104 protein-coding genes, 1 tRNA gene and 1 pseudogene (2 of these 106 only partly in view) are annotated in these 112,980 nt (G+C 73.7%); 46 read left to right on the top strand and 60 right to left on the bottom strand.

Annotation, left to right across the window (positions count from 1 at the left end):
* Together ACZ3ZD_RS09280 and ACZ3ZD_RS09285 are read left to right on the top strand one after the other, a co-directional pair.
* Positions 1-231: the final stretch of an ABC transporter permease gene (locus tag ACZ3ZD_RS09280; protein ID WP_467395136.1), read on the top strand. 630 nt of this gene lie to the left of the window's left edge; only the last 231 of its 861 coding nucleotides appear in the window; its start codon lies beyond the left edge, outside the window; it ends in the stop codon at positions 229-231.
* A 190-nt stretch (positions 232-421) separates the two neighbouring features.
* The gene (locus tag ACZ3ZD_RS09285; protein WP_467395137.1) at positions 422-946 is read left to right on the top strand and encodes a hypothetical protein; all 525 of its coding nucleotides are present in this window, start codon (positions 422-424) and stop codon (positions 944-946) included.
* Between the two features lie 30 nt (positions 947-976).
* On the opposite strand, the gene hemC is transcribed toward ACZ3ZD_RS09285, so the two are convergent.
* The 4 genes from hemC to ACZ3ZD_RS09305 form a co-directional block, all read right to left on the bottom strand.
* Positions 977-1,918, bottom strand: coding sequence for a hydroxymethylbilane synthase (gene hemC / locus ACZ3ZD_RS09290; protein WP_467395138.1), 942 nt, complete (start codon positions 1,916-1,918; stop codon positions 977-979).
* Between the two features lie 18 nt (positions 1,919-1,936).
* The gene (locus ACZ3ZD_RS09295) at positions 1,937-2,917 is read right to left on the bottom strand and encodes an ATP-dependent DNA ligase (protein WP_467395329.1); all 981 of its coding nucleotides are present in this window, start codon (positions 2,915-2,917) and stop codon (positions 1,937-1,939) included.
* A 244-nt stretch (positions 2,918-3,161) separates the two neighbouring features.
* Complete coding sequence (glpK, locus tag ACZ3ZD_RS09300) at positions 3,162-4,676, bottom strand: glycerol kinase GlpK (RefSeq protein WP_467395139.1); 1,515 nt, start codon at positions 4,674-4,676, stop codon at positions 3,162-3,164.
* 44 nt (positions 4,677-4,720) lie between these two features.
* Positions 4,721-5,488, bottom strand: a complete 768-nt coding sequence (locus ACZ3ZD_RS09305; protein ID WP_467395140.1) for an IclR family transcriptional regulator — start codon at positions 5,486-5,488, stop codon at positions 4,721-4,723.
* Between the two features lie 186 nt (positions 5,489-5,674).
* Between ACZ3ZD_RS09305 and ACZ3ZD_RS09310 the strand changes: the two genes are divergently transcribed.
* The gene (locus ACZ3ZD_RS09310) at positions 5,675-6,100 is read left to right on the top strand and encodes an ATP-binding protein (protein WP_467395141.1); all 426 of its coding nucleotides are present in this window, start codon (positions 5,675-5,677) and stop codon (positions 6,098-6,100) included.
* Here the strand turns inward: ACZ3ZD_RS09310 and ACZ3ZD_RS09315 are convergent.
* Together ACZ3ZD_RS09315 and ACZ3ZD_RS09320 are read right to left on the bottom strand one after the other, a co-directional pair.
* Positions 6,040-7,134 (bottom strand): PP2C family protein-serine/threonine phosphatase, encoded by a 1,095-nt coding sequence (locus ACZ3ZD_RS09315; RefSeq protein ID WP_467395330.1) that lies wholly within the window; start codon positions 7,132-7,134, stop codon positions 6,040-6,042. The two genes, ACZ3ZD_RS09310 and ACZ3ZD_RS09315, sit on opposite strands and share 61 nt — an antisense overlap.
* A gap of 281 nt (positions 7,135-7,415) precedes the next feature.
* The gene (locus tag ACZ3ZD_RS09320) at positions 7,416-8,174 is read right to left on the bottom strand and encodes an IclR family transcriptional regulator (protein WP_467395142.1); all 759 of its coding nucleotides are present in this window, start codon (positions 8,172-8,174) and stop codon (positions 7,416-7,418) included.
* A 277-nt stretch (positions 8,175-8,451) separates the two neighbouring features.
* Here ACZ3ZD_RS09320 and ACZ3ZD_RS09325 point away from each other — a divergent pair, with 277 nt between their 5' ends.
* From ACZ3ZD_RS09325 to ACZ3ZD_RS09335, 3 genes are read left to right on the top strand one after another with little or no spacing between them, the layout of a single operon-like run.
* Positions 8,452-8,832 carry a DoxX family protein gene (locus ACZ3ZD_RS09325; RefSeq protein WP_467395143.1) on the top strand — a complete coding sequence of 127 codons (381 nt, stop codon included), beginning with the start codon at positions 8,452-8,454 and terminating at the stop codon, positions 8,830-8,832.
* Entirely contained in the window at positions 8,829-9,317 is a 489-nt protein-coding gene (locus ACZ3ZD_RS09330; protein WP_467395144.1) for a peroxiredoxin, read from the top strand. Before ACZ3ZD_RS09325 ends, ACZ3ZD_RS09330 begins: the two co-directional genes overlap by 4 nt.
* A gap of 32 nt (positions 9,318-9,349) precedes the next feature.
* On the top strand, positions 9,350-11,680 hold the full coding sequence (locus ACZ3ZD_RS09335) for an ATP-binding SpoIIE family protein phosphatase (RefSeq protein WP_467395145.1): 2,331 nt from the start codon (positions 9,350-9,352) through the stop codon (positions 11,678-11,680).
* Positions 11,681-11,725: 45 nt separating this feature from the next.
* On the opposite strand, the gene ACZ3ZD_RS09340 is transcribed toward ACZ3ZD_RS09335, so the two are convergent.
* The 4 genes from ACZ3ZD_RS09340 to ACZ3ZD_RS09355 form a co-directional block, all read right to left on the bottom strand.
* The gene (locus ACZ3ZD_RS09340; protein WP_467395146.1) at positions 11,726-12,337 is read right to left on the bottom strand and encodes a DNA polymerase ligase N-terminal domain-containing protein; all 612 of its coding nucleotides are present in this window, start codon (positions 12,335-12,337) and stop codon (positions 11,726-11,728) included.
* A 127-nt stretch (positions 12,338-12,464) separates the two neighbouring features.
* On the bottom strand, positions 12,465-13,496 hold the full coding sequence (locus tag ACZ3ZD_RS09345) for an LLM class flavin-dependent oxidoreductase (RefSeq protein ID WP_467395147.1): 1,032 nt from the start codon (positions 13,494-13,496) through the stop codon (positions 12,465-12,467).
* 67 nt (positions 13,497-13,563) lie between these two features.
* Positions 13,564-15,066 (bottom strand): metallophosphoesterase family protein, encoded by a 1,503-nt coding sequence (locus tag ACZ3ZD_RS09350; RefSeq protein WP_467395148.1) that lies wholly within the window; start codon positions 15,064-15,066, stop codon positions 13,564-13,566.
* 112 nt (positions 15,067-15,178) lie between these two features.
* Positions 15,179-15,994: an SAM-dependent methyltransferase gene (locus tag ACZ3ZD_RS09355; RefSeq protein WP_467395149.1), complete on the bottom strand. Its 816-nt coding sequence runs from the start codon at positions 15,992-15,994 to the stop codon at positions 15,179-15,181.
* A gap of 291 nt (positions 15,995-16,285) precedes the next feature.
* Here ACZ3ZD_RS09355 and ACZ3ZD_RS09360 point away from each other — a divergent pair, with 291 nt between their 5' ends.
* Positions 16,286-18,685 carry a M4 family metallopeptidase gene (locus ACZ3ZD_RS09360; protein ID WP_467395150.1) on the top strand — a complete coding sequence of 800 codons (2,400 nt, stop codon included), beginning with the start codon at positions 16,286-16,288 and terminating at the stop codon, positions 18,683-18,685.
* 58 nt (positions 18,686-18,743) lie between these two features.
* Here ACZ3ZD_RS09360 and ACZ3ZD_RS09365 read toward each other — a convergent pair whose 3' ends face one another.
* The 3 genes from ACZ3ZD_RS09365 to ACZ3ZD_RS09375 all read right to left on the bottom strand — a co-directional run bounded on the left by ACZ3ZD_RS09365 (position 18,744) and on the right by ACZ3ZD_RS09375 (position 22,304).
* Complete coding sequence (locus tag ACZ3ZD_RS09365; protein WP_467395151.1) at positions 18,744-19,943, bottom strand: glycoside hydrolase family 64 protein; 1,200 nt, start codon at positions 19,941-19,943, stop codon at positions 18,744-18,746.
* 185 nt (positions 19,944-20,128) lie between these two features.
* A complete protein-coding gene (locus tag ACZ3ZD_RS09370; protein ID WP_467395152.1) occupies positions 20,129-20,884 on the bottom strand; it encodes a dienelactone hydrolase family protein in 756 nt (251 codons plus the stop codon).
* Between the two features lie 151 nt (positions 20,885-21,035).
* Complete coding sequence (locus ACZ3ZD_RS09375; RefSeq protein ID WP_467395153.1) at positions 21,036-22,304, bottom strand: MFS transporter; 1,269 nt, start codon at positions 22,302-22,304, stop codon at positions 21,036-21,038.
* Positions 22,305-22,349: 45 nt separating this feature from the next.
* Between ACZ3ZD_RS09375 and ACZ3ZD_RS09380 the strand changes: the two genes are divergently transcribed.
* Positions 22,350-22,961, top strand: coding sequence for a TetR/AcrR family transcriptional regulator (locus tag ACZ3ZD_RS09380; RefSeq protein WP_467395154.1), 612 nt, complete (start codon positions 22,350-22,352; stop codon positions 22,959-22,961).
* A gap of 79 nt (positions 22,962-23,040) precedes the next feature.
* On the opposite strand, the gene ACZ3ZD_RS09385 is transcribed toward ACZ3ZD_RS09380, so the two are convergent.
* The gene (locus ACZ3ZD_RS09385) at positions 23,041-23,661 is read right to left on the bottom strand and encodes an L-threonylcarbamoyladenylate synthase (protein WP_467395155.1); all 621 of its coding nucleotides are present in this window, start codon (positions 23,659-23,661) and stop codon (positions 23,041-23,043) included.
* 321 nt (positions 23,662-23,982) lie between these two features.
* Positions 23,983-25,224 (bottom strand): serine hydrolase domain-containing protein, encoded by a 1,242-nt coding sequence (locus ACZ3ZD_RS09390; RefSeq protein WP_467395156.1) that lies wholly within the window; start codon positions 25,222-25,224, stop codon positions 23,983-23,985.
* A gap of 465 nt (positions 25,225-25,689) precedes the next feature.
* Between ACZ3ZD_RS09390 and ACZ3ZD_RS09395 the strand changes: the two genes are divergently transcribed.
* Positions 25,690-25,899 carry a hypothetical protein gene (locus tag ACZ3ZD_RS09395; RefSeq protein WP_467395157.1) on the top strand — a complete coding sequence of 70 codons (210 nt, stop codon included), beginning with the start codon at positions 25,690-25,692 and terminating at the stop codon, positions 25,897-25,899.
* A gap of 394 nt (positions 25,900-26,293) precedes the next feature.
* Here ACZ3ZD_RS09395 and ACZ3ZD_RS09400 read toward each other — a convergent pair whose 3' ends face one another.
* The 5 genes from ACZ3ZD_RS09400 to ACZ3ZD_RS09420 form a co-directional block, all read right to left on the bottom strand.
* Positions 26,294-27,400, bottom strand: a complete 1,107-nt coding sequence (locus ACZ3ZD_RS09400; RefSeq protein WP_467395158.1) for a PP2C family protein-serine/threonine phosphatase — start codon at positions 27,398-27,400, stop codon at positions 26,294-26,296.
* A 141-nt stretch (positions 27,401-27,541) separates the two neighbouring features.
* A complete protein-coding gene (locus ACZ3ZD_RS09405; RefSeq protein ID WP_467395159.1) occupies positions 27,542-28,438 on the bottom strand; it encodes a Gfo/Idh/MocA family protein in 897 nt (298 codons plus the stop codon).
* 71 nt (positions 28,439-28,509) lie between these two features.
* Entirely contained in the window at positions 28,510-29,493 is a 984-nt protein-coding gene (tgmB, locus tag ACZ3ZD_RS09410; RefSeq protein ID WP_467395160.1) for an ATP-grasp ribosomal peptide maturase, read from the bottom strand.
* 17 nt (positions 29,494-29,510) lie between these two features.
* Complete coding sequence (gene tgmA / locus ACZ3ZD_RS09415) at positions 29,511-29,702, bottom strand: putative ATP-grasp-modified RiPP (protein ID WP_467395161.1); 192 nt, start codon at positions 29,700-29,702, stop codon at positions 29,511-29,513.
* 101 nt (positions 29,703-29,803) lie between these two features.
* Positions 29,804-30,640: a fructosamine kinase family protein gene (locus ACZ3ZD_RS09420; protein ID WP_467395331.1), complete on the bottom strand. Its 837-nt coding sequence runs from the start codon at positions 30,638-30,640 to the stop codon at positions 29,804-29,806.
* Between the two features lie 217 nt (positions 30,641-30,857).
* Here ACZ3ZD_RS09420 and ACZ3ZD_RS09425 point away from each other — a divergent pair, with 217 nt between their 5' ends.
* Positions 30,858-31,568, top strand: coding sequence for a cyclodityrosine synthase (locus ACZ3ZD_RS09425; RefSeq protein WP_467395162.1), 711 nt, complete (start codon positions 30,858-30,860; stop codon positions 31,566-31,568).
* Entirely contained in the window at positions 31,565-32,776 is a 1,212-nt protein-coding gene (locus ACZ3ZD_RS09430) for a cytochrome P450 (RefSeq protein WP_467395163.1), read from the top strand. The genes ACZ3ZD_RS09425 and ACZ3ZD_RS09430 overlap by 4 nt, the downstream gene beginning before the upstream one ends.
* Positions 32,777-33,009: 233 nt before the next feature.
* Here ACZ3ZD_RS09430 and ACZ3ZD_RS09435 read toward each other — a convergent pair whose 3' ends face one another.
* The gene (locus ACZ3ZD_RS09435; RefSeq protein WP_467395164.1) at positions 33,010-33,888 is read right to left on the bottom strand and encodes an SCO6745 family protein; all 879 of its coding nucleotides are present in this window, start codon (positions 33,886-33,888) and stop codon (positions 33,010-33,012) included.
* A 310-nt stretch (positions 33,889-34,198) separates the two neighbouring features.
* Here ACZ3ZD_RS09435 and ACZ3ZD_RS09440 point away from each other — a divergent pair, with 310 nt between their 5' ends.
* Together ACZ3ZD_RS09440 and ACZ3ZD_RS09445 are read left to right on the top strand one after the other, a co-directional pair.
* Complete coding sequence (locus tag ACZ3ZD_RS09440; protein ID WP_467395165.1) at positions 34,199-34,798, top strand: hypothetical protein; 600 nt, start codon at positions 34,199-34,201, stop codon at positions 34,796-34,798.
* 148 nt (positions 34,799-34,946) lie between these two features.
* Complete coding sequence (locus tag ACZ3ZD_RS09445; RefSeq protein WP_467395166.1) at positions 34,947-35,618, top strand: class F sortase; 672 nt, start codon at positions 34,947-34,949, stop codon at positions 35,616-35,618.
* A gap of 30 nt (positions 35,619-35,648) precedes the next feature.
* Here the strand turns inward: ACZ3ZD_RS09445 and ACZ3ZD_RS09450 are convergent, their stop codons facing one another.
* Together ACZ3ZD_RS09450 and ACZ3ZD_RS09455 are read right to left on the bottom strand one after the other, a co-directional pair.
* Entirely contained in the window at positions 35,649-36,815 is a 1,167-nt protein-coding gene (locus ACZ3ZD_RS09450; protein WP_467395332.1) for a GDSL-type esterase/lipase family protein, read from the bottom strand.
* A gap of 19 nt (positions 36,816-36,834) precedes the next feature.
* Entirely contained in the window at positions 36,835-37,407 is a 573-nt protein-coding gene (locus tag ACZ3ZD_RS09455) for a TetR/AcrR family transcriptional regulator (RefSeq protein WP_467395333.1), read from the bottom strand.
* Positions 37,408-37,773: 366 nt separating this feature from the next.
* Between ACZ3ZD_RS09455 and ACZ3ZD_RS09460 the strand changes: the two genes are divergently transcribed.
* Entirely contained in the window at positions 37,774-38,727 is a 954-nt protein-coding gene (locus ACZ3ZD_RS09460) for a LysR family transcriptional regulator (protein WP_467395167.1), read from the top strand.
* Positions 38,728-38,874: 147 nt separating this feature from the next.
* Positions 38,875-40,821, top strand: coding sequence for a collagenase (locus ACZ3ZD_RS09465; protein ID WP_467395168.1), 1,947 nt, complete (start codon positions 38,875-38,877; stop codon positions 40,819-40,821).
* Positions 40,822-40,908: 87 nt separating this feature from the next.
* Here ACZ3ZD_RS09465 and ACZ3ZD_RS09470 read toward each other — a convergent pair whose 3' ends face one another.
* The gene (locus tag ACZ3ZD_RS09470; protein ID WP_467395169.1) at positions 40,909-42,363 is read right to left on the bottom strand and encodes a glyceraldehyde-3-phosphate dehydrogenase; all 1,455 of its coding nucleotides are present in this window, start codon (positions 42,361-42,363) and stop codon (positions 40,909-40,911) included.
* Positions 42,364-42,537: 174 nt separating this feature from the next.
* On the opposite strand from ACZ3ZD_RS09470, the gene ACZ3ZD_RS09475 reads away from it, so the two are divergent.
* Complete coding sequence (locus ACZ3ZD_RS09475; RefSeq protein WP_467395170.1) at positions 42,538-43,746, top strand: hypothetical protein; 1,209 nt, start codon at positions 42,538-42,540, stop codon at positions 43,744-43,746.
* 73 nt (positions 43,747-43,819) lie between these two features.
* Positions 43,820-44,512, top strand: coding sequence for an alpha/beta fold hydrolase (locus ACZ3ZD_RS09480; RefSeq protein ID WP_467395171.1), 693 nt, complete (start codon positions 43,820-43,822; stop codon positions 44,510-44,512).
* A 48-nt stretch (positions 44,513-44,560) separates the two neighbouring features.
* Here the strand turns inward: ACZ3ZD_RS09480 and ACZ3ZD_RS09485 are convergent, their stop codons facing one another.
* Complete coding sequence (locus ACZ3ZD_RS09485; protein WP_467395172.1) at positions 44,561-44,875, bottom strand: hypothetical protein; 315 nt, start codon at positions 44,873-44,875, stop codon at positions 44,561-44,563.
* 215 nt (positions 44,876-45,090) lie between these two features.
* Here ACZ3ZD_RS09485 and ACZ3ZD_RS09490 point away from each other — a divergent pair, with 215 nt between their 5' ends.
* From ACZ3ZD_RS09490 to ACZ3ZD_RS09500, 3 genes are all read left to right on the top strand, one after another.
* Positions 45,091-45,411 carry a hypothetical protein gene (locus ACZ3ZD_RS09490; RefSeq protein WP_467395173.1) on the top strand — a complete coding sequence of 107 codons (321 nt, stop codon included), beginning with the start codon at positions 45,091-45,093 and terminating at the stop codon, positions 45,409-45,411.
* A 161-nt stretch (positions 45,412-45,572) separates the two neighbouring features.
* Entirely contained in the window at positions 45,573-46,403 is an 831-nt protein-coding gene (locus ACZ3ZD_RS09495; RefSeq protein ID WP_467395174.1) for a PP2C family protein-serine/threonine phosphatase, read from the top strand.
* An 87-nt stretch (positions 46,404-46,490) separates the two neighbouring features.
* The gene (locus tag ACZ3ZD_RS09500; protein ID WP_467395175.1) at positions 46,491-47,513 is read left to right on the top strand and encodes an MASE1 domain-containing protein; all 1,023 of its coding nucleotides are present in this window, start codon (positions 46,491-46,493) and stop codon (positions 47,511-47,513) included.
* Positions 47,514-47,524: 11 nt separating this feature from the next.
* On the opposite strand, the gene ACZ3ZD_RS09505 is transcribed toward ACZ3ZD_RS09500, so the two are convergent.
* Positions 47,525-47,878 (bottom strand): hypothetical protein, encoded by a 354-nt coding sequence (locus tag ACZ3ZD_RS09505; protein ID WP_467395176.1) that lies wholly within the window; start codon positions 47,876-47,878, stop codon positions 47,525-47,527.
* Positions 47,879-48,010: 132 nt separating this feature from the next.
* Here ACZ3ZD_RS09505 and selA point away from each other — a divergent pair, with 132 nt between their 5' ends.
* Entirely contained in the window at positions 48,011-49,387 is a 1,377-nt protein-coding gene (gene selA / locus ACZ3ZD_RS09510) for an L-seryl-tRNA(Sec) selenium transferase (protein WP_467395177.1), read from the top strand.
* Positions 49,387-51,123 (top strand): annotated as a pseudogene (locus ACZ3ZD_RS09515) (SelB domain-containing protein); the annotation flags it as partial. The gene selA and the pseudogene ACZ3ZD_RS09515, both read left to right, overlap by 1 nt.
* Positions 51,124-51,158: 35 nt before the next feature.
* Here ACZ3ZD_RS09515 and ACZ3ZD_RS09520 read toward each other — a convergent pair.
* Positions 51,159-51,251 (bottom strand) — tRNA-Sec (locus ACZ3ZD_RS09520).
* A gap of 37 nt (positions 51,252-51,288) precedes the next feature.
* On the opposite strand from ACZ3ZD_RS09520, the gene selD reads away from it, so the two are divergent.
* Positions 51,289-52,302, top strand: a complete 1,014-nt coding sequence (gene selD, locus ACZ3ZD_RS09525; RefSeq protein WP_467395178.1) for a selenide, water dikinase SelD — start codon at positions 51,289-51,291, stop codon at positions 52,300-52,302.
* Between the two features lie 6 nt (positions 52,303-52,308).
* Here selD and fdh read toward each other — a convergent pair whose 3' ends face one another.
* The 3 genes from fdh to ACZ3ZD_RS09540 form a co-directional block, all read right to left on the bottom strand.
* Positions 52,309-55,578 carry a formate dehydrogenase gene (fdh, locus tag ACZ3ZD_RS09530; protein WP_467395179.1) on the bottom strand — a complete coding sequence of 1,090 codons (3,270 nt, stop codon included), beginning with the start codon at positions 55,576-55,578 and terminating at the stop codon, positions 52,309-52,311.
* Positions 55,579-55,669: 91 nt separating this feature from the next.
* Complete coding sequence (gene nrfD / locus ACZ3ZD_RS09535) at positions 55,670-56,680, bottom strand: NrfD/PsrC family molybdoenzyme membrane anchor subunit (RefSeq protein ID WP_467395180.1); 1,011 nt, start codon at positions 56,678-56,680, stop codon at positions 55,670-55,672.
* A complete protein-coding gene (locus ACZ3ZD_RS09540; RefSeq protein WP_467395181.1) occupies positions 56,677-57,630 on the bottom strand; it encodes a 4Fe-4S dicluster domain-containing protein in 954 nt (317 codons plus the stop codon). Before ACZ3ZD_RS09540 ends, nrfD begins: the two co-directional genes overlap by 4 nt.
* Positions 57,631-57,995: 365 nt before the next feature.
* On the opposite strand from ACZ3ZD_RS09540, the gene ACZ3ZD_RS09545 reads away from it, so the two are divergent.
* Both ACZ3ZD_RS09545 and ACZ3ZD_RS09550 read left to right on the top strand, forming a co-directional pair.
* A complete protein-coding gene (locus tag ACZ3ZD_RS09545) occupies positions 57,996-62,255 on the top strand; it encodes a HAMP domain-containing protein (protein ID WP_467395182.1) in 4,260 nt (1,419 codons plus the stop codon).
* Between the two features lie 49 nt (positions 62,256-62,304).
* Positions 62,305-64,719, top strand: coding sequence for a PP2C family protein-serine/threonine phosphatase (locus ACZ3ZD_RS09550; protein ID WP_467395183.1), 2,415 nt, complete (start codon positions 62,305-62,307; stop codon positions 64,717-64,719).
* Positions 64,720-64,729: 10 nt separating this feature from the next.
* On the opposite strand, the gene ACZ3ZD_RS09555 is transcribed toward ACZ3ZD_RS09550, so the two are convergent.
* From ACZ3ZD_RS09555 to mgrA, 7 genes are all read right to left on the bottom strand, one after another.
* Complete coding sequence (locus ACZ3ZD_RS09555; protein WP_467395184.1) at positions 64,730-65,179, bottom strand: ATP-binding protein; 450 nt, start codon at positions 65,177-65,179, stop codon at positions 64,730-64,732.
* A gap of 242 nt (positions 65,180-65,421) precedes the next feature.
* On the bottom strand, positions 65,422-65,595 hold the full coding sequence (locus ACZ3ZD_RS09560; protein ID WP_467395185.1) for a CsbD family protein: 174 nt from the start codon (positions 65,593-65,595) through the stop codon (positions 65,422-65,424).
* Between the two features lie 86 nt (positions 65,596-65,681).
* Positions 65,682-66,299, bottom strand: coding sequence for a DedA family protein (locus ACZ3ZD_RS09565; RefSeq protein ID WP_467395186.1), 618 nt, complete (start codon positions 66,297-66,299; stop codon positions 65,682-65,684).
* 136 nt (positions 66,300-66,435) lie between these two features.
* Complete coding sequence (locus ACZ3ZD_RS09570) at positions 66,436-67,659, bottom strand: cation:proton antiporter (protein WP_467395187.1); 1,224 nt, start codon at positions 67,657-67,659, stop codon at positions 66,436-66,438.
* 5 nt (positions 67,660-67,664) lie between these two features.
* Positions 67,665-68,150 (bottom strand): cation:proton antiporter regulatory subunit, encoded by a 486-nt coding sequence (locus ACZ3ZD_RS09575; protein WP_467395188.1) that lies wholly within the window; start codon positions 68,148-68,150, stop codon positions 67,665-67,667.
* A 152-nt stretch (positions 68,151-68,302) separates the two neighbouring features.
* Positions 68,303-68,485, bottom strand: coding sequence for a hypothetical protein (locus tag ACZ3ZD_RS09580; protein WP_467395189.1), 183 nt, complete (start codon positions 68,483-68,485; stop codon positions 68,303-68,305).
* 127 nt (positions 68,486-68,612) lie between these two features.
* On the bottom strand, positions 68,613-69,656 hold the full coding sequence (mgrA, locus tag ACZ3ZD_RS09585) for an L-glyceraldehyde 3-phosphate reductase (RefSeq protein WP_467395190.1): 1,044 nt from the start codon (positions 69,654-69,656) through the stop codon (positions 68,613-68,615).
* 284 nt (positions 69,657-69,940) lie between these two features.
* On the opposite strand from mgrA, the gene proP reads away from it, so the two are divergent.
* Together proP and ACZ3ZD_RS09595 are read left to right on the top strand one after the other, a co-directional pair.
* Positions 69,941-71,428, top strand: coding sequence for a glycine betaine/L-proline transporter ProP (gene proP / locus ACZ3ZD_RS09590; protein WP_467395334.1), 1,488 nt, complete (start codon positions 69,941-69,943; stop codon positions 71,426-71,428).
* A gap of 144 nt (positions 71,429-71,572) precedes the next feature.
* Positions 71,573-72,412 carry a chitosanase gene (locus ACZ3ZD_RS09595; protein ID WP_467395191.1) on the top strand — a complete coding sequence of 280 codons (840 nt, stop codon included), beginning with the start codon at positions 71,573-71,575 and terminating at the stop codon, positions 72,410-72,412.
* A 22-nt stretch (positions 72,413-72,434) separates the two neighbouring features.
* Here the strand turns inward: ACZ3ZD_RS09595 and ACZ3ZD_RS09600 are convergent, their stop codons facing one another.
* Positions 72,435-73,049, bottom strand: coding sequence for a DUF4328 domain-containing protein (locus ACZ3ZD_RS09600; protein WP_467395192.1), 615 nt, complete (start codon positions 73,047-73,049; stop codon positions 72,435-72,437).
* Positions 73,050-73,210: 161 nt separating this feature from the next.
* On the opposite strand from ACZ3ZD_RS09600, the gene pgm reads away from it, so the two are divergent.
* A complete protein-coding gene (gene pgm / locus ACZ3ZD_RS09605; protein WP_467395193.1) occupies positions 73,211-74,851 on the top strand; it encodes a phosphoglucomutase (alpha-D-glucose-1,6-bisphosphate-dependent) in 1,641 nt (546 codons plus the stop codon).
* Between the two features lie 55 nt (positions 74,852-74,906).
* On the opposite strand, the gene ACZ3ZD_RS09610 is transcribed toward pgm, so the two are convergent.
* Entirely contained in the window at positions 74,907-75,824 is a 918-nt protein-coding gene (locus ACZ3ZD_RS09610) for an SGNH/GDSL hydrolase family protein (protein WP_467395194.1), read from the bottom strand.
* Between the two features lie 163 nt (positions 75,825-75,987).
* Positions 75,988-76,260 carry a DUF5133 domain-containing protein gene (locus ACZ3ZD_RS09615; RefSeq protein ID WP_467395195.1) on the bottom strand — a complete coding sequence of 91 codons (273 nt, stop codon included), beginning with the start codon at positions 76,258-76,260 and terminating at the stop codon, positions 75,988-75,990.
* A 211-nt stretch (positions 76,261-76,471) separates the two neighbouring features.
* On the opposite strand from ACZ3ZD_RS09615, the gene ACZ3ZD_RS09620 reads away from it, so the two are divergent.
* The 4 genes from ACZ3ZD_RS09620 (at position 76,472) to ACZ3ZD_RS09635 (ending at position 81,884) form a co-directional block, all read left to right on the top strand.
* Entirely contained in the window at positions 76,472-78,079 is a 1,608-nt protein-coding gene (locus tag ACZ3ZD_RS09620; RefSeq protein WP_467395196.1) for an adenosine deaminase family protein, read from the top strand.
* Positions 78,080-78,193: 114 nt separating this feature from the next.
* Positions 78,194-78,850, top strand: a complete 657-nt coding sequence (locus tag ACZ3ZD_RS09625; RefSeq protein WP_467395197.1) for a maltokinase N-terminal cap-like domain-containing protein — start codon at positions 78,194-78,196, stop codon at positions 78,848-78,850.
* Between the two features lie 255 nt (positions 78,851-79,105).
* A complete protein-coding gene (locus ACZ3ZD_RS09630) occupies positions 79,106-80,959 on the top strand; it encodes a M1 family metallopeptidase (RefSeq protein WP_467395198.1) in 1,854 nt (617 codons plus the stop codon).
* 85 nt (positions 80,960-81,044) lie between these two features.
* Positions 81,045-81,884 (top strand): lysozyme, encoded by an 840-nt coding sequence (locus ACZ3ZD_RS09635; RefSeq protein ID WP_467395335.1) that lies wholly within the window; start codon positions 81,045-81,047, stop codon positions 81,882-81,884.
* A gap of 13 nt (positions 81,885-81,897) precedes the next feature.
* On the opposite strand, the gene ACZ3ZD_RS09640 is transcribed toward ACZ3ZD_RS09635, so the two are convergent.
* A complete protein-coding gene (locus tag ACZ3ZD_RS09640) occupies positions 81,898-82,392 on the bottom strand; it encodes a MarR family winged helix-turn-helix transcriptional regulator (protein WP_467395199.1) in 495 nt (164 codons plus the stop codon).
* 57 nt (positions 82,393-82,449) lie between these two features.
* Here ACZ3ZD_RS09640 and ACZ3ZD_RS09645 point away from each other — a divergent pair, with 57 nt between their 5' ends.
* Positions 82,450-83,277 carry an alpha/beta fold hydrolase gene (locus ACZ3ZD_RS09645; RefSeq protein ID WP_467395200.1) on the top strand — a complete coding sequence of 276 codons (828 nt, stop codon included), beginning with the start codon at positions 82,450-82,452 and terminating at the stop codon, positions 83,275-83,277.
* Between the two features lie 15 nt (positions 83,278-83,292).
* Here the strand turns inward: ACZ3ZD_RS09645 and ACZ3ZD_RS09650 are convergent, their stop codons facing one another.
* The 5 genes from ACZ3ZD_RS09650 to ACZ3ZD_RS09670 all read right to left on the bottom strand — a co-directional run bounded on the left by ACZ3ZD_RS09650 (position 83,293) and on the right by ACZ3ZD_RS09670 (position 87,405).
* The gene (locus ACZ3ZD_RS09650; protein WP_467395201.1) at positions 83,293-84,387 is read right to left on the bottom strand and encodes an FUSC family protein; all 1,095 of its coding nucleotides are present in this window, start codon (positions 84,385-84,387) and stop codon (positions 83,293-83,295) included.
* A 118-nt stretch (positions 84,388-84,505) separates the two neighbouring features.
* Entirely contained in the window at positions 84,506-85,681 is a 1,176-nt protein-coding gene (locus ACZ3ZD_RS09655; RefSeq protein ID WP_467395202.1) for an AI-2E family transporter, read from the bottom strand.
* A gap of 141 nt (positions 85,682-85,822) precedes the next feature.
* Positions 85,823-86,197 (bottom strand): ANTAR domain-containing protein, encoded by a 375-nt coding sequence (locus tag ACZ3ZD_RS09660; protein WP_467395203.1) that lies wholly within the window; start codon positions 86,195-86,197, stop codon positions 85,823-85,825.
* Positions 86,198-86,347: 150 nt separating this feature from the next.
* On the bottom strand, positions 86,348-86,782 hold the full coding sequence (locus tag ACZ3ZD_RS09665; RefSeq protein ID WP_467395204.1) for a DUF2267 domain-containing protein: 435 nt from the start codon (positions 86,780-86,782) through the stop codon (positions 86,348-86,350).
* Positions 86,783-86,913: 131 nt separating this feature from the next.
* Positions 86,914-87,405: a DUF1360 domain-containing protein gene (locus ACZ3ZD_RS09670; RefSeq protein ID WP_467395205.1), complete on the bottom strand. Its 492-nt coding sequence runs from the start codon at positions 87,403-87,405 to the stop codon at positions 86,914-86,916.
* Between the two features lie 193 nt (positions 87,406-87,598).
* Between ACZ3ZD_RS09670 and ACZ3ZD_RS09675 the strand changes: the two genes are divergently transcribed.
* The 9 genes from ACZ3ZD_RS09675 to hypE all read left to right on the top strand — a co-directional run bounded on the left by ACZ3ZD_RS09675 (position 87,599) and on the right by hypE (position 97,736).
* Positions 87,599-88,876, top strand: a complete 1,278-nt coding sequence (locus ACZ3ZD_RS09675) for an FAD-dependent oxidoreductase (RefSeq protein ID WP_467395206.1) — start codon at positions 87,599-87,601, stop codon at positions 88,874-88,876.
* 111 nt (positions 88,877-88,987) lie between these two features.
* Positions 88,988-89,512, top strand: a complete 525-nt coding sequence (locus ACZ3ZD_RS09680) for a hypothetical protein (RefSeq protein WP_467395207.1) — start codon at positions 88,988-88,990, stop codon at positions 89,510-89,512.
* A gap of 218 nt (positions 89,513-89,730) precedes the next feature.
* Positions 89,731-91,440 (top strand): enoyl-CoA hydratase-related protein, encoded by a 1,710-nt coding sequence (locus ACZ3ZD_RS09685; protein WP_467395208.1) that lies wholly within the window; start codon positions 89,731-89,733, stop codon positions 91,438-91,440.
* Positions 91,437-92,000 (top strand): hydrogenase maturation protease, encoded by a 564-nt coding sequence (locus ACZ3ZD_RS09690; RefSeq protein ID WP_467395209.1) that lies wholly within the window; start codon positions 91,437-91,439, stop codon positions 91,998-92,000. The genes ACZ3ZD_RS09685 and ACZ3ZD_RS09690 overlap by 4 nt, the downstream gene beginning before the upstream one ends.
* 76 nt (positions 92,001-92,076) lie before the next feature.
* Positions 92,077-92,811: a hydrogenase nickel incorporation protein HypB gene (gene hypB / locus ACZ3ZD_RS09695; protein ID WP_467395210.1), complete on the top strand. Its 735-nt coding sequence runs from the start codon at positions 92,077-92,079 to the stop codon at positions 92,809-92,811.
* Positions 92,808-95,225, top strand: a complete 2,418-nt coding sequence (gene hypF, locus ACZ3ZD_RS09700; protein ID WP_467395211.1) for a carbamoyltransferase HypF — start codon at positions 92,808-92,810, stop codon at positions 95,223-95,225. The genes hypB and hypF overlap by 4 nt, the downstream gene beginning before the upstream one ends.
* 3 nt (positions 95,226-95,228) lie before the next feature.
* The gene (locus tag ACZ3ZD_RS09705; protein ID WP_467395212.1) at positions 95,229-95,519 is read left to right on the top strand and encodes a HypC/HybG/HupF family hydrogenase formation chaperone; all 291 of its coding nucleotides are present in this window, start codon (positions 95,229-95,231) and stop codon (positions 95,517-95,519) included.
* Complete coding sequence (gene hypD, locus ACZ3ZD_RS09710) at positions 95,516-96,661, top strand: hydrogenase formation protein HypD (protein WP_467395213.1); 1,146 nt, start codon at positions 95,516-95,518, stop codon at positions 96,659-96,661. Before ACZ3ZD_RS09705 ends, hypD begins: the two co-directional genes overlap by 4 nt.
* Positions 96,654-97,736 (top strand): hydrogenase expression/formation protein HypE, encoded by a 1,083-nt coding sequence (gene hypE, locus ACZ3ZD_RS09715; RefSeq protein WP_467395214.1) that lies wholly within the window; start codon positions 96,654-96,656, stop codon positions 97,734-97,736. Before hypD ends, hypE begins: the two co-directional genes overlap by 8 nt.
* Positions 97,737-97,785: 49 nt before the next feature.
* On the opposite strand, the gene hypA is transcribed toward hypE, so the two are convergent.
* From hypA to ACZ3ZD_RS09785, 14 genes are all read right to left on the bottom strand, one after another.
* Positions 97,786-98,142 carry a hydrogenase maturation nickel metallochaperone HypA gene (gene hypA, locus ACZ3ZD_RS09720; protein ID WP_467395215.1) on the bottom strand — a complete coding sequence of 119 codons (357 nt, stop codon included), beginning with the start codon at positions 98,140-98,142 and terminating at the stop codon, positions 97,786-97,788.
* A gap of 7 nt (positions 98,143-98,149) precedes the next feature.
* Entirely contained in the window at positions 98,150-98,350 is a 201-nt protein-coding gene (locus ACZ3ZD_RS09725) for a hypothetical protein (protein ID WP_467395216.1), read from the bottom strand.
* A gap of 11 nt (positions 98,351-98,361) precedes the next feature.
* Entirely contained in the window at positions 98,362-98,568 is a 207-nt protein-coding gene (locus tag ACZ3ZD_RS09730; RefSeq protein ID WP_467395217.1) for a hypothetical protein, read from the bottom strand.
* A 20-nt stretch (positions 98,569-98,588) separates the two neighbouring features.
* On the bottom strand, positions 98,589-99,185 hold the full coding sequence (locus ACZ3ZD_RS09735) for a DUF5947 family protein (protein WP_467395218.1): 597 nt from the start codon (positions 99,183-99,185) through the stop codon (positions 98,589-98,591).
* Positions 99,182-99,736 (bottom strand): NifU family protein, encoded by a 555-nt coding sequence (locus ACZ3ZD_RS09740; protein ID WP_467395219.1) that lies wholly within the window; start codon positions 99,734-99,736, stop codon positions 99,182-99,184. Before ACZ3ZD_RS09740 ends, ACZ3ZD_RS09735 begins: the two co-directional genes overlap by 4 nt.
* Positions 99,729-101,522, bottom strand: coding sequence for a nickel-dependent hydrogenase large subunit (locus tag ACZ3ZD_RS09745; protein WP_467395220.1), 1,794 nt, complete (start codon positions 101,520-101,522; stop codon positions 99,729-99,731). Before ACZ3ZD_RS09745 ends, ACZ3ZD_RS09740 begins: the two co-directional genes overlap by 8 nt.
* Before the next feature lie 73 nt (positions 101,523-101,595).
* Positions 101,596-102,684, bottom strand: coding sequence for an NADH-quinone oxidoreductase subunit B family protein (locus ACZ3ZD_RS09750; protein ID WP_467395221.1), 1,089 nt, complete (start codon positions 102,682-102,684; stop codon positions 101,596-101,598).
* On the bottom strand, positions 102,681-104,150 hold the full coding sequence (locus ACZ3ZD_RS09755; RefSeq protein WP_467395222.1) for a hypothetical protein: 1,470 nt from the start codon (positions 104,148-104,150) through the stop codon (positions 102,681-102,683). Before ACZ3ZD_RS09755 ends, ACZ3ZD_RS09750 begins: the two co-directional genes overlap by 4 nt.
* 259 nt (positions 104,151-104,409) lie before the next feature.
* A complete protein-coding gene (locus ACZ3ZD_RS09760; protein WP_467395223.1) occupies positions 104,410-104,988 on the bottom strand; it encodes a hypothetical protein in 579 nt (192 codons plus the stop codon).
* A gap of 99 nt (positions 104,989-105,087) precedes the next feature.
* Entirely contained in the window at positions 105,088-106,284 is a 1,197-nt protein-coding gene (locus tag ACZ3ZD_RS09765; RefSeq protein WP_467395224.1) for a PP2C family protein-serine/threonine phosphatase, read from the bottom strand.
* A complete protein-coding gene (locus ACZ3ZD_RS09770; protein ID WP_467395225.1) occupies positions 106,281-107,390 on the bottom strand; it encodes an FUSC family protein in 1,110 nt (369 codons plus the stop codon). The genes ACZ3ZD_RS09765 and ACZ3ZD_RS09770 overlap by 4 nt, the downstream gene beginning before the upstream one ends.
* A 120-nt stretch (positions 107,391-107,510) precedes the next feature.
* Positions 107,511-108,578 carry a hypothetical protein gene (locus tag ACZ3ZD_RS09775; protein ID WP_467395226.1) on the bottom strand — a complete coding sequence of 356 codons (1,068 nt, stop codon included), beginning with the start codon at positions 108,576-108,578 and terminating at the stop codon, positions 107,511-107,513.
* Between the two features lie 45 nt (positions 108,579-108,623).
* The gene (locus tag ACZ3ZD_RS09780; protein WP_467395227.1) at positions 108,624-108,854 is read right to left on the bottom strand and encodes a response regulator transcription factor; all 231 of its coding nucleotides are present in this window, start codon (positions 108,852-108,854) and stop codon (positions 108,624-108,626) included.
* A 186-nt stretch (positions 108,855-109,040) separates the two neighbouring features.
* Positions 109,041-109,865, bottom strand: coding sequence for a serine hydrolase (locus tag ACZ3ZD_RS09785; RefSeq protein WP_467395228.1), 825 nt, complete (start codon positions 109,863-109,865; stop codon positions 109,041-109,043).
* A 195-nt stretch (positions 109,866-110,060) separates the two neighbouring features.
* Here ACZ3ZD_RS09785 and ACZ3ZD_RS09790 point away from each other — a divergent pair, with 195 nt between their 5' ends.
* The 4 genes from ACZ3ZD_RS09790 to ACZ3ZD_RS09805 all read left to right on the top strand — a co-directional run.
* Positions 110,061-111,086: a permease gene (locus tag ACZ3ZD_RS09790; protein ID WP_467395229.1), complete on the top strand. Its 1,026-nt coding sequence runs from the start codon at positions 110,061-110,063 to the stop codon at positions 111,084-111,086.
* Complete coding sequence (locus ACZ3ZD_RS09795) at positions 111,083-111,817, top strand: TIGR03943 family putative permease subunit (RefSeq protein WP_467395230.1); 735 nt, start codon at positions 111,083-111,085, stop codon at positions 111,815-111,817. Before ACZ3ZD_RS09790 ends, ACZ3ZD_RS09795 begins: the two co-directional genes overlap by 4 nt.
* Before the next feature lie 200 nt (positions 111,818-112,017).
* Positions 112,018-112,620, top strand: a complete 603-nt coding sequence (locus ACZ3ZD_RS09800) for an Rv1733c family protein (protein WP_467395231.1) — start codon at positions 112,018-112,020, stop codon at positions 112,618-112,620.
* 168 nt (positions 112,621-112,788) lie between these two features.
* Positions 112,789-112,980, top strand: partial view of a peptidoglycan-binding domain-containing protein gene (locus ACZ3ZD_RS09805; protein ID WP_467395232.1) — the 5' end (the start) only. 273 nt of this gene lie beyond the right edge of the window; the window shows 192 of its 465 coding nt (coding positions 1-192); its start codon is at positions 112,789-112,791; the stop codon falls past the right edge of the window.

Consider the following 112,980-nt stretch of genomic DNA (forward strand, 5'->3'; position numbering starts at 1 on the left):
ATCACCATGCCGCTGTTCTTCGGCTCCAACGCCCTCTACCCGGTCGCCGTGATGCCGGGCTGGCTGCAGGCCGTCAGCAAGGTCAATCCGCTCAGCTACCAGGTCGACGCCCTGCGCGGCCTGTTGCTCGGCACGCCCGCGCATCTCGCCGCCGACTTCGGCGTGCTGGCCGTCGCCGCCGCCCTCGGTGTCACGGCGGCCTCCGCGCTGCTCGGCCGGCTGGCCCGCTGATCGAGCTCCGGACGTGATGTGCCACACGCGCCCGGCACCCGCCCGAGGGCGCCGCGAACGAGTTCTTCCTGCGCAGCGCTTGATCACGGATCAGAGAGGGTGAATTCCCTGGCCACAGCGCTTTCCGCGCATTTGACAGTGCGCTCGGCCCACAGATAGACAGCAGCTCTCGAAGGTCGAGAGGGGCACTGTGTACGAGCCGAACGTGGTCGGGGACTGGCAGGAGTACGAGGAGCATGCCGGTCTGCGGGTCCGCGTCCACCGCCTGGAGGCGGCCGAGCCGCCGCGCGGCCGGGACGACGCCGCGGCCGGGCTGACGTACTTCAGTGTCCGGGTGACCGTCGAGAACCGCGGCGCGCGCCACTACGGCATCCAGCTGGAGGACGGCCAGATCGACGTCCGGGTCGGCCAGGACGGCGAGGGCGCCTTCATCGACTGGCGCAACTCCCAGTTCATCGAGGGCTTCGACGTCTACCCGCTTCGCCGGGCCACCGCGGTCCTCTACGCCGCCGCGCCCGAGGCCGCCCTCACCCACGTGGACGTGCAGGTGCAGCTGCGGGTGGACGAGGAGTGGACCGACCGCCGGCTCTGGGCGGGCGGCATCGGTGCCGTGGAGTCCACCGCGACGTCCGCGCCCGCGGGCACCGGGCAGTGCAGCCTGGCCCACCAGGTCAGCGCCTTCCTCAGGGACCAGACGGAGCCCGGCTCCGGCTGACCCGGCGGCGGCCGCCCGCCGCCCGGCGTCTCAGTGCGGGATGCCGTCGATGATCTCGCGCGCGCCCTGCCGCAGCAGCGCCACCGCGACCGACGTGCCGAGCGTGGCCGGATCCAGCGGGCCCGCCCACTCGTGGGCGTTCAGCCGGGTCTTGCCGTCCGGGGTGAACACACAGGCCCGCAGGGAGAGTTCACCGCTGCGGTCCACGCGCGCGTACCCGGCGATGGGGCTGTTGCAGTGGCCCTGCAGCACATGCAGGAACATCCGCTCGGCCGTCGCCTCCCGGTGGGTGGCGGGGTCGCCGAGTCCGCTGACCGCGTCGATCAGGGCGGTGTCGTCCTCCCGGCACTGCAGGGCGAGGATGCCCGCGCCGATCGGCGGCATCATCACCTCCGGTGACAGCACCTCGCTGATCACGTCCGTCCGGCCGATGCGCTCCAGACCGGACACCGCCAGCAGCAGCGCGTCCGCCTCGCCGGCGGCCAGCTTCTCCAGCCGGCGGTTGGCGTTGCCACGGAACGGCACGCACTCCAGATGCGGGTGGGTGGCGGCCAGTTGGGCGATCCGGCGCACCGAGGAGGTGCCGATCCGGGTGCCGTCCGGCAGTTCGTCCAGGGTGCGGCCGCCCGGGTGCACCAGCGCGTCCCGGATGTCGTCGCGCCTGAGGAACGCGGCGAACACCGTCCCGGCCGGCAGCGGCCGGTCGGCGGGCACGTCCTTGACGCAGTGCACCGCGAGATCCGCCTCGCCGGCCAGCAGGGCCGCGTCGACCTCCTTGGTGAACGCCCCCTTGCCCTCGACCTGGGACAGATCGCCGAGCCACTTGTCGCCGGTGGTCTTCACCTGGACGACCTCGGTGCGCACACCCGGGTGCAGTACCGCCAACTCGGCGCGGACCCGCTCCACTTGGGCCAGGGCCATGGGCGAGTCACGGGAGACGATTCGGATCAGTTCGGGAACCGGCATGGGCACACGATAGACCCACGCGCCTCACCCCGCGTCCTCGGGCAGGTCCGCCGCGGACTCCTCCGCAGCGAGGTCCGGGCGCAGCCGCAGCCAGGACGGCTGGCGCAGCATCCCGTCCCGGGTCCGGGTGCTGTAGCGGACCTCGCCCACCAGCCGGGGCAGCACCCAGCGGGCGCCCGGCACGCGCGGCGCCGGGGCGAAGGGGCACCGGTCGCTCGCCGCGTCCCGCAGCAGTTCCGCCAGTCGCACGCGCTCGGCCTCGCTCCAGCCGGTGCCCACTCCGCCGACGTACCGCAGCCGGCCGCCCGCGTCCCGCTGACCGACCAGCACCGCACCCGGCAGCCCGGTGAGCCGCCCCTTGCCGGGCAGCCAGCCGCCGACGATCACGTCCTCGGCACGCATGTTCCGGATCTTGATCCAGGAACGGGAGCGCACCCCGGGCTCGTACACCGAGTCCAGCCGCTTGCACACCAGGCCCTCCAGGCCGTGTTCCCGGGTGGCGCGCAGCGCCTCGGCACCGTGCCCGGTCACGGCGGCCGGCGTCGACCAGTACGGCCCGGCCAGCCCCAGCTCCTCCAGCCGTGCCCGCCGCCGCGTGTACGGCTGCCGTACCAGCGGTTCCTCCAGGAACGGCACGTCGAACAGCACCAGGTGCACCGGCACCACGGCGGCCCGGCGCGCCGCCCGCGCGGGTGCGTGCGCGAGGCCCATCCGGCTCTGCAGCAGCTGGAAGTCGGCCCTCCCGCGCTCGTCCAGGGCCAGCACCTCGCCGTCCAGTACGGCGGACGTGGTGCCCAGCACCCCACCGAGCGGCCGGAGTTCGGGATAGGCCGCGGTGATGTCCTCGCCCGAGCGGGCGCGCAGCAGCACACCGCCGTCGCCGGGCAGGTAGACCATCACCCGCTGGCCGTCCTGCTTGGTCTCGTACGCCCACCGCGCGTCCTGGACGGCCGGCGGCAGCTTCCCGGGGGTGGCGAGCATCGGCGGGATGAACGGCAGCGTCACGGCGGTCACGGCAGAAGGTCTCGACCGCCCCCGGCACCCGCACGCCCCTTTCCCCACGGGTTCCCCTGAACGGGCCCGCGGTCACCCCTGTCCGCACGGCGGTTCGGGTACGACACCCCGCGCCGGCGCCGGGACCGGTTCGCCGGACCACGCCGTCCCGGAGCGGTGGCGCGCATCGCCGGCCTCGGCAGACCCCCCGGTACGCCCGTTTCCGCCCCCAGGTCATGACCGACCAGGGCGTGCATCAGGGGCTGCGAGGGGTTCGCACCCAGCCCAGGGACCGCTCCACCGCTCGTTGCCAGTTCTCGTACTCCGCCTGGCGGCGTTCGGGCTCCATGGCGGGGAGCCACTGCGCGGCCCGGTGCCAGTTGCGGCGCAGTACCTCCAGGCCGGGCCAGTAGCCGGCGGCGAGCCCGGCCGCGTAGGCCGCCCCGAGGGAGACGGTCTCGGCGACCATGGGCCGTACCACCGGCACGTCGAGCACGTCGGCCACGAACTGCATGAGCAGGTTGTCCGCGGTCATGCCCCCGTCCACCTTCAGCTGCTGCAGGGAGACGGCGGAGTCGGCGTTCATGGCGTCCACGACCTCCCGGGTCTGCCAGCCCGTGGCCTCCAGGACGGCACGCGCCAGGTGCCCCTTGGTGATGTACGAGGTGAGGCCGACGATCACCCCGCGCGCGTCGCTGCGCCAGCGGGGCGCGAACAGCCCCGAGAAGGCGGGGACGATGTAGCAGCCGCCGTTGTCCTCCACCGTCCGCGCGAGGGTCTCGATCTCCGGTGCGCTGCTGATCAGGCCCAGGCGGTCCCGGAACCACTGGACGAGGGCGCCGGTGATGGCGATCGACCCCTCCAGGGCGTACACCGGCGGCTGGTCCCCGATCTGGTAGGCGACGGTCGTGAGCAGGCCGTGCCGGGACCGCACGGGCTCGGCGCCGGTGTTGAGCAGCAGGAAGCTGCCCGTGCCGTAGGTGCACTTGGCCTCGCCGGGGGAGAAGCAGGTCTGGCCGAACAGGGCGGCCTGCTGGTCGCCGAGGGCGGCCGTGATGGAGACGCCCGGCAGCAGCGAGCGGGCCTCGCCGTACGGCTCGGCGGACGACCTGATCTCCGGCAGCATCGAGCGGGGCACCCCGAAGAAGTCCACCAGCTCGTCGTCCCAGCTCAGCGAACGGATGTTCATCAGCATCGTGCGGCTGGCGTTGGTGGCGTCGGTGATGTGCAGGCCGCCGTCGGTGCCCCCGGTGAGGTTCCAGATCAGCCAGCTCTCCATCGTCCCGAACAGCACCTCGCCGTCCCGGGCGCGCTGCTCGATCCCCTTGACGTGGTCGAACAGCCACCGGATCCGCAGTGCCGAGAAGTAGGTCGAGGGTGGCAGCGCGCACCGGTCCAGGAAGAAGTCCTCCCCCGGGTGCGCCGTCAGTTCCTCCACGAGCGGCGCCGTACGGGTGTCCTGCCAGACGATGGCCCGGCCCAGCGGGGCGCCGGTCCGCCGGTCCCACAGCACCGTCGTCTCGCGCTGGTTGGCCACCCCGATGGCGGCGACCTGCTCCCGCCCGACGCGGGCCTCGGACAGCGCTTCGGGCACCACGCGCCGCAGGTTCTGCCAGATCTCGGCGGCGTCGTGCTCGACCCATCCCGGCCGGGGGAAGTGCTGCTGGTGTTCCTTCTGCGCGACCGAGACCAGCCGCCCGCGGTGGTCGAAGAGGATGCAGCGGGTCGAGTTGGTGCCCTGGTCGATGGACATCACGTACCGTTCGGCCATGATCGGGTCTGCCTTCCGACGGAGCGAGGGGCGGCTTTCCTGGGCTACCAGCGGGCGGCTCCCAGGTCTCTGGAGATCGCCCGCGCGGCCTCGCGGATCAGGGTGATCAGGCCGGGGCGGGGCCGGCCCTGGCTGTCACAGATCCGCTCGACCGCCCCGGACAGTCCGATGGCGCCGACGACCAGCCCGCCGTGCCCCCGGATCGGCGCGGCGAGCCCGGCCTCGCCCATGCTCATCTCCTGGCTCTCCACGGCCCAGCCGACCTCCCTGACCTCGGCGAGCGCCCGGTTGAGCCGCTCGGGGTCGACCAGGGTGTGCCGGGTGTACGCCTCCAGCTCCGGCTCCCGGCCCGGCTCGACGGCCGCGGTCCCGAAGGCCAGCAGGACCTTGCCGAGCGAGGAGGCGTGCAGCGGCAGGAGCGCGCCCACGTCCAGCGTCTGGAAAGTGTCGTCCGGCCGGAACACGTGGTGGACGATGAGCACCTGGCCCTCCAGCGGGGTGCCCAGGCGCACCGCCTCCCCGCTGCGGGCGGCCAGCGCGTCCGCCCAGTTCAGGGAGCGCGAGCGGAGTTCGTTGACGTCCAGGTAACTGGTGCCGAGGTGCAGCAGGGCGGCGCCGAGCTGGTACTTCCCGGTGGCCGCGTCCTGCTCCACGAAGTCCACGTGCTGGAGCGTGCGCAGGATGCCGTGGGCGGTGCCCTTCGCCAGGCCGAGCGACGCCGCCACCTCGCCGAGACCGAGTCGGCGGGGGCCTCCGGCGAGCAGACGCAGAATCGCCGCCGCCCGTTCGATCGACTGGACTGGGCCGGCCATGAGCCGAGCCTATTACCGCCGCCGACGCTTCGCCGCGCGGGCGGTGTGCGGCGCGAGGACCGGTGCGTTCGGTAATGCCGACCACCGTTCATTGACCTGCCGGATTTGTCTCCATAGCGTGCATGGGAGCCCGGAAGACGCCGGCCACGGCGCCCGACCGGGCGGCACACACCATCGGGAGTGAACATGGCGGCACAGCTGAACACGCTGCTCCGGGCGGCATGCGAACACGTGTGTCCGGTGCCGCCCGTCGCCGGCGCGGTCTCAGCCGTACGCCGACGCGCGGCGGCGGTCCTCGCGGACTGGAGCGTGTGTTCCGAGATCGTCGAGGACGCGCTGCTCGTCGTGTCCGAGCTGGCGACCAACGCCGTCATCCACGCCCGGCCCCCGGCCGAGCTGCGGCTGTCATGGATGCGCGGCACCGGGGACCGTACTCTGCGCGTCGAGGTCACCGACGCGGGACCCGCGCGTCTGGCGGGGCAGCCGCTCGGCGGGATCGACCCGGACGAGCACGGCCGGGGTGAGGAGATCGTGCGCGCCCTGGCGACGCACTACGGCATACGGGTCCACGCGGGCGGGGTCACGCGCTGGGCGGAGCTGGTCGCCGGCTGAGGCGAACCCGTGCCGGCCCGCGGCGCCGCCGCCCGGGCCACGGACGGCTCCGACGGCCCCGAGACCGGGACCGGCTCGTGCTCGGTCTCCTTGCGGAGCAGCAGCAGGGCGGCGTCGTCGTGCAGCCGTCCGCCGACGTGCGCCAGCAGCTCGTCGTGGAGCGCGGTGAGCGTGCGGGCCGGGTCGTCGCCGACGTGCCGGGCCACGCCGTCGGCCAGCGGATAGAACGCACGCGCGTGATCGCGGGCCTCGGTGACCCCGTCGGTGTAGAGCAGCAGCTGCTCGCCCACCGCGAACGGCAGCCGCTGCAGCCGGGGCGACTGGCCCGACAGCGCGCGCAGACCGAGGGGCGGGGTGGGGCGGTCGGCCTCCAGCGCCGCGACCTCCCCGGACGCCGATATCAGCAGCGGGGGCGCGTGCCCGCAGTTGACCACCTCCAGATCTCCGGATTCGGGGCAGCCGGCGACCACGGCGGTGACGAAGTCGTCCGGGCCGAGGTTGCGCGCCAGGCTCCGCTCGATCCGGTCGACGACCGCCAGCAGGTCGGGCTCGTCGTGGGCGGCCTCGCGGAACACCCCGAGCACGAGCGCGGCGGTCCCCACGGCGGGCAGCCCCTTGCCGCGCACGTCGCCGACGATCAGCCGGATGCCGTACGGGGTGGGCACCAGGGCGTACAGGTCCCCGCCGATCCGGGCCTCGGCCGCCGCGGCGCTGTAGCGGACGGCCACCCGGAACGGGCCGACGGTCTCCGGCACGGGCTGGAGCAGGGCCTGCTGGGCGGCCTCGGCGACCGAGCGGACCGCCGCCAGGAGCCGCTCCCGCCGGCCCCGCAGCACACCGGCCAGGCCGCTCGCCGCGGTGACGGCCAGCAGGGCGCACAGTACGGCCGTCAGGTCCGCCACGGAGGCGCCGTGCGCCACGCCGAGCACCGTGCCGGTCGCCACGGCGACGAGACCGGCGCCCAGCACACCGCGCGGCCCGTTGGTGGTGGCCGCCAGCGCCGGTCCGGCGGCCAGCAGCGGCAGCCAGGCCATCCCGGCCCCGCCGGCGACGTCGACCAGGACGACGACGGCGACGACCAGGACCGGCGCGCGCGTGCGCGCCCGCCGCCAGCCGCCCGGGGGCGCGCGTGCGGACCGATCCCCAGGCCGTGGCCGCACGGTTCCTGGACAGCCGCGTCGGTGTGTGGTCGCCACCATGGTGTCGGGGCTGGCTCATGTGTCGTCCGCAGTCCTCGCCGGTAGGGGGTGCACAGCCGAAATGTCTGTTTCATCCAGCAAACGGGCTGGGTGGGGCTGCGGCAAGGAGCGGATTTTCAGATAGTGAACGACAGTCCCCGGGTCACCCGGCTCGCGATCGGGAGCAGCCGGGTCCGGATCTCCTGGAGGCGGTGTCGCCGCTCCACCGGCAGCGAGACGCCGAGCGAGCCGATGACGCCGCCGCGGTAGACCGGGACGGCGACGCACACGGTGCCGACCGCGTACTCCTCCAGGTCCGTGACGGCCGGTGCCAGCGGGGACGACCGGATCCGGCGCAGCAGCTCCGGCACGCTGGTGATCGTCCGGGGGGTGAGGTCGGCGAGGTGGTGCCGGGAGAGGTAGTCCCGGCGGGCCTCCTCGTCCATCTCGCGCAGCACGGCCTTGCCCAGCGCGGTGGCGTGCCCGGCGTCCTCGAACCCGACCCACAGATCCACCCGGGGCGTACGCGGGCCGTCGACGATCTCGGCCACCCTGATCTCGCCGTCCTCGTAGAACGTGAGGTAGGCGGCGGTGGACAGCTCGTCCCGCAGGGCGGCCAGCGTGGGACGCACACGGCCGAGCAGCGTCTGCGTACGCCCCGCCGAGTGCAGTGAGTTCAGCCGGTCGCCGAGGATGAAGCCGCCGTCGTCCAGTTTCCGCACGTACCCGTCGTGCACCAGGGTGCGCAGCAGGTGGTAGGTGGTGGCCAGGGGCAGCCCCGTCTCGCGTGCCAGCTGTTTCGCCGGCGCGCCGCTCTCGTGCGCGCTCACCGCCTCCAGCAGCCGGAACGCCCGCTGCACGGAGCCGATGAGGGTGGGGCCGTCCTGACCACCCATGGCACCAGGCTGCCCCGGGCCCCCTGGCACCGGCAAGACCTGGACCGTCCCGCCGCCCGCGTCCGGCAACGGCGACCGGGGCTCCACCTCCTTCGGGGGCGTACGGCCGTAGCGGCGAGCGGGTGCGAACGGCTGTGGCCGCGAGCGGTGTGCACGGCCGTGGTCGCGAGCGGGTGTGCACGGCCGTGGTCGCGCGCTGCCAACCGTCCGAGGCGGGCGGCCCCGTGGAGGTCTACCGTCCAGTAATATCCGGCGGCAGGCCACCAGAGGAGGAACCGTGCCCCGGTCCGAACGCTCACCCCTGCTGCTAGCCGGTCTGCTGGCAGCCGCCGGGGTCGCCCACTTCGCCGCCCCACGGCAGTTCGACGCCACCATCCCCCGCGCGCTGCCGGGCTCGCCCAGGGCGTGGACGTACGGCAGCGGGGTCGTCGAGCTGGCCCTGGCGGCCGGGATCGCGGCGCCCGCGACCCGCGCCACGGCCGCGAGGGCGGCGGCCGCGTTCTTCGTCGGCGTCTTCCCGGCGAACGTCCAGATGGCCGTCGACTGGCGCCACCGCCCGGCACCGCTGAAGACCGCGGCCCTCGCCCGGCTGCCCCTCCAGCTGCCCCTGGTGCTGTGGGCGCGCGCGGTGGCCCGCCGCGGGGAGGGAGGGTCGTGACCGAGCGCCTCGCAGTCGGAGACAAGGCCGAGGACTTCGCCCTGCCCGACGAGACCGGCGCCACCCGCCGGCTCACCGAACTGCTGGCCGAGGGCCCCGTCGTCCTTTTCTTCTACCCCGCCGCCCTCACCCCCGGCTGCACCGCCGAGGCTTGCCACTTCCGCGACCTCGCCGCCGAGTTCGCCGCCGTCGGCGCCCGCCCGGTCGGGATCAGCGGGGACCCCGTCGACAAGCAGCAGGAGTTCGCCGGCCGGCACGGCCTCGGCATGCCGTTGCTCTCCGACACCGACGGCACCGTCCGCGAGCGGTTCGGCGTCAGACGCGGTTTCTCCCTCGCCCCGACCCGGCGCGTCACCTTCGTGATCGCCGAGGACCGCACCGTCCTGGAGGTCGTCCGCAGCGAACTGCGCATGAACACCCACGCCGACCGGGCCCTCGCCGCCCTGCGCGCCCACCACCACCGAGGCGGCCCGCCCCGCGCTTGAGGAGCCGGGACAATCGGAACATCCTGGGGGCTATGAGGGATGTCGCCGCGGTGGCGGTCATCGACGCGCACGGCACGGTGACCGGATGGAGTGAGGGCGCACGGCTGCTCACCGGTCACCCGGCCGGTGAGGTCGTGGGCCGGCCGGTGGCAGACCTGCTGACCGCGGACGTCCCGGGCGGCCTCCTCTCCGCCGGCGCCGGACCGGTCGCCGTGCGCCACCGCGACGGCCACCGGATCGAGGTGCCCCTCACCGTCTGCCCGCTCACCGGCGCCGACGGACAGCCCGCCGGTTACGTGGTCACGGCCGGACCCGGCGGCGCGGCCCTGGCCGCCCAGGCCTTCCAGCAGGCGTCCACCGCCATGTCGGTCTTCGACCTCCGCCAGCGCTACCTGCGCGTGAACGCCGCCGCCTGCCGGGTCATGGGCGTCCCCGAGGAGACGCTGCTCGGCCGGCCCTGCGCCGACACCGTCCGGAACGCCGAGTACAGCCAGGGTTTCCTGGCCCATCTGCGCCAGGTCGCCGAGACCGGCCGGCCCGTCCGCTACGAGGCCTTCACCGGCGCCCCCGCCCCGAACCGGGAACACGCGTGGAGCATCGAGATGTGGCCGCTGCGCGACGACTCCGGCGCCCCCACCGCGGTCGCCCTCGCCGCCTTCGACAGCAGCGAGCAGTACTGGGCCCGGCGTCGCCTCGCCCTGCTGAACGAGGCCGCGACCGGCATCGGCACCACCCTCGACGTGGTGCGCACCGCCGAGGAACTGATCGGCATCCTCGTCCCCCAGTACGCCGACTTCGCCAGTGTCGACCTGCTCGACTGGGTGCTCGGCGCCAACGAGCCGCCGATGATCCCGGAGGGCGGGGTCGAGCTGCGCCGCGTCGCCCACGGCTCCACCCGCCCCGGCAACCCCGGCGCGGCCCTCCACCTCGGCGAGACCGACGTCTACCGGCCGACCTCCCCGCCCGCCCGGGCGCTGCACGAGGCCCGCGCGGTGCTCAGCCAGGCCGGCGACCCCGAGTTCGTGCAGTGGCTCCAGGAGCGCAACGCCCGCTCGCCGCAGGGCCGCCCCTTCCGGCAGGGCGCCCACTCCATGATCGCGGTGCCGTTGCGGGCCCGCGGCACCACCCTGGGCGTCGCGGTCTGCGTCCGCATGGCCCACGCGGAGGACTACGGCCCCGACGACGCCGTCTTCGCCGAGGAACTCGCCAGCCGCGCCGCCGTCTGCATCGACAACGCCCGCCGCTTCACCCGGGAACGCTCCACCGCCCTCGCCCTCCAGCACAGCCTCCTCCCGCGCGGCCTGCCCGGACAGGCCGCGGTCGAGGTGGCCCACCGCTATCTGCCGTGCGGATCGGTGGCCGGCATCGGCGGCGACTGGTTCGACGTCATCCCGCTCTCCGGCGGCCGGGTCGGCCTGGTCGTGGGCGACGTGGTGGGCCACGGCATCCAGTCCTCGGCCACCATGGGCCGGCTCCGCACGGCGGTCCGCACCCTCGCCGACGTCGACCTGGCCCCCGACGAACTCCTCACCCATCTCGACGACCTGGTCACCCACCTCGCCGCCGACGACAGTGGCGAGGAGGTCGCCGAACTCGGCGCGACCTGCCTGTACGCCGTCTACGACCCCGTCTCCCGCCGCTTCTGCGCGGCCGCCGCCGGCCACCCGGCCCCCGCCCTCATCCTGCCCGGCGAGGCCGCCGAGTTCGTCCCGATGACCGCGGGGCCGCCGCTCGGGGTGGGCGGACTGCCGTTCGAGGCGATCGACCGGGAACTGCCCGAGGGCTCGGTCATCGCCCTCTACACCGACGGCCTGATCGAGGACCGCGACCGGGACCTGGACGGCACCACGGAGGAGCTGCGCCGCGCCCTCACCGCACCCGCCGCCTCCCTCGAAGCCCTCGCCGACGACGTCCTGAAGGCCGTCCTGCCCGACCAGCCCGGCGACGACGTCGCCCTCCTCCTCGTCCGCACCCGAGTCCTCGGCGACGACCGGGTCGCCACCTGGGACGTCCCGCCGGACCCCGCCCAGGTCGCGGTGTTCCGGCAGGCCGCCACCGGTCAACTGGCCGACTGGGGGCTGGCGGAGGCCGCCTTCGTCACCGAACTCGTCGTCAGCGAACTCGTCACCAACGCCATCCGCTACGGCGAGCCGCCCATCCAGCTACGCCTGATCCGCGACCGAGCCCTCATCTGCGAGGTCTCCGACGGCAGCGCCACCTCCCCGCACCTGCGCCGGGCGCACGCCTACGACGAGGGCGGCCGGGGCCTGCTGCTCGTCGCCCAGCTCACCCAGCGCTGGGGCAGCCGGCACACGGTCGTCGGCAAGACCATCTGGGCCGAACAGCCCCTGCCCGAGGGCTGACCCGCCCGTGCCGGAGGGGTGAACAGCCCGGTGGGGGAGGGCTGGTCAGCCCTGGTCGGCCTGGGCGGCGACCTGGGCCAGCGTGCGCCCGGTCCGCACCGAGCGGGCCCGCCGCGGATCCGGGGTGCCGTGCCCGTCCGCGCGCGCCGGGCCCTTGCGCACCAGCAGCCAGGCCACCTCGCCGTCCGAGCCGTCCCGGAAGCGGGTGAGGGCGTACTCGCCGTGCAGCTTGCTCCCGTGCAGCCGGAAGGTGGCGTGCCCGCGCTCCAGGGACTGAGCGAAGTCCACCGGGCGGCCCCGGCGGTCGTGGCTGAGCGGTTCGTACGTCCCGTGGTCCCACACGATCACGGTGCCGCCGCCGTACTCGCCCTTCGGGATGACCCCCTCGAAGTCCTCGTACTCCAGCGGATGGTCCTCGGTCGGCACCGCCAGCCGCTTGTCCCCCGGGTCGGTGGACGGACCCCTGGGTACGGACCAGGACTTCAGGACGTCGCCGACCTGGAGCCGGAAGTCGAAGTGCATCCGCCGCGCGTCGTGGATCTGCACCACGAACCGGGGCTCCTCGCCCCGCCTCCGGGCCGCCCGCCCCGACGGCTCCCGTGTCCGCTCGAAGTCGCGCTTGCCGCGGTACGTCCCCAGCCGGTCCTCCGCTGCCACCTGCGGCCCCTTTCCGTACGCGCCCTCCGCGCGCCCGGGTACCCCGTGCCCGGCCGTTCAGCCCGCGCAGCGTGACCGGCGGCGGTCGCAGGTACGGCGTCGGTCCCCGGAGGGTGGTAGGTGACGGTCAGGTGGCCGTCGGCCGCCATCCCAGCGCGGGGCCCAGCTTCGTCGCCATGTCCGTCAGGATCTGGACGTAGTCCTCGTGGGCGAAGGTGAACGGCAGCGCGAACGCCACCTCGTCGACCTCACGGAAGGCGGCGTGCGCGTGGAGGCGTTCGGCGATCTCCTCGGAGGTGCCTACCAGGTCCGGGGCGAACAGCATCCGGGCCGGCCCCTGCGGGGCCGCCGTGCGGGGCAGGCGCTCGGCCGCGTACGCCTCGTATCGGGCGCGCTGCTCCGGGCTCGCCGAGTCGGTGGGGATCACCACCAGCCCCTGGGAGACGCGGGCCGCCTCGCCGTCGGGGTGGTGGGCCCGGAACGCGCGGATGTGGGACCGCTGGATCTCGGCGAAGTCCAGCGGCCCCTCGCCGTCCCCGGCCTTGACGACGCTGCTGGTCAGGAAGTTCATGCCGTGCTCGCCGGCCCAGCGGGCCGAGCCGAGGCTGCCGCCGCCGTACCACAGCCGCCGGCCGAGCCCGGGGGAGTGCGGCTGGACGACGTCGCTGAACACCTCGAAGCCCTCCACCCCGCTGAAGTCGGTGGCGGGCTTGCCGCGGACCAGGTCCAGCAGCCGCCGCACCCGCTCGTACCCGAACTCCTCCGCGTCCGCGGTGTCCGGGTAGAGGGCGTCCTTGACCTGCGCGTAGTGCATCGGCGGGCCCACGCTGACTCCCGGGTTCAGGCGGCCGCCGGACAGGATGTCGACCGTCGCCAGGTCCTCGGCGAGCCGCAGCGGGTTCTCCCAGCCGAGCGGGATCACCGCCGTGCCCAGACCGATCCGCCGGGTGCGCTGCGAGGCGGCGGCCAGCACGGCGACCGGGGACGAGATGCCGTACTGCAAGTGCCGGTGGCGGACCCAGGCGCTGTCGAAGCCCAGCCGCTCGCCCAGCTCGATGAGCTCCAGCGTGGACTCGTGGCCCCGGCCCGGGTCCGCCGCGTCGAACAGGCCGATGGTGAGGAAACCCAGCTTGCGCAGCGGGCGGGGCGTGGACGGCACGGGCTCCTCCAGCGGTCGGGCGTCGGCTCCGCCCCGATTCTCGCAGGCGAGTGTGACAACCGTGTGATCAGTTCAGCGGGATGACGACCTCGTCCTCGACCGGCGGTTCGAGTTCCTGCGCGCGGTTGCCGGTCGCGGCGAAACAGCGCAGCCGGACCGCGTCCGGGCTGACGTCCAGCCGCAGGAAGCACTTGAAGAACGGCGGGCTGTAGGTGGCGGACGACGGCGAGAACAACTGGGTGTATATCTTCCGCACCGGCAGCCGGAACCGGGTGCGGTGGTCCGGGCGGCGGCCGGCCCCGAGGAGGCCCGCGACCAGGCGGACCCGGCGGGTGACCCGGGTGCCGGGGTCGGGCGCGCGGGCGGGCTCGATGCCGAGGCGTTCGGCGATCACGGCCGTCGCCTCCGCCTCCGTCAGGGTGAAGAAGCGGCGCAGCCGGAGCCGGCGGCCGTAGAGCCGGCTGTAGAAGGCGAGCGAGTCGCCGCGCAGGGGATAGCAGCGGAACTCCCGCTCGGTGACACCGCCGACCGACACCCGCGGGATGGTGTGCGTGGCGTGCATGAAGGCGCCGCCGCCGCCCGCGACGACGTACTGGAGGGTGCGGCCGTCGACGTCGACCGGGTAGCGCTGGTAGTTGTGGATGTCGCCGCCGATCGCGGCCACGTAGTGGTGCTCGGGGGCCCGGACGATGCCGTCCACCGTGCCGCCGCCCTCGATGGGGCAGGGGTGGTGTTCGCCGTCGACGTACAACGGGGACCCGGTGATGAGGATCTTGGGCCGGGGCCCCTTCGAGACCTCCCGCAGCCAGGCGCCCTGTTCGGCGTCGATCGTGCCCAGCAGACCGGTGTCGATCCCGACGATCCGCACCGAGCCCGCGTCGATCGCCCAGTACGGGCCCGGCTGTTCGGCCTGCTGGCCCGGCGCCGACCGCAACGTCCGCTCCTGTGCGAGGCGTTGACCGTCGGCGGGGCGCGGCCGGTGCCACAGCAGGGACCGCCACCAGGCGCGGGTGAGCGGACGGGGCCGGGGCTCGGGGTCGAGCGGCGGGGTGTCGGCGCAGAAGACGCGCATGAAGGCGCCGAGGCCCTCGTACCAGTCGTGGTTGCCCGGAACGGCGTAGATCGGCGCGGGATAGTCCTGGTAGGGGCGGAAGAACTTGCTGCCGTAGTCGTCGGCGGCGCCGACGGGATAGATGACGTCGCTGGCGATCACCGCGAACTCGGTGCCCCGGCTCTCCTTCAGCAGTCCCGGCACGACGGCGTACTGGGGATCGTCCCCCTCACCGGTGTCCCCCAGGACCATGAAGGAGAACCGCTCCGGTACCTCCCGCCGGATCACCTTGTCGGCGGGCACGCCCGCCGCCGCGCGCCGGGCCACCCAGCGGCTGCGGGTACGGCCGGTCGGGTCCCCGAACCAGGACGCCAGCACGCCGTTGCGGGCGGCCCACAAAATCCGGGGGTTCAGCCACGACAGCTTCTCGACGTGGCCGGGCATCAGCCGCCTGTAGGAACCGGGTTCGGCCGCGCCCCAGCCGGCGCCCTGTGCGGTTTCGCGTGAGGAGTCAGACACGCGGTGCACGCTAACAACGCGCCGGTCGGGCGGGGGGCACCGGGGGTCCCTGCCAACGCCCGCGTCACTCCGGCCCCTTGCCGTACCAGAGGACGCACGTGTCCCCCCGCGGTTACGGCTTCCTCGCCACGCCCCCGTGCTCGGCGACGGTCTCCGGGGCGGCCGGACCGGGCTCCGGGCGCCACCGGGTGACCGGCACCACCCCGGGTTCGACGAGCTCCAGGCCGTCGAAGAACGAGGTGATCTCCTCGACCGTGCGCAGGTTGTAGGGGACGGCGCCGCTGTTGTTGTAGGCCTCCTGGGCCTGTTCGAAGACCGGGTCGACGCCGAGCGACCCGTCGTTGAGCAGGAGGTGACTGCCCGACGGCAGCGCGCCCATGAGCCGGTCCACGAGGGAGCGGGCCCGGGCGTGGTCGGCGACATGGCCGAGGATGTTGCTCAGGATGAGCGCGGTGGGCCGGGTGAGGTCCAGCGTCTCGGCGGCGGCGGTGAGGATCCGGTCCGGGTCCGTCACATCCGCGTCGATGTAGGCCGTCGCGCCCTCGGCGGAGGAGCACAGCAGGGCCCGGGCGTGGGCGAGGACCATCGGGTCGTTGTCGACGTACACGATCCGCGCCTCGGGGGCGAGCCGCTGGGCCACCTCGTGGGTGTTGTCGGCGGTCGGCAGGCCGGTGCCGACGTCCAGGAACTGCCGGATGCCCACCTGGGAGACGAGGTACCCGATGCCCCGGCGCAGGAAGGCACGACTGCCCCGGGCGATGGCGACGATGCCGGGGAAGACGGCGGTGTAGGCGTCGCCCGCCCGCTCGTCCACCGGGTAGTTGTCCTTGCCGCCGAGCCAGTAGTTCCAGATGCGGGCCGAGTGCGGCACCGACGTGTCGATCGTGTGGAGAGCGGCCCGCTCGGGCGTCGTGGCCGGATCGGTCATGAGTCGTGTCCCCTTCTCAGCCAGGGCGTGAGGTCGTCAGCCGCGGCCCAACCTACGCCGAACCGCCGCGCGCCGCCCCCTCGTTCGGTTCCTCGAACCGATAGGGAAAACCCTCGAATGACCACCCACAAGGTGACATGGCATCGTCAATGCTGTCATTCTCGCCGCACGCTGATCCACCCCACCGGTGCACGGATCAGGGTCCCGCACAGCTCAGCTCGCCCGGGCAGCAGACCTCTCTGCCCGTCTGTCACCGGCCGCCGGACGGCGGCCGCAGCAGGAGGAGTACGAGTGAGACCCCACAGACCCCTTCCCCGCAAGCGGGCCACGGTCGGAGCCGCCCTGGTCTCCACCGCGGCGTTCCTCGCCGTCGGCCTGCAGGCCGTCCCGGCGACCGCCACCCCGGCCGCCGCCCACCCCGGCCCGCTGCGCGCCGGCGGCCTGACGGCCGCACTCAGCCCCGCCCAGCACCAGGCACTGATGGAGAGCGCCCGGCAGCACACCGCCACGACCGCCCGCAGCCTCGGCCTCGGCGCGCAGGAGAAGCTGGTCGTCAAGGACGTCGTCAAGGACAACGACGGCACGCTGCACACCCGGTACGAGCGCACCTACGCCGGGCTGCCCGTCCTCGGCGGCGACCTCGTCGTGCACACCCCGCCCGCCTCGCTGGCCAAGGGGACGGTGAGCACCACCTTCAACAACAGGCACACTATCAAGGTGCGTTCCACCACCCCGACCGTCAGCAGGGCCGCCGCCACGACCGCGGCCCTGAGGACCGCCAAGTCCCTGCGTGCCGACAAGCCCTCCGCCGACAGCGCCCGCAAGGTGATCTGGGCCGGCAACGGCACCCCGAAGCTCGCCTGGGAGACGGTCGTCGGAGGCTTCCAGGACGACGGCACGCCCAGCGCGCTGCACGTCGTCACCGACGCCACCACGGGCAAGGAGCTGTACCGGTACCAGGCGATCGACACCGGCGTCGGCAAGACCAGGTACAGCGGACAGGTCACGCTGACGACGACCCAGTCGGGCTCGACGTACACGCTCACCGACGGGGCGCGCGGCGGCCACAAGACGTACAACCTGAACCACGGCACTTCCGGCACCGGCACGCTGTTCTCCCAGACCAACGACACCTGGGGCGACGGCACCAACTCCAACGCCGCCACCGCGGGCGCCGACGCGCACTACGGGGCGCAGGAGACCTGGGACTTCTACAAGAACACCTTCGGCCGCAGCGGCATCAAGAACGACGGCGTGGGCGCGTACTCCCGGGTCCACTACGGCAACGCGTACGTGAACGCGTTCTGGGACGACAGCTGCTTCTGCATGACCTACGGCGACGGCTCCGGCAACAACGACCCGCTGACCTCGCTGGACGTGGCCGGCCACGAGATGAGCCACGGCGTCACCTCCAACACCGCGGGCCTGGAGTACTCCGGTGAGTCCGGCGGCCTGAACGAGGCCACCTCCGACATCTTCGGCACCGGCGTGGAGTTCTACGCCAACAACGCCAGCGACCCCGGTGACTACCTCATCGGCGAGAAGATCGACATCAACGGCGACGGCACCCCGCTGCGCTACATGGACAAGCCCAGCAAGGACGGCGGCTCGGCCGACAGCTGGTACTCCGGCGTGGGCGGCCTGGACGTGCACTACTCCTCGGGCCCGGCGAACCACATGTTCTACCTGCTCTCCGAGGGCAGCGGCACCAAGGTCATCAACGGTGTGACGTACAACAGCCCGACCTCCGACGGCGTGGCCGTCACCGGCATCGGCCGCGACGCCGCGCTGAAGATCTGGTACAAGGCGCTGACGTCGTACATGACGTCCAGCACCGACTACGCCGGAGCCCGCACCGCCGCCCTCAACGCAGCCGCCGCGCTGTACGGCACCAACTCCACGCAGTACGCGGGCGTGGGCAACGCCTTCGCCGGCATCAACGTCGGCAGCCACATCAACCCGCCGAGCAGCGGGGTGACGGTCACCAACCCGGGCAACCAGTCCGCCACCGTCGGCACCGCCGTGAGCCTGCAGATCCAGGCGAGCAGCACCAACAGCGGCGCGCTGACCTACAGCGCCTCCGGTCTGCCGGCCGGGCTGTCGATCAACAGCTCCACCGGCCTGATCACCGGCACGCCCACCGCGGCGGGCACCTCCAGCACCACCGTCACGGTGACCGACTCCACCGGCGCCACCGGCACCGCCACCTTCACCTGGACGGTCAGCGCGACCGGCGGCGGCTGCACCTCCGCACAGCTGCTGAGCAACCCCGGCTTCGAGTCCGGCACCACCGGCTGGACCGCGACCAGCGGCGTCATCACCACCGACAGCGGTGAGGCGGCCCACGGCGGCTCGTACAAGGCCTGGCTGGACGGGTACGGCTCCTCGCACACCGACACCGTGTCCCAGTCGGTGACGATCCCCGCGGGCTGCAAGGCGACCCTGACCTTCTACCTGCACATCGACACCGCCGAGACCGCCGCCACCCAGTACGACAAGCTGACGGTGACCGCCGGTTCGAAGACCCTCGCCACCTACTCGAACCTCAACGCGGCCTCCGGCTACAGCCAGAAGACCTTCGACCTGTCCTCGCTGGCGGGCTCGACGGTCACGCTGAAGTTCAACGGCGTGGAGGACTCCTCGCTGCAGACCAGCTTCGTCGTGGACGACACCGCCCTGACGACCGGCTGAGCACCCCGCACCGCCGCGGTCCCGCACCCCGTACCCCGGGGTGCGGGACCGCGCCGTGTCAGCTGAGCGGATCCAGCGTCAGATACGCCTGTTGCGGGCTGCCGTCGTGCACCAGCGACTCCTGGTTGCCGACGTCGTCGAAGGCGAACGCGTACGCCTTGCCGTCGGCCATCTGCGCGTGGATCTTGCGTGCGTACTGGTTGGTCACCGCGTCCTGGTAGAAGTTCGCCGTCGTGGTGTCCGGCTGGTTGGGGTTCACCAGCAGGGTCGACCGGTTGAAACCGGCGCACAGCGTACGGGAGATGGGCCCGCGCACCTGGTCGTTGGGCGCGTCCAGCAGCTTGTGGCAGCCGAAGATGCTGGACGCGTCGGGCTTCTGGAAGCTGGTGACGACCGCGCCGGAGGAGTTGGTGAAGTTCATGACGTTCCCGGAGACACGGCCGTAGTACTTCGTGTTCGGCTGGTCCGCGAACGGCGTGACGGTCAGCGTCGAGGTCGTGTACTTCTGCCAGACCCGGTTCACGTAGTCGTCCATCGCGTTCGCCGGCAGCGCGCCGGTCTCCACGCCGTACAGCGGGGACAGCGCGCGCAGCACGGTGCCGTCGGAGCCGGTCTGGATCAGACCCGCCCACCCGCCCGGCTGTCCGCGCAGCGCGTTGAAGAAGCCGGTCCAGCCACCGGACTTCAGGTGCCCGGTGCTGCTCACACTGCCGTCGGCCCGCTGCACGCCGACCGCGTAGGGCGCCGAGAACATGTCCACCTGTGTGCTGTTGAGCCACAGGCCGGAGTCGTTGAGTGTGTACTCCGACCAGTTGAACAGGATGTTCCGGTTGGGGTCGGAGGGATTCTGCACGGCCGGCTGGACCAGCCCGCCGGTGGTCAGTCTGAAGTCCAGTTTCCGGCCGTAGGAGAAGTAGATCCGGCCGGAGAACTTGGGGATGCGGATCGTCTTGGACTGGCCGGCGGCCGGCCCGGGTATCGCCGCGTCCGGCGCGGGCGTCGGCGGGTTCCCACCGGCCGGCCAGGCGTGGAAGCCACCGTTCGCGTCGGCCCAGCCCTGCTGTCCCGAGGACAGCTGGGTGCCGAGGTCGTAGACGTAGACGGGTTCGGAACGGCCCGAGTTGTTGGTGATCTTCAGGGGGATGGTGTCGGGGACGGCGGCACCGGCGGGGCCCGGCGCGCCGAGGGCGAGCAGCCCGCCGACCAGCGCCGTGGCGGCGGTCAGGGGCAGCGCGCGGCGGGTGAGCGTGTGAGGCACTCTCCACCTCCGTGGGGGGTCGGGGCGGCACGGAGTTGGTCCGTACCTGCTTGAGAGCGCTCTCAGGTTGATACGGGGACCAGTTCATGTCAATGACATGGACAGGAAATGTCACGGACACGAAGGGGCGGGCGGGGGAGCGGTGGGCCCGGCGACCCCTGCGGGAGCGGACGCCGGGCCCGGTGTCAGAAGGTGCGCGCGAGCAGGTCGAGCAGCGCGGCCCAGTGCCGCTCGGTGGCCTCCGGGTGGTACGCGGGGGTGTCCGCCTGGGTGTAGCCGTGCGCGGCACCGCGGTAGACCTCGCAGGTGTGCCGTACGCCCGCGGAGGTCAGGGCCTCCTCGAAGCGCTCGATCTGCTCCGGGGGCAGCGACGGGTCCTCGTCGGCGTGCCCGAAGTACAGCTCCGCGGTGATGTTCCGGGCCTCCAGGTGCGGGCTGTCCACGTCGTCGGTGGCCAGTCGCCCGCCGTGGAACCCGGCCACCGCCGCGACCCGGTCCGGGTGCGAGCCGGCGGTCCACAGCGCGAGCCGGGCGCCCATGCAGTAGCCGGTCAGCGCCACCGGGCCGTCGGACACGAGGGGGCTGTCGGCCAGCCACCGCAGATAGGCGTCCGCGTCCCGCTTGACCAGATCCGGGGTCAGGGCGCCCAGGATCGGGCCGAGCCGCTCCCAGATGGACGGGTCGGCGCCCGGGTCGATGAACTCGGGCAACTCCACGACCGGCGCCCGGCCCTCGCGGTAGAACACGTTCGGCACCAGCACCGTGTACCCGGCGCCGGCGAGCCGGTCCGCCATCGCACGCAGCTGCGGGCGCAGGCCGTACGCGTCCTGGTAGAAGAGGACCGCCGGACGGGGACGGCCGTCGGCCGGATGGACGAGGTAGGCGTCGGCCACGCCGTCCTCGGTGGGGATGTCGACGGCGGTCGCCTGGACGTCGGTCATCGTGAGAAGGCCCTCCCTCGGACATGCGCAACGAACGGCGAACGCCGCCCGGCGCCACGGGTAGGGCCATGCTGCCACGCCCCTCGCGAGTACCCGCACCCGGCGTCCCGACGGCTCACTCGAAACGATCGGTGACTCCGCGAACGACGGTTCACGGGTTGCCGCCCGGTTCCGCCGGTCCCGTCGAGCCACAGGGTGCCGGAGTGCCGTGGCCGGCGTGACGCATGCTGACCAGGCTCGCGGCGAGGAGCAGAGCGCCGCCGATGAAGAAGGGGGCACGGAGCCCGAAGGCGTCGGCTCCAAGGCCCGCGAGCACCGCGCCGAGCGTGATTCCGCCGCCGACGACCATCTGGTAGGCCATGCCGACGCGCCCCAGCAGGTGAGCGGGGACGAGTGCCTGGCGGAGGGAGACCGCGGTCACGTTCCATGCCAGGTTCGCCGCTCCGTACGCGGCGATGGACGCGGCCGCGACGAGGCCCGAGGAGGCCGCGCCGGCGACGACTGCGGTGCCTGCGGTGACCGCGGCGGTCAGCCGCAGGACCCGGGGGGTGCCGAAACGGGCGCACAGGCGGGGGGTCGCCATCGCCCCCGCTGTGCCGCCGATCGCGAAGGAGGCGACCAACAGGGCGAATCCGTAACCGGTCAGGCCCAGGGTCTGCCGGGCGTAGAGCACCAGGATGGCGATGAGACCCCCGCCCACGAAGTTGGTGATCCCGGACGTCAGGCAGAGACGACGGAGCACAGGCCGGCCCCAGAGCCAGCGCACCCCTTGACCGGTGTCGCCCAGCAGCCTCCTCCGGGGGTGCGGTGCGGCTCGCGGCCGTGGACGGAAGTCGCCGCTCAGCGTCAGGGCCAGTACGGCGGCGGCGGCGAACGACACCGCGTCCACGGCGAAGGGAAGCGCGGCCCCGACGCCGAAGAGCACAGCGCCCAGCGGGGTGCCGACGAGAGTGTCGGTCATGAGCGAACCGGACTGCAGACGGGCGTTGGCCCGTGTCAGTTCGGGGGAGGCGACCAGCGTCGGCACGATGCCCGACCATGCTCCGTTGTAGAGGGTCTGCCCGAGCCCGAGAAGGAAACCGACGCCGGCCAGCAGCAGCACCGTCAGCGCGCCGGCTGCCACCGCGACGGCGAGCGCCCCGACGGTCACGGCTCGGACGGCGTCGACGGCCCACAGGATGCGACGGCGGTCGAAGCGGTCCGCCACGGCGCCCGAGAGGAGGCCGAACAGGAGCAGGGGCAGTTGCTCGGCCACGTAGACGAAGGTGACCTGTCGAGGATCGGAGGTGAGCCGGGCCGCGAGCAGGGGCAGAGCGACGAAGCGCATTCCGTCGCCGAGGCTGGAGACGGTCACCGAGGTCCAGACGCGCTGGAAGTCCGGCCCGAGCTTCGTGCGGGTGACGCCTCTGGACAAAAACATGAACTAGACTCTGGTTCGGGTTTTGGGGAGGTGTCAAGGAGTTCGATGGCCGACATGCACGAGCCGCAGCAGCAACGCAGTCGGGAGAAGGTCGCCCGCATCCTCGATGTGACGGCTTCCCTGCTGGAGACGACCGCCTACGACGATCTGAGCACCAAGCTGATCGCGGCCGAGGCCGGAGTGTCGGTCGGCGTGCTGTACCGGTACTTCGCCGACAAGGAAGCGATCGTCGCCTCGCTGATGCGCGGCTGGCTTCAGGCGGATGTGCGGATCGCCGAACGCGTCACCGCCGAGCCGCTCCCCGAACGCTCGCAGGACCTGTTGGAAAAGCTGATCACCGCGTACGCCGACCGCTTCCGCGACGAGCCCGGCTACCGTCGCATCTGGTACCACGGCCCCCGCATCGCGTCACTGCGAGCCGTCACCCGGCAGACCGATCACGAGATCGCCGACCGGGTGCACCGCGCCCTCGTCCGGGGGTACGGGATGCCGGACACCGCCGCATCACGTCGACGGGGCCGCCTCGCCGTCGAGGTCGGCAGCACCCTCCTCGACCTCGCCTTCCGCGACGACCCCATGGGGGACGCGGAGATTCTGGCCGACGCGGCACTCATGATGGACCGGTACCTGTTCGCCCCGCCGACCGGCTCGGAGTGAGGCGGCTACTGCGACGACGGTCCGTCACCGCGGCCGGTGTCCCGTCTGTTCGCGGGTGCCCTCGGTGTGGCCCGCTCGTTCACTCGAAGCGGTCGGGGTCGCCGGCGCCGCGTCGGACGATTTCCGCCTCGCCGGAGGAGAAGTCGACCACCGTCGTCGGCTCGGTGCCGCAGTCGCCGGAGTCGACCACCGCGTCCACCACGTGGTCGAGGCGGTCCTTGATCTCCCAGCCCTGGGTCATCGGCTCCTCCTCGTCCGGCAGCAGCAGCGTGCTGGACACCAGCGGCTCGCCCAGCTCCTCGAGCAGTGCCTGGGTGACCACGTGGTCGGGGATGCGTACGCCCACGGTCTTCTTCTTCGGGTGCTGGAGCATGCGCGGCACCTCGCGGGTGGCGGGCAGGATGAACGTGTAGCTGCCCGGCGTCGAGGCCTTCACGGCCCGGAACACGTCGTTGTCCACCCGGACGAACTGGCCGAGCTGCGCGAAGTCCCGGCACATCAGCGTGAAGTGGTGCCGGTCGTCCAGCCGGCGGATGGAGCGGATCCGGTCCATGCCGTCCCGGCTGCCCAGCCGGCAGCCGAGCGCGTAGCAGGAGTCGGTCGGATATGCGATGAGCGCCCCCGAGCGGACCGCGTCGGCGACTTGGCCGATGCTGCGCGGCTGCGGGTTGTCGGGGTGCACGTCGAAGTACTTCGCCATCCGCCGAGCTTATGCCGTCCGGCGCCGCGAGGCGCGCTCGGCTCCGCCGTGATCGAGAGCGGCACCCGCCTCTCGTAACGACCTGCACGCGTGCCCCCTGGTAGCGGCATCCGCTGACACTGCTCCGGACGGCGGAAACTCCCGTGTGTGCTCCCCGGATTCGAGGGCATCCGACCTCTGAGCCGCCCAGGGCCCTCTCCCCCCGCCCCGGGCGCGGCGTCTCCGCCGGCGGCCACCCCCCCAGGCCGCCGGCGGAGCCATGAGCGGCGGGCCGTACCTGGTGCGGGCCCAATGGGACGGGAGACCGAGGGAGTCGGTGCCTCACCTGGCCGCCGGCTGGGCCGGCAGGTTGAACACGTGCTGCGGGGAGACGATCTGGGTGATCGCCTGGCCGAACAGCGTGCTGGGCTCCTGGTGGGCGTGGTCGATGTCGGTGTTGAGGACCACGACGAGGGTCGTCCGCGTCGCCGGGAGGTAGATGGTCAGCGACTCGTAGCCGGGCAGGGAGCCGTTGTGGCCGATCCAGCCGTGCACGGTGAAGATGCCCAGCCCGTACCCGGCGCCCGGGATCGACGTCGCCGGCGTGATGAGCCGTTGCCGCTGCGTGGCGCGGCTGATCATCCGCTTGCCGTCGGGCAGTTCACCGGTCGCCACCGCGGGTGCCCAGACGCGCAGATCGTCCAGGGTGGAGACCATCGCCCCGGCCGCCCAGCCCCAGGAGGGGTTCCAGCCGGTGGCGTCGGCGACCTTGCCGTTCGCCGTCTGGTTGGTGTAGCCCAGCGCGTGCGGGCTGGGGAACCGGCTGCCGCTCGGCAGGGACGTGTGCTTCATGCCGGCCGGGTCGAGGATGTGCTGCTTGAGGTAGTCCGCGAGCCGCTGCCCGCTCTTCTTCTCCACGACCAGGCCGAGCAGGATCAGGTTCGTGTTGGAGTAGAAGAACTTCTGGCCCGGCTGGAACATCACCGGATGCCGGAAGGAGTAGGCCAGCAGCTGCTGCGGGGTGAAGGAGCGGCGGGGGTTCGAGGTGAGCGCCTTGAAGAAGCCGTCGTCCTCGGAGTAGTTGAACAGCCCGCTGCGCATGCCGGCCAGTTGCCGCAGGGTGATCCTGTGGCCGTTCGGGACGCCGTCGACGTACTTGTCGATCGTGTCGTCGAGGCCGGCCTTTCCCTGGTCCACCAGTTGCAGCAGTGCCGTCACGGTGAACGTCTTCGTCTCGCTGCCGATGCGCGTGTACAGGTCCGGGGTCATCTTCCGGCCGGTCGCCTTGTCGGCGACGCCGAACGAACGGACGTAACCGCGCTGCCCCGGCGTCCAGACTCCGACGGTCACGCCCGGCACGTTCGCCTCCCGCATCACCCGTTGAATCGAGGCGTCGAGCCGGCGTGTCACGTCGGGGGAGAGGGAGCGGACGTCCGGCCCGGACGGCGACGGGCTGGGCGTGCCGGCGGCGAACGCGGCCGGTACGGCGGCCGGTGCCGCCCCCGCCGTGACCGGCACGAGCAGCGTGCCGGCCAGTACGGCGACCATGGCCGCCCGGCGCAGACGTACGGAGGTAGGCGACATGGGCTGACTCCAAGCACGTGAGAGGCGACCGTGCGCGGGGCGGACGTCGGAGCCCGGACCTGACCCGCAGGACCGTTCCAGCAGGCCTTCGAGCAGGCCTTTTCCGGCAGGACCTTCCCAGCATAGGAGCGGGATGCGCGGGGCGCGCGTCGACGCGGGAGACCGCTCGGTCCCCAGAATCAGGGCCGGAGACCCCTCAGGGGCCCGCGATGCCGCGCCGGGCCGGGTGGTGAGCGAGGCCCGCTGACCGGACCCGGAGCCGGGTGGCCGGATGACGCCCGAAGACCCGCATCTCCTACGGCGACGTCCGCGCCCCTGGCGACGGTCCGCGCCCGCCGCCCCCACCGAGCGGAGCGGCATGCTTGTCCGACGGGTGGAACGCCCCGTTCGAGGGATGGCCTCACCCGACCCGGTGAGCGCGCGGTGCGGGGCGTACCGGAGGCGGGTCCCGGACGTTGCCCGGGCATGAACCGTTTGGACTGGATGGACCGGATGGACTGGGTGGACCGGATGCGCGGACCGCACCGGGCGGACCTCACCCCGGAGCCGATCTACGCCGGCCTCGTCGCGGAGTGGCGGGCGCGGGGGCGGACCGTCCCGGCGGAACCCGACGCGCTGTGGTCCGCCCTCTCCGGTCTCGCCCTCTACACCCGGCGCGAGCCCGGCCCCCTCTGACCGGCCACCGCCCGCACAACGGCGCGAGCACCCGTCGGCGTGCCGTCGGCCTGCTGCGACGCGTCCTCCGGAAGGCCGGGCGCACGGAGCGTGCCGGTGGCCCTCGGGCGGAGCGAGTCACTCCGGCAAGCGGTCGGCCGGTGCGGCGGTACGGCGATCCAGGAGCCCCGGCCGCGCGCCGCAGTCCGGCGCCCACCCAGCCCCCGTCGGTCCGGCGGCACGGAGGAGCCGACCCGGCGCGCCGCCGGGGGCAGGCGGGCGTCAGCTCTCCAGGGCGCGCCCGGGAACCGCTGCGGACCGGTGCCGATGGCCCGGATGAACAGGACCGCCGGCGGCTTCCCGCGGCACCCGGCCGAGGCCGGCGCGTCCGCGTCACCGACGTCGGCGGGAAACCCTAGGGGGCCGGTGGTTCGGGTGTCAGCACCAGGATGGTCGCGTCGTCGCGGACCGCGTACTGCCGCCGCAGCAGGTCCGCCCACACCGCGGCGGGCAGCTCGGCGGACGGGGTGCGGGCCAGGGCGGCCAGCCGCTCGGGCAGCGGATAGTAGGTGCCGGTGGTGTCCCGGGCCTCCCACACCCCGTCGGAGGCCAGGAAGACCCGGTCGCCCGGCCCGAACGGCACGGTGACCTCCTTCGGCCGGTCGACGTCGAGGAGCCCGATGCCCAGCGGCGGACCGGGCGCGACGGCCACCTCCCGGGCCTGCTCCCCGTGCAGCAGCACCGGCGCCGGATGACCGCAGGCCACCACCCGCATCGCGGTCGAACCGGTGGCGAACTCCACCAGCAGGGCCGTCGCGAACAGCTCTCCGTGCCGTACGTCCGCCGAGTCGACCGCCAGCCGGCGGTCCATCCGGGCCGCGACCGACTCCAGGTCGGGCTGGTCCAGGGCCGCCTCCCGGAACGCGCCCAGCAGCGACACCACCGTCGCCACCGCCGACAGCCCGTGCCCCTGTACGTCCCCCATCACCGCGCGCACCCCGTGCGGCCCGTGCCGCACGTCGAAGAAGTCGCCGCCCACCAGCGTCCCGTCCTGGGCGGCCCGGTAGAAGGCCGCGCAGCCGACCCGGCCGACCCGCTCCGGCAGCGGCGGCAGCACCGCCCGCTGCACCGCCTCGCCGATCGCCCGCTCGGTGTTCAGCTGGGCGTCCCGGCGGCTGCGCACATAGGACACGAACACGCTCAGCGCGGCCACGAAGACGATGGTGAGCAGATCGGTGTCACCGGGGCGGTTCAGATGCGTGGCCGGTATGTTCAGCACCACGACCACGCCCACCCCGAGCACACCGGTCGCCGCCGGGCCGTAGGACAGGACCGCCAGCGGCGGGATGGCACCCAGCAGGAAACCGAGGTCGTACGCGTGCGGCGTGACCAGCGTGGCCACGCCGACGGCCACCAGCAGCAGCACGGGCAGCACCCGTACCCACCACGGCGGTGGCGCGCCCCGCAGCCAGCCGCGATCCTTCAGGTGCCCGCGCGACGACCAGCCGCGCCTCGATACCACATCCCCAAGCTACGCCGCCGTGGGAACGCCCCGCGCGCAGAGCGGCAAGCGAGCGGAGCCGGAATTCGGTGGACGCCCGCCGGCCCGCCCGGCCGCGCCCGCCCCGGCCGGGGTCCATGCCCGCACCCACGAGAGCAGTGCTCACATTTCCTGCTCCGCCCCACCCGTCAGCCGGGCCTCCGCGGTGGCCAGGATCTCGGTGACCCGGAGGCCGAAAGCGGCGTCGCAGGGGTGCGGGCGGCCCGTGGCGGCCGCACGTGCCAGCGCGTCCGCCGCCCGGGCGAGCGCGGGGACCGCCCCCTCGGAGCTGCCCGGCAGGACCGTCACCCCCGCCTCGCCGCGCAGCTCCACGTCGGCCCCCGCCGCCGCCGGCGGGGCCGACAGGCTGAGCGTGAGGCTGCTCGACGCGCCGGTGGCGTGGTCGAGCACCAGGTGCACGGTGTCCGCCGGGCCGTGCGCCGCCGCCACCACGTGCCGTACGTCGCCGAGGACCGGCAGCAGCACCGACAGGGCGTGCGGGCCGACGTCCCACAGCGCGCCCTTCTCCCGCCGCCACGGCGAGTCCGCGAACGGGCTGTCGCTCGTGAACACCGCCCCCAGCCACTGGGCCCGCGCCGTGAACCACCCCGCGACGGCGGCCTGTTCCTCGATCCACGCCTCCGGCTCCTTCTGGAAGCGCGCGGTGAAGAACACCACCGACGCCACCCCGGCCCGCTCCACCGCCTCCGCCACGGCCCGCCCCTCGGCCACCGACAGGGCCAGCGGCTTGTCCAGCAGCAGATGACGGCCCGCCCGGGCCGCCCGCACCGCCAACCCGGCCTGCACGGACGGCGGCAGGGCCACCGCCACCGCGTCCACGTCGGCCAGCAGCGCGTCCACGTCGGCGTACGCGGCGACGCCGTACCGCTCCGCGAGCGCCGTGGCCGCCTCCGGCCGGCGGCCCCACACCCCGGCGAACTCCCCACCGGTGTGCCCGGCCAGGGCGGGCGCGTACGCCGCCCGCGCCCACGGGCCGGTTCCCAGCAGTCCGATGCGCATGTCGCGTTCCCTTCTCCGAGCCGTTCCACGAACCGTGCCACGAGCTGTTCTTCTTGCCGTTCCCCGCGCCTTCACGAGGCCGTGCTCCGGTCGCTCCGCGTACACCGGCGGTCCGGACCGGCCTGCCCCGCGAGCCAGTCGGCGATGGCGGCGGCGATCGGCTGGCCGGTGTCCATCTCCACGAAGCCGAACTGGCCGGACTGGTTGCACTCCAGGAACCACCAGATCCCGTCGGCGTCCTCCGCGAAGTCGAAGGCACCGTAGGCCAGTTCCGCGTCGGCCATGTAGCGCAGCACGGCCTCGGCGACGCGCGGCGGCACCTCCGCGGGCAGCCAGGGGGACACCGACGGGGCGAAACGCACGTCCACGTCGTCCGGATGGGCGTCCGGATCCGCGGGCTTGCGCGCGGCCAGCAGGGTGCCGCCGATCACGGTCAGCCGGATGTCGGCCCGCTTGGCGACCCGCCGCTGCAGCAGCGTCGGGCCGAACGCCACCGCGCTGAAGTCGGCGTCCGGCGCCACCCGGCTGGTCGGCACCGCCCGGGGCGGCTCCTGCGGATGCGCGCCGGAGACCGGTTTGACCACCAGGTCCGGGAAGCGTTCCGCGAACTCCCGCGCGGCCTGCGGGAACGTCGTGATGAGGGTGGCCGGAACCGGCAGGCCGCTGCGCTGGGCCAGGTGCAGCTGCCAGGGCTTGTGCCGGGCCCGGCCGGCGGCGTCCGGATGGTTCATCCAGCGGGCGTCGCTCCAGCGCAGCATGCCGTACAGCGCCTGCGCCGACTCCTCCGTCAGCCAGGCGGACGGCTGCGCGGCGCGGGCGGCCGGGGCCCCCGGCCTGCGCACCCAGATGGAGCGCAGGCCGTTCATGCTCACCAGGCGCCCGCCGACGGACAGATGCCCCCGGTGGACGCCCTGCACGTACTCGCCCGACAGCGAGACCCCGTTGGTCAGATCGGCGGGATCGAGACGGACGACGGGCACCCCGGCCTCGCCCAGCCGGAGGACCACCATGTCCGCCGTCACGTCCGCTTCACTGGTCAGGATGAGCACGGTCATCTGCCGAAGTCCGCGGTTCAGTCGTCGAAGTGCGTCTTGGAACCGGCCGTCGAGGTCGTGGTTCCCAGCGCTCTCAGGGTCATGTGGTCGGTGGCGGCGATCCGCCCGTCCGGGAGGACGTTCAACTGCAGTCCGGAGTCGTACGCGTACGGTGCGGTGACGTCCAACTGCACTGCGGGCCGCGCGTAGTTGAGCGTGAACGGTTGCATGGTCTCTCCCTGATTAGGCTTTCACGTCCTTATACGAGTCGAACGGGTGATTGGTTTCCTCACGCTGTGTGATCACAGCGCGGAGGGACGGCCCGGCGGGGTCATTCCGCGAGCGCGTCCCGTGCTGCCGCCAGGGCCTGTTCGGCGTACCCCCGTCCGAAGAGCACCGCGTGCACCAGCAGCGGGAAGAGCTGGTGCAGCCCCACCCGGTCCCGCCAGCCGTCGGCCAGTGGCGCCGTCTGCTGATAGCCGACGCATACCCGTTCCAGGTGCGGACAGCCGAACAACCGGAGCATCGCCAGGTCGGTCTCCCGGTGCCCGCCGTGCGCGGCCGGGTCGATGAGCCGGACCTCGCCGTCGGCGCCCCACAGCACGTTGCCGTTCCAGAGGTCGCCGTGCAGCCGGGCGGGCGGCTCCGGCGGGCCCGCCAGCTCCGGCAGCCGTTCGCAGACCCGCTCGAACACGGCCGCCTCGCCCGGCCGGAGCGTGCCGCCGTCGACCGCGGCGCGCACATAGGGCAGCACACGGTGCTCGGCGTACCAGCGGGGCCAGTCGGTGCCCGGTGCGTTCCGCATGGGGGCGCGGCCGATCCAGGCGTCCTGCGGACCGTCGGGCGGCGGCGCCCCGAAGTGGGGTGCACCGGCCGCGTGCACGGTGGCCAGCGCCTGGCCGAAAAGCATCGCCGCAGCGGGGCTGGGATCGCCGGTCGGCACCCGTTCGGTCACCATCCAGTGCTCGTCGTGCCCGAGCACCGCCGGCACCCGCACCGCGTCCGCGGCGGCCAGCCAGCGCAGTCCGGCCACCTCGGCGCGCACCGCCCCCGGGCCGTCGCCACGCTTGACCATCACCGGAGTTCCGCCGTCCAGCAGTACTTCGGCGGGTGACCCCGACGCCCGCCGGGCCCCGCTGACCGGCCGCCCGGTGAGCCGGGCCGCCACCTGTCCTGGATCCTCGTCTCGGTTGACCACGGCCCCAGGGTACGGCCCGCAATCAAGGCCGCTCGCCGGGCGTTTCACCCGTTGATACGACTGTTTCCGGCCAAACCCATGTCGTCACTACCCGTATTGATCTCGTACGGCTAGCGTGAGGGCGCCGCATCGCCACACCGGGGGCACAGGGCCCGCAGGGACTAGCGCGCGGCGGAGGATCACCCCCGTGACCACAGCATCCGTGCTGATGGCCGACGTCTTCGAAGTCCAGCCGTACACCTCCCACTGCGAGATCATCCTCGGCGAGGGCGCGCACGCCGTGATCGGCGTGTCCCCGGGCAACAGCTACTTCTCCGCCCGGCGCCTGCACGACCTCGCCCGCTGGGGGCTGGACCACTTCGACCGGGTCGACTTCGTCTACACCGACCTGTACGTCGCCGAGATGTACGAGGCCTCCGGCTATCCGCCGGACGAGGCCCGCCGCAAGGCCGTGAAGAACCTGCGGGGGGTGCGCGCCAAGGTCCGCGACGCGGTGTCGGCGGCCGACCCGGACGGCGCCCGGCTGGACTGGCATCCGATGTCCGAATTCCGCACCAACCCCGCCTACCAGGAGATCCACCGGCAGCTCACGGAGCGGCTGGTCTCCGACGGTGCCTTCCGGTCGGTCTGCGAGGCCCTGGTGAATCGTTTCCTCGCGGCGCGTGGCGAGACGCCGACCGAACGGCAGCGCGCCGTGTGCCTGGAGTACGTGTGCGCCGAGGCCCCGCTGTTCCTGGACACCCCGGCCATTCTCAAGGTGCCCTCCTCGCTCAACTGCTACCACCAACTCCTGCCGATGGCCGAGCTGTTGTACTCCCGCGGCGCCGGCCTGCGTGCCTCCCGCAACCAGGGCCACGCCGTCGTCACGCCCACCGCCCTGGAAGGAACCGCGGTATGAGCACCGCCCCCGACACCCGTGCCGACCACCCCCCTCTGCCCGCCTTCCCGTTCTCCTGGGACGGCACCCGGGTGCCCGCCGAGGTCGCGGAGCTGCGCGAGACCACCCCGGTGCGGCGGGTGCGCACCATCGCCGGCGACGAGGCCTGGCTGGTCTCCTCCTACGAGCTGTGCGCGCAGGTACTCAAGGACGACCGGTTCTCCCTCAAGGAAACCTCCGCACCCGGCGTCCCCCGCCAGTACGCGCTCACGATCCCGCCCGAGGTCGTCAACAACATGGGCAACATCACCGGGGCGGGCCTGCGCCGCGCGGTGATGAAGGCGCTCAACCCCAAGGCGGCGGGGCTGACCGACTGGCTGCGCGCCGAGGCGTACCGCCTGGTGGACCTGATCGTCGCCGAGGGGCCGACGGCCGACCTGCGCGGGGCGTTCTGCGAGCCGTACTCGGCCGGGATGCACTGCCGCATCCTCGGCATCGCGCAGACCGAGGCCCCCGCCTTCCTGCGCAGCCTGGACATCGCCTTCATGAACTCCCCGTGCCCGATCACCGGCGCGCGGCTCAACTGGGACCGGGACATCGCCCGGATGGCGGCCCTGCTCGACGATCCGGCCACGCACGGCCTGATGGGGGAACTCGCCGCCCTGCGCGACGACCCCGACTACGCGCACCTGAGCGACGAGATGCTGGCCACCGTCGGAGTCACCCTGTTCGGGGCCGGCGTCATCTCCACCTCGGGCTTCCTCACCATGGCCCTGGTCCACCTGCTCACCCACCCCATCGCCCGCGACCTGCTGCGGGACCGCCCCGACCTGATCGGCGCAGGCGTGGAGGAGCTGCTGCGGGTGAACCTCTCCATCGGCGACGCGCTGCCCCGCCTCGCCCTGGAGGACGTCCGGCTCGGCGACGTCCGTGTCCGCGCCGGCGAACTCGTCCTGGTCCTGGTGGAGGGCGCCAACCTCGACCCGGAGAAGTTCCCCGACCCGCACCGCTTCGACGTCCACCGCGACAACACCGCCGACCACCTCTCCTTCGGCGGCGGCGCCCACTACTGCCCCGCCACCGCGCTCGGCCGCGCACACGCCCGCATCGCCCTGGAGGTCCTGCTCGACCGACTCCCGGACCTCACCCTCGCGGTCCCGACGAGCCAACTGGTCTGGCGCACCGGCTTCATGAAACGCATCCCCGAGCGGCTCCCCGTGACCTGGTAACCGCCCACGGCGCCCCCGACCCGCCGGCCCGGGCGGGGGCGCCGGCACCGGAGCGTTCGTCAGCGGCCGACGGGGTACGTCCTCCCGGTCAGCCTCACCGGGTCTACGGGGTACGCCCCCACCGGCCGGCCCCGCCCGGGTCCCGATCGGCGGCGGTCCTGGCGCCGGCTGTGCGGGCCGGCTTCCCTCGGCCGCCCGCGTCGGTGTGTGTGTGCCGGGAGGCGGAGCTCTCGTCAGCGGCCGACGGGGTACGTCCCCCCGGTCAGCCCCACCGGGTTCCCGGCCGGCAGCAGGCCGGACTCGCCGACCGTGCGGGCCAGCGGCTCCAGGAGTGCGGCCAGCCGCTCGCTCCGGTCGGTGCCCAGCGTGGTCCACGGTCCCTCGGCCGCCGCGTCGGTGAGGGCCTCGGCCTCCGCGCGCAGGGCGGCACCCGCGGGCGTGAGCGAGCCGTCCGCCGCGAGCCGGCCGGCCGCGCGCAGCCGCGCCTCGGCCGCCGCCCAGTCCTCCCGCGGCCACTTGCGCGTCTCGCGCAGGAAGGCCCCCTCGGACTCGCCGGCCGCCGCCTTGAGAACCATGGCCTCGACGGGACCGATCCCCAGGCCGACCAGCACCGCCACATGGGAGTCGCCCCGGTGCTCGCGCAGCGTCGTCAGCGCCTGCCACAGGCGTGCGGCGGGCCGGTCCGGGCGCTCCAGCGCCTGGTTCGCGGCGCCCAGCACCCGCCCCGCCGTGTCCGCGCCCGCGGCGGCCTCCCAGGCGAGGTCCGCGGCCTGCGTGAACGCCGCCGACGCGACGGTGTCCGGCCCGAACAGCCGGGTCATCGCCGCGTCCACCGCCTCCGCGCGGGCCGCCAGCGCGTCCGCCGGAGTGGCGTACGACCAGGCGTCCGGCAGCGCCCGGGCCACCCGCGCGGGGTGGAAGACGTAGAAGCAGCTCCTCACCACGGACGGGGGCGCCGCGCCGAGCGGGGCGGCACGCAGCGCGAAGTAGCCCATCCAGAATCCGCGCAGCCCGAGCCCGTCCGCCGCCCGGTGTGCCTCCGGGGCGAAGTACACGAGCTGGTGCACCGGCTCGTACCGCTCCCACAGGGCCCGTGCCGTTCCGTCCGCCACCACTGCCTCCCACCGCGTCGCGCCTTCCGTGCCGTCGGCACCAGCCTGCGTTATGACAGCGGTCATAACAAGAGGGCGGCGACCCGCCGCACGGCCCGCCCGTGCCGCCGGCCGCTGCGACCGCTTCGGTGACTGGTCCGTACGAGGGGGCCGAAACCCGGCGCGCTGGGGCAGACGGGTGGCTTGGTGACCCGGCTGGGCGGCTCGGATGGTGGATGTCGGAGGCCTCACTGACGGTGGTTCATGTCGGGGCCGGGTCCACCCAGCTGATGAGGTATCCGCTGCCCGGTCACGGCGGAAGGACATCACTATGCGCTCTGCCCGCATGATCCTGGCGACGGCGGCTGCCGCCGCCGCCCTGGCCTTCGCCACACCCGGCGCCGCGTTCGCCGTACCGGCCGAGCGCGACAGCGGCGGGGACGACTCCTCGTACAGCAAGCAGCGCGACAGCGGCTCCGACCGTGAGGACAAGGGATCCGACAGCGACCACGACAAGGACTACGGCAACAAGCGCGACTCCGGCCGGGAACACGACGGTCCGCGCGGCGGAATGCACACGGGTGGCGGAGCTCTCGCCGCGGTGCGCAGCGACGACTGGGGCTCGGGCGGCGACAGCCGCTTCGACCCCGAGAGCTACAAGGACAAGGACAGCGACAGCGGTGAGGACGGTGGAGACAAGGGGGACAAGGGAGGCAAGGGAGACAAGGGAGACAAGGGCGAGCGCAGCGGCAAGGGCGACAAGGGCGACTGGGGTGACGACGACCACGAGAAGCCGCGCGGTGGCATGCACACCGGCGGCGGCGCGCTCGCCACGCCGGGTGTCACCGCGGGCGGCCTCGCCGTGCTCGCCGTAGGCGCGGCCGGCGCGTACGCGCTGCGCCGCAGGAAGGCCGCCGAGCCGGCGGCCTGACGGGCCGGCGCGTCCCAGGGGCTGCGGGCGCCGTCGGCGCGCGCACCGCGTCGGCGGCCCGCGCCCCCTGCACCCCGCCCCGTCGACCGTCCCGCCCTGGTAACCGTTCCGACCTCCGTGCTGCCCTGCCCGAGCGAGGTGGTGTCCGATGGCAGCAGTTCCCTCCTCTCCGCCCTCCTCAGGACCGGCAGCGGACGAGCGGCCCGCCGGCCGTGGCGGGCGGCTCACGCTGTGGGGCGTGGCGGCCCTCTTCCTCGCCGTGACCATGTTCGGCCACCACCAGCAGGCGGACGACACCCCGCGGTCGCCCCGGGCCACGGGCACCGGCGCCGCCGCGCCCGCCGACTCGCGGGACGCCGGCGAGTCGCTGCCCCGGTCGACGCCGACCAGGCTGCGCATCCCGAAGATCTCGGTGGACGCCCCTTTCACCACCCTGTCCCTCGGCGCCTCGGGCCAGTTGCAGCCGCCGCCCGCCGCCGACACCAACCTCGTCGGCTGGTACTCCGGCGGCGCCTCGCCCGGCGAGGTGGGCACCGCGGTCATCGCCGGCCACGTCGACACGGTGACCTCCGCCGCCGTCTTCGCCGACCTCTACGAGCTGGAGCGCGGTGACCGGTTCTCCGTGGAGCGGGCCGACGGGCGTACGGCGGAGTTCGTCGTGGACAGCGCCGAGACCTTCGCCAAGGACGACTTCCCGAGCGACCGGGTGTACGCGGACGCCTCGCGCCCCGAGGCCCGGCTCATCACCTGCGCCGGGGACTACGACCACACGGTGCGGGACTACACCGACAACCTGGTCGTCTTCGCCCACCTGGTGTGAGCCGCCGAAGACCCGGGCCGCGGGCCGTCCTCAGACGGCACGGGCCGCGAAGGGGCCGTCGGGGGCGAACGCCAGCGCAGCGAAGCGTTCGCCGATCCGGCGGTGGCCGGCGGTGTCCGGGTGGAGGCCGTCGGGCAGCGGCAGTTCGGCGAAGTCGGCCTCGCCGTACAGTTCCCGGCCGTCCAGGTAGTGCAGGGCCGGGTCAGCGGCCGCCCGCTCGCGCACGATCCGGGCCAGTTCCTCCCGGACGACCTCCAGGGTGAGCTTCCCGGCCGCCCGCTCGGCCGGATCCCCGGCCGCCCTGAACCCCAGCCGCCCCTCGCCCAGGGCCGCCAGGTCGATGGCGGTGGGGCCGGGGGTGTCCTCGTGCATCGGGCACAGGACCGGGGAGACCACGAGCAGCGGGATGTCGGGGTGGCCCTCGCGGACGGTGTCCAGGAAGCCGTGCACGGCGGGGCCGAACGCGCGCAGCCGCATCAGATCGGTGTTGACCAGGTTGATGCCGAGCTTGACGCTGATCAGGTCGGCGGGCGTGTCACGCAGCACACGGGCGGTGAACGGGTCGAGCAGCGCGCTGCCGCCCAGCCCGAGGTTGACCAGCTCCACCCCGCCCAGGGAGGCGGCGAGCGCCGGCCAGGTGGTGGTGGGCGTCGCCGCGTCCGAGCCGTGGCTGATCGAACTGCCGTGGTGCAGCCACACCCGGCGGCCCCGGGCCGGTACGGGCTCGACGGGGGCGTCGCTGCGCAGCGCGACGAGTTCGGTGGTCTCGTTGTGCGGCAGCCAGATCTCCACGTTCTTGGCGGCGTCCGGCAGACCGGTGAACCGCAGGGTGCCGACCGGCCCGGGCCGGTGCTCGGCCGCGCCGGTGCCCGGGTCGATGGTGAGGGTGCTGCCCTCGGTGAGGGAGGCGCTGCCGGCCGGGCGTCCGTCGACGAGCAGCTCGTAGACGCCGTCCGGGCGGGGCGGTGCGCCGAGGAAGACCCGCTTGGTCGGCAGGGCGTCCAGCTCGACGGTGGTGGCGCGGGTGCGCAGGACCAGGCGCACGCCGGCGGGCTGGGACTCCACCAGGGCCAGCTGCGGGTCGGCGCACTGGGCGCGGGCCCGGGCGGGCAGCCGGTGCGGCAGCAGGCCGTGCGCGGTGCGCTCCAGTTCGAGGGCGCCGCGTATCAGGTCGGCGGTGAGGGGGATGGTGTGCATCATGTCCGGTGTCCAGGGGTCAGGGGTGGGCGGGCCAGTTGCGCAGCAGGGAGTCGAGGGCGTCCAGGATCCGGGTCCACGACTCCTGCGCGTCGGGCGCGCTGTGGCTGAAGCCGCCGGCCGCCTCCAGGCTGACGTAGCCGTGGAAGACGCTGCCCAGGAGGCGGACCGCATGTGTCTGGTCCGGCTCGGCCAGGTCGTAGCCGCGCAGGATCGCCCGGGTCAGCTGCGCGATCCGGACGCCCGCGCTGCCGGCCGCGGTCGCGGGGTCCAGGGGGTGCCGGGCCGCGGTGTAGCGGCCGGGGTGGGCGCGGGCGTAGTCCCGGTACACGTGCGCGAAGGCGGCGAGGGCGTCCTTCCCGGACCGGCCGGCCAGTGCCTCGGAGGCGCGGTCGGCCAGTTCCTCCAGGGCGAGCAGCGCGATACGGGTCTTGAGGTCCTGGGTGTTCCGCAGGTGCGAGTACAGGCTCGCCACCTTGACGTCGAACCGCCGGGCCAGCGCGGACGCCGTCACCTGGTCGAAGCCCACCTCGTCGGCCAGCTCCGCACCGGCGTGCACCAGGCGCTCGGTGGTCAGGCCCGCGCGCGCCATCATCGCCTTCTCCGTTCCGTCAGCAACAATCCGCCAAGAAGCATAGCGCAATTTCCTAAAGGCTATAGGAAAACAGGATCGATATTTAGGTGCTTGGTGTGTGATCAGCCCGCGCGCCAGAGCGGGGTCCGCGGCAGACCGGCGGCGGCCGGCGCCTGCCGGTAGCCGGCGTACCGCGAGGCCCCGCACGTCCGGGGCCCGGATCCGGACCCGCGCCCCGCCGGCCGTACCCTGGCCGAGCTGCGCCTTGTGCCCGCGGCGAGGCGGTGGAACGCTTCGGGCCCGCCGGGTGCGGGCACGGCCCGCGGAGGCTGTCACCGGCGGGATCCGGAGGGCGCGGGCGCGGTAGGGACGGGAAGGGAACCGATGGAGCTGGAGCTGCGGCACCTGCGGGTGCTGTGCGCGATCGCCGACGCGGGCAGCGTGGGCCGCGCCGCCGCACAGCTGGGCTACTCGCAGCCCGCCGTGAGCACCCAGCTCCGGCGCATCGAACGCCACCTGGGCGAGCCGCTCTTCGAGCGCGGGCCGAGCGGGGTCCGGCCGACCCGGTACGGCGCCGAGGTCGTCGAGCAGGCCCGGGACGTCCTCGCGCGCGCCGCCGCCGTCGGGCACCGCCCGGCCTCCGACCGCCCCCGCCGGACCCTGCGCCTGGCCGCGACCAACTCGCCCATGCTGTCCGGCACGGTCTCCCGCGTCCGCGCCCGGCTGCCGGAACTGACCCTCGCGGTCACCAGCGCCTACGCCTCCTCGCGGCTCGTGGAGCTGCTGGAGGAGGGTGCGGTGGACGCCGCCATCGCCGCCGACTACCCGGGCATGGAACTGCGGCACACGACCGCCGTACGGCACCGTGGCATCGTCACCGAGCCCACCTTCGTCGCCCTGCCCGCCCGGCACCGGCTGCGGGGGAGCGCCCAGGTGCAGCTCGCCGACCTCGCCGAGGACGCCTGGTTCGTGACCCCGGACGACGGTGCCGGCTGGCCGGGGGTGTTCTACGACGCCTGTGCGGCGGCCGGGTTCACGCCGGTCACCGTGCACGAGTGGCTGGGCGATCAGACCCAGCTGCAGAGCATGATCGCCGACGGTCTGGGCGTGTCCCTCGTGCAGCCCACGCTGCGGCCGATCCCGCACGTCGTGGTCAAACCGCTGGCCGGCTCCCCGCTGTGGTGCCGCTATGTGCTGGCCTGGCGGCCGGACGCCGTCGCCGACGACGTCGTGGAGACGGTGTTCCAGTCGGCCACCGACGCCTACCGCGATCTCGTCGCCCAGGCCCCCCACCTGCGCACCTGGGCCTCGCGTACCTGGAGCGTCACCGGGGCGTAGGGGCACGTCACGGGTGTGCCGCGATGTTATGAGCAGCCAGTGCCATGTGCTATGTCACATGCCGTTGTTGGCCGGGCGGCGCGCTGAGACAGTGCCTCACACGCCTCAACACCCCACAGAGGCGCATCACTTCGTGGAGGAATCCAGATGCGCTATCGCTTCGCGCTGCCCGGACGCGTGCCGAGAGGCACGGTCGGCCGCATCGCCGGCGCCGCCGCCGTCTGCGTCACCCTGGCCGGCCTGCTGTCCACCCCGGCGCTGGCGGCACCCCGGCCGCACCCCGGCACGGCCGCCGCACCCCGCACCCCTCTCCCCGTTCCGTCGCCCGCGGCCGCGCCCACGGCCGCCACCGAGCACCCCGAGGCCCGGGCCGAGCAGCTCGTCCCCGTCCAACTCCCGCCGCAACAACCTGCGTTCACCCGGCCGGCCGGACACGCGGTGCGGGCGGCCTCCTGCACGCCGGCCGACTTCGGCCGCCGTACCGGCTCCGCCCTCGTCTCCTACGTCAAGGCGGCGACCCCGGACTGCGTCAACACCCTCTTCTCGGTCACCGGCACGGCCGCCGGCGCCGTCTTCCGCCAGCCCCAGATGCTGACCGTGGCGAACGCGTTCACGGGCACCGCCGGGAAGTACCGCGGTGACGACTCCGGCAGCCTGCTGCAACTGGTCCTCTTCCTGCGCGCCGGCTACTACGTGCAGTTCAACCACCCCGCGGACGTGGGCGCGTACACCGCCCGGCTCACCACCGCCGTCACCGCCGGCCTGGACACCTTCTTCGCCCGATCCCACTCCCGGGACGTCACCGCGGCCAACGGCGACATCCTCGGCGAGACCGTCATCCTCACCGACAGCGCCGACCAGCAGGACCGCTACCTGTACGTCTACCGGCGGCTGCTGGACGACTACGACAGCTCCTACGACTCGGTCGCCAGCATGATCAGCGCCGTCAACGACGTCTACACGCCCCTGTGGCGCGGCAACTGGAACCCGCGGTACGTGCAGGCGGTGGCGGCCGACCCGCGCATCCTCGACACCCTGTACGACTTCGCGCTGGCCAACACCGACCAGCTCGGCACCGATCTGTCCTTCCTCGACTCCAACGCCGGGATGAACGTCGCCCGTTACGTCGAGCACCCCGAACTGCGGGACACCGCGGCCCCCTTGGCCAAGGACCTGCTGGACCGGACCGCGATCACCGGTCCGACGGCCGGGCTGTGGGTGGCGGTGGCCACGCAGGCCGCCTACTACGACGCCGCGAACTGCGCGTACTACGACGTCTGCGGCCTGCCGGACAAGCTCGACCGGGCCGTCCTGCCCACCACGCGCCACTGCGACGCGAACGTCACCATCCGCGCCCAGGCGCTGACCGCGGCCGACCTCGACGCCGCCTGCACCAGCGTGCTCCGCCAGGACGCCTACTTCCGCTCGGTCGTGAGGGCGGCCGGTCCGATACCCGGCCAGTACGCCTCCACCCTCCGGCTGGTGGTCTTCGCCGGCCGCGCCGACTACCAGACGTACGCCGGCGCGATGTACGGCATCAGCACCGACAACGGCGGCATGACCCTGGGCGGCGACCCGGCGAACCCGGCCAACGAGGCCATGTCGATCATGTACCAGAAGGACTCCGACGACGGCTTCCCGGCCCGGATCTGGAACCTCAACCACGAGTACACGCACTTCCTGGACGCCCGTGACGACATGAAGGGCGACTTCGGCCGGCAGATCTCCGTGCCCGACGTGTGGTGGATCGAGGGCCTCGCCGAGTACGTCTCCTACAGCTACCGCGGCCTCGCCGACGACCAGGCGGTCCAGGAGGCGGGCAGGCACACGTACCGCTTGAGCACCCTGTTCGAGAGCACCTACGACAACAGCGACGTGACCCGCACCTACCCGTGGGGCTACCTCGCCGTGCGCTACATGCTGGAGAAGCACCCCGAGGACGTGCAGCGCGTGCTCGACCGGTTCCGCGCCGGTGACTACACCGGCGGGTACGCCGTCTACCACGACGGCATCGGCACCCGCTACGACGCCGACTTCGACCAGTGGCTCACGGCGTGCGCCGCGGGCGCCTGCGCCAGGCCGGCCGCGGCCTGACCGCACGCACCCGAGCGCATCCGAACGAGACGGCCGCCGACCGGAACCCCGGTCGGCGGCCGTCTGGCGTACGCGCGGCAGCGGAGGTCAGACCGCCGTCGCCGGGAACGTCGGGTACTCCACGCCCGAGACGTGCTGGACGACCCGGACCACCTGGCAGGAGTAGCCGAACTCGTTGTCGTACCAGAGGTAGAGGATCGCGTTGTCGCCGTCCACCTTCAGGGCGCCGGCATCCACGATCGAGGCGTGGCGGGAGCCGATGAAGTCGCTGGAGACCGCGTCGGGCGCCGTGGTGAAGTCGATCTGGCGCTTGAGCGGCGAGGTCAGCGACACCTCGCGCAGGTAGTCGTGGACCTCCTCGCGGGTGGTCTCGCGGGCCAGCTGGAGGTTGAGGATCGCGATCGAGACGTCCGGCACCGGGACGCGGATCGAGCTGCCGCTGATCCTCGCCTTGAGGTCGGGCAGTGCCTTGGCGACCGCGGAGGCGGCGCCGGTCTCGGTGATCACCATGTTGAGCGGCGCGGAACGGCCCCGCCGGTCGGACTTGTGGTAGTTGTCCAGCAGGTTCTGGTCGTTGGTGAACGAGTGGACGGTCTCCACGTGGCCGCGCAGCACGCCGTACTCGTCGTCCATGGCCTTCAGCGGCGGGACGATCGCGTTGGTGGTGCAGGAGGCGCAGGACAGGATCTGCTCGTCCGGCTTGACGGTGTCGTGGTTGACGCCGTGCACGATGTTCGGGACGTCGCCCTTGCCCGGCGCGGTCAGCACGACCTTCTCGATGCCGGGGCGCAGGTGCTGGGACAGGCCCTCGCGGTCGCGCCACTTGCCGGTGTTGTCGATGAGGATGGCGTCCCGGATGCCGTACTCGGTGTAGTCCACCTGCGACGGGTCGTCGGCGTAGATCACCTTGACGGCGTTGCCGTTGGCGACGATCGTGCTGCTGGCCTCGTCCACGGTGATGGTGCCCTGGAACTGGCCGTGGATGGAGTCGCGCCGCAGCAGCGAGGCGCGCTTGACGAGGTCCTCGGCGGCCCGGCCGCCACCGCCGCGCACCACGATGGCGCGCAGCCGCAGGCCGTTGCCGGAGCCGGCCTTCTCGATGAGCAGGCGGGCGACGAGGCGGCCGATGCGGCCGAAGCCGTACAGGACGACGTCGCGCGGCTCGCGGCGCTCGATCTTGTGGACACCGGTGGCGCCGGCGACCGCCTCGGCGGTGAACTCGGCCACGCTCAGGCCGCGGTCGTCGGACCGGTACGTGGTGGCCAGCATGCCGAGGTCGATCTGGGAGGGCCCGAGGTCGAGGGTGGTCAGGGCCTGGAGGAACGGCATGGTCTCGGTGACCGACAGTTCGGAACCGGCGATCTGCCGGGCGAAGCGGTGCGTCTTGAGGATGCTGACCACCGACTTGTTCACCAGGGAGCGGCTGTGCAGCAGGACGGTCACGTCCCGCTCGCGGTGCAGCTTCCCGATGAGCGGGATCATCGACTCCGCGATCTCCTCGCGGATCATCCAGTTCGTGAACGAGTCGTCGTTGACAGTCACAGGTCCATCTTTCGAGCTAGGCAGCGCTCATATGATAACCACACTCTGATCAGGCCTCGGGGAGGGGGTGGCCGTCAGCCGCGGTCCGCGCGGATTCGTGAATAGGGGTGGATTGGCGTAAGAAACCCGGGTCGTGCGTTGCACCACTTCAGGGGCGTGACCAAGGTCGAGCACGTGAGTACCTCCTCCGTGCCGCGGCCTGAGCCGACGGCCCCCTCCGGGCCCCTGCGCGGCCCCCGGCTGCCGCGGCCGGCCGCCGCCGGCTCGCCCCAGGGATTCCTGCCGGCCCTCGCCCTGTTCGCGGGCCTCAGGCTCGCCGGGGTCCTCGCGGTGATCCTCACCAACGAGCTGCGCGGGCACCCGCTGGTCAGGAACCTCGCCCACTCCTGGGACTCGCGCTGGTACCTGCACATCGCCGCACACGGCTACGGCCACCTCATCTGGGTCAGCCCCGAGGGCGCCGTCCAGACCGACTGGGCCTTCTTCCCGCTCTACCCGGCGCTCATCAGAGCGTTCACCACCGCCTTGCCGCTCACCCCCGGCCGCGCCGCCCTGCTCATCGCCTGGACGGCCGCGGGCGTGGCCGCGTACGGCGTCTACCGCGTCGGCCACCTGCTGTACGGGCGGGGCGTCGCCACCGCGCTGGTCGCCCTGTGGGCCGCCCTCCCGCACGCGGTCGAACTCACCCTCGCCTACACCGAGTCGCTGTTCGCCGCCCTCGCCGCCTGGTCCCTGTACTGCGTGCTCAGGGGCCGCTGGCTGTGGGCCGGCATCCTGGCCGCGCTCGCGGGCCTGTCCCGGCCCAGCGGCTTCGCGGTGGCGGCGGCCGTCTCCCTCACCGCCGGGTACGAGGTGCTGCGCCGGCGCGGCCGGGCCCCGGCGCGGCTGTGGGCCGGCGCGCTGCTCGCCCCGCTCGGCTGGCTGGGCTATGTGCTGTGGGTGGGCAGCCGTACGGGAGACGTCCTCGGCGGCTACTTCTCCGTCCAGAGCGCCTGGGACTCCCGCTTCGACTTCGGCGCCGGCTCGGCGCGCTTCGTCAAAACCCTGCTCCTGCACGGCGGAGGCGTCGTCTACCCGGCGGCCCTCCTGATCGTCGCGGCGAGCGTGCTGCTGCTCGTGCTGCTGTGCCTGGAACGCGCCCCGCTGGCCCTGGTGGTCTTCTCCGGCGTCCTGGTCCTGCTCGTGCTCGGCGGCTCCGGCTCCTTCTCCTCCAAGCCCCGGTTCCTGCTGCCGGCCTTCCCGCTGCTCATCCCGCCGGCCCGGGCGCTCGCCCGGACCTGGTGGCTGCGCCGGTCCCCGGCGGTGATCGTGTACGGCGCCCTCGCCCTGGTCTCCCTGCTGGCCGGCGCCTATGTGACGGTGGTGGCCCACTCCCCGCTGTGAGCCGCCGTCCGGCCCGCACGGCCGCGGCGGCGGTGGCATGATCGACCGGAGGCCGACGGGGAAGGCGGTGCCGATGAGGCTGCACACACACGAGTGGGGGACCGGTGACCGGATCGCGGTCCTCGTCCACGGGCTCATGTCCGACCACCGCACCTGGCACCGGGTGGCCCCCGTCCTCGCGGACAAGGGCTACCGGGTCGTCGGCGTGGACCTGCGCGGGCACGGGGCGAGCGGGCGGGGCGAGTACAGCCCCGGGGCCTGGGCCGGCGACCTCGTCGAAACCCTCCCGGAGCGCCCCGAGCTGGCGATCGGCCACTCGCTCGGGGCGATGGCGCTGGCCGGTGCCGTCGCACGGCTGGCACCCGCCCGGGCCGTCTACTGCGACCCGGCCTGGGACCTGCGCAAGGAACTGGTCGAGGCGTCCGTGCACTTCAGGGTCTTCAAGACCGCGAACCGCACGATGATCCGCAGCCTCAACCCGCGCTGGGACGAGACCGACGTGGACGTCGAACTGGCCACGCTCGCCGACTGGGACCCCGCCACGGCCCGCGTCCTGCCGGACATCTACTCCGTCAGTCGCACACCCGTGCGCCCGGTGGTGCCCTCGCTGGTGCTGCTGGCCGGCGCGAGCGACCTCGTACGGCCCGGCCTCGGCGCGGAACTGGTGCGGCGGGGCTTCGAGGTCCGGACCGTCGAGGGGGCCGGGCACACCCTGTACCGCGACGACTTCGACGGCTTCATGGGCGCGCTGGACGGCTGGATCTGAGGGGGGCTCAAGCCCCCCTGGGGTGGGCGTTGGTGGGTCGTCGTACGGTCAGCGCGGGTTGAAGATCACGCTGGCGAAGTGGGTGCCGGCGGGCGCCGCGTGTCCGGGGGCGACCCGCAGCGCGGTCCCCTTGCACTTCTTCCGGGAGTAGATGACCAGCGGCTTCTTCGTCGCGTTGCGGGCGCCGCGCGCCTCCTGGGCCATGTCGAGGCACTTGCGGTCCGGCGGGCTGTCGAGGGCGTACGACTTGCCCTGCGGGCCGATCCACACGAACGAGCCGTCGACGGCGAGCGCGGACGTCGCGGTGGTCAGGGTGAGGGCGACGCCGCCGAGTACGGCGGCGAGCGAACGGCGTAGGCGCATGGGCTGTCCTTCGCGAACGGGTGACGGGGGAGGAGCGGACCGAGGCCGCACCGGTAATCTCCCACCCCCGCCCGGCCCGGCCCGGGAGGCCACACGGGTGGGTCCACCGTCCGGAGGACGGGGCGGTGGCCCGATGGTGGTGCCGTTAGGGCATCCCCGGTGCGAAGCGCGCGAATCGGGGTAGTCGAGGGGACTCCCGAGGAAAGGACCGTCTCATGACGACCTACGTGATCAGCGTCCCCGGTACCTTCACCACCGGGGTCGAGGCCGGCACCCGCACCCGGCTGGCGAGGGCGCTCAGGCCCGCCGATCCGCACGGGACCCGCATGGGCACCGCCGAGGACCTGGACGTGCTGAGCGTCAACGACGACAACACCTTCACCCTCCGCCTGACCGTCGAGGCGGACACCGGCCCGCACGCCGAGGAGGAGGCGCGCCGGCTCGCGGACTCCGCGCTGCGGGACGCCGGACTGGACGAGCGGAGCGCACCGCTCGGACCCGCGGTGATCACCGGCATCGACTCCGAGGTCCGCTGACGCACGCCACCCCGCAGGCCCCCTGGCGAGGAGCGCCACCCCCGCCCCAGGACCCCTGGAGACCTTTGGGGCACGATCATCCGATATGGGTAAAATCTAGGCGTTTGCCGGAAGCGCAGGCGACCGGCCCGTCCGAGTCACCGCCCCGCCGGAAGTGATCGATGCCCCGCAAGCGCGCCACCGACGAAGGCGACGAGCTGCTGGCCAGACTCGGTTCGCTCACCGCCCAGGCACGTCAGCGCGCGGAGCTGCAGCGCACCCAGGTCGAGCTGGCCATCGCCCTGCAGCGCGGCATGCTCCCCAGGGACCTGCCGGCCGCACCCGGCCTGCATCTGGCGGTGCGGTACACGCCCGCCAACCTCGGGCTCAACGTGGGCGGCGACTGGTACGACGCCTTCACCATGCCGGACGGCCGGATCGGGCTGTGCATCGGTGACGTCCAGGGACACAACATCGAGGCCGCGGCCTTCATGGGCCAGGTCAGGGCCGGGCTGCGGGCGCTCGCCTCGGTCACCGGCGACCCAGGCGAACTCCTCGCCCGCACCAACGACCTGCTGCTCACCCTGGGCAGCGAACTGTTCGCCACCTGCACCTTCATGCGGCTCGACCCGGCCACCGGGGTGCTGGAGAGCGCCCGGGCCGGCCACATACCCTTCGTGTGGGCCACGGCCGACGGCAAGTCCGGCGTCGTCGACGACGAGGGCGGGCCGCCGCTCGGCATCGAACCGCGCCACGAGTTCCCGGTGACCCGGCACCGGCTCACCACCGGCTCGGTGTTCGTCCTCCTCACCGACGGGGTCGTGGAGGGGCCGTCGCTGCACATCGAGGACGGCCTGGACCAGGTGGTGCGGCTCGCCGGGATCGCCGCCGTCGCCGGCCTGGAGGCCCGCGCCCTCGCCACGGCCGTGATCAAGGGCGCCGAGAGCATCGGCCACGAGGACGACGCCGCCGTCCTGGTGGTGGGCCTGGACAGCCCCACCACCCCGCCCTGAACCGGTGCCGTACACGGCCGCCGTAGTCCGCCGCCGAGCCGGAGGGAACCATGCCTCGCCTCGCCGACCCGTGGCCACCGGTGTGAGATGGCTGCTGTGGTGGGTATCCAGGAGCTGCGCCGACCGGCCGGCCACGCCGTCCGGACGCTGGCCGTCGCCGCCTGCTACTACGCGGCGGCCCGGCTCGGCCTGCTGCGCGAGCTGACCGTCGAGGGCGCCGTCGTCACCCCGGTCTGGCCGCCGACCGGAGTCGCCGTCGCCGCGCTGCTGATCCTCGGCCTGGGCAGCTGGCCCGGCATCGCCCTCGGTGCCTTCCTCTCCGTGCTGTCCCTGACCACACCCGGCCCCGAGGTGCTCGCCATCCTCGTCGGCAACACCGCCGCCCCGGTGTGCGCGGTCCTGCTGCTGCGCCGGGCCCGCTTCCGCACCGGCCTCACCAGGCTCCGCGACGGCCTCGCCCTGGTGTTCCTGGCCGCGCTGGGCGCCATGGTGATCAGCGCGACCGTCGGCGTCGGCATCCTCGTACTCAAGGGCAGCCTGGCCGGCTACGGCTTCTGGCCCGTCTGGCTCGCCTGGTGGGTGGGCGACGCGATGGGCGTCCTGATCGTCACCCCGCTGCTGCTGTTGCTGCACGGGGCCCGCAGACCGCTGCCGCTGGGCCGCTGGAAGGAGGCGACCGCGCTGGCCGTCGTCGCCTGCGCGCTGGTCCCGCTCGCCGTGCACTCCTCGATGAGCTTGCTCTTCCTGGTCTACCCGCTGATCATCTGGGCGGCCCTGCGCTTCCAGCTGGTGGGCAGCGTGCTCTGCGCACTGCTGACCTCCGTGGTGGCCGCCGTCGCCGCCACGGACGGCGTCGGCGCGTTCGCCGGGCTGAACCGCGTCGAGGTCATGCTGAAACTCCAGGCGTTCAACGGCTCCATGGCGCTGACCGCGCTGCTGCTGTCCGCCGTGATCACCGAGCAGCGCCAGACCCGGCGTTCGGTCGAGCAGGCCTGCCAGGAGCTGGCGGAGGTGCTGGAACACCTCACCGCGGGCGAGGCCCCGCCGCCCCGGCCGCCGACGGACGGCGACGGACTCCCGGACCGGTCATGGCGGCCCGGCGAACCCTGAACCCCGCGCGGTCAGCGCTCCGGGCGCTCCACCGGCCCCGCGCCGTCACCGCCGCGCCCGGCGGCCGGCTGTCGCACCCCCGTGCCACGGCGCCCCGGCCTCGGCGGACGGGCGGCGGACGTGCCGTAGCCTCCGGGGATCCCCGGAGGAGCGTCCGCGACGGCCGCGGCCTCGCCGGCGTGACGGCGGGCCCGGGTCCCCGGCCGGCGCTCCGGGTACGGCTCCGGGCCAGGGGGGTCGAACGGCTCCGAGCCGGCGCGCTCCCGGTCCGCCACGCGCTCCCGGTCCGCCGCGCGCTGCCGGCGCGCCGACCGCTCGGCCGCCGCCGCGTCCTCGTCCTGTCGCTCGCGCTCGTGGTCCCTCATGCACCGCCGGGTACCCGGGCGACGGCCCGCGCCAACGTCCGTCCCGGCGTGTCGGGCGGACCGCCGCGCACACTGGGAGACGATGGGCCGGGCCGTACGGGCACAGGGCCGGCCCGGAGGGACAGGGACGGCATGGAACAGCGGCCGGTACCAGCAAGCACGGGCGACACCACCGCGCGCCGCGCGCCGGACGAGCCGCAGGCCGACGCACGCCGCCGCATCCCGCGCACCGACGCACTGCTGCGCGACCCCCTGCTGGCCGCGGCCGTGGACCGGCTCGGCCCGCACCGGGTGAAGGCCGCCGTACGCCAGGCGCAGGAACGGGCCCGCGCGGGCGCCATCCCGCCCGAACAGGTCCCGCAGACCGTCCTGGACCTGCTGCCCGGCACCGCGGGCGGCCTGCACCCGGTGATCAACGCCACGGGGGTGCTGCTGCACACCAACCTCGGCCGGGCCGCGCTGTCCGCGGCCGCCCGGCAGGCGGTCCTGGAGGCGGCCGGACCCACGGACGTGGAACTCGACCTGACGACGGGGGTACGGGCGCGCCGGGGACGCTCCGCGCTCGCCGCCCTGCACGCCCGCGTGCCCGCCGCCGGCGCCGTGCACGTCGTCAACAACGGGGCCGCCGCGCTCGTCCTGGCCGCCACCGCGCTCGCGGCCGGCCGGGAGATCGTCGTCAGCCGGGGCGAGATGGTGGAGATCGGCGACGGCTTCCGCCTGCCCGACCTGCTCGTCGCCACCGGCGCCCGGCTCCGCGAGGTCGGTACGACCAACCGCACCACCCCCGCCGACTACGCGGCCGTGACCGGGCCGGACACCGGCTTCGTGCTCAAGGTCCACCCGTCCAACTTCCGGATCACCGGCTTCACCCGCTCCGCCGAGGTCGCCGAACTCACCGGCCTCGGCGTCCCGGTCGTCGTCGACATCGGCTCCGGGCTGCTCGCCCCGCACCCGGCGCTGCCCGCGGAGCCCGACGCCGACACCCAGCTGCGGGCCGGCGCCGCGCTCGTCACCGCGAGCGGCGACAAACTGCTCGGCGGACCCCAGTGCGGGCTCCTGCTCGGCCGGGCCGACCTGGTCCGCGCCCTCGCCCGGCACCCGCTGGCCCGCGCCCTGCGCGTCGACAAGCTGACCCTGGCCGCCCTGGAGGCCACCCTCACCGGCCCGCCCACCCCGACCGCCCTCGCCCTCACCGCCGACCCGGACACGCTCGGCGCCCGCGCCGAGCGGCTCGCCGCCGCGCTGGCCGCCGACGGGATCGACGTACGGGCCGTCGACAGCGCGGCCACGGTCGGCGGTGGCGGCGCACCCGGCGTCACCCTGGCCAGCGCCGCGCTGTCCCTGCCCGAGCCGTACGCCCCCGCCCTGCGCACCGGCCGTACCCCGGTCGTCGGACGCCTGGAGGCGGGCCGCTGCCTGCTGGACCTCAGGGCGGTGCCGCCGGCGGACGACGACCGGCTGTCCGAGGCCGTACGGTCGGCCCGGGCCCGAGCGGAGGGGCGGCCGTGATGCGGGTCCTCGCCACCGCCGGCCACGTCGACCACGGTAAGTCCGCGCTGGTCCGCGCCCTCACCGGCATGGAGCCCGACCGGTACGAGGAGGAGCGCCGCCGGGGCCTCACCCTGGACCTGGGCTTCGTGTGGACCCGCCTCGGCGGCGACCACCTGGCCTTCGTGGACGTGCCCGGCCACGAGCGGTTCGTACCGACGATGCTGGCCGGTGTCGGCCCCGTCCCCGCCGTGCTCTTCGTCGTCGCCGCCGACCAGGGCTGGCAGCCCCAGTCCGAGGAGCACCTGGCCATCCTCGACGCGCTCGGCGTCCGGCACGCCGTCCTCGCGGTGACCCGCAGCGACCTCGCCGACCCGCGGCCGGTGCGCGCCGACGCCGTGGAACGGCTGGCCGCCACCTCCCTCGGCAGGGTGTCCCACGCCGCCGTCAGCGCGGTCACCGGGGCCGGCCTCGACGCCCTGCGCACCGAACTGGCCGGGCTCGCGGACACCCTGCCCCCGCCCGACACCGAAGCCGACGTACGCCTCTGGCTGGACCGGGCGTTCACCGTCCACGGCCACGGCACGGTGGTCACCGGCACCCTCGGCGCCGGCACCCTGCGGGTCGGCGACCGGCTGGTCACCGCGGACGGAACGGCCGTCCTGCGGGTGCGCGGCCTGCAGAGCCTGCACGAGGAGCGGACGGCCGTCGCCGCGGTGGCCCGCGTCGCCGTCAACGTGCACGGCCGGGGCGACACCACCCTGGGCCGTGGACAGGTGCTGCTCACCCCGGACCGCTGGCTGAGCACCGAGGCCGCCGACGTACGGGTGACCGGGGAGCCGGTGGCCGACCTGCCCCGGTGCGTCACCCTGCACATCGGGACGGCCGCGGTACCGGTGACCGTCCGCCCGCTCGGCCCGGACACCGCCCGGCTCACCCTGCGCCGGGCCCTGCCTCTGCGGGCCGGCGACCGCGCGGTCCTGCGGGAACCCGGCGGCACCCGCACGCCCTGCGGGGTCACCGTGCTGGACGTGCGGCCGCCCCGGCTGACCCGGCGCGGCGCCGGCCGGGCCCGCGCGGCCGAGCTGGCCACGATGACCGGCCGCCCGGACGGCGCCGCCGAGCTGCGCCGCCGGAAGCTGGTCCGGCGCGCCGACCTGCGGGCGATGGGCGTCCCGGTGCCCGGCGAGCCCGTCACCGGCGACTGGCTGGCCGACCCCGCGCACTGGAACGCCCTGAAGGACCGGCTGGCCGACCGGGCCCTGGAGCACGCCCGCGCCCATCCGCTGGAGCCCGGCCTGCCCACCGAGGCGGCCCGCCGGCTGCTCGGCCTGCCCGACCGCGCCCTGGTCGACGCGCTGGCCGCGGCGCTGCCCGGGGTGCACGCCCGGCAGGGCCGCCTGCACACCGCGGAGGGCCTCCGGCCCGCCCTGCCCGCACCCGTCCGCGCGGCCGTGGACGCCCTGCGCCGCGACCTCGACCGCACCCGGTTCCGGGCCCCCGAAGCCGGACGGCTCGCCGAACTGGGCCTGGACCGCCGGGCGTTGGCCGCTGCGGCGGCCGCCGGCGCGCTGCTGCGGATCGCCGACGGGATCGTGCTGCTCCCCGGCGCGGACACCGAGGCCGCCGCCGTGCTGCGCGCGCTGCCGCAGCCGTTCACGCTCAGCGAGGCCCGGCACGCGCTGGACACCACCCGCCGGGTCGCCGTACCGCTGCTGGAGTTCCTCGACGCCCGGGGACTCACCGAGCGGGTGGACGACCAGCGCCGACGCTGCCGCACGGGGGAGCCGAGCGGAGGCGGACGGGAATCGAACCCGCCTGCCCGAGATCCTCGGGCACCTCGGTTTTGAAGACCGGGAGGGCCACCAGGCACCCACACGCCTCCACCGCACGCCAGGCTACTGCCCCAGGAGACAACCGGTATGACGACGACACCGGCGCATCGGACGCCCGTACGGCTCACGCAGTTCGCCCACGGCGGCGGCTGCGCCTGCAAGATCCCGCCCGGTGAGCTGGAGGAGGTGCTCGCCGGGCTGACCGCCGCGCCGCCCGCCGGCGGCGACACCCCGCTGCTCGTCGGCCTCGCCACCGGCGACGACGCGGCCGTGGTCACCCACCGGGGGACCGCCCTGGTGTGCACGGCCGACTTCTTCACCCCGGTCGTCGACGACCCCTACGACTGGGGCCGGATCGCCGCCGCCAACGCCCTCTCCGACGTGTACGCGATGGGCGGCCGGCCCGTCCTCGCCGTCAACCTGCTCGCCTGGCCCCGCGACCGGCTCCCGTTCGACCTCGCCCGCGAGGTGCTGCGCGGCGGACTGGACACCGCCACCGAGGCCGGCTGCCACGTCGGCGGCGGGCACAGCGTGGACGACCCGGAACCCAAGTACGGCATGGCCGTCACCGGCCTCGCCGACCCCCGCCGGCTGCTGCGCAACGACGCCGGCCGGCCCGGGCTGCCGCTGACCCTGACCAAGCCGCTGGGCCTCGGCGTCCTGAACAACCGGCACAAGGCCACCGGCGAGCGGTTCGCGCACGCCGTCGCCACGATGACCGCCCTCAACCGGGAGGCCGCCGAAGCCGCGCTGGCCGCCGGCGCCGAGTGCGCCACCGACGTCACCGGCTTCGGCCTCCTCGGCCACCTGCACAAACTGGCCCGCGCCTCCGGCGTGAGCGCCGTGCTCGACACCGCCGCCGTCCCCTACCTGGAGGGCGCCCGGGAGGCCGTACGGGACGGGTACGTCAGCGGCGGCACCCGGCGCAACCTGGAGTGGGTCGCACCGCACACCGACTTCGGGACCACCGACGAGGCCACCCGGCTGCTGCTCGCCGACGCGCAGACCTCCGGCGGGCTGCTCGTCGCCGGGGAGGTGCCCGGTGCACCGGTGATCGGGGAGCTGGTGCCGCGCGGCACCCACTCCGTCGTCCTCGGGTAGGGCCGCTCACGGCTCCCTGCCGGTGTGCTCGTCGATACCCGCCCGGATCCGGTACGCCCGCACCAGCGCGACCGCGGCCGGGCCCCGGGGGCGCCGCCCCGGGCGGACGTCGACGGCGAACGCCTTCGTCTCCTGGATGTGCGTGTTCGGATCCAGGGACAGGTGCAGCAGCTCGTTGGCCGCGTCCCCGGTGCTGTAGCCGTTCGGACCCCAGTGGTACGGCAGCCCCACCTGGAGCAGCCGGCGGCCGTGCACGGTCAGCGGGGCCATCCGGTCGGTGACCAGCACCCGCGCCTCGATCACGCCCCGCGCGCTGACGATCGTCGCCCACCCGGTGTGCGCCAGGCCCCGCTCGGCGGCCAGCTCCGGGGACACCTCGCAGAAGAACTCCGGCTGCAGCTCCGCCAGGTACGGCTGCCAGCGGGACATGCCGCCCGCCGTGTGGTGCTCGGTCAGCCGGTAGGTGGTGGCCACGTACGGGAACACCCCGGCGCCGGGTTCGTCGCCGCTCGGCTGGTAGCGGTTGTCCGGGTGCGGCCGCAGCAACTGCCGTACCGGATTGCGCTGCTGGTCGTGCACCAGGTTCCGGAAGGGGGAGTCCTGCGGCTCGTAGTGCGCCGGCAGCGGCCCGTCGGTCAGCCCGGACGGCACGTACAGCCAGGCCTTGCCGTCGGCCTGCATGATGAACGGATCCGTGCCGGACAGGGCCTCCGGTCCGGTCGCGCCCTCGGGCGGCTCGTGGTCCGGCGCCTTGTCCTTCTTGAAGTCGGGCACGTCGTGCCCCGTCCACTCGCCCCGCTCGCCCCGGTCCGGGTCCCACCACACCAGTGCCTTGCGCTCGCTCCACGGCCTGCCCGCCGGGTCGGCGGAGGCACGGTTGTACAGGATCCGCCGGTTGGCCGGCCAGGCCCACGCCCACTCGGCGGCCACCCAGTCCTGCTCGCCGCCCGGCTTGCGGCGGGCCGCCTGGTTGACGCCGTCGGCGTACACACCGCAGTAGATCCAGCAGCCGCACGCCGTCGAGCCGTCCGGCTTCAGCTGCTCGTACGAGGAGAGCGGACGGCCCTCGGCGTCCCGGCCGTTGATCTCGGCCAGGACCGCCTCCGCGTCCGGTTCGGCGAGCCGGCCCTTCACCGGGTAGTCCCAGGCGAGGTCGAGCACCGGCCGGTCCATCTCGTCCGTGGAGGCGGCAAGTTTCTCCCGGATGATCCGGCCCAGGTGGTAGGCGAACCACAGCTCGCTGCGCGCGTCGCCGGCCGGTTCGACCGCCTGGTGGTGCCACTGGAGCAGCCGCTGGGTGTTGGTGAAGCTGCCGTCCTTCTCGGTGTGCGCGGCGGCCGGCAGGAAGAACACCTCGGTGCCGATGTCCTCGGTGCGCAGCTCCCCGGTCTCGGTCTCCGGCCCGTCCCGCCACCAGGTCGCCGACTCGATGAGCGAGAAGTCCCGCACGACCAGCCAGTCCAGGCGGGCCATGCCGAGCCGCATCAGCTTGGAGTCGGCGTTGCCCACCGCAGGGTTCTCACCGAGCAGGAAGTAGCCCTTGCAGACGCCGTCCAGCTGGGCCATCGTCGTCTCGTACGTCGAGTGGGAGCCGGTCAGCCGGGGCAGGTAGTCGAAGCAGAAGTCGTTCTCCGGCGTCGCCGCGTCACCCCAGTACGCCTTGAGCAGGCTCACCAGGTACGCGCGCATGTTGCCCCAATAACCCTTGCGGGCCGCCTCGGCCGTGACGAACGCCTCCAGGTCCTCGTTCCAGTGGGCGTGCGGCATCGGGATGTAACCGGGCAGCAGGTTGAACAGGGTCGGGATGTCCGTGGACCCCTGGATGGAGGCGTGCCCGCGCAGCGCGAGGATGCCGCCGCCGGGCCGGCCGATGTTGCCGAGCAGCGTCTGCAGGACGGAGGCCGCCCGGATGTTCTGCACCCCCACCGTGTGCTGCGTCCAGCCGACGGCGTAGGCGAAGGCCGTCGTCCGGTCGCGTCCGGAGTTCTCCGTGACCAGCTCGCACACCCGGCGGAACAGCTCCTGCGGCACCCCGCAGACCTGCTCGACCAGCTCGGGCGTGTACCGGGCGTAGTGCCGCCGCAACACCTGGAAGACGCAGCGCGGGTGGGTCAGCGTCTCGTCCCGTTCCGGCTCGCCCTCGCCGATGTCCGCTCCGCCGGATCCGTGCGCCTCGCCGCGCGCCGCCTCGGCGATCGAACTGCCGCCGCCGGTGCGGTCGTCGTACTCCTGGTCCCGTTCGCCGGAGGCCGCCTGCACCTCGGTGCCCTCGTACTGCCAGCTGGTGTTGTCGTAGGTGCGGGTGCCGGTGTCCAGGCCGGAGAAGACACCGGCGAGGTCCTCGGTGTCCCGGAAGTCCTCCCGCAGGATCACCGGCGCGTTGCTGTACGCCACGATGTACTCGCGGAAGTACTTCTCCTGCTGGAGCACGTAATGGACGATCCCGCCGAGGAAGGCGATGTCCGTGCCCGCGCGCAGCGGCACGTGCACGTCGGCGAGCGCGCTGGTGCGCGTGAAGCGCGGATCGACGTGGATCACCTTCGCACCGCGGGCCTTGGCCTCCATCACCCACTGGAACCCGACCGGATGGCACTCGGCCATGTTCGAGCCCTGGATGACGATGCAGTCCGCGTTCTGCAGGTCCTGCTGGAAGGTGGTCGCGCCGCCGCGGCCGAACGAGGTTCCCAGACCGGGAACGGTGGAGGAGTGTCAAACACGCGCCTGGTTCTCGATCTGGATCGCCCCCAGCGCGGTGAACAGCTTCTTGAGGAGGTAGTTCTCCTCGTTGTCGAGGGTGGCTCCGCCCAGGCTGGCGATGCCCAGGGTGCGCCGGGTGCGGGTCTCGTCGACCTCCCACTGCCAGCCGGCCCGGCGGGCCGCGATCACCCGGTCGGCGATCATGTCCATCGCCCGGTCCAGGTCCAGCCGTTCCCACCCGGTGCCGTGCGGGCGCCGGTAGAGGACCCGGTACTCGCGGGCGTCCCCGGTGGTCAGCTGGAGGCTGGCCGCGCCCTTCGGGCACAGCCGGCCGCGCGAGATCGGGGAGTCCGGGTCGCCCTCGATCTGGGTGACCTCGCCGTCCTGCACGTACACGTTCTGGCCGCAGCCGACCGCGCAGTACGGGCAGACGGACTTCACCACCCGGTCGGCCGCGGCCACCCGCGGGGTCAGGCGCGCGCTGCGCCCACTGCGCGCGGCGGCGCCCCGGCCGAGCGGGTCCGTGCCCGTGAGCTGCCGGTAGACCGGCCAGGAGCCGATCCAGGTGCGTACGCCCACGACGTGCTCCTCCCTCGCTGTCCCGATTCTCCCCCCGCCGCACGCGCACGGCATCCCCTGCCGGGCGGGGCCGGACGGTCCGGCGGGGCGGTCAGCCGGTGGCCGGCAGGCGCTCCCGCTGCGGTACGACCGTGTACTTCGGGTCCTCGGCGGAGGCCACACCGGCGTGGAACACGGCGAAACGCAGCGCCGCCGAACCGGTCAGCAGTGCCGCCCCGGCCGCAACGGCGAGCCCCCGGCGCCGCCCGGAGCAGAGCGCCAGGGCGGCGCCGCCCGCCGTGAGGGCCTCCGCCGCCCGCAGCAGCAGGCGCGGCCCACCCTGCTCGTAGGGCTCGGTGGCCAGGCCCATGCGCCGCTTCATGAGCTGGAAGGCGCCCAGCTCCAGCGCGGCCCCGAGCGCGGCGAGCCGGCGGGCGGGGCCCGCCTCGGCCACGGGAGCCGTGGTGAGCGCGAGGCCGGCCGCGGCGGTCGCGGCGGAACCCGCGAAGACGTACGGCAGCTGCCGGTGCCCCTCGTGCCAGGACGGCACCGCCGTGTCCGCGAGCAGCACCGCGGTGTACGTCGCCACGCCCGGCCCGAGCACGGCGGCGGCCGCCGTCGCGGCCGAGCCCAGCAGCCGGAACCGGCCCGCCACCTCGGTGGCCGCGGCGGTCAGGGTCAGCGGCGCGTAGGCCGCCAGCAGCCAGGAGCCCACGCTCATGGGCGAGGTGGGCTTGAACACCCTGAGCATGTTCAGGAACCGGGCCGGCCGGCCCAGGTCGTGCACGAGCGCCGCCAGGGAGAGCGAGATGGCGCCGGCCGCCCCGAACGTGGCCGGTACCGCGAGCCCCGGCCGCCCGGTCAGCCGGCCGCCGGCCGCCAGCAGCGAGGACGCCCCGGCCAGCCCGCCGAGGTACAGGTATCCGGCGATGTCCAGCGCCTGCCAGGTCGGCCTGTTGAGCACGGGCATGCCGTAGTACGACGAGAACTCCGCCTCCGGTACCACCGGTTGCTCGCCCCGGCGCCGCCGTCCCCTGCGGCGGCCCGCCTGGGCGCCGGTCACCGCCTCCCGGCCGGGCCGGGCGCGCCGCACGCCGCCCCGGGTGACGTCCGACCCGCTCATCGCGGCCTCCTCGCGAAACTCCCGACCGCGAGCGCGGCCAGCGAGACGGCGGCCAGGGCCGCCTGCCGCCACATGGCGGGCAGGTCCCGGGTGGTGACCACCGGGTCCGGGGGCAGGCCGTACACCTCGGGCTCGTCCAGCAGCAGGAAGAACGCGCCCGCGCCGCCGACCCCGTCGTCGGGGCTCTCGCCGTACAGGCGGGCGTCGGTCACGCCGGCCGCGTGCAACCGCGCCACCCGGTCCCGCGCCCGGTCCCGCAGTTCGTCCAGTGGGCCGAACTGGATGGAGTCCGTCGGGCAGGCCTTGGCGCAGGCGGGCTCCATGCCGACGCCGAGCCGGTCGTAGCACAGGGTGCACTTCCACGCCCGGCCGTCCTCCTTGCGCTGGTCGATCACGCCGTACGGGCAGGCCGGCACGCAGTAGCCGCAGCCGTTGCAGATGTCCTCCTGGACGACGACCGTGCCGAACTCGGTGCGGAACAGCGAGCCCGTGGGGCAGACGTCCAGGCAGGCGGCGTGCGTGCAGTGCTTGCACACGTCGGAGGCCATCAGCCAGCGCAGTTCCGGCCGGCCCTCGGGGGACACCGGGGAGATCCGCCCGGCGGCGGCGAACACGTCGACACCGGACGCGTCCTCGCCGTCGCCCTCGTGGGGGGTCTCCGGCTGCGGGCCGGCGTCGGCCCTGCGCTGTTCGATGAAGGCCACGTGCCGCCAGGTGTCGGCGCCGAGGCCGCGCGTGTTGTCGTAGGACATGCCGGTCAGCGCCAGGCCGTCCTCCGGGATCGCGTTCCACTCCTTGCAGGCCACCTCGCAGGCCTTGCAGCCGATGCACACGGAGGTGTCTGTGAAGAAGCCCACTCGCGGCGGCGCGTCCTGCCAGCCGGAGGCCCCGGACACGTCCGGCTGCGGGCCGTACAGCGCGTTGCCGCGGTCCTCGGTGCCGTCGCCCATGCCGTCCTCCTCACCCGCCGGCCCCCCGCACCTCCGGTGCCCTGCTTCGAGCCTGGCACGGGCGCCCCGGCTCCGCCCGCCCGGCCCGGCGCCCCTTACCCGAACCCTTGGGCAAACTGTCGCATCTACCCGGCCCATGGGATCTCACACCTGCCGTGAGGCCATGAGTTCGGTGATCGGCGAGGGTTGGCCGGATGCGGTGACCCTGGCAGTGAAGGTGGGTTAGCCTGCGGCGTATTTTTCTCATCATGCAAATCCGTGAACTGCGGAAATGCACACGCCAACGGCCGGGTCGCAACGAGCTTCCCGGCCGCGGTTCCGAGTCCTCGGGGTGAGGACTCTAGGGGAGCGGATCGAGGGTGCGCATGGCCGGCAAGGCGACCGGGACGACCGACACGGTCCCGGGTGACCACGAACTGAGAAGACTGCTCGCGGGCCTCACCGCGGTGCGCGACGGGGACTTCGGCACCCGGCTGCCGGACGACTCCAGCGGACTGATGGGCGACATCGCCACCGTCTTCAACGGCATGGTCGACCAGTTGTCCGTGTTCACCTCGGAAGTCACCCGGGTGGCCCGTGAGGTCGGCACCGAGGGCACCCTCGGCGGACAGGCGCAGGTACCGGGCGTCTCCGGCACCTGGGCCGACCTGACGGACTCCGTCAACGCGATGGCCGGCAACCTCACCACGCAGGTCCGCGACATCGCCCAGGTCGCCACCGCCGTGGCCAAGGGCGACCTGTCCCAGAAGATCGACGTGCCCGCCCGGGGCGAGATCCTCCAGCTGAAGGAGACCGTCAACACGATGGTCGACCAGCTGTCCGCGTTCGCCGACGAGGTGACCCGGGTCGCGCGCGAGGTCGGCACGGAGGGCCGCCTGGGGGGTCAGGCGCAGGTGCCCGGCGTCGCCGGTGTCTGGCGCGATCTGACCGACTCGGTGAACTTCATGGCCGGGAACCTGACGGCCCAGGTGCGCAACGTGGCCCAGGTGACGACCGCGGTGGCGCAGGGCGACCTGTCGCAGAAGATCACGGTGGACGCGCGCGGGGAGATCCTGGAGCTGAAGAGCACCATCAACACGATGGTGGACCAGCTCTCGGCGTTCGCCGACGAGGTCACCCGGGTGGCCCGCGAGGTGGGCACCGAGGGCCGGCTCGGCGGGCAGGCGGACGTCAAGGGCGTCAAGGGCACCTGGCGGGACCTGACGGACTCGGTGAACTTCATGGCCGGGAACCTGACGGCCCAGGTGCGCAACGTGGCCCAGGTCGCCACCGCCGTGGCGCAGGGCGACCTGTCGCAGAAGATCACGGTGGACGCGCGCGGCGAGATCCTGGAGCTGAAGAACACCATCAACACGATGGTCGACCAGCTGTCCGCGTTCGCCGACGAGGTCACCCGGGTGGCCCGCGAGGTGGGCACCGAGGGCCGGCTCGGCGGGCAGGCGCAGGTGCGCGGGGTCGCCGGCACCTGGAAGGACCTCACCGACAACGTCAACGTGATGGCCTCCAACCTCACCGGCCAGGTCCGCTCCATCGCCCAGGTCGCCACCGCCGTGGCCAAGGGCGACCTCTCCCAGAAGATCACCGTCGAGGCCAAGGGTGAGGTCGCCGCCCTCGCCGACGTCATCAACACCATGGTCGACACGCTGTCCGCGTTCGCCGACGAGGTCACCCGGGTGGCCCGCGAGGTGGGCACCGAGGGCCGGCTCGGCGGGCAGGCGCACGTGCCGCACGTCGCCGGCACCTGGAAGGACCTCACCGACAACGTCAACAGCATGGCCAACAACCTCACCGGTCAGGTGCGCAACATCGCGCTCGTGACCACGGCCGTGGCCAAGGGCGACCTCTCGAAGAAGATCGACGTCGACGCACGCGGGGAGATCCTGGAGCTGAAGACCACCATCAACACGATGGTGGACCAGCTCTCCGCGTTCGCCGACGAGGTCACGCGCGTGGCCCGCGAGGTCGGCACCGAGGGCCGGCTCGGCGGGCAGGCGGAGGTCGAGGGGGTCTCCGGCACCTGGAAGCGGCTCACGGAGAACGTCAACGAACTCGCCGGCAACCTCACCCGGCAGGTCCGCGCCATCGCCGACGTGGCCAGCGCGGTCGCCGAGGGCGACCTGACCCGGTCGATCACGGTCGACGCCTCCGGCGAGGTCGCCGACCTCAAGGACAACATCAACTCCATGGTGGAGTCGCTGCGCGAGACCACCCGGGCCAACCAGGAACAGGACTGGCTCAAGACCAACCTCGCCCGGATCTCCGGCCTCATGCAGGGCCACCGCGACCTGCCCGTGGTCGCCGAACTCATCATGGACGAGCTGGTACCGCAGGTGTCCGCCCAGTACGGCGCCTTCTACCTCGCCGAGGACGGCCCGTCCGGACCCGAGCTGCGGCTCGTCGGCTCCTACGGCCGGCCCGAGGAGGACACCCGGCCCGTCCGCATCCCGTTCGGCCGCTCCCTGGTCGGCCAGGCCGCCCGCAGCCGCCGCACCATCGCCGTGGACGAACTGCCGCCCGGCTACGTCACCATCTCCTCCGGCCTCGGACACATCGAGCCCGCCGCGCTGCTGCTGCTGCCCATCGTCTTCGAGGAGCAGGTCCTCGGCGTGATCGAGCTGGCCTCCGTCGGCCCCTTCACCCCCGTCCAGCGCGGATTCCTCCAGCAGCTGGTGGACACCATCGGGGTGAACGTCAACACCATCGTCGCCAACGCCCGCACCGACGAGCTGCTGCAGGAGTCGCAGCGGCTCACCAGCGAACTGCAGTCGCGGTCCGCGGAGTTGCAGGCCCGGCAGGAGGAACTCCAGAGTTCCAACGCCGAACTGGAGGAGAAGGCCTCCCTGCTGGCCGAGCAGAACCGGGACATCGAGGCGAAGAACCTCCAGATCGAACAGGCCCGGCAGGAACTGGAGGCCCGCGCACAGCAGTTGTCGCTCGCCTCCAAGTACAAGTCCGAGTTCCTCGCCAACATGAGCCACGAGCTGCGCACCCCGCTCAACAGCCTGCTCATCCTCGCCCAGCTGCTGGCCCAGAACCCCTCCCGCAACCTCACCCCCAAGCAGGTCGAGTACGCGGGCATCATCCACTCGGCCGGTTCCGACCTGCTCCAGCTCATCAACGACATCCTGGACCTGTCCAAGGTCGAGGCCGGCAAGATGGACGTGACACCGGAACGCGTCCCGCTGCGGCAGCTGATCGACTACGTCGAGGCCACGTTCCGGCCGATGACCTCGCAGAAGAGCCTGGAGTTCGCCGTCACCACGGCCGCCGGCGCCCCCGCAGACCTGCTCACCGACGACTCCCGGCTCCGGCAGATCCTGCGCAACCTGCTGTCGAACGCGGTGAAGTTCACCGAACAGGGCGGAGTGGAACTGCGCGTCGAACCCGCCGCCGACGGCGAGGTGCCCGGCAGCGTGGTGCGGGGCAGCGCGATCGTCGCCTTCCGGGTCAAGGACACCGGCATCGGCATCCCCGAACAGCAACTGGAGACCATCTTCGGCGCCTTCCAGCAGGCGGACGGCACCATGAGCCGCAAGTACGGCGGCACCGGGCTCGGCCTGTCCATCACCCGGGAGATGGCCCACCTGCTCGGCGGCGCCGTCACCGTCGACAGCACCCCCGGCAAGGGCAGCACCTTCACCCTCTTCCTGCCGGTCGCCCGGCCGGACTTCGGCGACCACCCGCGCGGTATCCACCCGGGCCCGTCGGGCGACGAGGAACGCGCCGACGGCACGCCCGGGCCCGCCCTCACCGACGGACGGCCGCCGGCCGGCGCCGGACGGCAGCGCGCGCGCCGCCTGCTCGTCGTGGAGGAGCGCCCCCGCGGACTGCTGACCCTGGTCGCCGAGAGCGTGGTCAAGGACCTGGAACACGGCCGCGACGGCGTCGGCACGCCCGTCGACATCATCACCGCGGTCGGCGCCCAGGAGGCGGCCGGCGCCCTCGCCGCCGAGCCCTGCCACTGCGTCGTCGTGGAACTCGGCCAGCCCGACGGGGAGTCGGCCCGTTTCCTCGACGCCCTGCGCGGCGACTCGGCCCTGGCCGGCGTCCCGGTGCTGGTGCACGTCTCGCACCGCACCGAGCCCCTCGCCGAGGACACCGCGGGCGGTTCGCCGGAGTACCTGTACAGCCTGGACGAGCTGCGCGAGCGGATCGCGCTGCACCTGGCCGCCGAGGAACCCGGCGAGGTGCTCACCCTGGTCCGCGCCGACGACCCCCAGCTCGCCGCACCCCAGCCGATCGACGAGCACACCCGGGGCCGTACCGTCCTCGTCGTCGACGACGACGCCCGCAACCTGTTCGCCCTCAGCGGCATCCTCGAACTGCACGGCTTCCGCGTCCTGCACGCCGAGAACGGGCGCAAGGGCATCGACACGCTGGTGAACAACAAGGACGTCGAACTCGTCCTGATGGATGTGATGATGCCCGAGATGGACGGCTACACGGCCACCGCCGAGATCCGCAGGATGCCGCAGTACGCGGAGCTGCCGATCATCGCCGTGACCGCCAAGGCGATGCAGGGCGACCGGGAGAAGAGCATCGCCTCCGGGGCCAGCGACTACGTCACGAAGCCCGTCGACACCCACGACCTCATCGCCTGTGTCCGGCGCTGGCTCCCCGTATGAGCCCGGCACAGCGCGCCCGCCCCTTCGCAGGCCGAGGAGTACCGACCCGGTGACCACCCATGAACCGGGCACGCCCGCCGGCGTGCCCGCCCGACTCCCCGCCACCGACGCGGCGCCGCCCGGCACACCCGCCACCTCCTCGGTGGGCCGGCTCGCCGCCACCGTGGAACGGCTGCGCCGCGAGGTCCGGGCGGCGCAGGCCGAGGCGGAGGGCCGGGCCCTGGTCGAACTGGCCAAGGGCATCCTGGTCGAACGCCTCGGCTGCGGCCCCGCCCAGGCCGCCCGCCAGCTCGCCGAACTGGCCGAGCAGGCGCAGGTGACCCCGCTGGAGTTCGCGGTCGAGGTCATCAACCAGGCGGCCCGGGACCGCGTCGCGGAAGTCACCCAGGCGTTCCTGTCCGCGACGGCTGGGCCGGACCGGCCCGTCACGGAGTCCGCCGCCGTGCGGCTGCGCGCCGCCGAAAGCGGCGTCCTGGCCGCCGCGCACGACACCCAGGCCATGGCCGACTCGCTGCTCGAACACGCCCTGCGCCCGCTGGGCGCGGCCGCCGTGGCCATCTGGGCGGCCCGTCCCGACGGCTCGCTTACCCTCGCGGGCAGCGCCGGTTTCCCGCCGGGCGAGGCGGCCCGCTGGCGCTACGTACCGCCCGACGTCGCCACCGTGGCCCGGCGGGGACTGACCGAGCCCGACGGCCAGTGGCTGCCCTCACTCGCCGAGTCCGGGCTGCCCACGGTCGGCCGGCGCGAGTACGCCGACGGCGCGCGGATCGCCGTGCCCGCCGGAACGGGCGGCCGGATCCACGGCGTGCTGGAAATCGCCTGGCCCACACCGGAGGCGCCGCTGCCGCGCCCGGTCATCCGGCAGGTGGAGGCCCTCGCCGAGCTGTGCGCGCACACCCTGGAGACCTTCGCCGCGCCCTCCGGCGCCGGACCGGACACCGGCCTGCTGCCCGACGTGGTCGAGCTGATGGACCTCGCGGACGGGCTGCACGACCCGGCCCTGGTGCTCGTGCCGCACCTCGACGACACCGGACAGCTGGTCGACTTCCGCATCCAGCACGTCAACAGCCACTTCCTGGACCCGGCGGGCCGGTCGCGGGCCGTCGTCGGCGGCGCCCTGCTGCTGGAGGCCTACCCGATGGCCGCCGGCGACAGCGAGCTGTTCCAGCGGGTGGAACGGGTCTACGCCACCGGCGAGCCGTTCCGCGCCCGCCGGATGCGGCTGACCGCCCTGGTCGACCAGGTGCCGCTGTCCGCCGTCGCCGACATCAGCGTCAGCCGGCACGGTTCGAGCGTGCTGCTCATCTGGCGCATCGAGGACGAGACGGCCCGCCTGGCCAGCCTGCTCCAGCACGCCCAGCGGCTCGGCCGGATCGGCGGCTTCGAGGAGAATCTGCTCACCGGCGAGATCACCTGGAACGGCCAGCTGTTCACCCTCTACGGCCGCCCGCCCACCAGCCCCCCGGTGCCCCTGCAGGACCTCCCGGCCCACGCCCACCCCGACGACGCCGTCACCCTGGGCCGCTTCCTGCGCACCCTGCTGCACCACCGCCGGCCCGCCTCGGCCGCCTTCCGGCTGCTGCGCCCGGACGGGGTGACCCGGCACATCCGGGTGGTCGCCGAACCCGTCCTCGACACCGTCGGGCAGCTCTTCGGGCTGCGCGGCGCCTACCAGGACATCTCCGCCCAGCACTGGACCGAGGTGGCCCTCGCCGCCACTCGCGACCAGCTCGCCCACAGCGAGCAGCAGGCCGTGGAACGCAACCGGCTGACGCTCCAGCTCCAGCACGCCATCATGCCCCCGGCGCAGGCTCCGCTCAGGGTGCCCGGCCTCCAGATCGCGGTGCGCTACCGGCCCGCCGAGACCGAGCACCTGGTCGGAGGCGACTGGTACGACGCCGTGGTGCTGCCCTCCGGACTGGTCCTGCTGTGCGTCGGCGACGTCGCCGGGCACGGCATAGAGGCCGCCACCAGCATGGTCGTCCTGCGCAACGCGCTGCGCGGCCTCGCGGTGACCGGCGCCGGCCCGGCACAGCTGCTGTCCTGGCTGAACATCGTCGCCCACCATCTGACGGGCGCCGTCACCGCGACCGCCGTGTGCGGGCTGTACGACCGCGAGCGGCGCACCCTGCGCTGGGCGCGCGCGGGCCATCTGCCGCCGGTGCTGGTGCGTGAGGCGGACGCGACCGCGCTGCCCCCGGTCACGGGGCTGCTGCTGGGCGCCGTACCGGAGGCGCGCTACGAGGAGACCGAGCTGCAGCTCGCCGCGGGGGACACCCTGCTGATGTACACCGACGGGCTGATCGAGCGCCGGGACCGCTCGGTGGAGGAGTCCGTCACCCATCTGCTGGACACGGCGCGCGCGGCGCCCAGCACCCTGGACCAGCAACTGGACCGGCTGCTCACCTACAGCAGGTCGGACACCGACGACGACACGTGCATCGTCGGCATCCGGGTCGCCTAGGCCCTCTCTTTCAGCCGGCCGCGGCAGGGCCGAGCGGCACCGTCGCGCTGACCCGCTTGCCGCGGGACAGCCAGGTGATCTCCAGGCCGCGCGAGAGCATCGCCACGAGGTGCAGGCCGTGGCCGCCGACCCGCCGGGGATCCGGCGGGCGGCGCTGCGGCGCCTCCGGGGAGGTGTCCGTGACGGTGATGCGCAGCGCGGTCGCGTCGGGCAGCAGTTCCAGGCGCAGGGCGCAGGGGCCGGGCGCGTGCTTGGCCGCGTTGGTGACCAGTTCGCTCACCACGAGCTGGGCATCCTGCACCGGCCGTCGACCGGGCAGGGGGCGCGCCCGGTCCAGCAGGGCGGCGACGGCGTCTCTGGCCTCCGAGATGGCGGAGACGCCGGTGGCCCAGGTGCGGCTGAAGCGCAGGGGCGCCGGGCGGTCCTGCAACGTCGCGTGGGTCCTGAGCGGGATGTCCATACCTCGTTGCCCTTTTCCTCTGGGGTCAGGGGCCCTTCCTGTGCACAGGGGGTCGTGCCGTCCCTGGTCGGCTACCCACTGGGCCGCGGGTCAAGGGGAGGTTTCCGAGGAATCCTCCGGATGACCGCGGACACAGCGGAACGGGCCCGGCAACCAGCCTTCGCTGGATCCCCGGGCCCGTTCCGCGGCCGAATCGGCGCAACGCCTCGGTGCTCGCAGACGTCTCGGTACGTGAAGACGTCTCAGTGCTTGAAGACGTCCTTGGCCTTCTCCTTGGCCTGCTGGGCGTCTCCGCGAGCGCCCTCCATACGGCCCTCGGCCTCCAGGCGCTCGTTTCCGACGGTGCGGCCCGCCGCTTCCTTGAGCTTGCCCTTGGCCTGCTCGGTCTTGCCCTTGGCCTTCTTGCTGCCAGCCATCACGTGTCACATCCCCACGTAGAAGCGGTCTGTGGTCGACATTCGGATAGCCGCTCCGGCGAGGCCCAAACCTGGCGGGCGGGTGTTCAGCGCCGACGGCGCCGTAGGAGGTGCCGTACGACCAACGCCACGACGGCGAGGCCGAGGGCGAGCAGGACGTACGGCTGGTAGCGGCCGATCCCGTCGTAGACGGTGGTGATGTGGCTGCCCGCGACGTAGGCCAGGGTGGTCCACAGACCGACCCACAGGGCCGCGCCGAGGGCGTTGCAGGCGAGGAAGCGGCGCCAGCGCATGCCGGTCGTGCCCGCGATGATGCCGTTGGCCTGGCGCAGGCCCTCCACGAACCGGGCAACCGTCACGATCTTGCCGCCGTGCCGGTCGAAGAACTGCTCGGCGGCCTCGAACCGCTTCGGGGTCAGGAAGACGTATCTGCCCCACCGGTGCACGAAGGCGCGCCCGCCGACCCGGCCGATCAGATAGCCGACGTTGTCCCCGGCGACGGCCGCGACGAAGGCGATGAGCCCCACGGCCACGATGTCCAGCCGGCCGGCACCGGCGTACACGCCCGCGGCGAGCAGGATCGTCTCGCCGGGTGCGGGAACCCCGAAGTCCTCCACGAAGATCACGGCCCCCACGGCCCAGTAACCGTAGTGGCCGAGCAACGGCGCCAGACCGGCGAGCGGCCCCGGAAGGGGTGGGGACATGCCTCCACGGTACGTCGGCCGGGGCGGCGCCCCGGCCCGGGGGTGTGGCGGCGTCCGGGGCGGCGGGCCGGTTCCGGCGGGCGGATGGGTGTGCCGGGTGGTCGGGGGAGGGGAGCGGGTGGGTGCGGTGGCCGGGTCAGGGGTGGGTGGCCGGGGTCTGGTCCGGGGTGGTGGTGTCGGAGGAGCGGGCCGTCGGCCCGGGGCGGCGGGGTGTGAGGCGTCGGGCGAGGGGCTCGGTGTAGCGGGCGGTGAGGGGGCCGAGGACGACCAGGAGCAGGACGTAGGCGGTGGCCAGGGGGCCGAGGTCGGAGTCGATGCCGGAGGTGACGGCGAGCCCCGCGATGACGATGGAGAACTCGCCGCGGGCGACCAGGGTGCCGCCGGCCCGCCACCGGCCCGGTGCCGAGATGCCCGCGCGGCGGGCCGCCCAGTAGCCGGTGGCGGTCTTCGTGAGCGTGGTGACGACGGCCAGGGCGAGCGCGGGCAGCAGCACCGGCGGGATGCTCGCCGGATCGGTGTGCAGGCCGAAGAAGACGAAGAACACCGCCGCGAACAGGTCCCGCAGCGGGGCGAGGAGATGGTGCGCGCCCTCGGCGACCTCCCCGGACAGGGCGATGCCCACCAGGAACGCGCCGACCGCCGCCGACACCTGGAGCTGCTGGGCGACCCCGGCCACCAGCAGCGTCAGCCCGAGCACGACCAGCAGCAGCTTCTCGGGGTCGTCGGTGGAGACGAACCGGGAGATGTGCCGGCCGTAGCGCACCGCCACCAGCAGCACCAGGCCCGCCACCCCGAGCGCGACGGCCAGCGTGACGCTGCCGGCGGCGAAACCGGTACCGGCGAGCAGGGCCGTGACGACGGGCAGGTAGACCGCCATGGACAGGTCCTCCAGCACCAGGATGCTGAGGATGACCGGTGTCTCCCGGTTGCCGATCCGGCCCAGGTCGCCGAGGACCTTGGCGATGACGCCGGAGGAGGAGATCCAGGTGATGCCGGCCAGCGCGACGGCGGCGATCGGCCCCCAGCCCAGCAGCAGGGCCGTGGCGGCGCCGGGCAGGGCGTTGAGGGCGGCGTCGACGAGGCCGGCCGGATACTGGGTCCTGAGGTGGGAGACCAGGTCGCCGGCCGTGTACTCCAGGCCCAGCATGAGCAGCAGCAGGACCACGCCGATCTCGGCGCCGATGGCCACGAACTCCTCGCTGGCACCGAGCGGCAGCAGCCCGCCCTCGCCGAAGGCCAGCCCGGCCAGCAGGTACAGCGGGATGGGGGAGAAGCGCAGGCGCGCGGCGAGCCGGCCCAGCAGGCCGAGGGCCAGGATGATCGCGCCGAACTCGATCAGGAAGACCGCGGAGGAGTGCATCCGGATCACTCCCGGCCGAGTATCGCGGCCGCGGCGTCGACGCCCTCGCGGGTGCCGATGACGATCAGCGTGTCCCCGCCGGCCAGCCGGTAGCCGGGGCCGGGGGAGGGGATCGCCTCGGCGCGGCGCAGCACGGCCACGACGGACACGCCCGTCTCGGTGCGCATCCGGGTGTCGCCGAGCAGCCGTCCGTTCCAGTGCGAGGCCGCCGACAGCTCGATCCGCTCGGCGACCAGGCCCAGCTCCGTCGTGGACAGCAGGGTGGGGCTGTGGTGGGTCGGCTTCAGCGCGTCCACCAGCGCCTCCGCCTCCGGCCCGGTGAGGTGGACCGACAGCGCGCAGGCGTCCGGATCGTCCCGCCGGTAGGCGCTGACCGTGCGCGAGCCGTCCCGGTGGGCCACCACCGACAGGTGGCGGTGTTCGCGTGTCGTCAGGTCGTACCGGACACCGATGCCCGGCAACGGCGTCCTGCTGGTGCGTGCGGCGCTCATGGCGACCCCCCTGCCCGACTTGAACGCTTCTTGGCCAAGTCTTTGATCGAACCCTACCCTGGCGAATGATCGTCCTGGGGAAGGGGCCGGATCGGGCGGGGGGCGCTACGGGTCTCGGGCGGGGGCCGCTACGCGTCGGGAACCGCCGGACTCTACGCGTCCGAGTCCGCCGGGCCCTCGCCCTCGGCGGGGTCGGGCTGGCAGCCGTGGCACAGCTTGTGGTCCCCGTCGCGGGTGACGACGGTGCCCCAGCCGAGACACTGCTCGCAGTCGCGGGCGAGACTCAGGTCGGGGTGGGGAGGCAGCAGGGGGCTGCGGTGGGCTCCATTCGCCATGCGGTGAGCGGCTCCTTGGAAGTCGCAGGTGTCCCGAAGGGGCGGAGGGATGACAACGCTGTCCTGGCGGCTTCCATTATGTCCTACCTTTCCCGTATGTCTGTGACGTGAGTCACAATCGCCGTGGTTAGCTGAGGTTCCCCAGCCGGGCGTCCCGCCACAGGTCCACGCCGCCCTCGGTGGCGTACCGGTCGATCTCGGCCAGCTCCTCGTCGGTGAAGGACGGGTTCTCCAGGGCCGCGACGTTCTGCTCCAGCTGCTCGACACGGGACGCGCCGATGACGAGCGAGGTCACCCGCTCGTCCCGCAGCGCCCAGGCCAGCGCCAGCTGGGCCAGGGTCTGTCCGCGCCGGGCCGCGATGTCGTTCAGGGCGCGCAGCCGGCCCCGCAGGTCGTCCGTCAGCCACGAGGCGTCCAGGGACGTCCCCCGGGCGGCCCGCGAGTCCTGCGGGACGCCGTCCAGGTAGCGGCCGGTGAGCAGCCCCTGGGCGAGCGCCGTGAAGCCGATGACCCCGAAGCCCTCATCCCGTGCCGCGTCCAGCAGGCCGTCGGTCTCGATCCAGCGGTTGAGCATGCTGTACGACGGCTGGTGGATCAGCAGCGGGGTGCCGAGGTCGCGCAGGATCGCGGCGGCCTGCCGGGTGCGCTCGGCGTCGTAGGAGGAGATCCCGACGTACAGTGCCTTGCCCTGGCGGACGGCCGTGTCGAGCGCGCCCATGGTCTCCTCCAGCGGCGTGCTCGCGTCCAGCCGGTGGGAGTAGAAGATGTCGACGTAGTCCAGGCCCGTCCGGCGCAGCGACTGGTCCAGCGAGGCCAGCAGGTACTTGCGGGAGCCGCCGCCCTGCCCGTAGGGGCCGGGCCACATGTCCCAGCCGGCCTTCGTGGAGACCACCAGCTCGTCCCGGTACGGCGCCAGGTCCGTCTTCAGCAGCCGCCCGAAGTTCAGCTCCGCCGCGCCGTACGGCGGGCCGTAGTTGTTCGCCAGGTCGTGGTGGGTGATCCCGAGGTCGAAGGCGCGCAGCGCGATCTCGCGCTGGGTCTCGAAGGGGCGGTCGTCGCCGAAGTTGTGCCAGTAGCCCAGGGACAGCACCGGCAGGTCCAGTCCGGAACGGCCGGTGCGGCGGTAGCGCATGGTGCCGTCGTAGCGGGTGGGGTCGGCGACGTACGTCATCGGGAGTTCTCCGGGTGGTGCCGTAGGGGGAGCCCTGCGGGTGCGCACGGGCGCCTCCAGCCTGCTGCCTGGTGTCGCGCAAGTCCAACCGCCGTCCCCGATGGGATTGAGAGGTTCCGTTTCTTGGTCGGCCAGCGGGGCAGGCGGTGATCAGCGAGTGAGAGGAGGCGGCGCAAGTGAGCGGTGCGAAGTCCGGTGAGGAACAGCGGGCCGGGGGACAGACCCGGCAGACCGGGGAGCAGGCACAGCGGCCGGGCCGCGGCAGGCCGCGGGTACCGAAGGCGGTGGCAGGGCTGCCGCACCAGGTCAGGGAGGAACTGACCCGTAGGCTCCGGCGCAAGCGCGGGGCCTTCCGCGCGGACGACGTCCAGGTCGTGGAGCCTCCGTTGCTGCGGCGCGCCGTCGGTGCCTCCGCGCTCGGCAACTGCATGGAGTGGTTCGACTTCGGCGTCTACAGCTATCTCGCCGCCACCATCGGCAAGGTGTTCTTCCCGGGTGCCTCACCGGCCGCCCAGGTGATCTCCTCGTTCGCGACCTTCGCCGCCGCCTTCGTCGTACGGCCCCTCGGCGGGCTGGTCTTCGGACCGCTCGGCGACCGGATCGGCCGGCAGAAGGTGCTCGCCACCACCATGATCATGATGGCGCTCGGCACCTTCGTGATCGGCGTCATCCCCGGGTACGCCACCATCGGCATCGCCGCCCCGATCCTGCTCCTGCTGGCCCGCATGGTCCAGGGCTTCTCCACCGGCGGCGAGTACGGCGGGGCGACCACCTTCGTCGCCGAGTACTCCCCGGACCGCCGGCGCGGCTTCCTGTCCAGCTGGCTCGACTTCGGCACCTTCGTCGGTTACGCCCTCGGCTCCGCGCTGGTCACCGCGCTGAACCTGGCCCTGACGGACGACCAGATGCTGTCGTGGGGCTGGCGCGTGCCGTTCCTGATCGCCGGACCGCTCGGCGTGATCGGCCTGTACATGCGGATGAAGCTGGAGGAGTCCCCGGCCTTCCAGCAGCAGCTGGACGACCACGAGAAGGCCCTGGCGCAGGAGTCGGCGGGCAGCGAGTTCAAGGACATCGTCCGCAACCACTGGCCGGCCCTGCTGGTCTGCATGGGCCTGGTGCTGCTCTACAACGTCACCAACTACATGGTCACCGGCTATCTGCCGACCTACCAGACCGAGACCCTGCACCGCTCCAGCGGCTCCGCTGACCTGCTGGTGCTCGTGGGCATGCTGTGGATCGTCGTCCTGATCACCTTCCTCGGCCGGCTCAGCGACCGGGTGGGCCGGCGGCCGCTCTACGCCGTCGCCGCCGTGGCCCTGATCGTGCTCGCCGTCCCCGCCTTCCTGCTGATCAAGGCGGACGGCACCTGGCAGCCGATCCTCGGGGTGCTGCTCCTGTCCACCCTGCTGGCCTGCTTCGCCGCGCCCAGCGCGGCCACCCTGCCCGCCCTGTTCCCGACCGCCGTGCGCTACGCGGCCATGGGCATCGGCTTCAACTTCGCCGTCGCCGCGTTCGGGGGCACCACCCCGCTGGTCACCGCCGCGCTCGTCGAGGCCACCGGCGACGACCTGATGCCCGCGTACTACCTGATGCTGGCCGGTGTCATCGGCCTGCTCACCGTGCGGTTCCTGCCCGAGAGCGCCCAGGTCCCGCTCAAGGGCTCGCAGCCGATGGTCGGTTCGCGGGAGGAGATGCGCGAGCTGATCTCCACCTCCAAGGAGCTGTACGCCTTCACGGAGGAGAGGGAGCAGGAGCGGGTGCGGCGCGGCTGAGCCGCGCCGCACCGGGGGGCTTGTTCGATCGTACGAACTTCCCGTCTGCCGGGTTACCGGTACGGACCGCGTTTGATAGGAAACTTTCCTACCAATGTGCGGTACGGACCAACACCCCACCCCCCACTCCCCTTTGGAGCACCTGTGGTGTACGCAGACCGCGAGACAGCAGCCCCCGCCCGCCTCTCCCGCCGGGCCGTCGTCGCCGCGCTCGGCGCCGTCGGATCCGGCGTCCTGCTCGGCGCCACCCGGCCCGGCACGGCCTCGGCCGCCGCGCCGGGCCTGGACGACCCGGCGAAGAAGGAGATCGCCATGAAGCTGGTGTCGAGCGCGGAGAACTCCTCGCTCGACTGGAAGGCCCAGTACAAGTACATCGAAGACATCGGCGACGGCCGCGGCTACACCGCCGGCATCATCGGCTTCTGCTCCGGCACCGGCGACATGCTCGACCTCGTCCAGCTCTACACCGACCGCAAGCCCGGCAACGTCCTCGCCAGGTACCTGCCCGCCCTGCGCAGGGTCAACGGCACCGACTCGCACTCCGGGCTGGACCCGAACTACGTGAAGGACTGGCGCACGGCCGCCCAGGACACCGCCTTCCAGCAGGCCCAGAACGACGAACGCGACCGCGTCTACTTCAACCCCGCGGTCGCCCAGGGCAGGTCCGACGGACTGCGCGCCCTCGGCCAGTTCTGCTACTACGACGCCATCGTCATGCACGGCGACGGCGACGACCCGACCAGCTTCCGCAACATCCGGGGGCGCGCCCTGCGCACCGCCAGGCCGCCGGCCCAGGGCGGCAACGAGACGACGTACCTCAACGCCTTCCTGGACGCCCGGGTGTGGGCCATGAAACAGGAGGAGGCGCACAGCGACACCACCCGCGTCGACACCGAGCAGCGGGTCTTCCTGCGCAACGGCAACCTCGACCTGAACACGCCGCTCGACTGGAAGGTGTACGGGGACGGCTACCACATCGGCTGACCCGCCGGCACCACTTCCGGGACTACGAGGCGTGCGGCAGGCCGTCGGGCACGGGTACCGGGTTCCCCGGGTCCGGTGCGGCGGCCTGCCGTGCCGTGATGCGCTGGACCACCAGGATCGCGAGGACGGCGGCGACCAGTTCGAGGGCCTCCGTCACCACCAGCAGCGGCAGCGCGGTGCCACCGCCCCGGCCCCCGCCCGCCAGGGACAGCGCCGCGTGCCCGACCCACGCGGCCCACCACGCCTTCACCGGTGCGTCCTTGCCACCGGGGGCCGCCGGGCCGCTCGCGCGCTCGACGTCCAGCACGAGCCCGCGCGGCGCCCACAGGTTGACGCCCGGTATCAGCCAGGCCAGCACCGCCCACGCCGCCGAACCGCGCACCGCACCGGGGGAGAGGAGTTCCGCGTTGCGCCGGCAGCGGGCGAACCACACCAGGAACAGCACGACCGCCACGGTCATCACGTAGACGTAGATCTGCGACACCGGCAGGGACCCGGCAGCCGGCACGGACGACGCGTTCCGCGACCGGGCACGCAAGTCCAGCACCCGGAACACGTCGGCAGCGGCCGCCGCCGCCACGGCGAGCTGGGCGGAACGCGCCAGGAGCCAGGGCGCTACGACGGTGGGTGCGGGCACGGTGCGAACCTGTCTGTGAAAGGCGTCCCGGACCTCGGCGGGACGGCCCGCGAAGATCGCCGGCACCGGATCATAAAGCGGGGCGCACTCGCATGCCAGGCCCCTGACGAGGAAAGATGGGCGGTGAGCGAACGCACCCACCGAAGCGGAGGAACCGACTCATGGCGCACGAGCGCGCCGGCCGGCCGGCCGGTCCCGAGGACCTTGTCGACGTGGCCCGGCTGGTCACGGCGTACTACACGCTGCACCCCGACCCGGCCGACCCGGGGCAGCGGGTGGCGTTCGGCACCTCGGGGCACCGCGGTTCGTCCCTGGCGAGCGCCTTCAACGAGGACCACATCGCCGCCACCAGCCAGGCCATCTGCGAGTACCGGGCGGCCCAGGGCACCGACGGTCCCCTCTTCCTGGGCGCCGACACCCACGCGCTGTCCGAGCCCGCCCGGGCCACCGCGCTGGAGGTGTTCGCCGCCAACGGCGTGCGCGTGCTCATCGACAGCGCGGACGGATACACGCCCACACCCGCCGTCTCGCACGCCATCCTGACGTACAACCGGGGCCGCACCACCGGCCTCGCCGACGGTGTGGTCGTCACCCCGTCGCACAACCCGCCCGCCGACGGCGGCTTCAAGTACAACCCGCCGAGCGGCGGGCCGGCGGCCTCCGACGCCACCTCCTGGATCCAGGACCGCGCCAACCAGATCATCACCGGCGGCCTGAAGGACGTACGCCGGCTCCCGTACGCCCGCGCGCTCGCCGCGGACACCACCGGGCGGTACGACTTCCTCGGCACGTACGTCGGCGACCTGCCGAGCGTGCTGGACCTGGACGCCGTCCGCGCGGCCGGTGTACGCATCGGCGCCGACCCGCTCGGCGGCGCCTCCGTCGCCTACTGGGGCCGGATCGCCGAGCAGCACGGCATCGACCTGACGGTGGTCAACCCGCACACCGACCCCACCTGGCGGTTCATGACGCTGGACTGGGACGGCCAGATCCGCATGGACTGCTCCTCGCCGTACGCCATGGCCTCCCTGATCGAGCAGCGCGACCGCTTCCACATCGCCACCGGCAACGACGCCGACGCCGACCGGCACGGCATCGTCACCCCGGACGCCGGCCTGATGAACCCCAACCACTACCTCGCGGTCGCCATCTCCTACCTCTACCGGCACCGCGAGCAGTGGCCCGCCGCCGCGGGCGTCGGCAAGACCCTCGTCTCCTCCACGATGATCGACCGCGTCGCCGCCGACCTCGGCCGCCGGCTGGTCGAGGTGCCGGTCGGGTTCAAGTGGTTCGTGGACGGGCTGGCCGGCGGCGATCTCGGCTTCGGCGGCGAGGAGTCGGCCGGCGCGTCCTTCCTGCGCCGGGACGGCTCGGTGTGGACCACCGACAAGGACGGCATCATCCTCGCCCTGCTCGCCTCCGAGATCACCGCCGTCACCGGCAGGACCCCCTCGGAGCACTACGCCGAGCTGACCGCCCGCTTCGGCGCCCCCGCCTACGCCCGTATCGACGCCCCCGCGACCCGCGAACAGAAGGCGCTGCTGGGCAGGTTGTCGCCGGCGCAGGTCACCGCGGACACGCTGGCCGGCGAGGCGGTCACGGCCGTCCTCACCGAGGCGCCCGGCAACGGCGCCGCGATCGGCGGTATCAAGGTCACCACCGAGAACGCCTGGTTCGCCGCCCGGCCCTCGGGCACCGAGGACGTCTACAAGGTGTACGCCGAGTCCTTCCTCGGCGCCGACCACCTCGCCCGGGTGCAGGAGGAGGCCCAGGCGGTGGTGCTGGGGGCGCTCGGCGGCTGACCGGGCGGGTGGGGCGGCCGCCCGGGGGCCGGGTGGGCCGCCCCCGGCCCAGTGCTCAGTGCCGTCCGCGTCCCGCGTCCAGCCGGTCCAGCACCGCCTCCGCCATGGCCGCCTCGCCCCTGGCGTTGGGGTGCGCGGGGGCGGCGGGGGAGGCCGGCTGCAGCGGCTCGATCCAGCGGTCCGCGGGCGCCTTGCACATGTCGTGGCCGACCGTGGGGCCGTAGGTGTCCACGTATTCGGCGCGGTTCACGGCCGCCACCAGCCGCAGCATCAGGTTCAGCCGCTTCTCGGTGTCCCGCAGATAGGGGAAGTCGCCCCGGGCGAACGGCACCTGGGGGAAGCATCCGCTGCCGTCGTCGGGCAGCAGGTCCGGGTAGCCGACCACGGCCACCCGGGCGTGCGGTGCCCGGGCGCGCACGGCCCGCAGCACCCGGTCGACCTTCGGCGCGGTCCGCGCGATGGCCAGGGCCAGCCGGTCGTGACCGGAGGCGGTGTAGGAACGCCGGCAGGGGTCGCCCGCCGGGTCCTGGGCGGCAAGGCGGGCGCAGGTGCCGATGATGGTGCCGAAGCCGACGTCGTTGCCGCCGATCTGCACCGTCACCAGGTCCGTGTGCTGGTTCAGCGCGTCGAGTTGCGGCGGGTTGGCGCCCTGGGACCGCCACATCTCGGCGGTCGTGGCACCGCCGCAGCTCACGTCCGTGAACGCGGCCACCTTCCGCCGTGTGGCCACGAGCGAGGGGTAGTTGTGGTCCGAGCGCCCGCAGGCGGTGTCCACCTGCCCCGGGATGCCGGGCCCGGAGGTGTAGGAGTCGCCGAGTGCGACGTAGGCCACCTCGCGGCCCTGTCCGGCGGGGTGCGCCGCGGCCGGTACCGTGCCGGCGGCGGCGAGGGCGCAGCCGCCGAGCGCCGCCACGAGCACGGCGGTCCGCCGCCGGCCTTTCGCCCCGCCCGCCGGACGCGTGTCCTTCAGCATGAAGCCTCCCCCTCAACTCCGTTGCAACGCACGGCGGTACCGGAGAGCGGCCCTCGTGCGGTCGACCGGGCCTGTATACCGTCCGGTAGGTCACGCCGACCAGAAGCGGGAGGCAAGGAGTTGAGGGGGAGGCGCGGGCAACACCCCCTGCGGGGGGACCCGTTCAGGCCGCGGGCACCGGCTCCGCAGGCACGGACGGCCGGGGCTGCGGAGCCTGGAGCAGCGAGTCGTCCTCCGGCCGGGCCCCGGAGAGGCGGTGGCGGGCGGCGATCAGCGCCATGTCGACGTCCCGGGTGCCGGTGGCCACGCACAGCGTGTAGGAGATGTCGGCGAGCCGCTGCCGGGCCTGCGGCGTGCTCTCCTCGGCCCCGAGCAGGGTCAGAGCCTCGTACTGGGCAATGAGGTCCTGCAACACCGCGGGGTGTGCCATGAGCATGCGTTCCGCCTCCCTGAGGATCACCGATGACGATTTCGCAGCGCGGATACCCGCGCATCCGATGCGCATGCATCGGCCCGGCTTCTCGTCCCGGTTTCCGGAATCACGCGCGCGCGGCGGTATGCCCCCGGATCACCCGGTCGAGTGCTCTCCGGACGGGATTCCACCGGATCCGCCCCGCCGCCGTGTCCTCTGGCGTGATCATGCCGGTGTGAGCCTGCAACGTCGAAGTGCCCTGCGCCGCCGTGCCGTTCCGGCCGCGCTCGGCACCCTCAGTGTCCTGTCCCTGCTGTCCGCCCTGCCCGCCGCCGCCCAGCCGGCCCGCACGGAGCACCGGTCCGCCGCACCACCGCCCCGGCACGTCACCGAGGCCGAGGCGCGCACGGACGCCCGGCTCCGCTCCCTGCACGACCGGCCCGCCGCCCTGCGCACGTTCTTCCGCCGGCTGCCCAAGGGCGGGGACCTGCACAACCACCTCTCCGGCGCGGTGTCCACGGAGTACCTGATCGAGCTGGCCGCCGAGGACGGGCTGTGCGTCGACACCGCCACGCTGACCGCCGTCGCCCCGCCCTGCGGCGCCGGCACCCGGCCCGCCGCCGACGCCCGCACCGACCGCGCGTTCCACCAGCGACTGGTCCGCGCCTGGTCCATGCAGGACTTCCCGCCGGGCGAGAACGGGCACGACCACTTCTTCGACACCTTCGGCAAGTTCGGCGAGGTCACCTGGCGGCACCGGGGCAAGCTGCTCGCCGACGTCGCCGACACCGCCGTACGCGACAACCAGGTCTACCTGGAGACGATGGTCAGCCCCGCCTCCGACGGCGCGAAGAACCTCGCCGCCCAGGTGGGCTGGGACGACGACCTCGCCGCGCTGCACCGCAGACTGGTCGCGGACGGCAAGCTCGACAAACTGGTCGACCAGGCCCGCCGGGAGGCCGACGACGGCGACGCCGAGTTCCGCGCCGCCGAACACTGCGGCACCCCGCAGGCCCGGCCCGGCTGCGACCTCACCGTCCGCTGGATCTCCCAGGCGTCGAGGGGCAGTGCACCGGAGCGGGTCTTCACCCAGCTGGCCCTCGGCATGCGGCTGGCCGAGGCCGACCCGCGGTTCGTCGCCGTCAACCTCGTCCAGCCCGAGGACGGGGACAGGGCTCTGCGCGACTACGGCCTCCAGATGCGCATGGTCGGCTACCTGCGCACCCAGTACCCGAAAACCCACGTCACCCTGCACGCCGGCGAGTTGTGGCCCGGCATGGTCAAGCCCGGGGACCTCGGTTTCCACATCGGCCAGGCCGTGGACGTGGCCCGCACCGAGCGCGTCGGACACGGCGTCGACCTCGTCCACGAGGACGACTGGCGGCGCACCGCCCGCACCATGGCGGAGCGCCAGGTCGCCGTCGAGGTGCCCTTCTCCAGCAACGCCCAGATCCTCGGCGTCAAGGGCGCCGACCACCCCTTCACCACCTACCGCCGCTACGGCGTCCCGGTCGTCCTCTCCACCGACGACCCCGGTGTCTCCCGGATCGACATCAGCCACGAGTACCAGTACGCGGCCGCCACCTACGGGCTGAGCTACCCCGAGCTGAAGGACCTGGCCCGCGCCTCCCTGGAGTACGGCTTCCTGCCCGGCGCGAGCCTGTGGCAGGCCCGCCCCACCACCACCGGCTACCGGCCGGTCGCCGCCTGCCGGAGCGAACACCCCGGCCTGCCCGTGCGCGGCGCGGCCTGCCGCCACCTGCTCGACCAGAGCGCCAAGGCCCGCCTCGAATGGCGCGAGGAGGCCGCCTTCGCCGCCTTCGAGCGGGCCCAGGGGGACTGACCCGCGCGTGAACCGCACGCCCTCCACGCCCGGTTGGGCCAGGCGCCGGCCCGCCGGGCGGATGTGGAAGGCTGCACAGGGTCCGCATCCGCACCACGGGAGGCACCCACCGGCATGGCCGTCATCCACAGGACCACCCTCAAGCCCACCAAGCTCGAACTGCTCACCGACTGGCTGCCCACCCGGCCCTGGTACCGGGGCGGCCCCGACGGGCCCGTGCTGGAGAAGTCCGGCGGGTTCCGGCTGGACGACCCCGAGGGCGAGGTCGGCATCGAGTTCATGGTGGCCACCGACACCGCGAGCCCCGAGCAGACGGCCTACCTGACGGCGTTCACCTACCGCGGAGCGCCGCTGGAAGGGGCCGAGGACGCCCTTGTCGGCACGATGGAGCACGGGGTGCTGGGCAAGCGCTGGGCCTACGACGGCTTCCACGACCCGGTGCTGGTCATCGAACTGCTGGCGCTGATCGAGGGCAGGGCGCAGGCGATGGCCCAGAGCATCTCCGACACCCCCGACCAGGACGTGATCCACTCCTTCACCGGCGCCCCGCTCGGGGCGGCCGGCTTCACACCCGAGCCGGCCGACGACGAGGACGGCACCCGCATCCCCGTGCCCCAGGGTGCGGTCCTGCACGTGCACCGGGTCCTCACCCCCGTCACCGAGAACCCGCCGCTGCCGCCGCGGGACGCCCTCGGCCATGTCGCGACCGGCTGGCAGAGCCCGGACGGCAGCCGGCTGCGGGCCGTCTTCATGACGCTGCGCACCGCCTGACCGGATGCCGCCCGCCGTCGTCCAGATGGCGGGCGGCATCCGCGTCCGCGGGGCACACCCACCTCAGGGCCTGGCATGGACCGGTCAAATCTGTCACTCTTTCGGCAGTCGCCGCCCTGCCCCCGTGAGCGCGGCGACGGGCTCCCCGGCACAGCGATCGCGCAAGCCCCGTCCGCGGGCCGCCCCGGCGCACCCCAGCCGGCCAGGCGCCCCACAGAGCAGGCCGGAACCCCGGCCGCCACAAAGGAGTAGCGTGTGAGACCGACCCCCCACAAGGCCCTCGGCACCGGCGCGCTCACCGTCGCCGCGGTGGCCGCCCTCGTGCTCCCCGGCACCCCCGCCGCCGCCGGTCCGGCCACGGCCGCCGCCTGCACCCCGGCGCAGGTGGTCACCAACGGCGGCCTGGAGAGCGGCACTTCACCGTGGACCGCGTCCTCCTCCACCGTGATCACCAACCGCACCGGGCAGAGCGCCCACGGCGGCAGCTCGTACGCCTGGCTGGACGGCACCGGCGGCACCCACACCGACACCCTCGGCCAGAGCGTGACGATCCCGTCCGGATGCGGCGCCGCCACCCTCACCTTCTGGTTGCACATCGACACCGCCGAGACGACCTCGTCGACCGCCTACGACAAGCTCACGGCCAAGCTCGGCGGCACCACGCTGGCCACCTACTCGAACCTGGACAAGAACACCGGGTACGTGAAGAAGTCGATCGACGTGTCCTCGTTCGCCGGCCAGACCGTGGACCTCTCCTTCACCGGAGCCGAGGACTCCAGCCTCCAGACGAGCTTCGTCCTGGACGACATCGCCCTCGACACCTCCGACGGCACCACACCGCCGTCCACCGACCCCACACGGACGCCGGCCGCGCCCTCGTACACCGTCAACCTGAGCAGCGACACCAGCGGCACCGTCTGGACCGGACACGAGAGCGTCACCTTCACCAACGCCTCCGCCACCGCGCTCGGCGAGGTCTACCTGCGGCTGTGGGACAACTACCACGGCAGCTGCGACGCGATGCCGATCAAGGTGAGCAACGTCACCGGCGGCACCGCCGGCGCCCTCTCCGTCGCCTGCACCGCCCTGAGGATCGACCTGCCGACCCCGCTCGCCCAGGGCCAGAGCGCCACCCTCGGCTTCGACCTCGGCATCACCGTGCCCAGCGGCGCCGACCGCTTCGGCCACGACGGCGCGTTCAGCTTCGTCGGCAACGCCCTGCCCCTGCTCGCCGTCCGCGACAGCGCGGGCTGGCACCTGGACCCGTACACCAACAACGGCGAGTCCTTCTACTCCCTGGCCGCCGACTTCAAGGTCACCCTCGACCACCCCGGCAGCCTGCTGGTCCCGGCCACCGGCACCTCCACGGACACCCCCGGCTCCGGCGGCCGTACCGTGACGACGGCCACCGCCTCCAAGGTCCGTGACTTCGCCTGGGCCGCCGGCCCCTTCACCAAGGTTTCCGGCACCTCGGCCGCCGGCGTCGCGGTGAACGTGTACTCCGTCTCGGGGATCAGCTCCTCCAGCGCCCAGTCGATGCTCAGTACCGCCAAGTCCGCCGTCGACGCCCACGCCGCCCGGTTCGGCGCCTACCCCTACGGCGAGCTGGACGCGGTCATCGACAACAACTACTGGTTCGGCGGCATGGAGTACCCCGGGTTCGTCCTGGACCTGGTCAGCACCACCGCGCTCACCCACGAGATCGGCCACCAGTGGTGGTACGGCATCGTCGGCGACGACGAGTACACCAGCCCCTGGCTGGACGAGGCGTTCACCGACTACGCCACCGACCTCGCCCAGGGCAAGACCGGGACCGGCTGCTGGAACAGCGTCTCCTGGGCGTCCAGCACCGAGAAGATCACCAACTCGATGGCCTACTGGGACGCGCACTCCTCCCGGTACTCCACCGTCGTCTACGGCTACGGCAAGTGCGCCCTGCACGACCTGCGGCGCGTCCTCGGGGACACCGCCATGGCCAAGCTGCTGAAGGACTACGCGAGCGCGCACTGGTACGGCGTGTCCACCACGGCCGAGTTCAAGGCGGCCGCCCAGGCCGCCACGAGCACGGACCTGACCTCCTTCTGGACGCAGCACCGCATCGACGGCTGAGGGACACCCGGATGGGTCAGGGACCGGCCGCGGAGGCCTTCGTTGGGCGGTACCCGGCGTGCGGGACGAACCGGGGCCGGGTCAGATGGAGTGCGTGCGAAGCCCCGTGTCCCCCTTCCGCGGCCGGTCCTCCCTGTGCCTCACCGGCACCCTGACCGGCCTCCTGCTGTTCCTGTCGAGCCCCCAGGCCGTGCCCGTGCCGGCCGGGGGGCCACCCGAGCGCGGCAGCGCCTACATGGGCATGGGCGTCCTCGCCCATGACGGCGGCTCCGGCGAACCGCCCCCGCCCGACCGCGCCACCCAGACCGAGGGTGTGGACGTCTCCAGCTACCAGGGCAACGTCGCCTGGCAGACGCTGTGGAACGACGGCACCCGGTGGGCCTACACCAAGGCCACCGAGGGAACGTCCTACACCAACCCCTACTTCACCCAGCAGTACACCGGCTCGTACGGCACCGGCATGATCCGCGGCGCCTACCACTTCGCCACCCCGGACACCTCCGGCGGCGCCGCCCAGGCCGACTGGTTCGTGCAGCACGGCGGCGGCTGGTCCAAGGACGCCAAGACCCTCCCCGGCGCCCTGGACATCGAGTGGAACCCCTACGGCGCCGCCTGCTACGGCAAGTCCCACAGCGGCATGGTCGCCTGGATCCGCGACTTCCTGAACCGCTACAAGTCCCGCACCGGCCGGGACGCGGTCATCTACACCGCCACCAGCTGGTGGACCCAGTGCACCGGCAACTACGGCGGCTTCGGTGCCACCAACCCGCTGTGGGTCGCGCGCTACGCCTCCACCGTGGGCACGCTGCCGGCGGGCTGGACGACGTACACGATGTGGCAGTACACCTCCAGCGGCAGGACGGTCGGCGACCACGACCGCTTCAACGGCTCCCAGGACAGGCTGCGGGAGTTCGCCACCGGGTGAGCGCCGGGCGCGCTCAGTCCACGTCCACGTCGGCGAAGAGCGTGTGCATCGCGCCGAGCACCCGCAGACAGGCGTCGACGTCCGCCATGGTCAGGTCGCCGCCCACCCGGCGCAGCAGCTCGTGCTCGCGGGCCCGTACGGCCCCGATCACCGCCCGGCCCGGCTCGGTGAGGCGGATGAGCGAGGACCGGCGGTGCGCGGGGTTCGGCACGCTCTCCACCAGGCCCTGCCGGGCCGCGTCGTTCACCATGCGCTGCACGAACTGCCGGCTGAGCGCCTGCGCCCGGCCCATCTGCGGCACCGTCAGGGGCCCCCGCGCGCGCAGCAGGTCCAGCACCGCGCGGACGCCGACGGACAGGCCCTCGATCGGCGCCGCCTCCTCCACCTTGCGCTGCACCCGCCGGTAGAGCGGCCCGACCAGGTCGAAGACCTCGGTGAGGCGTTCGCCCAGCTCGTCGCGTGAGGGGTCGGCGGAGGCGGGGAGGGGGGCCGTGCGGTCGTCACTCATGGGACCAGGATGACACCTTGGTTGCCAATATCACCAAAGAATGACACCTTGGTTGTCATGACTGTCGATCTGGCATCCCTGCCCGTCCGCACCCTCCAGACCGCCGACGGCCGCCTCGCCTACCGCGAGGCCGGCTCCGGACAGCCCCTCGTCCTGCTGCACGGCGGCTTCACCGACCACCGCATGTGGGAGGAGCAGATACCGGTCCTCGCGGCGAGCCACCGGGTCATCGCCTGGGACGCCCGGGGCCACGGCGCCTCCGACAACGCCACCCGCCCCTTCCGGCAGGTCGACGACCTCGCCGCACTGCTCCGGGGCCTCGACGCCGCTCCCGCCGTCCTCGTCGGCCTGTGCATGGGCGGGGGCATCGCGGTCGACTGTGCGCTGGAGTACCCCGAGCTGGTCCGCGCGGTCGTCGTCAGCGGGGTCGGCACCAGTGAACCCGTCTTCGAGGACCCCTGGGCCCTGGAGGTGGTTGCCGGGCAGCAGCGGGCCCTGGCCGCCGCCGACCTGGACGCCTGGGCCGACGCGTTCGTGCGCTGGGCGGTCGGCCCGCACCGGGAGCCGTCCGACGTCGACCCCGACATCATCCGCCGGGTGCGCGAGATGGGGCTGGCCACCCTGCGCAACCACACGCCCGACGAGCCGGACCACCACGTCCCCGTCACCGGCACCTGGGAGCGCGTGCCCGGCATCCGGGTGCCGCTGCTCGCCCTCAACGGCGCCCTGGACGCCCCCGACCCGCTCGCCATGGCCGCCCGCCTCGTGGACCTCGTGCCAGGCGCCCGCACAGCCACCGTTCCGGACGCCGGGCACTACCCGAACATGGAGAACCCGGCCCGTTTCACCGCCGAACTGACCGCGTTCCTCGCCCGGTTGCCGTGAACCCGGGCCCGGTGCTCAGGCGCCCGAGGCGGCCAGCTGGTCGGCCAGCCGGTGGGCCTGGGTGAGCAGCGCGCCGTAGGTGGCGACCTCGTCGGGGTCGTCGGTCGTGGAGCGGACGAGGTCCCGGCGCAGCTCCGTGAGCGTGTCCCGCAGCTCGGCCACGGCCTCGCGCAGCTCGTCCTCGCACTCGTCGCCGAACCGGCTGTGGCTGTACAGCCGCAGGGCGCGGGCGGTCTGGCACAGGAACTCCGCGTACCGGCGGGTGGCCTCCGGCTGCGGCCGGGGCGCCCGGCCGTCCCCGGCGGCGGCCTCCATCACCGTGCGGGTGACCCCCGCGGTGTGCACGGCCGCGTAGTCGAGGACCACGATGGCGTCGTCGTACCCCTTGTCCTGCGACGGCGCGGCGCCGGACCGGCGGCGGCGCAGGTTGACGCGCATGCTCTCCCGGCTCCACGCGACGGAGGAGCGGGCCTGCTCCACCAGCCCGTGCAGCCGCAGCGCGCGCTCGTGCCAGCCGCCGGCCTCCTCGGCGTCCCAGCGTTCCGCCGCCAGCCCGTCCGCGACGTCCCGCAGGATGTCGTGGGCCTCCTCGGTCGCGTCGCGCAGCACGGCACGGGTGTCGCGCAGATACAGCGGCGGCCGGATCAGCGCGTTCACGGCGATCCCGACCACCGCCCCGAACAGTGCCTCGGCGAGCCGGGCCCCGGAGGTGGCGATGCTGACGGGCCCGCCCGTGAGGACGAACAGGGCGCCGGTGGCCGCGTAGATGCCCTCACTGCCCAGGCGTCGCCACTGGCCCAGCAGCATCGCGAGCGGCAGGACCACCGCCATCGCGGTCACCGTGCTGTGCAGCAGCAGCCCGACCGCGGTGGCCGCGACCGTGCCGGCCGCGATCGCCCCGAGCTGTTGCAGGCCCCGCGCGATCGACCGGTACACGGTCGACTCCACCAGGACCACGGCCACCCAGGGCGCGACGAACGCCACCGGCGCCCGCAGCCACCAGCCGGCCACCGCCCAGGCCACCCACGCGGCCAGCGCCGCCTTCGCCGCCTGCACGGCCAGGTCCCGCTCCCGGCCCGGTCCGGCCCAGGCCCGGCGTGCCGCGTCCATTCCGGACGACAGTTCACGCCCTACGTTCTGCCAGGTCAGTCGTATTCCACGCACGGCGGTTCGGGTGCCACCTCAGGCCGCGTCCATGCGCACCGGATGCCTCACGCGGCGCAGGACCTCAGGGAGGTACCGCCCGCAGCGCGCTCAGCACCGCCCAGACGACCGACACCAGCGGGACCGCGACGACGGCGCCGATCACGCCCGCGACGATGCTGCCCGCGATGACCGACACGGCCACGACCAGCGGATGCAGCCGTACCGCCCAGCTCATCACGAGCGGATGCAGCACATGCCCCTCCAGCTGGCCGATCACGACGATCAGCACCAGCACGCCCACCGCCGTCAGCGGGCCGCGCCCGGCCAGCGCGACGATGGTGGCCACCCCGAGCGCGACCGGGGAGCCCACCAGCGGCACGAACGCGGCGAAGAACTCCAGCAGCGTCAGCGGGAGCGCGAGCGGCACCCGCAGCACCAGCAGGCCCACGCCCACGAGGACGGCGTTGGCGGCGGCGACGATGATGATGCCGCGCGTGTATCCCGCGAAGGTCCGCCAGGCCGCCCGGCCCGCCCGGTCCCACACCGGCCGGGCAGAGCTCGGCAGCAGCTGCTCCCGGGCCCAGCCCCACAGACGCTCGCCGGAGTGCAGGAAGAACACCGAGGCGAACAGCGCCAGCGCCGCGCCCGTGACCAGCTCCACCACCCGGCCCAGCTCGTTGACCGCGCTGGTGAGCAGGGACGCCCGGTGCGCGGAGACATAGTGGGTCACCTGGCCCTGCAGTGCGGAGAGCGCGCCGGGCCCGAGCCGGAACGGCGGCCGTTGCAGCCACTCCTCGATCCGGTGGACACCGCCGCGGAACTCGCCGGCCAGCCGGTCCGACTCCCCGGCCACCGAGCCGGCCACCAGCGCGAGCAGCCCCAGCAGCAGCACCAGGCTCCCCACCAGCGACACCGCCACGCTCAGCGGCCTCGGCAGGAACCGGGCGAGCAGATCGGTCAGCGGGTGCAGGACGGAGGTCACCACCAGCGCGAGGAACAGCGCGACGGCGATGAGCTGGAAGCTGCCGAGGACGAAGAACACGCCGTAGACGACGGCGCCGACGAGGAGCAGCCGCCAGGCGTAAGCGGCGGCGACGCGCAGCCACGGCACCGTCCGTTCGGCCGGCCGCACCGGCGGCTCCGTCCGGGGCACGGTGCCGGGCAGCCGCACCGAGTACGCCGGACGGCTGCCCAGCACCGTGCCCCGGACCCGGCGCGAACCGTTCGGGCCGGCCGGCCGCCGGCGCGCATCGCCCACCGCTCCCACCTCCACTCCGCCCCGCGGCGCCCGGCTGACGGCCGGTCACCTCCACAGCACCGTAAGCACACGGCGGGAAAGCGGCGCGCGGAGAGCACCCGCGTGGCAGAACGGCCGCCGGAGCGGCGCGGGTGGGAGGGCCTACGCCGGCAGGCCGTCACCGAGCGGCTGGGCGTCCTCGGCACACCGGCGGTAGCGGATGATCGCCTTCCGCAGTTCGAGCCGCTCGGGCTCGGGGAGCGTGCCGCCCTGCGCGTACTCCAGGATGTGCCCGGCGATCGTCCGCAGCTTGATGTTCGTGCGCTGGGAGACGTCCCGCAGCGCCCGCCAGGCCTCCTCCGGGGCTATCCGCCCGAGGACGACGACGGCACCGATCGCCTGGTCGATCACGGCGTGGGAGGTCACGGCGCGCTGCAGTTGCCGGTTCTCCTCCTGCAGCCGGTGGTACTCCGACTCCAGGTCGGTGGCGGAGAGCAGGACCAGCGGCTGGTGCCGGGAGAGGGCGAAGAAGGCCATGGAGCACCTTTTCGGGGTGGGGGGCGTCATTGCTACGCCTGCCCCCAGTGGGCACGTGCACACGAATTGAACCAGCAATCACGGATTCCGGTCACGCCGCGCCGCCCGCTGGTGCGCCGCCTCTCGTCCCGGGGTGCCCGTCTCCTCCTGTCAGCCGTAACCCCAGGTCCCCTGGGTCGCGCGGGCCACCGGCAGCAGCTCGCGGATGTCCGCGGGCAGCGCGTGGGCCACCCGATCGGTCAGTTCCGGGGCGAGCGCGGCGTCCAGGACCTCCAGCACGGCGGCGGCCTCCCGCAGCGCCGTGTCCTCGTCGGTGCCGGCCCGTACGGCGACGCGCCCGGTGAACGCGGTCAGCCCGAACCGCTCGCCCGCCCTGCCGGAGTCGTGCGCGGCGGACGCGTCGGCCGCCTCCCGCATGGCGGCCGCCAGGTCCGGCGGCAGCTGGGCGGCCACGTGCCGGGCCAGCCCGGACGGCAGCCGTTCCGACAGCGTGCTCACGACCGCGTGCGCGGCCCGTTCGGCGGTGCGCCGGTCGGGCAGCTGGGCCAGCGCCTGCACCTTCCCGATCATCTCGTCGTGCCGCATGAGACCGGTCCCTTCCGCCCGAAGTGCCGAGCCGACGGTGGTACGCCCGTTCCCGTTCCGGATGCGGGGCGATGGCCGAGTACCCCGCACACCCGCACCCGGCTCCCCGGAGCCGCCCCGGTCCTCGACCGTCAGTCCTCGACCGTCTGCTGGGTCCACGTCCAGGCGTACTGGAGCCAGTCCGACACGGTCAGCGCGCCCAGGCCGCCGCAGACCAGCCGGGTGAGCCGGGGCGCGGCCGCGTAGGAGCACACCAGGGCGCCGGTGGCCCAGGCCGCGGTGCAGAACGGGCAGGACAGCAGGTCGCCGGTGGCCCGGCGCAGCCCGCTGCCCCGGCCCTCCTCGATGACCTCGTTGCCCTGTCCCTCGCCCGTGCGGCGGGTGAAAGGCGCCCGGAGGAAGCTGGTGACCTTGTCCTTGGCCAGCAGCCGCGACGCCTTGTACGCCGCCGTGCCGAGCAGGGCCACGTCCCAGGGCGGCACCTGCTGCGGCAGCTGCACCCCCCGGCGCCGGGCCACCAGTGCGAAGGTGCCGACGCCCGCCGCGAACACGGAGGCGAGGGCGGCGTACCCGCCCAGCGGGACTTCGCCCTGGTCGGCGTTGCGTGCGGCGTCCGCGGTCATGAGACCTCCTCGTTCTCCCGGCTGCCCGTGCGGCCCTTCCCGGGCGCGACGAGTTCCCGCCGAAGCGACTGCGACACGTGACCAACCCGGGTGGGCGGGGGTATAGTATTCATCGAGTGATGAATTAATGGCTGCCTGGCCGACCGGCCGACCGGCTGGTCGAACCGCTGCTCCGACGAAGGGCAGGACCGCAATGGAGAAGACCACATGCTGTGTCGTGGGGGGCGGCCCGGCGGGCATGGTGCTCGCCCTGCTGCTGGCGCGGGCCGGGATCACGGTGACCGTCCTGGAGAAGCACGCCGACTTCCTGCGTGACTTCCGCGGCGACACCGTCCACCCGTCGACCCTCGCCCTGCTGGACGACCTGGGGCTGGCCGAGGCCTTCGCCCGGCTGCCGCAGCGCCGGGTGCGCACCGTCCAGCTGCCCGTGGGCCCCGGCCGCTCACCGGTCACCGTCGGCGACCTCTCGGTCCTGCCCGGCCCCCACAACTACGTGGCCATGGTGCCCCAGTGGGACCTGCTGGACCTGCTCGCCGACGAGGCCCGGCGCGAGCCGTCCTTCGAGTTGCGCATGAACACGGAGGCGACTTCCTTCCTCACCGAGTCCGGCCGGGTGACCGGGGTGCGCTACCGCACCTCCGACGGCCGCACCGGCGAACTGCGCGCCACCCTCACCGTGGCCTGCGACGGCCGCGGCTCGCTGGCCCGCTCCCTGCCCGAACTGGGCCTTCACCGCTTCACCTGCCCGATGGACGCATGGTGGTTCCGCCTGCCGCGCCACGACGGCGACCCCAGCGGACTGGTCGGCGGCGCCGGCGAGGGCTTCCTCACCGCGATGATCGACCGGGGTGACTACTGGCAGTGCGCCGTACTCATCCCCAAGGGCACCGACGCCGAGCGCCGCGCCGCAGGCCTCGACCGCTTCCGGACCGCCTGCGCCGACGCCGTCCCCTGGATCGCCGACCGGACCGACGCCCTGCGTTCCTGGGACGACGTCAAGCTGCTCGACGTCCACCTGGACCGGCTGCGCCGCTGGCACCGCCCCGGCCTGCTGTGCATCGGCGACGCCGCGCACGCCATGTCCCCGGTCTTCGGCATCGGGATCAACCTCGCCGTGCAGGACGCCGTGGCCACCGCCCGCCACCTGACCGAGCCGCTGCGCCGCGGGACCGTCCGCCTGGCCGACGTACGCGCGGTACAGCGCCGCCGCCGGCCCACCACCGTCGCCACCCAGGCACTCCAGCGGGCCGCCCACGCCCGTGTCATCGCCCCCGTCCTGAGCGGCCTGCCGCCCCTGGGTGACGCCGACCGGGCCCGGCGCCTCGCCGGCCTGCTCACCGGCTCCCCGCTGCTGCGCCGCCTGCCCGCGTACTTCATCGCCTACGGCGCCCTGCGCGAACGCCCGCCCGAGGCGGCGGTCCGCCGGGGGACCGGGACACGGGACGCGGGCACCGCCCGAGGGGACGGCTGACGTGCGTCAGGTCACGTATGACCTGGTTCGCATCACCCTCCCGGCCGTCCCCGGGGCCGGGCTATCGTGGCGACGAGCCCCTCACCCCCTCGCCCCTCGGACGGCCCGGCTGTGCTCACTGACCTGTCCCCCCTGATCACCGCCACGGCACGCTGGCTGACGTCGGCCTACCCGCCGTGCGGCGGCGCGCTGGCCTCCGCGCTGTGCGAGGTACAGGCCCGGCAGGCGGTGACGGTCGCCGCCTGGCTGCGGTACCCCACCGAGATCGACGCCGGCCTGGTCACCATGGCGGGCCCCGGCGGCGCGGCCCGCCTGGACTGGATCGCCGGCGCCGAGCCGGCCGACGGCCACCCGGCCGAGGACTGGGCCTGGCGCACCTGGGTGGACGAGGTCGTGGCCAGCTGGGCCGCCACGCTGCTCACCGACGCCGAGCTGGCCGGGCTGGCCGTCGACGCCCTGGCCGAGGGCGAGCACACGGCCGGGCCGGCCGAGTTCCGCCGCCTGCTCACCCCGGACGACGGCGACCACCGCGCCGCCGCCCTGCTCCGCCATCCCGACCTGCTGGCCCCCGTGGCCCACCTCCACCACGACCAGCTCCTCGACCGCCTCGCCCCGGGACGCTCCCTGGCGGCCTGAGCCCCCGCCCCGCACCGGTGGCCGTACGCCCCCGGACGGGACGCCGGTGGCCGGCCCGCGCTGCCGCGGCCCTGCCGGCAGCGCACCGGGACGACCGGGACCAGGCGTACGAGGATCCGCGCCGTGCGATCCGGATGGAGGAAGGAACCCGACCCCGGGCGGCGAAACGCCGCGGCGGTCCTTCACGGCACCCCGCCCAGCGACGACCATGCCGTGTCATGGACATTCTGCTCGTCGCCAGCGCGTTCAACAGCCTCTCCCAGCGCCTGTACGCCGAACTCTCGGACCACAGGCACCAGGTGGACGTCGTACTCGCCACGCACGGCCCCGACCCCGTCCGGGCCGCCGTACGCGAGCTGCGGCCCGACCTGATCGTCGCGCCGATGCTCCGGACGGCCCTGCCCGAGGACGTCTGGCGGGAGCACACCTGCCTGATCGTGCACCCGGGCCCGCCCGGCGACCGCGGCCCGTCCTCGCTGGACTGGGCCATCGAGGGCCGGGCGGCGCGATGGGGCGTCACCGTCCTGCAGGCCGAGGCCGGCATGGACGCGGGCCCGGTCTGGGCGGCCGAGCCGTTCCCCGTACCGCCCGTCGGCAAGAGCGACCTCTACCGCAACGAGGCCTCCGACGCCGCCGTCACCGCCGTCCTGACCGCCGTACGGCGCTACGCCTCCGGCGACCACAAGCCGCTCCCGCAGACCGACGAGTCGGTCACCGTCGTCTGGCGCGACTTCCACCGCCAGGAGCGGCGCCGGATCGACTGGGAGCGGGACGACACCGAGACGGTCCTGCGCAAGCTGCGCGGCGCCGACTCCCAGCCGGGCGTCCTCGACGAACTCCTCGGCCACGAGGTGTTCCTGCACGGCGGCCACCCCGAGGACGAGTTGCGCGGCCGTCCCGGCACCCTGCTGGCCCGACGCGCGGGCGCCGTCTGCCGGGCCACCCGCGACGGCGCCGTCTGGATCCCGGAACTGCGCCCCCGCAAGAACTCCGGCGACCCGGCGGCCTTCCGCCGCCCGGCAGCCTCGGTCCTCGCCGCGTACGAGCCGGACCTCGTCCTCCCCGACGCCCCCGTCCCGCCGGACCTCCCGCCCGGCCGGCGCACCTGGAGCGACATCCGCTACCGGCAGCGCGGCGACGTCGGCTTCCTCGGCTTCTCCTTCCCGGGCGGTGCGATGAGCACCGACCAGTGCCGCAGACTCCTCGCCGCCTACACCGACGCCCTCACCCGCCCCACCCGCGTCCTCGTCCTCGGCGGCACCCGCGACTTCTTCTCCAACGGCATCCACCTCAACGTCATCGAGGCGGCCCCCGACCCCGCCGAGGAGTCCTGGACCAACCTCAACGCCATCGACGACCTCGTGGAGGCCGTGCTGCGCACCACCGACCGGCTGGTGGTGGCCGCCCTCGCCGGCAACGCGGCGGCCGGCGGCGCGATGCTGGCCCTCGCCGCCGACCAGGTGTGGTGCCGCACCGGCGTCGTCCTCAACCCGCACTACCGGCGCATGGGCCTGTACGGCTCCGAGTTCTGGACGTACACCCTGCCGCGCCGCGTCGGCCCCGAGCAGGCCGAGCGGCTCACCACCGAGGCACTGCCGGTCAGCGCCGCCACCGCCGAACGGCTCGGCCTCGTGGACCGGCTCGTGCCGGCCGCACCCGGCGAGTTCGCGGCGCAGGTGGAACGGCTGGCGACCACGCTCGCCGCCGCCCCGGACCTGGACCGGCGGCTCACCGCCAAGGCGGCCGCCCGCGCCGCCGACGAACAGCTGCGGCCCCTCGCCCGCTACCGGGAGGACGAACTGGCCCGCATGCACGCCGTCTTCTTCAACCCCGAGGCCCCCTACCACGCGCTGCGCGCGGCCTTCGTCCGCAAGACCCCGGGCGGCTCACCCCGCCCCCTCGCCGCGCCCGCCGGACACCTCCGGTGACGCCCCGGCTCCTGGTGGCCGGCGTCGGCAACATCTTCCTCGCCGACGACGCCTTCGGCCCCGAGGTGATCCGCGCCCTGGAACCCCGCCCCCTGCCGCCCGGCGTACGGGTGCGCGACTACGGCATCCGCGGCCTGGACCTCGCCTACGACCTGCTGTCCGGGTACGCCACCGCCGTCCTGGTCGACGCGGCCCCGCGCGGCCACCGTCCCGGCACCCTCTCCCTGATCGAGGCCGAACCCCCCGACGGCACCGTCCCGCCCGAGGCCCACGGCATGGACCCGGCGAAGGTGCTGGCCCTGGCCACACACCTGGGCGACGAGCCCCTGCCCCGCGTGCTCGTCCTGGCCTGCGAACCCGGCGTGCTGCCGAGCGACGACGACCTCCTGCCCGGACTCAGCACCCCGGTGCGGGAAGCCGTCGGCCGGGCCGTGGACGCGCTGCACTCGCTCGTCCCCGCGCTGCTCGCCGATCCCGCCGGGCCGCTGCCCCCGTTGGGCCGCCCGATGGAATCCGGGACCGCGCACTCGGCTGCGCTGCCCGGTACGGCGCCCCGCTGAGCCGAAGATCGGTGCAGCCCCGGGCCGCGCCGGATGCGGCCCGGGCCCCCGTCACCGCACCCGAGGAGCAGCGCCCATGTGCCGGTCCGACCTCAGACACGCCGTCCTGGCCAAGAACGACGGGCTGGCCGCGGGCCTGCGCGACGACCTCGCCCGGCAGGGTGTGACCATGGTCAACCTGCTGTCCAGCCCGGGCAGCGGCAAGACGGAGCTCCTCGCCCGGGTGCTGGCCCGGGCGGGGGAGCGGGGTGTGCCGGTGGCCGCGCTCACCGCCGACCTGGCCACCGAGAACGACGCCGTCCGGCTGGCCCGGTCCGGCGCGCCCGTCCGGCAGCTGCTCACCGACGGGCTGTGCCACCTGGAGGCCGGTCAGGTCCGCTCGGCCCTGGGGGACTGGCTGCCGGCGGACACCTCCGTGCTCTTCGTGGAGAACGTCGGCAACCTGGTCTGCCCGGCCTCCTACGACCTCGGCGAGACCCTGCGGATCGTGCTGATGGCGGTCACCGAGGGCGAGGACAAGCCGCTGAAGTACCCCACCGCGTTCGGCTCCGCCCACCTCGTCGTCATCACCAAGACCGACCTGGCCGGACCGGCCGGCTTCGACGAGAGCCTGTTCCACGAGAACGTGCACCAGGTCAACCCGGGCGTGCAGATCGTACGGTCGTGCGCCCGCACCGGCACCGGCGTCGGCACCCTCCTCGACCACGCCCTCGCCGCCCGCGACAAGGCCCCGGCGCACCGACCGCCGCTCGCCCCGCACCCGCACTCCCACGACCACCACCTCCACCCGGCGTCCGCCCCCGTCTCGTGACCGCGCCCGCCAGCGGCTCGGTCCGCCGCCGGATCACCGTGCGCGGCACGGTGCAGGGCGTCGGCTTCCGGCCCTACGTGCACCGCCTGGCCGCCGGCCTCGCCCTGGCCGGGTTCGTGAGCAACACCGCCGACGGTGTGCTCATCGAGGTCGAGGGCCCTCCGGACGAAGTGGACCGGTTCGCCGGCCGGCTGACCGAGCAACCGCCCCCGCTCGCGACCGTGACCGGCGTCGGCTGCGAGGACGTCCCCGCCACCGGCGCCACCGGCCCCTTCACCATCCGCCCCACCGACCGGGCCCCGGGCCGCACCCAGCTCCCGCCCGACACCGCGACCTGCGCCGACTGCCTGCGCGAACTCGCCGACCCGGACGACCGCCGGCACCGCCACCCCTTCGTCACCTGCACCCACTGCGGCCCCCGGTTCACCATCGCCACCGGCATGCCGTACGACCGGCCGGCCACCACCATGGCCGGCTTCCCGATGTGCCCGGCCTGCGGCCGCGAGTACGGCGACCCCGCCGACCGCCGCTTCCACGCCCAGCCCGTCGCCTGCCCCGACTGCGGCCCCCGCCTCGCCCTCGTCCCGGCCCCGGGCCTCGGCGTCCGCGCGGCCCGGGACACGGAGGCCCTCGCCACCGCGCGGTCGCTGCTCGCCGCGGGCCGGATCGTCGCCGTGAAGGGCGTCGGCGGTTACCACCTGGCCTGCGACGCCACCGACGCCCGGGCCGTCGCCACCCTGCGCGCCCGCAAGGAGCGGGGCGGCAAGGCCTTCGCGGTGATGTGCGCCGACCTCGGCACGGCCGAGCGGATCGCGGTATTCTCCGCCGCCGAACGGGCCGCGCTCACCAGCGCCCGCCGCCCCATCGTGCTGCTGCGCAGACGCACCCCCGGCCACGGGCCCCGCCTGGCCGACGACGTCTGCCCGGGCAGCCCGCACGTCGGCCTGCTGCTGCCCTACACCCCCGTGCACACCCTGCTGTTCGGGCTGCCCGGCGATCCGCCAGGACCCCGGCTGCTGGTCATGACCAGCGGCAACCGCTCCGGTGAGCCCATCGTCACCGACGACGCCGAGGCACTGACCCGGCTGGCCGGCATCGCCGACGCCTGGCTCACCCACGACCGGCCCATCGCCTGCCCCTGCGACGACTCCCTCCTGCGGGTCCGCGCCGACGGCACCGAACAGGTCCTGCGCCGCTCCCGCGGCTACGTCCCCCGCCCCCTGCGCCTGCCGCTGCCGGTCCGGCCGACCCTCGCCGTCGGCGGCGACCTGAAGAACGCCCTCTGCCTGGGCGAGTCGGACCAGGCCTGGTTCGGGCCGCACATCGGCGACATGGCCGACCTCGCCACGCTGCAGGCCGCCGAGCGGGCCGAACGGCACCTCGCCCGCCTCACCGGCGTCTCCCCCCGGCGGGTGGCCGCCGACCGGCACCCCGGCTACCACTCGACCCGCCGGGCCCGCGGCCGCGCCACCCAACTCGGGCTGCGCGCACCGGTGTCGGTCCAGCACCACCATGCCCACATCGCCGCCGCGATGGCCGAACACGGCCTCGACGGCGGCGAGCCCGTGATCGGCGTCGCCTTCGACGGCACCGGGTACGGCGACGACGGCACGGTGTGGGGTGGCGAGATCCTGCTCGCCGACTACACCGGCTACCGGCGCCTCGCCCGGCTGGCCCCCGCGCCGCTGCCCGGCGGCGACGCCGGCGTGGCCAACCCCTGCCGCCTGGCCCTGGCCCGGCTGTGGGCGGCCGGACTGCCCTGGACGCCGGGCCTGCCGAGCGTCGAGGCGTGCACGGAACCCGAACGCGCTGTCCTCAAGCGGCAGTTGACACGGCAGCTGGCCTGTGTGCCGACCTCCAGCATGGGCCGGCTCTTCGACGCCGTGTCCTCCCTGGTGGGGCTCTGCCACCGGGCCGGCTACGAGGCGCAGGCGGCGCTGGAACTGGAGGCGGCGGCGCTGGCGGCGGGGGACGCGGACACCGGGGCCTACCCGTTCGCGATCACCGCCGTGCGACTGCCCGACGGGGGCCGGGGCACGCACCAGGACCACCCGCTACCCGGTGGGGGCCGGTCCGACGCGTGGGAGATGAACCCCGCGCCCACCCTCCGCGCCCTGCTCGACGACCAGGCCCGCCGCACCCCCGTACCCGTCCTCGCCGCCCGCTTCCACCGGGGCCTCGCGCGGACGGTCGCGGACCTCTGCTGCCGGGCCCGCGCGGCGACCGGCCGCACCACCGTCGCCCTCACCGGCGGTGTCTTCGCCAACGCCCTGCTGGAGGAGGAGGCCGCCGCGCTGCTCACCACGGCCGGCTTCACGGTCCTCAGGCACGGTGAAGTCCCCCCGAACGACGGCGGTCTGGCCCTCGGCCAGCTGATGGTCGCGGGAACAGCAGCCAACCACGAGACGGAGTGACCCATGTGTCTGGCAGTGCCCGGCAAGGTCGTGTCCATCGACCACGACGCCGACCCGCTCACCGGCCTGATCGACTTCGGCGGCGTACGCAAACAGGCATGCCTGGAGTACCTCCCCGACCTGAAGGTGGGGGAGTACGTCATCGTCCACGTCGGCTTCGCGCTCCAGCGCCTGGACGAGGAGTCGGCCCGGGCCTCCCTGGAGCTGTTCGGTCAACTCGGACTGCTGGAGGAGGAGTTCGGTGACGCCTGGCAGCAGGCGGCACGGCAGGAGAGCGGAAGTGAGGCCCGGTGAAGTACATCGAGGAGTTCAACGACCCGGAGCTGGCGCGCCGGCTGCTGGACGAGATCCGGTCCACGGCCACCCGGCCCTGGGCCCTGATGGAGGTCTGCGGCGGGCAGACCCACTCCATCATCCGGCACGGCATCGACCAACTCCTTCCAGATGAGGTGGAGTTGATCCACGGTCCGGGCTGCCCGGTTTGTGTGACCCCCCTCGACGTCATCGACAAGGCCCTGGCGATCGCCGCGCGCCCCGAGGTGATCTTCTGTTCCTTCGGGGACATGCTGCGCGTGCCCGGCACCGGCCGGGACCTGTTCCGGGTCAAGGGCGAGGGCGGTGACGTCCGGGTGGTCTACTCGCCGCTGGACGCCGTCGACCTGGCCCGCAGGAACCCCGACCGGCAGGTGGTGTTCTTCGCCATCGGCTTCGAGACGACCGCCCCCGCCAACGCCATGGCCGTGCACCAGGCCCGCCGGCTCGGCCTCGCCAACTTCAGCCTGCTGGTCTCCCACGTCCGGGTCCCCCCGGCGATCGAGGCCATCATGACCGCCCCCGCCTGCCGGGTGCAGGGCTTCCTCGCCGCCGGGCACGTGTGCAGCGTGATGGGCACCGCCGAGTACCCGGACCTCGCCGAGAAGCACCGCGTCCCGGTCGTCGTCACCGGCTTCGAGCCGCTGGACATCCTCGAAGGCATCCGCCGCGCCGTCCACCAGCTCGAACGCGGGGAGCACCGGGTGGAGAACGCCTACCCCCGCGCGGTGCGGGAGCAGGGCAACCAGGCGGCCGTCCGCATGATCAAGGAGGTCTTCGAGGTCACCGACCGCAACTGGCGGGGCATCGGCCCCATCCCGGACAGCGGCTGGCGGCTCACCGACGCCTTCCGCGCCTACGACGCCGAGCACCGCTTCGACGTCACCGGCATCCGCACCGAGGAACCCGCCGAATGCCGCGCCGGCGAGGTCCTGCAGGGCCTGATCAAACCCACCGAGTGCGCCGCGTTCGGCACGACCTGCACCCCGCGCACCCCGCTCGGCGCCACCATGGTCTCCAGCGAGGGCGCCTGCGCGGCCTACTACCTGTACCGCAGGATGACCGACACCCCGGCACCCCAGGGATCCCGGATCCCGCGCGAGGAGATGAACCCCGTTGGCTGACCTCGCCACCGAACGCCCCGAGGCGGTCGTCGACCCCGCGAACTGGACCTGCCCCGCCCCCCTGCGCGACCAGCCGGTCGTCGTCATGGGCCACGGCGGGGGCGGCGCCCTGTCCGCCGAGCTGATCGAGCAGGTCTTCGCACCCGCCTACGGCAACCCCCTCCTGGCCGCCCTCACCGACTCGGCCGTCCTCGGCCTCGGCGGTGCCCGGCTGGCCTTCTCCACCGACTCCTACGTCGTACGGCCGCTGTTCTTCCCCGGCGGCAGCGTCGGCGACCTCGCCGTCAACGGCACCGTCAACGACCTGGCGATGAGCGGCGCCCGGCCCGCGTACCTGTCCACCGCCTTCATCCTGGAGGAGGGCGTGGAACTGGCCGTCGTGGAACGCGTGGCCCGCGCCGTCGGCGCGGCGGCCGAGGCGGCCGGCGTCACCATCGCCACCGGCGACACCAAGGTGGTCGAGTCCGGGCACGGCGACGGCGTCTACATCACCACCGCCGGCGTCGGTCTCGTCCCCGAGGGCGTCGACATCCGCCCGCAGCGCGCCCGGCCCGGCGACGCCGTCCTCGTCAGCGGCCCGATCGGCCTGCACGGCGTGGCCGTCATGAGCGTGCGGGAGGGCCTGGAGTTCGGCGTCGAGATCAGCTCCGACACCGCGCCGCTCGCGGACCTGGTCGCGGCCATGCTGGCGGTCACCCCCGACCTCCACGTGCTGCGCGACCCCACCCGGGGCGGCCTGGGCGCCTCCCTGAACGAGATCGCCCGCGCCTCCGGCACCGGCGTACGGCTGCGGGAGCGGGCGATCCCGGTGCCGGACGAGGTCGCGAACGCCTGCGGATTCCTGGGCCTCGACCCGCTGTACGTCGCCAACGAGGGCCGGCTCGTCGCCTTCGTGCCCCCGGAGCACGCCGAGGCCGTCCTCGCGGCGATGCGCGCCCACCCGCAGGGCGCCGGCGCGGCCCGCATCGGGGAGTGCGTGGCCGACCACCCGGGCATGGTGGTCGTCGCCACCGCCCTCGGCGGCACCCGGGTGCTTGACCTGCCGCTCGGCGAACAGCTGCCCCGGATCTGCTGAACCGCACCCGGCTTCCCCGGATCCGCCGAGCCGCCCCCCGGCCCCGCCGTCACGCGGGGGCCGGGACCGGCGCCACCCCCGTGATCTCCAACTCCCGCCCGCCGCGCAGCTCCTGCGACGGCCGGTCACAGCGCGGGCACCAGAAGAACGGCGGCATGCCGACGGCGAACTCCTCGGTACACGCCCCGCACCAGGCCCGCGCCGGCACCTGCTCCACGATCAGCCGGGCCCCCGCGAGGGCCGTACCGTCCCGGGCCACCTCGAAGGCGAAGTGCAGCGCGTCCGGGACGACACCGGCCAGCTCACCGACCCTGACCGTCACCGACGACACGCCGTCCGCGCCGTCCGCGCGGGCGATCTCCGCCGCCTGCTCCACGATCGCGGTCGCGATCGACAGCTCGTGCACGCCGGCCTCACGGGTACCGGTGGCCCGCGCGCAGGCCTCCGGTCATCCGGTAGATCCGCAGCTCGCGCACGATGCCCGGCAGTTCCCAGACGACCAGGGCCGCGGCCAGCGAGCCGGCCACCGCCGCCTGGACCGCGAGCACCCGCCGGCCGGACATCCCCCGCCGTACGGTCTTCCTTCGCCTCATGGCCGTGTTCATGACGCTCATGTCCTGCTCCCTCATCCCGGCGAGATGTTCGGCATGTCCTTCACCAGGGCGTCATGCCGTTTCCAGTGGATACCGGTGGAGCGGCGCGCGTCGGAGCTGCCGTCCTCGTGGTGTCCCTGCTGATGCTCGTAGGGGCCCTTGTTCCCCTGGTGCAGTCCGCGCACATGGCTGGGCGTGTCGGGCTTCGCCTGGGGGCGGCCCACTCGGATGCTGCCCATCTCGGGTCTCCTTCCGGTCCTCACGACCGCTCGGTCAGCTCCCTGAAGAACTGTTCTACGGCCTGCCAGACCCGGCCGCCACCGGACAGGCCCTGCCACTCGCGGCGGACCAGCGCGATCATGCGGTAGCAGTCGTCGACCGGCACGATCCAGTGTGCGTCGAGGCCGCGCACGGTGTTGACCAGCAGCGCCTCGACATCGGGGGTCATGGCGCCGAGCTGCGGGACCGTGGCGGCCAGCCGCTGCCAGGCCGCCGCGTCCACCTCCCACCGCATGGCCCCCGCCGGGCTCGGGCCCTGCGCGGTGACCGTGCCGTCGGAACGCGGCACGAAGAACACCAGCCCCACCGGAACACCCAGCACCCCGGTGTCGACCGGCGGCAGCCGCAGCCGGCGCCGGGGCACGAGCCGGTAGCGGCCCTCACCCGCCCCGCCGTCGGCGAACAGCACCGAGCAGGGCCCGCACACGCACCGCACCTCGGCGGCCCCGGTGTCGTACAGATGGGCGTGTTCCACGGCCACACGGGCGGCGCACAGTTCGCAGACCTCGGCCTCGTCGCGCTCCGCCCGGTCGGCGGCGGAGCGGATCACCCGGGCCAGCGCGCCCTGCGCGGTCACCGCGCCTCCTGGGACACGGCCCGGCGCCTGATCGTGCTCAGCGGCACGAACGCGGGGGCCGGCCGGCGCTCCGCCTCGACCGGCTCGACCGACTCCAGCTCCGGAGCCACCGCCAGGACGGCGGCCCGTACGGCCTCCAGGGGGGCGGTGCCACCGCCGCCGCAGCCCGAACCGCAGCCGCCGCCGGTGCTCAGCCGCACCCGGGCCACCCGCCCTTCGACGCCGGCCCACTCCAGGTCGCCGCCGCGCTCGCGCACCGCCGGCCGCAGCTTCTCCACCGCGCGGGCGGCCCGGCGCTCGGGCGGCTCCGGATGGATGTCGTGCAGCACCAGCAGGTGCCCGAGCAGCTCGTCCTCGGCCAGCCGCTCCCGCAGCGGCTGCTCCGCGAGGTCCAGCACCCGGGCGAGGGCCTCGCCGTAGACCTCGGTCAGCAGCCGCACCGCCTCCAGCGCCGGGCCGGGCATGCTCTCCAGGCCGGCCAGCACCTCGTCGAGCCGGGCGAGGCGCGCCTCCACCGCCGGGTCCGGCAGCCGTGCGGCGGTGTCAGCCATGGTTCGCTCCGTACGTCGGCGAGTGCACGGTCGTCAGCGTCTTGCCCTTGCCCATGTACATGTGGACACCGCACGGCAGACAGGGGTCGAAGCTGCGGACGGTGCGCATGATGTCGACGCCCTTGAAGTCGTCGGGCCCGTTCTCCTCGAAGATCGGCTGGCCCTGCACGGCGTCCTCGTACGGGCCAGGGGTGCCGTAGATGTCGCGCGGGCTGGCGTTCCACGGAGTGGGCGGGTACGGGTGGTAGTTGGCGATCTTCTTGTCCCGGATCACCAGGTGGTGCGAGAGGACACCGCGCACCGCCTCGTGGAAACCGCAGCCGATCGCCTCGTCCGGCACCTCGAAGTTCTCGTACACCTTGGTGTCGCCGCTGCGCAGCATCCCCATCGCCTCCTCCAGGAACTGGAGTGCCATCGCGGCGGCGTAGGCGATGAAGTACGGCCGGGCGCGGTCCCGTTCGAGGGTGTTGCTCCACTTCGGGATGCGCCACTCCAGGGTCGTCTCCGGCAGCTTCTCGCCCCGGGGCAGGGTGATGCGGATGCCGCCGCCGGTCGCCTTGACGTACGGCGTGTCGACGAGGCCGCTCAGCGCGGTCGACCACAGCCGGGCCAGCGGGCCGCCGCCGGTGTCCAGCGCGAGGTGCTCACCGCTCTCCGGGTGGTACCAGCGGGGGCTCATCACCCAGCTGTAGTTGCCGTCGAAGTCCCGCTTCTGCGGCACCGGCACCGTGGTCTGGTTCCACGGGTGCCGCATGTCGACCGGGTTGCCGAGCGGGTCGTGGGTGACGAACGGGTCCTCGTTGACCCAGTCCTCGTAGAACGAGCTGCCCAGCATGATGCGCAGGCCGAGGTTGATGTCGATCAGGTTGTTGGTGACCAGCTTGCCGTCCACGATGATGCCCGGCGTGACGTACATCGCCCGGCCCCACTCGTTCATCGTCGCGTAGCGGTAGTCGACCACGTCGGGGTTCTGGAAGGCGCCCCAGCAGCCGAGCAGGATGCGGCGCTTGCCGACCTCCTCGTAGCCGGGCAGCGCCTCGTAGAAGAAGTCGAAGACGTCGTCGTTCATCGCCACCGCCTTCTTGATGAAGTCGATGACGCGCATCAGGCGGCTGAGGTAGTCGGTGAAGGTGTTCGGCTGCGGCATCGTGCCGACCCCGCCCGGGTACAGCGTGGAGGGGTGTACGTGCCGCCCCTCCATCAGGCAGAACATCTCCCGGGTGATCCGGCTGACCTTCAGCGCCTCCTTGTAGACCTCGCCCTCGAAGGGGTTGAAGGCCTTCATGATCTCGGCGATGGTGCGGTAGCCGTGGACGTCCCCGCGGGGCGCGTCGGTGCGTTCGGCGCGGGCCAGCACACCGGGGTTGGTGGCCTTGACCATCGCCTCGCAGAAGTCCACGAAGACCAGGTTGTCCTGGAAGATCGTGTGGTCGAAGATGTACTCCGCCGCCTCGCCGAGGTTGGTGATGTGCTCCGCCAGCTTCGGCGGCTTCACCCCGTAGGCCATCTGCTGGGCGTAGTTGGAGCAGGTGGTGTGGTTGTCGCCGCAGATACCGCAGATCCGCGAGGTGATGAACCCGGCGTCCCGCGGATCCTTGCCCTTCATGAACACCGAGTAGCCGCGGAACAGCGACGAGGTGCTGTGGCACTCCACGACTTCCCGGTTGGCGAAGTCGATCTTCGTGTAGATGCCCAGGTTGCCGATGATCCGGGTGATGGGGTCCCAGGACATGTCGACGAGCTGAGCGGGTTTGCGTTCTGTGGACCGGGACTCGGTGGTGGTCATCTGCGGTACTGCCCCTCGCTGTTCGGATTGAGCGGATGGGTGGCGGGCGGAGAAGGGGACGGGACGGGCGGCGTCAGGCGCGCCAGTGCGGGTCGTAACCGCTGGTCAGCGTGCTCTTGTTGTGGCGCCACTTGGGCTCGTGGTTCACCAGGTCGTTGGTCAGGCCGCGCAGCCGGCGGACGACCGCCCCGTACGGCTTGATCACCATGGAGGACAGCGTGCCGCCCGGGGGTTCGTCCATGAACGGCATGAAGGCGTCCGGGAAGCTCGGCATCGTGCAGCCGATGCAGATGCCGCCGACGTTGGGGCAGCCGCCGATACCGGCCATCCAGCCGCGCTTGGGCACGTTGCAGTTGACGACCGGACCCCAGCAGCCCACCTTCACCTGGCACTTGGGGGAGTTGTAGTCCCGCGCGAAGTCGGCCTGCTCGTAGTAGGCGGCCCGGTCGCAGCCCTCGTGCACGGTCTTGCCGAACAGCCACTGCGGACGCAGCATGTGGTCCAGCGGCGGCGGGGGAGCGGCACCGGCCGCGTGCTGGAGCACCCAGACCAGGGTCTCCATGAAGTTCTCCGGCTGGATCGGACAGCCCGGCACGTTGACCACCGGCAGCCCCGAGCGCGCCTTGAAGTCCCAGCCCAGGTAGTCCGCGAGACCCATGCAGCCGGTCGGGTTGCCGGCCATCGCGTGGATGCCGCCGAACGTCGCGCAGGTACCGGCCGCGACCACCGCCCAGGCCCGGGGCGCGAGGTCGTCGATCCACTCGTTCAGCGTCTGCGGCTCACCGGTGTCCGGGTGGTTGCCGAACGACGTCCAGTAGCCGTCGCCCTCGATGATGTTCTGGTTCGGGATCGACCCCTCGATGACGAGGATGAACGGCTCCAGCTCACCGCGGGCCGCCGCCCGGTACGGGGCCAGGAAGTCCTCTCCGCCCAGGCTCGGCGAGAGCACCTTGTTGACCAGGTTCACCTTCGGCAGGCCCGGGATCAGGCCGAGCACGACGTCCTCGATGGAGGGCTGGCCGGCCGCGGTGAGGGAGACGGTGTCGCCGTCGCAGCTCATGCCCTCCGAGATCCACAGGATGGTGATCTCGTCGAAGCCCTCCCGTGCCTCGGCCCTGCTGGGCTCGCCCTGGACTTCCGTGGTACCGCTCTGTGTGGTCATGTCTGCGGCCTCCGTTGCAGCCGGTCTCGGACTGGGTCGTGGGCGGCGGCCGACGCGGCGCACTCGGCCCGGTCGAGCGGTGCCACCTCGTCGGGGCGGAAGTAGTGGAACCGGCCGTACCAGTCGTGCAGTTCGGCGGCGGGATCGTCGTCGACGGTGACGGCCAGGTGGACGCTGCCGTCCACGTCGTGGAAGACCGCGGCCACCTGCGCGGTCCGTCCGTCCAGGAACATGTCCTGGGCGTCGGCGCCCCGGCCGCGCGGGCACAGCCGCACCCGGCTGCCGCCGCCCACGGGCACGCCGTCCACCAGCACGGTGTCCGTCGCCGGGGACAGCCCCTCGTCCCCGCCCTCCTGCCACCAGGCCGGCCGTGCGGCCGACGGGCGCTGGGCCGGGGTCAGGGAGCGGATGGCGCCGTGCAGCCGGGAGAAGACCTCCGGGGGCATGCTGTCCACCCGGTCCAGGATCCGCGCGGCCCGCGGATCGGTGGCCCGGGCCTCGGCCTTCTCCTCGTCGGTCAGCAGCATCGTGCGCAGCGTGAGGATCTCGTCGATCTCCGCCGCGTCGTGCAGGTCGCCCGGGCTCTCCGGCGCCACCTGCGGATGGTCGGGGAGGATGATCGGCGCGGAGAGCAGGAACGCCCCCGTCGCGCCGTCGTCGCCCGCCGGCTGCGGGGGCGGCCCGCCGAGCACCGGGAACGTGAACGCGTTGCGGCAGCCGCGGACCTGCTCGGCGAGGCCGGCGGGCGGGTCGATCAGCGACACGAACTCGGCTCCGTCGGCGGCCAGGACGGTGTGGGTGGCCAGCAGCGCCTGCCCGAGCACCGCACCGCGCGGGGCCCCCGGGTCCTGTGCGCCGGCCGTGTTCTCGGTGCGCACCCGCAGCCGGTACAGCTCCGCTCCGAGCGGCTCGGCCACGACCGTCGTCTCCGCCCGCACCTGGCGGCGCCGGCGCACCGTCCGCCCGGCGCCCTGCGGCAGCGGTTCGTACTCCGTGCCGGCCGGCGCGCCCACGGCCGCGGTCCGCCCGCCGTCCCGCAGCAGCTCCGCCAGCGGCAGCAGCAGCTCGGTCTCGCGGGGCACCGCCTCCTCGAACGACAGGTGGGTGACCCCGTCGGCGGTGCGCAGCGACTCCACCGGGCGGTGCCCGCCGTCCACGTCGGCCTCCTCCACCTGCTTGTGCTGGAGCTGGAGGTACCGCACGCGCACGCGTACGGCCGCGTCGGCGCGGCACACCCGCAGCAGGCACTCGGTGCGCTGGTACCAGGAGTCGGCGGAGCCGGAGACACCGGGCGTGACCGGACCGTCCCGCTCCACCCAGTCGCGGGGCAGCAGCACCCCGAACTGCCAGCGCACCCGGTTCTTCCCCGAGGACCGGCGGTAGGGGTACAGCAGGTACCCCTCGTAGAGCACGGCGTCCGCCACGGCACTCAGCTGCGCACAGCCCTCGCCGACTCCGTTCGCCATGCTCTCTCCTCGCCACTGGTGATCGCGGAACCTCTCCCCACGGTCACACCAGTCGCGCTCGCCCGCCCCTCAGGCGCACCGTCATTAGGCCGGACAGTGGAATCCCGCGGCGGTCCGGGGGTACGGAGGCGGCGGTCACCGGAGCGGGCTCGCCCAGGCCGGGACAGGAAAGCGCGCTCTTCGGTACGGAGGAGGCCGGCGTCACCCCGCGGGCACCGCCGGACTGCCGGGCGGGCGGCAGGCGAGTGCCGCCGACGGGTCAGTGGGGGAGCAGGAACCGGGCGACCAGGGACCTGGCGCTGTCGGCGTCGAGGCCCAGGGCCCGGCCGAGGTCCTCCCAGCGCCGCACGCCGTCCTCCTCGATCAGACCGGCCGCCTCCCGGCCGGCCCGGCGGGTCAGCCGGTCCAGCGCGGCGACGGCCCGCAGCGCGGCGGCCGGCGCGTCCTCGGCCAGCGCGAACAGCTTGTCCTCCAGGGCGGCCAGCAGCTGGGTCACCTCGTCCGGCAGCGGCACCGTCCGCCGTTCGACCGCGCGGATGTGCTCGCTCCAGTCCCGGCGCTGCGCCGAGACGTCCAGCTCCTCCAGGTCCTCGCCGGCCGGCTCGGCCGCGGGGACGGGGGTGCTCGGCCCGCGCCAGCCGCAGCTGCACGCGGCCCGCACCGCCGCCGCCCGCGGCCGGCCCAGGTCGCCGTCGTACGCCCACCACTCGCTGGTCCGGTACATCTCGGCGCCGCCGCCGAGGTCGAAGTACGCGGGCTTCGGCTCACTGCCGTCGGCCAGGACGGCCCCCACGATGCCCTCGTGGGACGCCCCGAACTCCTCGGTCGTCCACCCCACGGCCGCCTCCCTCCCCTCGCCGCTGCGTCCCGCCCATCATCGGCGACCGCGTGCCCGGCCGGGGAGCGGACGGAGAAAGGGGGCCGAAAAGGGGACGGTTCACGGGCCGGGGCGCCCGGGCCCGGCGGGCGCGGGGTCCGGTCGTGCGGGCAGCCGCTCCAGCGCCACCAGTGCCGCGTCGTCGCCGAGGTCGCCGTACGCGTGGCGGACCAGGTCCCGGCGCAGTGCGCCCACCATCGCCTCCAGGGGCCGGCCCGCGTGCGCCTCGACGTGCGCGGACAGGTCGAGGAAGCGGCCGCGCCGGTCCCGGGCCTCGATGAACCCGTCGGTGTACAGCAGCAGCCGGTCGCCCGGGCCGAACGGCACGGTCTGGGCGGGCGGTGCCGTGTCCAGCAGGTCGCCGAGGCCGAGGGGGGCGCCCGGCCGGTCGGGGAGCAGGCCCTCCACCCGCCCGGCGTGCACGAGGAACGGCTCGGGGTGTCCGCAGTGCACGAGGCGGGCCACGGGCTCGCCGGGCGGGAACTCCACCAGCAGGGCGGTCGCGAACCGCTCGGTGAACAGCGTGCTGTCCGTGCGGCCGTCCTCCGGGGTGCCGTCGACGGCGACGATCTGCCGTCGGGCCCGCTCGTCGAGCCGCTCGGCGACCCGCGTCAACGAACGTTCCTGGTGGGCGAGTTCGCGGAAGGCGCCGAGGAGGGCGGCGGAGGCCCCGACGGCCGGCAGCCCCTTGCCGCGGACGTCGCCGACCAGGACCCGGGTGCCGTACGGCGTCGCCAGCGCCTCGTAGAAGTCGCCGCCGATCCTCGCCTCCGACTCGGCCGGCAGATACACCCCGCGCAGGGCCAGCGAGCCGATCCGGTGGGGCAGGGGGTGCATCAGCGCCCGCTGTGCCGTCTCCGCCACCGAGCGGACCTGCCGCAACTGGCGTTCCCGGCGCCCGCGCAGGCAGCAGGCGGCCATCGAGGTCAGGCCGACCACGAGCAGGCTGAACAGCACGACGTCCGAGTCCGGACGCCCCCACTGCCCGGCGTCCGCCTGGAGCAGGGCGGTCAGGGTCAGCGCGGCGCAGCCCAGGGACGCCGTGGCCCACACCGGGAGCGCCACCGAGGCCAGCACGGGCACGGCGACCATCACCGGTGACACGTGCAGCCAGTCGGGGGTGAGCAGATCGGTGAGGGCGACGACCGTCAGCAGGGCCACGGGGGCCACCGCGAGCAGGACGCGGGAGCGGAGAAGCCGGCGGACCAGGGCCCGGGACGGGTGGCCGGGCTGGGTGTGTGCCGGGGTGTGGGTCATCGTCGGGTGGTGGGTCGTAGGGGGCGGTGTGCCCGGTGGGTGCGGTCGGGTGGGGCGGGTGCCGGGGCCGACAGGCAGGACAGGGCCGACTCCAGGTGCCGGAGCAGGTGGCCGGCCTCGGTGCCGGTGGCCGGGGGGTCGCGGCGGGCGGCGTCGAGCCGGGTCAGGGCCCGGCGGGTCGCGGGCAGGGCGGGATGCGGCCGGCCGCCCCGGCAGGAGTAGGCGCACAGCGCGGTGGTGCGCAGCAGCCGGGCGTACGGCTGGGCGAAGGAGCCACCGGCGCCGGGTGTGCCGGCCGCCCCCGGGCGCGCGTCGAGGAGCCGGCCCGTGGCGGCCAGCTCGCGCGCCACCTCGGACAGGGTCCCCAGCACCCGGTGGTCCAGGTGCCACCGGCGGCGCCGGGCGGTCGGCCGCGGGTTCCACCGCACGCTCTCGTGCGCCTCGTCCACGGCCGTGCGGGCCCGCTCCAGTGCCCGGTCCAGGTCCCGCTCCCAGGCGGGCCCGAGCAGGTCCCGGGGCCGCCCGCGGCCCACGACCGTGTCGGCCAGACCGTCGAGGTACCGGGCGACCAGCACCCGCAGCTCCTCCAGCGCCCGCTCGGCGGACCGCACCCGCACGGCGGGGAGCAGCAGCGCGCTGCACGCCAGGCCGAAAGCGATGCCGAGCACGATCTCCGCCAGGTGGGAGAGCAGCTCGCCGGGGTGCCGGTCGCGGACCAGGGCGAACGTGATCAGCGCGGTCGTCGGCACATGGATGCCGTGGTGCCCGAGGAACCCGCGCCGGGCGAGCAGCACCGAGGCGAAGACGACCAGGACCAGACCCGCCATGCCGGGGCGGACGTACAGCGCGCCGGGTACGGCGATGAGGACGCCGAGCAGACAGCCCGCGCCGTACCGCAGGGCGGCGGAGGCCGTGCGCACCACCGTCGTCTCGACGATGAGCAGCGCGGCGACGGCCCCCGCGTACGGGGCGGGCGTGTGCAGCAGTGCCGAACAGCTCTGCCAGGTCAGCCCGGCGGCCACGGTCGCCCGGGCGGCCTCGGCGCAGTGGGTGCGGCCGAAGCGTCCCATCCGTGCCGGCAGAGCGGACCACCGTGCGCCGCGCATACCGTTCTCGCCCCTTCCTCGTCGGGATCCGCGGGCCGTTCGCCCGGCCCGGCAAGGCCGCCCAGGATAATCGGACAAATGGGGCGAGAGGCAAATAAGTGCCGTGTGGGGAAGGAGCCCTCAGTTCCGGAAGGCGGGGTAAAGCGGGAGCGGGGCGGTATCCCAGTCCCGGGCGGGGCCGTCCAGCAGCAGCTCCATCGTCCGGGCCAGCGCCGGGAACTCGGTGAGCGTGCGTGCGGTCTCCCAGCGGTGCCGCAGCAGCCGGCGCACCGTCGGGACCGGGCGCCGGGTGCGGTGCATCGGCCGGTCCTCGCCGGCATGGGGCAGCAGGTGCACGGTGCCGTGGACCGTCCACAGCGCGATCGCCCGGCGCAGGCCCGCCTCCCACACCGCGTCCTCGGCCAGCTCCGGATGGACGGCAACGACCTCCGTGCGATAGGTCTGCTCGACCTCCCGGGCCAGGCAGGCGGGCAGCCGGAAGACGCACCAGCAGGTGGAGAAGGGCATCCGGCAGTAGGCGGCGGTCAGGAAGACCGACTGGAAGGTCGCGCCCTCGAAGTCGATCAGGCGCAGCCCGTCCGCCGTGAGCAGAGTGTTGTCCGGGCAGGTGTCGCCGGGCGTGAACGCCGCGTACCGGTCACCGCCCGCCGTGCCGACAGCGGCCAGCTCGCCGGCCAGGTCCGGCGGTACGGCGACCCCCCACCGCGCGAGCTGCACGGGCAGTTCGGCGGCGCACCGCTCGATCCACGGGTCGTCCGGCCCCGACGGCACGCCCTGGTCGAACCGGGCCGCCAGCCGGGCGAAGTCGGCGCGTCCGGCCACCGATCCGGCGGACAGCCGGCCGAGCGCGTGGGCCCAGGCCAGCAGGCCGTCCGCCGCGGCCTTCGGATCGTCGCCGAGCAGCACGTCCGCGAGCGTCGGCGCGGCCCCCAGGTCCTCCATCACCAGCAGCGGGGTGTCCGGTTCCACGCCCAGCAGGGCCGGGCCGGCGCCGAGGGAGAGCGCGGCGGCCTCCGCGGTGAAGGAGCGCAGCGCCTCCGGTTCCCGGCCGAACGCCTTCACGATCACCGTGCCGCCCGCAGTCGTCCGGCACCGCAGGACGGAGCTACGGCGGCTGCCGCCCAGGTCGACCGGGTCGGACAGCCCGGTTCCCAGCAGGCGGCCGGCCGTTCGCAAGATCGGTTCCATCCGGGCATCCTGCCACCGTTTCCCGGCGTGCCGGACGCCCCCGGCTCACAGGCCCAGAGCGACGGCCACGCGGGTCAGCTCGGCGGTGTTGGTGATGTTGAACTTGGCCCGGATGCGGCGCAGGTAGGCGTCCACGGTGTGGGTGGACAGTCCCATGTGGCGGGCCGTCTGCAGGTAGGTGCGTCCGGAGGCGATGTGCCGGAGCGTCTCCCGCTCGCGCGGAGCCAGCGCGGGGGCGGGGGCTTCGGTGGGAGAGGGGGCGAGGGTGGCGCTCATGCTGATTCCTCCGGCGGAACGGCTGGGGACTGACCGTTTAGGGCGTTTTGCCCTTGTTCCACCAGATTGCTGACCGGACTTCATGGGGCTGTCCGCCGACTGTCACAGCCGTGTCACAGGGGCATCCGGGACCGAGCGAAGCAGGCGGAACCCAGCGCCCCGCCGACCGGGTTCTCCGGCGTTTGCTCAGGTCACGGCCGCGCGAGCCGTGCGCTCCACCAGGGACACACCGTCCTCCATCGTCGCGTTCCCGTCCGACAGGACCGCGACGAGATACCGGTGTCCCCCGACCGTGACCCGGCCGACGCTGTTGACGTCCCACAGCCCCGTGGTGTCCCGCTCCAGCCAGCCGTTCTTCAGGGCCCGCCCGGTGGCCTCGGTGCCGGCCGCGGAGACACCCCAGCGCTGCTCGGGTACGACCCGGCTCATCAGGGCGCGGACATAGGCACGGGACCGCGCGTCGAGCCCGCCGGAGCCCGCGCGCACCGGACCGCCGGCGTCGAACACCGCCCGCAGCAGCCGTATCTGGTCGCTCGCGGTGGTCCGGGTCAGCCCCCACTTGCCGCCCGGGCCGCCCGTCGTCGAGGTCAGCCCCAGGCGCTTGTTCGCCGCCGCCAGCCCCGGAGCCTGCCCGATCTGCCGCCACAGGGCGTTCGCCGCCGCGTTGTCGCTGCGCCGGATCATCGGCTCGGCGCGCTCCTTCTCCTGCGCGGTGAGCTGCCGTCCCGCGTCCTGCGCCCGGAGCAGCAGCGCCGCGAGGATGTCGACCTTGACAATGCTGGCGGTGTCGTACGCCCGGTCCGTGCCGTGCAGCACGGGGGCGCCGCTGGTGCCGTCCAGGTCGACCACGGCCGCGGTGGCGTGCGCCGGGGGGTGCTCGGAGGGCGGGGTGGTGGCGGCCGCGGCCGCGGCCTGGGCCGGGTGCAGGAGGCCGGTGGCGGTGAGGGCCGCTGCCGAGGCAAGGAGGGCGCCGGCCTTGGTCCGCGCGGTGGGGGAGGGGCGGGAGGACATGGGGCACGAAGTTAGCGGCCCGCACCGGCCCGGCGACGTGGCACCGGTCACCTTCGGCCCTGATTCGCCCCGATTGTGAGAAGAGCCACCGATGGAGCGCAATGTGGGGCGGACTCGCTACCGGGGCGGCGTGTACGCGCGGCCGGGCCGTCCTCCTCGCTTATCGTCGGCCGGACGCCGACATCCGGAGTGACCATGGAAAAAACGGATGAACTGGTAGGTGTGGCGGCCGTACCCCTCCGTCCGGCCGTGCGCCGCGTCCGGGCCCGGCCGCTGGGCGCCGCCCTCGCGCTCACGGCCGCCGCCACCGCCGTGCTCCTTCTCGCCGGCACCCAGTGGCTCGACCGACCGGCCGTCCAGGCCTGGCGCACCGTCTGCCTGGCCATCACCGTCCAGGCGCTCCCCTTCCTGCTCCTGGGCACCGCCCTGTCCGGCGCCATCAACGCGTTCGTGCCGGCCGACCTGTTCACCAGGGTGCTGCCGAAACGGGCGGCCCTCGCCGTACCGGTCGCCGGGGTCGCCGGCGCGGTGCTGCCGGGCTGCGAGTGCGCCTCCGTCCCGGTCGCCGGCAGCCTGATCCGCCGGGGCGTCACCCCGGCCGCCGCCTTCGCCTTCCTGCTGTCCGCGCCCGCGATCAACCCCGTCGTGCTCACGGCCACCGCCGTCGCCTTCCCCGGCAACCCCGCGATGGTCGCCGCCCGGCTGCTCGCCTCCCTCGGCACGGCGGCCGCTATGGGCTGGCTGTGGCTCTGGCTCGGCAAGGAGGAGTGGCTGAGCCCGCTGCTGCGCCACCGGCACACCGGCCACCGGGACGGACACGGCCGCTGGAACGAGTTCCGGCTCGCCTTCCAGCACGACTTCCTGCACGCCGGCGGCTACCTGGTGCTCGGTGCGATGGCCGCCGCCACCTTCAACGTCGCCGTGCCCCGCTCCGTCCTCGACACCTTCTCCGGTTCGCCCTGGCTGTCGGTGCTCTTCCTGGCCGCCCTCGCCGTGCTGCTGGCCGTCTGTTCGGAGGCGGACGCGTTCGTCGCGGCCTCCCTCACCGGCTTCTCGGCGACCGCCCGACTCGCCTTCCTCGTCGTCGGCCCGATGGTCGACCTCAAGCTGATCGCCCTCCAGGCGGGCACCTTCGGCCGCGCGTTCGCCTGGCGGTTCTGCACGGCGACCACCGTCGTGGCGATCGCCGCGAGCGTCCTGACCGGAGGCGCGCTGCTGTGAAACGCCCCGCCCAGACGCTGCTCCTGGCGCTGACCGGCCTCGGCCTGCAGCACGTGGCCCTCTTCACCGACCTCTACCTGCGCTACGTCAAGGCCGGGCTGCGCCCGCCGCTCATCGCGTCCGGGGTGGTCCTGCTGCTGCTCGCCCTTATGGGAGCGGCCGTCCGGGACCGGCACCGGCCGTCCGGGGACACCGGTCACGAGCACGGCCACGACCACACCGGCACGCCGCGCGTCGCCTGGCTGCTGTTCCTGCCCGCCCTCAGCCTGCTGCTGTACGCCCCGCCCGCGCTCGGCGCGTACACGGCGGCCCGTGCCCACGCCAAGCCCGTCGCCGTACAGAAGGGGTTCGCCCCGCTGCCCCCGACGTCGCCGCTGCCGCTGACCCTCACCGACTTCACCAAACGGGTCCAGCAGGACCGCAGCCAGGCCGTCGGGAACCGTGCCGTGCTGCTGACGGGGTTCGTCACCCCGGCCGGCGAGGACGGCGGCTGGTATCTGACCCGCATCATCTTCACCTGCTGCGCGGCGGACTCCCAGACGGTCGAGGTACGCATGTACGGCACGCAGGCCCCGCCCGCCGACACCTGGCTGGCGGTCACCGGCACGTGGCATCCCCACGGCACCCTGGGCACCAGGACCGCGGAGCCGGCACTCGACGTCCACCACGCCACGCCCGTCGCCCAGCCGCTGAACGCCTACACCGACGACCTGCCCCTGACCGCCTCGTGACGCCGGGGCCTCTCGTGTGACCCCTGCGGTGCCGGGCCCCTCCCGGACGGACGCCGGTGCCACGAGGAACGGGCCGTGGCGGACGAGCGGTGTGGGACAGGTGCACGATGGTGTTATGACCCTTTCGTGGGACTCCGGGGCCGGGGGACCGCCGGGGTCGAGCCGGGGTTCGGGCGCCGGTGTGAGAGGAGGCGGTGGCGGTGACACGGACACCTCCTACGACGGTCACCCCCCTGCGGCTGTGGCGGTGGCGGCGCAACCCGCTCAAGCGGCACAGCGACGTCGTCGAGGCCTGGATCGTCCTCGCCGGCTGGCTGCTCGCCCTGGTCGCCGCGGTCCTCGGGGGCCTCGTCGCGGCCCGGAACTCCGAGTCGGCGTTCGCCGCACGGCTGACACACGAGCACCGGGTGGCCGCCGTACTCACCGACGACGCGGCCCGCTCCCCGGCCGCGGCCAGCGGGTACGACGACGGGCGGGTGTGGGCCGCGGTGCGGTGGACGGACCCGGACGGCTCGGTGCACACCGACCGCGCGAAGGTCGTCCCGGGCGCCCCCGCCGGAACCCGGGTCACCGTGTGGACGAACCGGTCGGGCCGGGTCGTGCCCGCCCCCGTCACCGGAGCGGCCGCCGATCTGCAGTCGGCGCTCACCGGCGTCCTCGCCGCCCCGGCCGCCGGCGCGCTGGTCTGGGGCGCCGGACGGCTCCTGCGCGGCCGGCTCATCCGGCGGCGCATGGCCGAGTGGGACGAGGAGTGGAAGCAGATCGGACCCCGGTGGGGGAACCTGAGCGGAGGCAGGGGCTGAGCGCCGGTGGAGTGCGCCCCCTGCACCTACCGCACAGGTTGTACACCGGCCCGGCGCTACCGCGGCCGGTGGAGCCGGAGGTCAACTCCCCGGTTGGCGACGGACCGGGGCCCGCGCACATAGCTTGTGTGCCGTGCCGAGAGGCACTCGTCGACCAGGGGGAAACACATGCAGACGAACATCCTCACCAGGACCCTCCTCGCCGCCACCACGACCGTGGCGCTGGCCGCGGGCAGCCTGGCCGCGGCGGGCACGAGTTTCGCCGCACCCGCGGCAGCCCAGCCCGAAGCGGCCCGGCCGGCGGCGGTCAGCGAGGCCGTCACTCCGCAGGCGGTGAACAACCTCGGCCTGAGCACCGCC

This window comes from Streptomyces sp. NPDC023481 (assembly GCF_055560195.1).

Coding starts and splice junctions, on each gene's coding strand:
- glpK (WP_467395139.1), bottom strand. CDS start 4,676: ATGGCCGAACGGTACGTGATGTCCATCGACCAGGGCACCAACTCGACC.
- ACZ3ZD_RS09305 (WP_467395140.1), bottom strand. CDS start 5,488: ATGGCCGGCCCAGTCCAGTCGATCGAACGGGCGGCGGCGATTCTGCGT.
- ACZ3ZD_RS09310 (WP_467395141.1), top strand. CDS start 5,675: ATGGCGGCACAGCTGAACACGCTGCTCCGGGCGGCATGCGAACACGTG.
- ACZ3ZD_RS09315 (WP_467395330.1), bottom strand. CDS start 7,134: ATGGCCTGGCTGCCGCTGCTGGCCGCCGGACCGGCGCTGGCGGCCACC.
- ACZ3ZD_RS09320 (WP_467395142.1), bottom strand. CDS start 8,174: ATGGGTGGTCAGGACGGCCCCACCCTCATCGGCTCCGTGCAGCGGGCG.
- ACZ3ZD_RS09335 (WP_467395145.1), top strand. CDS start 9,350: ATGAGGGATGTCGCCGCGGTGGCGGTCATCGACGCGCACGGCACGGTG.
- ACZ3ZD_RS09355 (WP_467395149.1), bottom strand. CDS start 15,994: ATGACCGATCCGGCCACGACGCCCGAGCGGGCCGCTCTCCACACGATC.
- ACZ3ZD_RS09370 (WP_467395152.1), bottom strand. CDS start 20,884: ATGACCGACGTCCAGGCGACCGCCGTCGACATCCCCACCGAGGACGGC.
- ACZ3ZD_RS09375 (WP_467395153.1), bottom strand. CDS start 22,304: ATGTTTTTGTCCAGAGGCGTCACCCGCACGAAGCTCGGGCCGGACTTC.
- ACZ3ZD_RS09380 (WP_467395154.1), top strand. CDS start 22,350: ATGGCCGACATGCACGAGCCGCAGCAGCAACGCAGTCGGGAGAAGGTC.
- ACZ3ZD_RS09385 (WP_467395155.1), bottom strand. CDS start 23,661: ATGGCGAAGTACTTCGACGTGCACCCCGACAACCCGCAGCCGCGCAGC.
- ACZ3ZD_RS09390 (WP_467395156.1), bottom strand. CDS start 25,224: ATGTCGCCTACCTCCGTACGTCTGCGCCGGGCGGCCATGGTCGCCGTA.
- ACZ3ZD_RS09395 (WP_467395157.1), top strand. CDS start 25,690: ATGAACCGTTTGGACTGGATGGACCGGATGGACTGGGTGGACCGGATG.
- ACZ3ZD_RS09405 (WP_467395159.1), bottom strand. CDS start 28,438: ATGCGCATCGGACTGCTGGGAACCGGCCCGTGGGCGCGGGCGGCGTAC.
- tgmB (WP_467395160.1), bottom strand. CDS start 29,493: ATGACCGTGCTCATCCTGACCAGTGAAGCGGACGTGACGGCGGACATG.
- tgmA (WP_467395161.1), bottom strand. CDS start 29,702: ATGCAACCGTTCACGCTCAACTACGCGCGGCCCGCAGTGCAGTTGGAC.
- ACZ3ZD_RS09430 (WP_467395163.1), top strand. CDS start 31,565: ATGAGCACCGCCCCCGACACCCGTGCCGACCACCCCCCTCTGCCCGCC.
- ACZ3ZD_RS09440 (WP_467395165.1), top strand. CDS start 34,199: ATGCGCTCTGCCCGCATGATCCTGGCGACGGCGGCTGCCGCCGCCGCC.
- ACZ3ZD_RS09445 (WP_467395166.1), top strand. CDS start 34,947: ATGGCAGCAGTTCCCTCCTCTCCGCCCTCCTCAGGACCGGCAGCGGAC.
- ACZ3ZD_RS09450 (WP_467395332.1), bottom strand. CDS start 36,815: ATGCACACCATCCCCCTCACCGCCGACCTGATACGCGGCGCCCTCGAA.
- ACZ3ZD_RS09455 (WP_467395333.1), bottom strand. CDS start 37,407: ATGGCGCGCGCGGGCCTGACCACCGAGCGCCTGGTGCACGCCGGTGCG.
- ACZ3ZD_RS09460 (WP_467395167.1), top strand. CDS start 37,774: ATGGAGCTGGAGCTGCGGCACCTGCGGGTGCTGTGCGCGATCGCCGAC.
- ACZ3ZD_RS09465 (WP_467395168.1), top strand. CDS start 38,875: ATGCGCTATCGCTTCGCGCTGCCCGGACGCGTGCCGAGAGGCACGGTC.
- ACZ3ZD_RS09480 (WP_467395171.1), top strand. CDS start 43,820: ATGAGGCTGCACACACACGAGTGGGGGACCGGTGACCGGATCGCGGTC.
- ACZ3ZD_RS09485 (WP_467395172.1), bottom strand. CDS start 44,875: ATGCGCCTACGCCGTTCGCTCGCCGCCGTACTCGGCGGCGTCGCCCTC.
- ACZ3ZD_RS09490 (WP_467395173.1), top strand. CDS start 45,091: ATGACGACCTACGTGATCAGCGTCCCCGGTACCTTCACCACCGGGGTC.
- ACZ3ZD_RS09495 (WP_467395174.1), top strand. CDS start 45,573: ATGCCCCGCAAGCGCGCCACCGACGAAGGCGACGAGCTGCTGGCCAGA.
- ACZ3ZD_RS09500 (WP_467395175.1), top strand. CDS start 46,491: ATGGCTGCTGTGGTGGGTATCCAGGAGCTGCGCCGACCGGCCGGCCAC.
- ACZ3ZD_RS09505 (WP_467395176.1), bottom strand. CDS start 47,878: ATGAGGGACCACGAGCGCGAGCGACAGGACGAGGACGCGGCGGCGGCC.
- selA (WP_467395177.1), top strand. CDS start 48,011: ATGGAACAGCGGCCGGTACCAGCAAGCACGGGCGACACCACCGCGCGC.
- selD (WP_467395178.1), top strand. CDS start 51,289: ATGACGACGACACCGGCGCATCGGACGCCCGTACGGCTCACGCAGTTC.
- nrfD (WP_467395180.1), bottom strand. CDS start 56,680: ATGAGCGGGTCGGACGTCACCCGGGGCGGCGTGCGGCGCGCCCGGCCC.
- ACZ3ZD_RS09540 (WP_467395181.1), bottom strand. CDS start 57,630: ATGGGCGACGGCACCGAGGACCGCGGCAACGCGCTGTACGGCCCGCAG.
- ACZ3ZD_RS09545 (WP_467395182.1), top strand. CDS start 57,996: ATGGCCGGCAAGGCGACCGGGACGACCGACACGGTCCCGGGTGACCAC.
- ACZ3ZD_RS09555 (WP_467395184.1), bottom strand. CDS start 65,179: ATGGACATCCCGCTCAGGACCCACGCGACGTTGCAGGACCGCCCGGCG.
- ACZ3ZD_RS09560 (WP_467395185.1), bottom strand. CDS start 65,595: ATGGCTGGCAGCAAGAAGGCCAAGGGCAAGACCGAGCAGGCCAAGGGC.
- ACZ3ZD_RS09565 (WP_467395186.1), bottom strand. CDS start 66,299: ATGTCCCCACCCCTTCCGGGGCCGCTCGCCGGTCTGGCGCCGTTGCTC.
- ACZ3ZD_RS09570 (WP_467395187.1), bottom strand. CDS start 67,659: ATGCACTCCTCCGCGGTCTTCCTGATCGAGTTCGGCGCGATCATCCTG.
- ACZ3ZD_RS09575 (WP_467395188.1), bottom strand. CDS start 68,150: ATGAGCGCCGCACGCACCAGCAGGACGCCGTTGCCGGGCATCGGTGTC.
- ACZ3ZD_RS09580 (WP_467395189.1), bottom strand. CDS start 68,485: ATGGCGAATGGAGCCCACCGCAGCCCCCTGCTGCCTCCCCACCCCGAC.
- mgrA (WP_467395190.1), bottom strand. CDS start 69,656: ATGACGTACGTCGCCGACCCCACCCGCTACGACGGCACCATGCGCTAC.
- pgm (WP_467395193.1), top strand. CDS start 73,211: ATGGCGCACGAGCGCGCCGGCCGGCCGGCCGGTCCCGAGGACCTTGTC.
- ACZ3ZD_RS09610 (WP_467395194.1), bottom strand. CDS start 75,824: ATGCTGAAGGACACGCGTCCGGCGGGCGGGGCGAAAGGCCGGCGGCGG.
- ACZ3ZD_RS09615 (WP_467395195.1), bottom strand. CDS start 76,260: ATGCTCATGGCACACCCCGCGGTGTTGCAGGACCTCATTGCCCAGTAC.
- ACZ3ZD_RS09625 (WP_467395197.1), top strand. CDS start 78,194: ATGGCCGTCATCCACAGGACCACCCTCAAGCCCACCAAGCTCGAACTG.
- ACZ3ZD_RS09635 (WP_467395335.1), top strand. CDS start 81,045: ATGGAGTGCGTGCGAAGCCCCGTGTCCCCCTTCCGCGGCCGGTCCTCC.
- ACZ3ZD_RS09640 (WP_467395199.1), bottom strand. CDS start 82,392: ATGAGTGACGACCGCACGGCCCCCCTCCCCGCCTCCGCCGACCCCTCA.
- ACZ3ZD_RS09645 (WP_467395200.1), top strand. CDS start 82,450: ATGACTGTCGATCTGGCATCCCTGCCCGTCCGCACCCTCCAGACCGCC.
- ACZ3ZD_RS09650 (WP_467395201.1), bottom strand. CDS start 84,387: ATGGACGCGGCACGCCGGGCCTGGGCCGGACCGGGCCGGGAGCGGGAC.
- ACZ3ZD_RS09660 (WP_467395203.1), bottom strand. CDS start 86,197: ATGGCCTTCTTCGCCCTCTCCCGGCACCAGCCGCTGGTCCTGCTCTCC.
- ACZ3ZD_RS09665 (WP_467395204.1), bottom strand. CDS start 86,782: ATGCGGCACGACGAGATGATCGGGAAGGTGCAGGCGCTGGCCCAGCTG.
- ACZ3ZD_RS09670 (WP_467395205.1), bottom strand. CDS start 87,405: ATGACCGCGGACGCCGCACGCAACGCCGACCAGGGCGAAGTCCCGCTG.
- ACZ3ZD_RS09675 (WP_467395206.1), top strand. CDS start 87,599: ATGGAGAAGACCACATGCTGTGTCGTGGGGGGCGGCCCGGCGGGCATG.
- ACZ3ZD_RS09685 (WP_467395208.1), top strand. CDS start 89,731: ATGGACATTCTGCTCGTCGCCAGCGCGTTCAACAGCCTCTCCCAGCGC.
- hypB (WP_467395210.1), top strand. CDS start 92,077: ATGTGCCGGTCCGACCTCAGACACGCCGTCCTGGCCAAGAACGACGGG.
- ACZ3ZD_RS09705 (WP_467395212.1), top strand. CDS start 95,229: ATGTGTCTGGCAGTGCCCGGCAAGGTCGTGTCCATCGACCACGACGCC.
- ACZ3ZD_RS09725 (WP_467395216.1), bottom strand. CDS start 98,350: ATGAGCGTCATGAACACGGCCATGAGGCGAAGGAAGACCGTACGGCGG.
- ACZ3ZD_RS09730 (WP_467395217.1), bottom strand. CDS start 98,568: ATGGGCAGCATCCGAGTGGGCCGCCCCCAGGCGAAGCCCGACACGCCC.
- ACZ3ZD_RS09740 (WP_467395219.1), bottom strand. CDS start 99,736: ATGGCTGACACCGCCGCACGGCTGCCGGACCCGGCGGTGGAGGCGCGC.
- ACZ3ZD_RS09745 (WP_467395220.1), bottom strand. CDS start 101,522: ATGACCACCACCGAGTCCCGGTCCACAGAACGCAAACCCGCTCAGCTC.
- ACZ3ZD_RS09750 (WP_467395221.1), bottom strand. CDS start 102,684: ATGACCACACAGAGCGGTACCACGGAAGTCCAGGGCGAGCCCAGCAGG.
- ACZ3ZD_RS09755 (WP_467395222.1), bottom strand. CDS start 104,150: ATGGCGAACGGAGTCGGCGAGGGCTGTGCGCAGCTGAGTGCCGTGGCG.
- ACZ3ZD_RS09765 (WP_467395224.1), bottom strand. CDS start 106,284: ATGACCCACACCCCGGCACACACCCAGCCCGGCCACCCGTCCCGGGCC.
- ACZ3ZD_RS09770 (WP_467395225.1), bottom strand. CDS start 107,390: ATGCGCGGCGCACGGTGGTCCGCTCTGCCGGCACGGATGGGACGCTTC.
- ACZ3ZD_RS09775 (WP_467395226.1), bottom strand. CDS start 108,578: ATGGAACCGATCTTGCGAACGGCCGGCCGCCTGCTGGGAACCGGGCTG.
- ACZ3ZD_RS09780 (WP_467395227.1), bottom strand. CDS start 108,854: ATGAGCGCCACCCTCGCCCCCTCTCCCACCGAAGCCCCCGCCCCCGCG.
- ACZ3ZD_RS09785 (WP_467395228.1), bottom strand. CDS start 109,865: ATGTCCTCCCGCCCCTCCCCCACCGCGCGGACCAAGGCCGGCGCCCTC.
- ACZ3ZD_RS09790 (WP_467395229.1), top strand. CDS start 110,061: ATGGAAAAAACGGATGAACTGGTAGGTGTGGCGGCCGTACCCCTCCGT.